This is a genomic window from Kitasatospora sp. NPDC004272, assembly GCF_053603035.1.
The window spans coordinates 1-111,511 of sequence record NZ_JBSGET010000002.1 but is presented as its reverse complement, the minus strand read 5'-3'; the positions used below and the strand labels follow the sequence as shown (position 1 = coordinate 111,511).

General features: G+C 75.6%; 104 protein-coding genes and 1 pseudogene (1 of these 105 cut by a window edge). 58 read left to right on the top strand and 47 right to left on the bottom strand.

Going from position 1 to position 111,511, the window contains the following annotated elements; translation table 11 throughout:
• A protein-coding gene (locus ACWEO5_RS01335; RefSeq protein ID WP_452158985.1) for a multidrug effflux MFS transporter crosses the window boundary here: on the top strand, positions 1–1,042 show its 3' portion. Its footprint begins 221 nt before the window's first position; 1,042 of the gene's 1,263 nt are visible here — the last part of the coding sequence; the start codon falls outside the window, past its left edge; the stop codon is at positions 1,040–1,042.
• A gap of 28 nt (positions 1,043–1,070) precedes the next feature.
• Here ACWEO5_RS01335 and ACWEO5_RS01330 read toward each other — a convergent pair whose 3' ends face one another.
• From ACWEO5_RS01330 to ACWEO5_RS01265, 14 genes are all read right to left on the bottom strand, one after another.
• Positions 1,071–1,994, bottom strand: coding sequence for a hypothetical protein (locus tag ACWEO5_RS01330; protein WP_452158983.1), 924 nt, complete (start codon positions 1,992–1,994; stop codon positions 1,071–1,073).
• A 273-nt stretch (positions 1,995–2,267) separates the two neighbouring features.
• Positions 2,268–4,313 carry a glycosyl hydrolase family 18 protein gene (locus ACWEO5_RS01325; protein WP_452158981.1) on the bottom strand — a complete coding sequence of 682 codons (2,046 nt, stop codon included), beginning with the start codon at positions 4,311–4,313 and terminating at the stop codon, positions 2,268–2,270.
• A 325-nt stretch (positions 4,314–4,638) separates the two neighbouring features.
• Entirely contained in the window at positions 4,639–5,577 is a 939-nt protein-coding gene (locus ACWEO5_RS01320) for an ABC transporter substrate-binding protein (protein WP_452158979.1), read from the bottom strand.
• Positions 5,574–6,338 (bottom strand): ABC transporter permease, encoded by a 765-nt coding sequence (locus ACWEO5_RS01315; RefSeq protein ID WP_452158977.1) that lies wholly within the window; start codon positions 6,336–6,338, stop codon positions 5,574–5,576. Before ACWEO5_RS01315 ends, ACWEO5_RS01320 begins: the two co-directional genes overlap by 4 nt.
• Positions 6,335–6,997, bottom strand: a complete 663-nt coding sequence (locus ACWEO5_RS01310) for an ABC transporter permease (protein ID WP_344550822.1) — start codon at positions 6,995–6,997, stop codon at positions 6,335–6,337. Before ACWEO5_RS01310 ends, ACWEO5_RS01315 begins: the two co-directional genes overlap by 4 nt.
• On the bottom strand, positions 6,984–8,069 hold the full coding sequence (locus ACWEO5_RS01305) for an ABC transporter ATP-binding protein (RefSeq protein WP_452158975.1): 1,086 nt from the start codon (positions 8,067–8,069) through the stop codon (positions 6,984–6,986). The genes ACWEO5_RS01310 and ACWEO5_RS01305 overlap by 14 nt, the downstream gene beginning before the upstream one ends.
• 175 nt (positions 8,070–8,244) lie before the next feature.
• On the bottom strand, positions 8,245–8,637 hold the full coding sequence (locus ACWEO5_RS01300; RefSeq protein ID WP_452158972.1) for a rhodanese-like domain-containing protein: 393 nt from the start codon (positions 8,635–8,637) through the stop codon (positions 8,245–8,247).
• Complete coding sequence (locus ACWEO5_RS01295) at positions 8,637–9,158, bottom strand: cysteine dioxygenase (RefSeq protein ID WP_452158970.1); 522 nt, start codon at positions 9,156–9,158, stop codon at positions 8,637–8,639. The genes ACWEO5_RS01300 and ACWEO5_RS01295 overlap by 1 nt, the downstream gene beginning before the upstream one ends.
• A gap of 409 nt (positions 9,159–9,567) precedes the next feature.
• Positions 9,568–9,777: a hypothetical protein gene (locus tag ACWEO5_RS01290; protein WP_452158968.1), complete on the bottom strand. Its 210-nt coding sequence runs from the start codon at positions 9,775–9,777 to the stop codon at positions 9,568–9,570.
• On the bottom strand, positions 9,774–10,157 hold the full coding sequence (locus tag ACWEO5_RS01285; RefSeq protein WP_452158966.1) for a hypothetical protein: 384 nt from the start codon (positions 10,155–10,157) through the stop codon (positions 9,774–9,776). Before ACWEO5_RS01285 ends, ACWEO5_RS01290 begins: the two co-directional genes overlap by 4 nt.
• Before the next feature lie 113 nt (positions 10,158–10,270).
• Entirely contained in the window at positions 10,271–11,362 is a 1,092-nt protein-coding gene (locus ACWEO5_RS01280; RefSeq protein WP_452158965.1) for a hypothetical protein, read from the bottom strand.
• A gap of 28 nt (positions 11,363–11,390) precedes the next feature.
• Positions 11,391–12,848 (bottom strand): sensor histidine kinase, encoded by a 1,458-nt coding sequence (locus ACWEO5_RS01275; RefSeq protein ID WP_452158963.1) that lies wholly within the window; start codon positions 12,846–12,848, stop codon positions 11,391–11,393.
• Positions 12,845–13,573, bottom strand: coding sequence for a response regulator transcription factor (locus tag ACWEO5_RS01270; RefSeq protein ID WP_452158961.1), 729 nt, complete (start codon positions 13,571–13,573; stop codon positions 12,845–12,847). The genes ACWEO5_RS01275 and ACWEO5_RS01270 overlap by 4 nt, the downstream gene beginning before the upstream one ends.
• Positions 13,574–13,831: 258 nt before the next feature.
• Complete coding sequence (locus ACWEO5_RS01265; RefSeq protein ID WP_452158959.1) at positions 13,832–14,479, bottom strand: TetR/AcrR family transcriptional regulator; 648 nt, start codon at positions 14,477–14,479, stop codon at positions 13,832–13,834.
• A 126-nt stretch (positions 14,480–14,605) separates the two neighbouring features.
• Between ACWEO5_RS01265 and ACWEO5_RS01260 the strand changes: the two genes are divergently transcribed.
• Positions 14,606–15,856: an MFS transporter gene (locus ACWEO5_RS01260; RefSeq protein WP_452158957.1), complete on the top strand. Its 1,251-nt coding sequence runs from the start codon at positions 14,606–14,608 to the stop codon at positions 15,854–15,856.
• A gap of 168 nt (positions 15,857–16,024) precedes the next feature.
• Here the strand turns inward: ACWEO5_RS01260 and ACWEO5_RS01255 are convergent, their stop codons facing one another.
• On the bottom strand, positions 16,025–16,456 hold the full coding sequence (locus ACWEO5_RS01255) for a hypothetical protein (RefSeq protein ID WP_452158955.1): 432 nt from the start codon (positions 16,454–16,456) through the stop codon (positions 16,025–16,027).
• The gene (locus ACWEO5_RS01250) at positions 16,453–16,869 is read right to left on the bottom strand and encodes a DUF4440 domain-containing protein (RefSeq protein ID WP_452158953.1); all 417 of its coding nucleotides are present in this window, start codon (positions 16,867–16,869) and stop codon (positions 16,453–16,455) included. Before ACWEO5_RS01250 ends, ACWEO5_RS01255 begins: the two co-directional genes overlap by 4 nt.
• An 87-nt stretch (positions 16,870–16,956) precedes the next feature.
• Here ACWEO5_RS01250 and ACWEO5_RS01245 point away from each other — a divergent pair, with 87 nt between their 5' ends.
• The 4 genes from ACWEO5_RS01245 to ACWEO5_RS01230 all read left to right on the top strand — a co-directional run bounded on the left by ACWEO5_RS01245 (position 16,957) and on the right by ACWEO5_RS01230 (position 19,619).
• Positions 16,957–17,325, top strand: a complete 369-nt coding sequence (locus tag ACWEO5_RS01245; RefSeq protein ID WP_452158951.1) for a VOC family protein — start codon at positions 16,957–16,959, stop codon at positions 17,323–17,325.
• Positions 17,326–17,509: 184 nt separating this feature from the next.
• The gene (locus tag ACWEO5_RS01240; protein WP_452158949.1) at positions 17,510–18,064 is read left to right on the top strand and encodes an RNA polymerase sigma factor; all 555 of its coding nucleotides are present in this window, start codon (positions 17,510–17,512) and stop codon (positions 18,062–18,064) included.
• The gene (locus tag ACWEO5_RS01235; RefSeq protein ID WP_452158947.1) at positions 18,061–18,369 is read left to right on the top strand and encodes a hypothetical protein; all 309 of its coding nucleotides are present in this window, start codon (positions 18,061–18,063) and stop codon (positions 18,367–18,369) included. The genes ACWEO5_RS01240 and ACWEO5_RS01235 overlap by 4 nt, the downstream gene beginning before the upstream one ends.
• Before the next feature lie 212 nt (positions 18,370–18,581).
• Positions 18,582–19,619 (top strand): terpene synthase family protein, encoded by a 1,038-nt coding sequence (locus tag ACWEO5_RS01230; RefSeq protein WP_452158945.1) that lies wholly within the window; start codon positions 18,582–18,584, stop codon positions 19,617–19,619.
• On the opposite strand, the gene ACWEO5_RS01225 is transcribed toward ACWEO5_RS01230, so the two are convergent.
• On the bottom strand, positions 19,577–20,989 hold the full coding sequence (locus ACWEO5_RS01225; RefSeq protein WP_452158943.1) for an ADP-ribosylglycohydrolase family protein: 1,413 nt from the start codon (positions 20,987–20,989) through the stop codon (positions 19,577–19,579). The genes ACWEO5_RS01230 and ACWEO5_RS01225 overlap by 43 nt on opposite strands.
• A 591-nt stretch (positions 20,990–21,580) precedes the next feature.
• Between ACWEO5_RS01225 and ACWEO5_RS01220 the strand changes: the two genes are divergently transcribed.
• From ACWEO5_RS01220 to paaE, 6 genes are all read left to right on the top strand, one after another.
• On the top strand, positions 21,581–22,855 hold the full coding sequence (locus tag ACWEO5_RS01220; protein ID WP_452158941.1) for a M20 family metallopeptidase: 1,275 nt from the start codon (positions 21,581–21,583) through the stop codon (positions 22,853–22,855).
• 297 nt (positions 22,856–23,152) lie between these two features.
• Positions 23,153–24,118 (top strand): 1,2-phenylacetyl-CoA epoxidase subunit PaaA, encoded by a 966-nt coding sequence (gene paaA / locus ACWEO5_RS01215; RefSeq protein ID WP_452158939.1) that lies wholly within the window; start codon positions 23,153–23,155, stop codon positions 24,116–24,118.
• Entirely contained in the window at positions 24,115–24,408 is a 294-nt protein-coding gene (paaB, locus tag ACWEO5_RS01210) for a 1,2-phenylacetyl-CoA epoxidase subunit PaaB (protein ID WP_344550842.1), read from the top strand. Before paaA ends, paaB begins: the two co-directional genes overlap by 4 nt.
• Positions 24,409–24,439: 31 nt before the next feature.
• Positions 24,440–25,321, top strand: a complete 882-nt coding sequence (paaC, locus tag ACWEO5_RS01205; protein WP_452158937.1) for a 1,2-phenylacetyl-CoA epoxidase subunit PaaC — start codon at positions 24,440–24,442, stop codon at positions 25,319–25,321.
• Entirely contained in the window at positions 25,315–25,818 is a 504-nt protein-coding gene (paaD, locus tag ACWEO5_RS01200; RefSeq protein WP_452158935.1) for a 1,2-phenylacetyl-CoA epoxidase subunit PaaD, read from the top strand. The genes paaC and paaD overlap by 7 nt, the downstream gene beginning before the upstream one ends.
• A complete protein-coding gene (paaE, locus tag ACWEO5_RS01195; RefSeq protein WP_452158933.1) occupies positions 25,818–26,885 on the top strand; it encodes a 1,2-phenylacetyl-CoA epoxidase subunit PaaE in 1,068 nt (355 codons plus the stop codon). Before paaD ends, paaE begins: the two co-directional genes overlap by 1 nt.
• A gap of 3 nt (positions 26,886–26,888) precedes the next feature.
• Here the strand turns inward: paaE and ACWEO5_RS01190 are convergent, their stop codons facing one another.
• Positions 26,889–27,578 carry an alpha/beta fold hydrolase gene (locus ACWEO5_RS01190; protein ID WP_452158931.1) on the bottom strand — a complete coding sequence of 230 codons (690 nt, stop codon included), beginning with the start codon at positions 27,576–27,578 and terminating at the stop codon, positions 26,889–26,891.
• Positions 27,579–27,930: 352 nt separating this feature from the next.
• Here ACWEO5_RS01190 and ACWEO5_RS01185 point away from each other — a divergent pair, with 352 nt between their 5' ends.
• Positions 27,931–28,893 (top strand): helix-turn-helix transcriptional regulator, encoded by a 963-nt coding sequence (locus ACWEO5_RS01185; protein ID WP_452158929.1) that lies wholly within the window; start codon positions 27,931–27,933, stop codon positions 28,891–28,893.
• 3 nt (positions 28,894–28,896) lie between these two features.
• Here ACWEO5_RS01185 and ACWEO5_RS01180 read toward each other — a convergent pair whose 3' ends face one another.
• The gene (locus tag ACWEO5_RS01180) at positions 28,897–29,973 is read right to left on the bottom strand and encodes an NAD(P)-binding domain-containing protein (protein ID WP_452159084.1); all 1,077 of its coding nucleotides are present in this window, start codon (positions 29,971–29,973) and stop codon (positions 28,897–28,899) included.
• Positions 29,974–30,038: 65 nt separating this feature from the next.
• Entirely contained in the window at positions 30,039–30,938 is a 900-nt protein-coding gene (locus ACWEO5_RS01175; protein ID WP_452158927.1) for an ATP-grasp domain-containing protein, read from the bottom strand.
• Positions 30,939–31,169: 231 nt separating this feature from the next.
• Here ACWEO5_RS01175 and ACWEO5_RS01170 point away from each other — a divergent pair, with 231 nt between their 5' ends.
• The 3 genes from ACWEO5_RS01170 (at position 31,170) to ACWEO5_RS01160 (ending at position 34,250) form a co-directional block, all read left to right on the top strand.
• Entirely contained in the window at positions 31,170–32,435 is a 1,266-nt protein-coding gene (locus ACWEO5_RS01170; protein WP_452158925.1) for an MFS transporter, read from the top strand.
• A gap of 113 nt (positions 32,436–32,548) precedes the next feature.
• The gene (locus ACWEO5_RS01165) at positions 32,549–32,953 is read left to right on the top strand and encodes a hypothetical protein (RefSeq protein ID WP_452158923.1); all 405 of its coding nucleotides are present in this window, start codon (positions 32,549–32,551) and stop codon (positions 32,951–32,953) included.
• A 193-nt stretch (positions 32,954–33,146) separates the two neighbouring features.
• Positions 33,147–34,250: a vWA domain-containing protein gene (locus ACWEO5_RS01160; RefSeq protein WP_452158921.1), complete on the top strand. Its 1,104-nt coding sequence runs from the start codon at positions 33,147–33,149 to the stop codon at positions 34,248–34,250.
• Between the two features lie 69 nt (positions 34,251–34,319).
• On the opposite strand, the gene ACWEO5_RS01155 is transcribed toward ACWEO5_RS01160, so the two are convergent.
• Entirely contained in the window at positions 34,320–34,691 is a 372-nt protein-coding gene (locus tag ACWEO5_RS01155; RefSeq protein WP_452158919.1) for a YbjQ family protein, read from the bottom strand.
• A 144-nt stretch (positions 34,692–34,835) separates the two neighbouring features.
• Here ACWEO5_RS01155 and ACWEO5_RS01150 point away from each other — a divergent pair, with 144 nt between their 5' ends.
• Together ACWEO5_RS01150 and ACWEO5_RS01145 are read left to right on the top strand one after the other, a co-directional pair.
• Complete coding sequence (locus ACWEO5_RS01150; protein ID WP_344550855.1) at positions 34,836–35,753, top strand: hypothetical protein; 918 nt, start codon at positions 34,836–34,838, stop codon at positions 35,751–35,753.
• 17 nt (positions 35,754–35,770) lie between these two features.
• The gene (locus ACWEO5_RS01145; protein ID WP_452158917.1) at positions 35,771–36,562 is read left to right on the top strand and encodes a peptidyl-tRNA hydrolase; all 792 of its coding nucleotides are present in this window, start codon (positions 35,771–35,773) and stop codon (positions 36,560–36,562) included.
• Between the two features lie 362 nt (positions 36,563–36,924).
• On the opposite strand, the gene ACWEO5_RS01140 is transcribed toward ACWEO5_RS01145, so the two are convergent.
• From ACWEO5_RS01140 to ACWEO5_RS01130, 3 genes are all read right to left on the bottom strand, one after another.
• On the bottom strand, positions 36,925–38,097 hold the full coding sequence (locus tag ACWEO5_RS01140) for a Glu/Leu/Phe/Val family dehydrogenase (RefSeq protein WP_452158915.1): 1,173 nt from the start codon (positions 38,095–38,097) through the stop codon (positions 36,925–36,927).
• Positions 38,098–38,192: 95 nt separating this feature from the next.
• Positions 38,193–39,893 (bottom strand): thiamine pyrophosphate-binding protein, encoded by a 1,701-nt coding sequence (locus ACWEO5_RS01135; protein ID WP_452158913.1) that lies wholly within the window; start codon positions 39,891–39,893, stop codon positions 38,193–38,195.
• A gap of 153 nt (positions 39,894–40,046) precedes the next feature.
• On the bottom strand, positions 40,047–41,087 hold the full coding sequence (locus tag ACWEO5_RS01130; protein ID WP_452158911.1) for a zinc-binding dehydrogenase: 1,041 nt from the start codon (positions 41,085–41,087) through the stop codon (positions 40,047–40,049).
• 590 nt (positions 41,088–41,677) lie between these two features.
• On the opposite strand from ACWEO5_RS01130, the gene ACWEO5_RS01125 reads away from it, so the two are divergent.
• Positions 41,678–43,099 carry a hypothetical protein gene (locus tag ACWEO5_RS01125; protein WP_452158909.1) on the top strand — a complete coding sequence of 474 codons (1,422 nt, stop codon included), beginning with the start codon at positions 41,678–41,680 and terminating at the stop codon, positions 43,097–43,099.
• An 85-nt stretch (positions 43,100–43,184) separates the two neighbouring features.
• Here the strand turns inward: ACWEO5_RS01125 and ACWEO5_RS01120 are convergent, their stop codons facing one another.
• Positions 43,185–44,339 (bottom strand): hypothetical protein, encoded by a 1,155-nt coding sequence (locus ACWEO5_RS01120; protein WP_452158907.1) that lies wholly within the window; start codon positions 44,337–44,339, stop codon positions 43,185–43,187.
• Positions 44,340–44,764: 425 nt separating this feature from the next.
• Here ACWEO5_RS01120 and ACWEO5_RS01115 point away from each other — a divergent pair, with 425 nt between their 5' ends.
• Positions 44,765–45,313: a hypothetical protein gene (locus ACWEO5_RS01115; RefSeq protein WP_452158905.1), complete on the top strand. Its 549-nt coding sequence runs from the start codon at positions 44,765–44,767 to the stop codon at positions 45,311–45,313.
• A 397-nt stretch (positions 45,314–45,710) separates the two neighbouring features.
• On the opposite strand, the gene ACWEO5_RS01110 is transcribed toward ACWEO5_RS01115, so the two are convergent.
• On the bottom strand, positions 45,711–47,093 hold the full coding sequence (locus ACWEO5_RS01110) for an FAD-dependent oxidoreductase (protein WP_452158903.1): 1,383 nt from the start codon (positions 47,091–47,093) through the stop codon (positions 45,711–45,713).
• A gap of 123 nt (positions 47,094–47,216) precedes the next feature.
• On the opposite strand from ACWEO5_RS01110, the gene ACWEO5_RS01105 reads away from it, so the two are divergent.
• On the top strand, positions 47,217–47,576 hold the full coding sequence (locus ACWEO5_RS01105; protein WP_452158901.1) for an ArsR/SmtB family transcription factor: 360 nt from the start codon (positions 47,217–47,219) through the stop codon (positions 47,574–47,576).
• A gap of 53 nt (positions 47,577–47,629) precedes the next feature.
• Positions 47,630–48,103 carry an N-acetyltransferase family protein gene (locus ACWEO5_RS01100; RefSeq protein WP_452159082.1) on the top strand — a complete coding sequence of 158 codons (474 nt, stop codon included), beginning with the start codon at positions 47,630–47,632 and terminating at the stop codon, positions 48,101–48,103.
• Positions 48,104–48,264: 161 nt separating this feature from the next.
• Here the strand turns inward: ACWEO5_RS01100 and arsB are convergent, their stop codons facing one another.
• Both arsB and ACWEO5_RS01090 read right to left on the bottom strand, forming a co-directional pair.
• Positions 48,265–49,371 carry an ACR3 family arsenite efflux transporter gene (arsB, locus tag ACWEO5_RS01095; RefSeq protein ID WP_452158899.1) on the bottom strand — a complete coding sequence of 369 codons (1,107 nt, stop codon included), beginning with the start codon at positions 49,369–49,371 and terminating at the stop codon, positions 48,265–48,267.
• Entirely contained in the window at positions 49,371–49,676 is a 306-nt protein-coding gene (locus ACWEO5_RS01090; RefSeq protein ID WP_452158897.1) for an ArsR/SmtB family transcription factor, read from the bottom strand. Before ACWEO5_RS01090 ends, arsB begins: the two co-directional genes overlap by 1 nt.
• Positions 49,677–49,786: 110 nt before the next feature.
• On the opposite strand from ACWEO5_RS01090, the gene ACWEO5_RS01085 reads away from it, so the two are divergent.
• The gene (locus ACWEO5_RS01085) at positions 49,787–50,221 is read left to right on the top strand and encodes an arsenate reductase ArsC (protein WP_452158894.1); all 435 of its coding nucleotides are present in this window, start codon (positions 49,787–49,789) and stop codon (positions 50,219–50,221) included.
• A gap of 156 nt (positions 50,222–50,377) precedes the next feature.
• On the opposite strand, the gene ACWEO5_RS01080 is transcribed toward ACWEO5_RS01085, so the two are convergent.
• Entirely contained in the window at positions 50,378–50,854 is a 477-nt protein-coding gene (locus ACWEO5_RS01080; RefSeq protein ID WP_452158892.1) for a hypothetical protein, read from the bottom strand.
• 272 nt (positions 50,855–51,126) lie between these two features.
• Here ACWEO5_RS01080 and ACWEO5_RS01075 point away from each other — a divergent pair, with 272 nt between their 5' ends.
• Complete coding sequence (locus ACWEO5_RS01075; protein WP_452158890.1) at positions 51,127–51,951, top strand: class I SAM-dependent methyltransferase; 825 nt, start codon at positions 51,127–51,129, stop codon at positions 51,949–51,951.
• A gap of 31 nt (positions 51,952–51,982) precedes the next feature.
• Here the strand turns inward: ACWEO5_RS01075 and ACWEO5_RS01070 are convergent, their stop codons facing one another.
• Complete coding sequence (locus ACWEO5_RS01070; protein ID WP_452158888.1) at positions 51,983–52,609, bottom strand: HAD-IA family hydrolase; 627 nt, start codon at positions 52,607–52,609, stop codon at positions 51,983–51,985.
• Positions 52,606–54,060: a cytochrome P450 gene (locus ACWEO5_RS01065; protein ID WP_452158886.1), complete on the bottom strand. Its 1,455-nt coding sequence runs from the start codon at positions 54,058–54,060 to the stop codon at positions 52,606–52,608. The genes ACWEO5_RS01070 and ACWEO5_RS01065 overlap by 4 nt, the downstream gene beginning before the upstream one ends.
• Before the next feature lie 78 nt (positions 54,061–54,138).
• Here ACWEO5_RS01065 and ACWEO5_RS01060 point away from each other — a divergent pair, with 78 nt between their 5' ends.
• From ACWEO5_RS01060 to ACWEO5_RS01030, 7 genes are all read left to right on the top strand, one after another.
• On the top strand, positions 54,139–54,771 hold the full coding sequence (locus tag ACWEO5_RS01060) for an NUDIX domain-containing protein (protein ID WP_452158884.1): 633 nt from the start codon (positions 54,139–54,141) through the stop codon (positions 54,769–54,771).
• A gap of 48 nt (positions 54,772–54,819) precedes the next feature.
• Positions 54,820–56,394 carry a prenyltransferase/squalene oxidase repeat-containing protein gene (locus tag ACWEO5_RS01055; protein WP_452158882.1) on the top strand — a complete coding sequence of 525 codons (1,575 nt, stop codon included), beginning with the start codon at positions 54,820–54,822 and terminating at the stop codon, positions 56,392–56,394.
• Between the two features lie 148 nt (positions 56,395–56,542).
• Entirely contained in the window at positions 56,543–58,024 is a 1,482-nt protein-coding gene (locus tag ACWEO5_RS01050; RefSeq protein ID WP_452158880.1) for a cytochrome P450, read from the top strand.
• Positions 58,021–58,248: an acyl carrier protein gene (locus ACWEO5_RS01045; RefSeq protein ID WP_452158878.1), complete on the top strand. Its 228-nt coding sequence runs from the start codon at positions 58,021–58,023 to the stop codon at positions 58,246–58,248. The genes ACWEO5_RS01050 and ACWEO5_RS01045 overlap by 4 nt, the downstream gene beginning before the upstream one ends.
• Complete coding sequence (locus ACWEO5_RS01040) at positions 58,245–59,540, top strand: beta-ketoacyl-[acyl-carrier-protein] synthase family protein (protein ID WP_452158876.1); 1,296 nt, start codon at positions 58,245–58,247, stop codon at positions 59,538–59,540. Before ACWEO5_RS01045 ends, ACWEO5_RS01040 begins: the two co-directional genes overlap by 4 nt.
• Positions 59,541–59,550: 10 nt before the next feature.
• Positions 59,551–60,894, top strand: coding sequence for a wax ester/triacylglycerol synthase domain-containing protein (locus ACWEO5_RS01035; protein ID WP_452158874.1), 1,344 nt, complete (start codon positions 59,551–59,553; stop codon positions 60,892–60,894).
• Between the two features lie 48 nt (positions 60,895–60,942).
• Positions 60,943–62,259 carry a cytochrome P450 gene (locus tag ACWEO5_RS01030; protein WP_452158872.1) on the top strand — a complete coding sequence of 439 codons (1,317 nt, stop codon included), beginning with the start codon at positions 60,943–60,945 and terminating at the stop codon, positions 62,257–62,259.
• A gap of 260 nt (positions 62,260–62,519) precedes the next feature.
• Here the strand turns inward: ACWEO5_RS01030 and ACWEO5_RS01025 are convergent, their stop codons facing one another.
• The 7 genes from ACWEO5_RS01025 to modA all read right to left on the bottom strand — a co-directional run bounded on the left by ACWEO5_RS01025 (position 62,520) and on the right by modA (position 70,122).
• A complete protein-coding gene (locus tag ACWEO5_RS01025) occupies positions 62,520–63,461 on the bottom strand; it encodes a DMT family transporter (RefSeq protein WP_452158870.1) in 942 nt (313 codons plus the stop codon).
• A gap of 310 nt (positions 63,462–63,771) precedes the next feature.
• On the bottom strand, positions 63,772–66,471 hold the full coding sequence (locus tag ACWEO5_RS01020; protein ID WP_452158868.1) for an MXAN_6230/SCO0854 family RING domain-containing protein: 2,700 nt from the start codon (positions 66,469–66,471) through the stop codon (positions 63,772–63,774).
• A 293-nt stretch (positions 66,472–66,764) separates the two neighbouring features.
• Positions 66,765–67,004: a hypothetical protein gene (locus ACWEO5_RS01015; protein WP_452158866.1), complete on the bottom strand. Its 240-nt coding sequence runs from the start codon at positions 67,002–67,004 to the stop codon at positions 66,765–66,767.
• A 5-nt stretch (positions 67,005–67,009) separates the two neighbouring features.
• Entirely contained in the window at positions 67,010–67,216 is a 207-nt protein-coding gene (locus ACWEO5_RS01010) for a hypothetical protein (protein ID WP_452158864.1), read from the bottom strand.
• Between the two features lie 160 nt (positions 67,217–67,376).
• A complete protein-coding gene (locus tag ACWEO5_RS01005; RefSeq protein ID WP_452158862.1) occupies positions 67,377–68,489 on the bottom strand; it encodes an ABC transporter ATP-binding protein in 1,113 nt (370 codons plus the stop codon).
• The gene (locus ACWEO5_RS01000) at positions 68,486–69,331 is read right to left on the bottom strand and encodes an ABC transporter permease (protein ID WP_344550895.1); all 846 of its coding nucleotides are present in this window, start codon (positions 69,329–69,331) and stop codon (positions 68,486–68,488) included. The genes ACWEO5_RS01005 and ACWEO5_RS01000 overlap by 4 nt, the downstream gene beginning before the upstream one ends.
• On the bottom strand, positions 69,328–70,122 hold the full coding sequence (modA, locus tag ACWEO5_RS00995) for a molybdate ABC transporter substrate-binding protein (RefSeq protein ID WP_452158860.1): 795 nt from the start codon (positions 70,120–70,122) through the stop codon (positions 69,328–69,330). The genes ACWEO5_RS01000 and modA overlap by 4 nt, the downstream gene beginning before the upstream one ends.
• Positions 70,123–70,393: 271 nt before the next feature.
• Here modA and ACWEO5_RS00990 point away from each other — a divergent pair, with 271 nt between their 5' ends.
• Positions 70,394–71,752, top strand: coding sequence for a cytochrome P450 (locus ACWEO5_RS00990; RefSeq protein WP_452158858.1), 1,359 nt, complete (start codon positions 70,394–70,396; stop codon positions 71,750–71,752).
• 81 nt (positions 71,753–71,833) lie between these two features.
• On the opposite strand, the gene ACWEO5_RS00985 is transcribed toward ACWEO5_RS00990, so the two are convergent.
• Positions 71,834–72,262 (bottom strand): hypothetical protein, encoded by a 429-nt coding sequence (locus ACWEO5_RS00985; protein ID WP_452158856.1) that lies wholly within the window; start codon positions 72,260–72,262, stop codon positions 71,834–71,836.
• Between the two features lie 264 nt (positions 72,263–72,526).
• Here ACWEO5_RS00985 and ACWEO5_RS00980 point away from each other — a divergent pair, with 264 nt between their 5' ends.
• The 8 genes and pseudogenes from ACWEO5_RS00980 to ACWEO5_RS00945 all read left to right on the top strand — a co-directional run.
• Positions 72,527–73,309 carry an MHYT domain-containing protein gene (locus ACWEO5_RS00980; protein WP_452158854.1) on the top strand — a complete coding sequence of 261 codons (783 nt, stop codon included), beginning with the start codon at positions 72,527–72,529 and terminating at the stop codon, positions 73,307–73,309.
• Between the two features lie 154 nt (positions 73,310–73,463).
• A complete protein-coding gene (locus ACWEO5_RS00975) occupies positions 73,464–75,968 on the top strand; it encodes a sensor histidine kinase (protein WP_452158852.1) in 2,505 nt (834 codons plus the stop codon).
• Positions 75,965–76,366, top strand: a complete 402-nt coding sequence (locus ACWEO5_RS00970) for a roadblock/LC7 domain-containing protein (protein ID WP_344550902.1) — start codon at positions 75,965–75,967, stop codon at positions 76,364–76,366. Before ACWEO5_RS00975 ends, ACWEO5_RS00970 begins: the two co-directional genes overlap by 4 nt.
• A gap of 240 nt (positions 76,367–76,606) precedes the next feature.
• The gene (locus ACWEO5_RS00965) at positions 76,607–77,032 is read left to right on the top strand and encodes a DUF742 domain-containing protein (RefSeq protein ID WP_344550903.1); all 426 of its coding nucleotides are present in this window, start codon (positions 76,607–76,609) and stop codon (positions 77,030–77,032) included.
• Positions 77,013–77,606, top strand: a complete 594-nt coding sequence (locus ACWEO5_RS00960) for a GTP-binding protein (protein ID WP_344550904.1) — start codon at positions 77,013–77,015, stop codon at positions 77,604–77,606. The genes ACWEO5_RS00965 and ACWEO5_RS00960 overlap by 20 nt, the downstream gene beginning before the upstream one ends.
• A 266-nt stretch (positions 77,607–77,872) precedes the next feature.
• Positions 77,873–79,105, top strand: a complete 1,233-nt coding sequence (locus tag ACWEO5_RS00955) for an MFS transporter (protein WP_452158849.1) — start codon at positions 77,873–77,875, stop codon at positions 79,103–79,105.
• Between the two features lie 167 nt (positions 79,106–79,272).
• Entirely contained in the window at positions 79,273–80,109 is an 837-nt protein-coding gene (locus tag ACWEO5_RS00950) for an alpha/beta fold hydrolase (RefSeq protein WP_452158846.1), read from the top strand.
• 20 nt (positions 80,110–80,129) lie between these two features.
• Positions 80,130–80,336 (top strand): annotated as a pseudogene (locus tag ACWEO5_RS00945) (SDR family oxidoreductase); the annotation flags it as partial.
• A 108-nt stretch (positions 80,337–80,444) separates the two neighbouring features.
• On the opposite strand, the gene ACWEO5_RS00940 reads toward ACWEO5_RS00945, so the two are convergent.
• Positions 80,445–81,089 (bottom strand): DUF2306 domain-containing protein, encoded by a 645-nt coding sequence (locus ACWEO5_RS00940; RefSeq protein WP_452158844.1) that lies wholly within the window; start codon positions 81,087–81,089, stop codon positions 80,445–80,447.
• Positions 81,090–81,299: 210 nt separating this feature from the next.
• Here ACWEO5_RS00940 and ACWEO5_RS00935 point away from each other — a divergent pair, with 210 nt between their 5' ends.
• The 4 genes from ACWEO5_RS00935 to ACWEO5_RS00920 all read left to right on the top strand — a co-directional run bounded on the left by ACWEO5_RS00935 (position 81,300) and on the right by ACWEO5_RS00920 (position 84,901).
• A complete protein-coding gene (locus ACWEO5_RS00935; RefSeq protein ID WP_452158842.1) occupies positions 81,300–82,454 on the top strand; it encodes a sensor histidine kinase in 1,155 nt (384 codons plus the stop codon).
• Positions 82,451–83,164, top strand: a complete 714-nt coding sequence (locus ACWEO5_RS00930) for a response regulator (protein WP_452158840.1) — start codon at positions 82,451–82,453, stop codon at positions 83,162–83,164. The genes ACWEO5_RS00935 and ACWEO5_RS00930 overlap by 4 nt, the downstream gene beginning before the upstream one ends.
• A gap of 58 nt (positions 83,165–83,222) precedes the next feature.
• On the top strand, positions 83,223–84,191 hold the full coding sequence (locus ACWEO5_RS00925) for a hypothetical protein (protein ID WP_452158838.1): 969 nt from the start codon (positions 83,223–83,225) through the stop codon (positions 84,189–84,191).
• Between the two features lie 284 nt (positions 84,192–84,475).
• A complete protein-coding gene (locus ACWEO5_RS00920) occupies positions 84,476–84,901 on the top strand; it encodes a hypothetical protein (RefSeq protein WP_452158836.1) in 426 nt (141 codons plus the stop codon).
• Here ACWEO5_RS00920 and ACWEO5_RS00915 read toward each other — a convergent pair.
• Positions 84,888–86,279 (bottom strand): cation:dicarboxylate symporter family transporter, encoded by a 1,392-nt coding sequence (locus ACWEO5_RS00915; protein ID WP_452158834.1) that lies wholly within the window; start codon positions 86,277–86,279, stop codon positions 84,888–84,890. The two genes, ACWEO5_RS00920 and ACWEO5_RS00915, sit on opposite strands and share 14 nt — an antisense overlap.
• 169 nt (positions 86,280–86,448) lie before the next feature.
• On the opposite strand from ACWEO5_RS00915, the gene ACWEO5_RS00910 reads away from it, so the two are divergent.
• Together ACWEO5_RS00910 and ACWEO5_RS00905 are read left to right on the top strand one after the other, a co-directional pair.
• Positions 86,449–88,074 (top strand): ATP-binding protein, encoded by a 1,626-nt coding sequence (locus tag ACWEO5_RS00910; protein ID WP_452158832.1) that lies wholly within the window; start codon positions 86,449–86,451, stop codon positions 88,072–88,074.
• Entirely contained in the window at positions 88,071–88,763 is a 693-nt protein-coding gene (locus ACWEO5_RS00905; protein ID WP_452158830.1) for a response regulator, read from the top strand. The genes ACWEO5_RS00910 and ACWEO5_RS00905 overlap by 4 nt, the downstream gene beginning before the upstream one ends.
• Here ACWEO5_RS00905 and ACWEO5_RS00900 read toward each other — a convergent pair.
• Complete coding sequence (locus ACWEO5_RS00900; RefSeq protein WP_452158828.1) at positions 88,742–89,383, bottom strand: class I SAM-dependent methyltransferase; 642 nt, start codon at positions 89,381–89,383, stop codon at positions 88,742–88,744. The two genes, ACWEO5_RS00905 and ACWEO5_RS00900, sit on opposite strands and share 22 nt — an antisense overlap.
• Before the next feature lie 204 nt (positions 89,384–89,587).
• On the opposite strand from ACWEO5_RS00900, the gene ACWEO5_RS00895 reads away from it, so the two are divergent.
• Positions 89,588–90,949: a diaminobutyrate--2-oxoglutarate transaminase family protein gene (locus ACWEO5_RS00895; protein ID WP_452158826.1), complete on the top strand. Its 1,362-nt coding sequence runs from the start codon at positions 89,588–89,590 to the stop codon at positions 90,947–90,949.
• Positions 90,950–91,028: 79 nt separating this feature from the next.
• Positions 91,029–92,519, top strand: coding sequence for a pyridoxal phosphate-dependent decarboxylase family protein (locus tag ACWEO5_RS00890; protein WP_452158824.1), 1,491 nt, complete (start codon positions 91,029–91,031; stop codon positions 92,517–92,519).
• A 185-nt stretch (positions 92,520–92,704) separates the two neighbouring features.
• On the opposite strand, the gene ACWEO5_RS00885 is transcribed toward ACWEO5_RS00890, so the two are convergent.
• Together ACWEO5_RS00885 and ACWEO5_RS00880 are read right to left on the bottom strand one after the other, a co-directional pair.
• Positions 92,705–93,505, bottom strand: a complete 801-nt coding sequence (locus tag ACWEO5_RS00885) for an inositol monophosphatase family protein (RefSeq protein ID WP_452159080.1) — start codon at positions 93,503–93,505, stop codon at positions 92,705–92,707.
• A gap of 103 nt (positions 93,506–93,608) precedes the next feature.
• Positions 93,609–94,373 carry a MerR family transcriptional regulator gene (locus ACWEO5_RS00880; RefSeq protein WP_452158822.1) on the bottom strand — a complete coding sequence of 255 codons (765 nt, stop codon included), beginning with the start codon at positions 94,371–94,373 and terminating at the stop codon, positions 93,609–93,611.
• Positions 94,374–94,530: 157 nt separating this feature from the next.
• Here ACWEO5_RS00880 and ACWEO5_RS00875 point away from each other — a divergent pair, with 157 nt between their 5' ends.
• From ACWEO5_RS00875 to ACWEO5_RS00835, 9 genes are all read left to right on the top strand, one after another.
• Positions 94,531–96,102 carry a flavin-containing monooxygenase gene (locus tag ACWEO5_RS00875; RefSeq protein WP_452158820.1) on the top strand — a complete coding sequence of 524 codons (1,572 nt, stop codon included), beginning with the start codon at positions 94,531–94,533 and terminating at the stop codon, positions 96,100–96,102.
• 23 nt (positions 96,103–96,125) lie between these two features.
• Entirely contained in the window at positions 96,126–97,106 is a 981-nt protein-coding gene (locus ACWEO5_RS00870) for an alpha/beta fold hydrolase (protein WP_452158818.1), read from the top strand.
• Complete coding sequence (locus tag ACWEO5_RS00865; protein WP_452158816.1) at positions 97,103–97,993, top strand: SDR family oxidoreductase; 891 nt, start codon at positions 97,103–97,105, stop codon at positions 97,991–97,993. The genes ACWEO5_RS00870 and ACWEO5_RS00865 overlap by 4 nt, the downstream gene beginning before the upstream one ends.
• Before the next feature lie 306 nt (positions 97,994–98,299).
• Complete coding sequence (locus ACWEO5_RS00860) at positions 98,300–100,888, top strand: nitrate- and nitrite sensing domain-containing protein (protein WP_452158813.1); 2,589 nt, start codon at positions 98,300–98,302, stop codon at positions 100,886–100,888.
• Positions 100,885–101,322 carry a roadblock/LC7 domain-containing protein gene (locus ACWEO5_RS00855; RefSeq protein ID WP_344550928.1) on the top strand — a complete coding sequence of 146 codons (438 nt, stop codon included), beginning with the start codon at positions 100,885–100,887 and terminating at the stop codon, positions 101,320–101,322. Before ACWEO5_RS00860 ends, ACWEO5_RS00855 begins: the two co-directional genes overlap by 4 nt.
• A 59-nt stretch (positions 101,323–101,381) precedes the next feature.
• Positions 101,382–101,738, top strand: a complete 357-nt coding sequence (locus ACWEO5_RS00850) for a DUF742 domain-containing protein (protein WP_452159078.1) — start codon at positions 101,382–101,384, stop codon at positions 101,736–101,738.
• 1 nt (position 101,739) lies between these two features.
• Positions 101,740–102,303 carry a GTP-binding protein gene (locus ACWEO5_RS00845; RefSeq protein WP_344550929.1) on the top strand — a complete coding sequence of 188 codons (564 nt, stop codon included), beginning with the start codon at positions 101,740–101,742 and terminating at the stop codon, positions 102,301–102,303.
• 72 nt (positions 102,304–102,375) lie between these two features.
• On the top strand, positions 102,376–103,509 hold the full coding sequence (locus tag ACWEO5_RS00840) for an FAD-dependent monooxygenase (RefSeq protein WP_452158810.1): 1,134 nt from the start codon (positions 102,376–102,378) through the stop codon (positions 103,507–103,509).
• 346 nt (positions 103,510–103,855) lie between these two features.
• Complete coding sequence (locus ACWEO5_RS00835; protein ID WP_344550931.1) at positions 103,856–104,629, top strand: SDR family NAD(P)-dependent oxidoreductase; 774 nt, start codon at positions 103,856–103,858, stop codon at positions 104,627–104,629.
• A gap of 40 nt (positions 104,630–104,669) precedes the next feature.
• On the opposite strand, the gene ACWEO5_RS00830 is transcribed toward ACWEO5_RS00835, so the two are convergent.
• A complete protein-coding gene (locus tag ACWEO5_RS00830) occupies positions 104,670–105,866 on the bottom strand; it encodes a thymidylate synthase (RefSeq protein WP_452158808.1) in 1,197 nt (398 codons plus the stop codon).
• 140 nt (positions 105,867–106,006) lie between these two features.
• On the opposite strand from ACWEO5_RS00830, the gene ACWEO5_RS00825 reads away from it, so the two are divergent.
• The gene (locus tag ACWEO5_RS00825; RefSeq protein WP_452158806.1) at positions 106,007–107,815 is read left to right on the top strand and encodes an ABC transporter ATP-binding protein; all 1,809 of its coding nucleotides are present in this window, start codon (positions 106,007–106,009) and stop codon (positions 107,813–107,815) included.
• A 25-nt stretch (positions 107,816–107,840) separates the two neighbouring features.
• Here ACWEO5_RS00825 and ACWEO5_RS00820 read toward each other — a convergent pair whose 3' ends face one another.
• Positions 107,841–108,512, bottom strand: a complete 672-nt coding sequence (locus ACWEO5_RS00820) for a lysophospholipid acyltransferase family protein (RefSeq protein ID WP_344550938.1) — start codon at positions 108,510–108,512, stop codon at positions 107,841–107,843.
• A 233-nt stretch (positions 108,513–108,745) separates the two neighbouring features.
• Complete coding sequence (locus ACWEO5_RS00815) at positions 108,746–110,926, bottom strand: bifunctional glycosyltransferase/CDP-glycerol:glycerophosphate glycerophosphotransferase (RefSeq protein WP_452158804.1); 2,181 nt, start codon at positions 110,924–110,926, stop codon at positions 108,746–108,748.
• Positions 110,927–111,511: the final 585 nt, after the last annotated feature.

Here is a 111,511-nt window from a genome sequence, read left to right as displayed (position 1 = left end):
CCTGACCGGCTCGCTGCTCGGCATGGTGATCGGCCAGCTGCTGTTCGGCCCGCTCAGCGACCGCCTCGGCCGCCGCCGCCCGATGCTGGCCGGCCTCGCCGCGTACACCGCGGCCAGCCTGCTGTGCGCGTTCGCCGACTCGATGCCGGTGCTGGTCGCCGGGCGGGTGGCGCAGGGCGCCGCGGGCTCGGCCGCGCTGGTGATCGCCCGGGCGGTGGTCCGGGACCGGCTGGAGGGCGTCGCGATGATCCGCTTCCTGGCCACCATGGGCCTGATCTCCGGCCTCGCCCCGATCGTCGCCCCGCTGGCCGGCGCCCAACTGCTGCACGTCACCGACTGGCGCGGCACCTTCGTCGCGCTGGCCCTGCTCGGCGCGGCGCTCACCGCGGCCTGCGCGTTCGGCGTCCGCGAGACGCTGCCGCCCGGACGGCGGCACGGCGGCGGCCTCGGCACCACCGTCCGGGCGATCGGCGGGCTGCTGCGCGACCGGGCCTTCCTCGGCTACCTGCTGACCGGCACCTTCGCCTTCGGCGCGCTGTTCGCGTACGTCGGCGGCTCCTCGGTGGTGCTGCAGGAGGTCTACCGGATCACCCCGCAGACCTACAGCCTGGTGTTCGCGGTCAACTCGATCGCGCTGCTCGCCGTCACCCAGCTCAACGGCCGCTTCCTGGTGCAGCGCCACTCCGAGCGGACGCTGCTGCTCTGCGGCCTGGGCGCCGCCGCGCTGGCCGGGGCCGCCGTGGTGCTGTGCACCACCGTGTGGGACCCCGGCCTGGCCGGGGTGTGGCCCGCGCTGACGCTGCTGATGGGCGCGATGGGCGTCATCCTGCCCAACGCCAACGGCCGGGCGCTGACCATGGCCCCGCACGCCGCCGGGTCCGCGTCCGCGCTGCTGGGCACCGGCACCTACCTGTGCGGCGCGGTGGTCGCCCCGCTCAGCAGCCTGGGCGGGCGTCCGTCCGCGACGGCGCTCGGCGCGGTCGTGCTGGGCTGCGCGCTGCTGGCGCTGGGCAGCTACCTGCCGCTGTGCCGGGAGCGCTGAGCGGGGCCGGGGGCCCGGCGTCCGGCGGTCAGTGCTTGCTGCCGCGGGCCAGCAGCTGGGCCCGGGCGGTGGCCGCGAAGCCCGGGCCGGCCGCGGTGGCGGTCGCGTCGGCGGTGGTGCCGCCCGGCTTCTGGGTGCCGGAGACGGTCAGGTAGACGTACCGGCCCACCGAGGCGTGGGTGTTGGCGCAGCCGGTGCTGGTGCAGTACGAGGTGTGCCCGCTGGGCACCAGGCCCTGCACCTGGCCCTTGAAGCCGGCCATCACCGCGTCCGCCTGGGCCTTGGTGTCCAGCACCGCGATGCCGATGGTGACGGCGCTGTCGCCCGAGGTGTAGGTCACCCGGATCATCGACCGGCAGCCCTGGGCGGCGAGCACGTCGCCCAGGCCGCCGGTGGTGGCCTTGTAGCAGGTATCGGTCTGGGCGTCGGTCAGCCTGGTCCAGGTCTTGCCGCCGACCTGCATCGTCGCGGCGGGCAGCACCCCGGCCGGGGTGAGCGGGGCGGTGTCGGTGGCCGCCGAGGAGATCACCGTCAGCGGGTCGGGCGGGGCCGCCGGGGCGGTGGGGGAGGCGCTCGCGGTGGGCGACTTGCTCGGGCCCCTGCTCGCGCTGCGGGAGGGCGGGGCCGAGGCGGACGCCGACGCCGACCCGGAGGCCGAGGACGAGGGCGAGGGCGGGGCGGAGTCGGACGGCGAGCCGCTCGGCGACCCGGTCGGGGACGGGTCGCCGCCGTTGTCGGGCTGCTGCGGCGGGGCGGAGGTGGCCTCGACCAGGACGGTCGGATCGGCCTTGGGCTTGCCGGCGGAGGAGGCGGTGGCCGCGACGGCGGTGATCCCGCCGACCGCGACGACGGCGGCCAGGACGCCGCCCGCGGCCTTCATCCGTTTGCGCCGGGAGAGTTCGCGCTGGTGCTGGTCGGCGAGCGCGGCCCAGTCCGGTTCGTCGAACTGCACCTGCGCCTGTGCCTGAGCTTGCCCCGGCGCCTGCCCCGGCGTCCGGTCCTGCCCCGGCGCCTGCGCCTGTCCCGGCGTCTGCCCCGGCGCCCGTCCCGGCAGACCAGACTGCCCGGGCGCCGACGGCTCGCCCTGGTTCGTTCCCCACCCGTTGGTCATGGACGATGATCCTAGAACACCGGTTCGGACGGGCCGGGCCCGGACGGTGGCGGCGTGCCACCGTCCGGGCCCGGAACGGGAGTTGCTCGGGTCGACGACCCGTCACGCGGTCGGTCAGGCGATGGAGAAGTCGTCGCCGTAGACCGCGCCCTGGCCGTACCAGCCGTGCAGGTAGACCGTGACGGTGCCGCTGGCGCCGGTGGTGAACGGGACGGTCACCTTGCTCCAGGAGGAGCCGTTCGCCCAGGAGGAGGCGGTGGCGCCGCCGCTGACCCCGACGTACGAGTACGGGCCCTGGACCCAGGCGGTCAGGGTGTACGCGTGGTTCGGGGCCAGGGTGACGACCTGGTCGCACTCACCGGTGGTGCCGGCGGTCGGGGTGGCCTGCAGGGCCTTGGAGCCGCCGTGCACCGGGGTGGAGACGACCGCGCCGCCGCTCTGGCAGGTCCACGGGGCGAGGCTGCCGCTCTCCAGGTCGCCGTTGGTGAGGCCGCCGGTCGGGGTGGTGCCGTTGACGGTCAGCGCGTAGGTGGCGGTGTGGGTCTTGCCCGCGCCGGTGCCGGTGACGGTCAGGGTGTAGGTGCCCGGGGCCGCCGAGGCGGTGGTGGACACGTTCAGGGTGGCGGAGCCGCCCGCGGTGACGCTGGAGGCGCTCAGCGAGGCGGTGACGCCCGCCGGGGCGCCGGAGACGGTCAGGCTGACGGTCGCGGCGGTGCCGGAGGTGACCGCGGTGTTCACGGTGCTGGAGGCGGCGGAACCGGCCTGGACCGAGCCCGAGGCGGGGGAGAGGGCGACCGAGAAGTCGGAGGCGGTGGTGCCGCCGGTGACGGTCAGGGTGTAGGTCGCCGAGTGGGTGCCGCTCGCGCCGGTGCCGGTCACGGTCAGCGGGTAGCTGCCGTTGGCGACGCCCGAGGTGGTGGACACGTTCAGGGTGGCGGAGCCGCCCGCGGTGACGGTGGAGGAGCTCAGCGAGGCGGTGACGCCCGCCGGGGCGCCGGTCACCGACAGGTTGACGCTCTGGGCCGAGCCCGAGGTCACCGCGGTGTTGACCGTCGCGGAGGTGGCGGCGCCGGCCGCGACCGAGCCGGAGGCCGGGCTCAGCGACACCGAGAAGTCGTTCGCCGGCACCGAGGAGCTGGTGAACTTCGAGAAGATGTGGCTGAAGTCCCAGGTGCCCTGCGCGATGCCGGAGCACTCGTCGTGGCCGCCCTGGCCCGGGCAGCCGCCGTTGTCACGCTGCAGCGCCCAGAAGGACAGGGTGTTGATGCCCTTGGAGACGGCCCAGTTGTAGACCGTGGTGGCGTTCGCGACGGTGAAGGTCTCGGCGGCGCCGAAGTCGTCGATGCCGACCATCTCGGTGATGCCGATCATGTTCCACAGCTGGGCGGCGGTCTTCGTCGGGTACAGCTTCGCCAGCTGGTTGTACAGGCCCTGCGCGGAGGTCTGGGTGTCCGCGGCCATGTCGTGCGACTGGTTGTCGTAGTAGTCGAACGTCATCATGTTGACGACGTCGACCCGCGCGTTGTTGGTGACCGCGTTCTTCAGCACCGCCAGGCCGCTGGAGGCCAGGCCGCTGGTGGTGGTCGGCAGGGTGTAGCTGAACTGGATGCTGCGGCCGTTGGCCGCCGCCCAGTCCTCGACGATCTTGATCGCCTTGTTGCGGCGGTCGATGCCGGCCGTGTTGGTCAGCGAGTTGTCCTCGATGTCCAGGTCGATCCGGGAGACGTCGTAGGTGGTGATGACGTTCTCGAACTGCGCGGCGATCTGGTTGACGTCCGTGCAGGAGTCGGCGATCTCGGTGCCCGTGTTGTCGGCGGTGTAGCCGCCGAAGGACGGGATCACGTCGCCGCCGTTGGCGCGGATGGTCGCGATGTCGGCGCCGAAGACCGAGTTCGACACCGGCATCGAGGTGTCGCCGTTCCACAGCGCGGTGCAGGAGCCCTTGGTGGCGGCCTGCAGGAACGCCATGGTGAGGTGCTTGGCACCGGACTGGGCGGCCAGGGTGGCCGGGCTCTCGCCGGTCCACGCCTCGAAGTACGGGGCGAAGACGTGCTGCGGCAGCGGGGTGGCGGCCTGCGCGGGGGCGGAGATCAGCCCCAGCGAGGCGGCCGCCATCGCGCCCGTGGCGAGCAGCGCTTGGAGTGGTCGGTGAAGGCGCATCGAGTCTCCATCAGGCATGGAAGGGTGGCCCGCGTGCCGGTGTTCGGGCACGGGGCAGGGGTCGGCCTGGTACAGGGAGTGCCGGGGTGGTGCGGGGCAATACCTCGCCCCGGCCGGTGGTCACACCCCCACGATGCGTTCCGGTCGGGAAGTACAGCGGACTCATGGTTGGTCTGGACCACTGCGTCTGTCAAGACTCTTTACAGTTCCCCGGCAAGGCCCCCCGAGAGCTTTGCCAACCCTTGGGAATAAGGCCCCTGACGTGCCGTCGGCCCCGCCCCGAGTGCTCGGGACGGGGCCGGTGGACGGTGCGCGGCGGCGGGGATCAGCCCAGGTTCGCGCTCTTCAGCCAGCTCTTGGCGACCGCCGACGGGTCCTCCTTGTCCACCGCCACGCGCTTCATCAACGCGGTCAGCCCGGCCGTGTCGAGCTTCGCCGAGACCGCGTTCAGCGCGGCCGTCCCGGTGGCGTCCAGACCGGCGGTGTTCACCAGCGGGGTGACGTTCTGCGCGCTGAAGACGTTCTTCGGGTCCTCCAGCGACACCAGCTTCAACTGGACGATCTTCGGGTCGGTGGTGAACACGTTGCCGACCTGGATCCCGCCGTCCTTCAGCGCGTTCGCGGTGGTGTCACCGGTCGGCTTCCACTCCTTGAAGGTCAGCCCGTAGACGTCCTTGAACTGCTGCTCGCGCCGGGACTTGAACTCCGGCGGACCGCCCACCACCAGGTCCTGCGCCTTGCCCGCCAGGTCGGCTATCGACTTCACGCCCAGCTTGTCGGCGGTCTCCTGGGTGACCGTCAGCGAGTCCTTGTCCTCCGCCGCCGCCGAGTCCAGCACCGCCAGCCCGGCCGGCAGCTTCGCCTTCAGCTCGGCGTTCACCGCGTCCTTGCCGGTGGCCGTGGACTTGGCGTCCAGGTAGCCCAGCAGCGCGCCGTTGTACTCCGGCAGCACCGTCAGCGCGCCGGACTGCAGCTGCCCGTACAGCACCTCGCGGCTGCCGATGTTGAACTTCTCCTCCACCTTCACGCCCTTGGCCTGCAGGGCCTGCGAGTAGATCGAGGCCAGCAGCACGTTCTCCGGGAAGTTCGCCGAGCCGACCACCACGGTCTTTCCGGACGCGGCACCCGCCCCGGAGGAGGAGGCGGACGGCGCCGGGGCGGGCGACTTCGCGGCCAGCGGGTCGCTGCCGCCGGAGGAGGAGCAGGCCGCCGCACCCGCCAGCAGGGCGACGGCGAGGGCGATACGGACCGGACGGGGCGTCATGGGGTTTCCTTCACGAGTGCGGGAGGGCCAGCGGGATCGGTCTTCACGGGTGCGGGGTCGGTCGGGGCGCCGCCGGTGCGGCGGCTCCGGGCACGGGGGCCGGGTCGCGCGCCGGGCGGCGCGGCGAGCCGGATCAGCAGGGCGAACAGCAGCTGGACCGCCACCGCCAGCAGCACCACCAGCAGGGCGCCGCCGACCGTGGTCGGGTAGTTCCGGGTGGCCAGCCCGTCGATCACGTACCGGCCCAGGCCGCCGAGGCCGACGTACGCGGCCACCGTGGCGGTCGCGATCACCTGCACCGAGGCCGTCCGCACCCCCGCCAGCAGGGTCGGCGCGGCGGCCGGCACGCACACCCGCAGCAGCGTCTGCGGGTGGGTCAGGCCGATGCCGCGGGCCGCGTCCCGGACGTCCGGGTCGGTGCCGCGCACCCCCTCGGCGGCGGCCACCAGCATCGGCGGCGCGGCCAGCGCGGTCAGCGGCAGCAGCACCGCCGCGTCGCCGACGCCCGCCAGCAGCACCGCCAGCGTCACCAGGCCCAGCGTGGGCAGCGCGCGGGCGACACCCGCCAGCGCCGTCACCACGAACAGGCCGCGTCCCGAGTAGCCGATCAGCAGCCCCAGCGGCAGCGCCACCAGCGCGGCCAGGCCCAGCGCCTCGGCGGAGAACGCCAGGTGCTCCAGCACCCGGTGGACGACCGAGTCCGGGCCCGAGCGGTGCGCCGGATCGGCGAAGAAGTCGTGCAGCCAGCCCAGCCAGTTCACCGCGCCACCCCCCGGGCCCACGGCGCCAGCACCCGGCGGGCCGCCACCAGCAGCAGGTCGGTGGCCAGCGCCAGCAGCGCCACCAGGACGATCCCGGCCAGGATCGGGGTCGGGAAGGTCCGCTGGAAGCCGTCCACGAACAGGTAGCCCAGGCCGCCCCGGCCGACCAGCGCCCCCACCGCCGCCAGCGAGATCGAGGACACCGCGGCGACCCGCAGCCCGCCGATCAGGTACGGGACGGACGCCGGGAGTTCGACCGCCGCCAGCCGTCGCCACGGCCCGTAGCCCAGCGCGGTGGCCGCCTGCCGCACCGGCTCCGGCACCGCCCGCAGCCCGTCCACCGTGGTCGGCAGCAGCACCGCCAGCGCGTAGCAGGTCAGCGGCACCATCACGGTCTCCCGGGTGGCCAGCCCGGTGTACGGGATCAGCACCACGAACACCGCCAGCGACGGCAGCGCGTACACCACGTTGAACACCGCCGCGAGCGGCTGGTAGAGGCGGGGGAAGCGTGCGCAGGCCAGGCCGAGCGGCACCGCCAGCAGCAGGGCCAGCAGCACCGGGACCAGCGCGATCACCGCGTGGTCGGCCGTCAGGTCGCCCAGGTAGCCGAGGTGGTCGCCGAGCCAGCGCCAGCGGACCAGCGGCTCACCGTCCAGCATGCGGCACCTGCCCGGGTATCGGGTCGGTGGCGGTGGCGGTGGCGGTGCTCGGGGTGGGGTCGGCGGCCAGCGCCTCGACCACGGCGGTGCGGCTCGCGGTGCCGACCGCCCGGCCGGTGGCGTCCACCGCGACGGCGTGGCCGGACGGGGCCAGCAGCGCGGCGTCCAGGGCGGAGCGCAGCGAGTCCCGGGCCGGGGCGAACACCGGGGCCGGGTGGCGTTCGGTGCCGCGCGCCCAGTGCTCCGGGCGGCCGTCCGGGTCGAGCACCAACCGCCATTCCTCGTACGAGGGTCGCAGGTCGTCGAGGGGGACGGTGGCGGCCGGGCGCAGGCCCAGCCCGCGCAGCCCCCGGTCGCGGCCCAGGAAGGCGGCCACGCCGGCGTCCGCCGGAGCGGTCAACAGGGTGTGCGGGTCGGCGAGTTGGGCGATCTCGCCGTGCTCGCGGAGCACCACCACCCGGTCGCCGAGCCGGACCGCCTCCTCGATGTCGTGCGTCACGAACAGCACCGTCTTGCCCAACTCGCCCTGGATGCGCAGCAGTTCCTCCTGGAGCCCGGCGCGCACCAGCGGGTCGACCGCGCTGAACGGCTCGTCCATCAGCAGCACCGGCGGATCCGCCGCCAACGCCCTCGCCACGCCCACCCGTTGCTGCTGGCCGCCGGAGAGCTGGGCCGGGTAGCGGCGGGCGGTCTCCGGCGGCAGGCCGACCAGCTCCAGCAGTTCGGCGGCCCGGGCCCGGGCCCGCTTGCGGTCCCAGCCGAGCAACCGGGGCACCGTCGCCACGTTGTCGATCACCCGGCGGTGCGGGAACAGCCCCGCCTGCTGGATCACGTACCCGATGCCGCGCCGCAGCCCCGCCGCGGGCAGCGAGGCCACGTCCGCCCCCTCCAGCAGCACCCGCCCGGCGGTGGGCACCACCATCCGGTTGACCATTCGCAGGATGGTGGTCTTGCCGCAGCCCGACGGCCCCACCAGCACGGTGGTCCGGCCGGCCGGCACCTCCAGGTCCAGGCCGCGGACGGCGACCGTGCCGTCGGGGTGGCGCTTGGCGGCGCCCTCGAATCTGATCACGGAAGGGTCCTCGGAGGGTCGGCCGTCGGGTGGTCGTCGGGTCGGTGGTTCGGCTGGTGCGGGTGGTGCGGGTGGTGCTGGCGGTTCAGGCGGTGAGTGTGCTGCGGGCGGGGCGGGAGGTCGGCGCGGGGCGGGAGGTCATGACCCGTCGCTTGTCCGGCTTCCCGTGCCGCTCTCACCGCAAACCTTGATCCACCGGGCTGGTGGGCAGTCCGGCCGCCGCCCAGGCCACGAAGCCGCCGTCCAGGTCGGTCGCCCGGTGCAGCCCCAACTCCCGCAGCGAGGCCGCCGCCAGCGAGGACGCGTACCCCTCCGAGCAGACCACGATCCAGCGCACGCCGTGGTCCACCGCCTCCGGGATCCGGTGGCTCCCGGTCGGGTCCAGCCGCCACTCCAGCACGTTCCGCTCGATCACCAGCGCCCCCGGGATCTCCCCCTCGCGGGCCCGCTGCGCCGCCGGGCGGATGTCCACCAGCCGCGCCCCGTCCGCGAGTTCGGCCCAGGCTCGGGCCGGGTCCGGCCGGTCGAGGCCCGTCCGGGCCTTCGCCAGCAGCTGGTCCACCGTCATCACCACTGCTCCGGTCCTTCCGTGGAGGTCTGCACCAGGCCGCCGGCCCGCAGTTCGTAGTGCGACATCTCGCTCAGCGGCGGCGAGTACGCGTGCAGCGTCACCGCCGGGCCCTGCGCCGTGTTGCGGACGTCGTGCAGGTACTGCGGGCCGAACGCCCGCTCGCTGCCCGCCGGCAGCCGTCGCACCGTCAGCCCGTGCTCCGGCCCGGCCAGCGCCAGTTCCTCCAGCTCGCCCAGCGCCACCGTGAACGCCCCGCGCGAACCGCCGTGGTCGTGGAAGCCGGTGGACTGCCCCGGCAGCCAGCTGATCAGCCACACCTCGTAGTCCTCCGCCAGCTCCAGCCGCTCGTACCAGCGCTCCTCCGCGGACAGTCGCACCCGGTGCAGCCAGCGCTCGGGCCGCTCGGCCAGGTCGCGAACGATCCGGCGCAGCGCGTTCGGGGACAGCGGGGGGCGGGCGGTGCGGTCGGCGGCGCCGGCGGGTGCGGTGGCGGGCGTGCTGGCGAGGTCGATGCTCATGGGGTCCTCCGGGGTGTGCCGGGGCGGCGGCCGTCGCCGGCAACGCGTGCGGAGGCACGGTACGGCGGGGCGCGCGGACGGCAGGACGAGGGGGCGGCAGGGCGAGGGGCGGTGACTGGCCGGGCGGGGCGCGCGGAGACCTGGGTCAACTCACAGGGCGCGCACGGAGGTTACGCGGAGAGCGTCAACAGCAGGCACACATGTCGCTCGCCTGGCGTCGCAGATCGACGTGCAGGCGGCAGACCAGGAAGGTGCCGGAGTTCATGCCGCAGATGCTTCACGACCCGGCGGCGGCCCGTCAAGTTACGCCACGCCGAAGGTCGCATCGTGGACGTCCGCGTCTCGGCCTACGGACGGCCGACGGCCCGCGTTCCGGGGAGAACGCGGGCCGTCGGGGCCTTGAGGGGTTTCAGTTGTCCTGGCCGGCGTTCTCGTCGGCCTGGGCGGCGGCGCTGTCCGCGGCGTCCACCTTCTGCTGCATCTGCTGGACCTGCGCGTCGTCGGCGCCGCCCCCGGAGCCGGCCTTGCCGGAGGTCGGGCCGCAGGCCGTCAGCAGAGCGGCGCAGGCCAGCGCCAGGGCCGCCAGGGCCGCCCGTCCGGCGGCGGGCCGACGGGTCACTTCCCGGCCGCCGGGGCGTTCTTCGCGCACCAGTCGGCCACCGCCGTCAGGTCCGCCTTGCGGGTCTGCAACGTCGGCAGCAGACTGCGGCGGAAGGCCAGCCGGTCGTTCAGGTACTTCTCGATCTCGGCGTGCCCCGCCTTGTGGGCGTCGTCCACCCGCTGCTGCAGCCGGGCCACCGAACCGTTGACGGTGGCGTCGCCGTTCAGCCGCGTCAGCGCCTTGTCGACCCGCTCCTGGGTCTTCGGCAGCCGCTTGCAGACCGCCTTCGCCCCGTCCCCCTTCGGCGCCCCGCCCGCCGCCTGCGCGGGCCCCGCAGCCAGGAACGCGCCCGCCAGCGCCAGCACTCCGACGGCGGCCGCCGCCCGGTTGATGCGCATGGGTATCCCCTTCCACTCCGAATCCCGGCCGGATCCCCCGGCCGGGCCCGACGGTAGGGGGCCTTCTTGTGGAAACCCTGTGGAACCCGGTGCGACGGGGGCGGGGGAGCGGGTCAGTCCACGGCCGCGTTCCGGAGCGCCGGGTAGCCGGGCAGCGGGGCCGCCTCCCAGTGGGCGGCGACCTCGCGCAGCAGCCCGTCGAAGGCCGCGGCGAGGGCCGGGCGGCCGTCCAGGCGGGCGCCCGCCTCCCAGCGGTGGCGCAGCAGTTGGTGCCGGGTCGGGACGGGGCGGCGGGTCGGGTGCATCGGCCGGTCCTCGGCGGAGCGGGGCAGCAGCAGCACGGTGGCGTTGACCGTCCAGACGGCGACGGCGTCCCGCACCCCGGCCTCCCAGCGCGCGTCGTCGGCGAGCTCCGGGTACACGGGGACGACCTTTCCCCGGTACGCGTTCTCGGCCCGCTGGGCCAGTCCGGGCGGCAGGTCGAAGACGCACCAGCAGGACGAGAACGGCATCCGGCAGTACGCGGCGGTGAGGAAGACCGACTGGAAGCAGGCCTCCTCGAAGTCCAGCAGCCGCAGACCGTCCGGGGTGAGCAGGTTGTTGTCCGGGCAGGTGTCACCGGGCGTGAACGCCGGGTACGCCTCGCCGCCCGCGACGCCGACCGCGGCCAGCTCCGCGGCCAGCCCGGCGGGGGCGGGCACCCCGGCCGCGGCGAGCACCTCGGGGAAGCGGGCGGCGTTCTCCGCGATCCACGGCTGCTCCGCCCAGGTCGGCATTCCGGCGTCGAACTTCCGCCACAGCGAGGCGAGTTCTTCCTGCCGCCCGACCGAGCCGGCCGCCAGCCGGCCCAGCCCGCGGGCCCAGGTCAGCAGACCCACCCGGGCGGCCCGCGCATCCTCGCCGAGCAGCAGGTCGGCCAGGGTGGGTGCCGGGCCGAGGTCCTCCAGCACCAGCAGCGGCAACTCCGGGTCGACCGCGAGCAGTCGGGGGCCCGCGAGCCCGAGGGTGAGCCCGGCCGCCTCGGCGGTGAAGGCGCGCAGCGCGTCCGGCCCGCCGGTGTACGCCTTGACCACGACCGACCGCCCGTCGCCGGTGCGGCAGCGCAGCACGGTGGTGCGGCGGCTGCCGCCGAGGTCGACGGGCTCGGACAGGCCGGTGCCCAGCAGCCGGGCGGCGGACGCGAGGACCTGCTTCGTTGCTTCCATCCGGGCATCCTGCCACCCACCCGGTGGGTCAGCGGCGTTCCCGGTCGCTCAACCAGTCCCGGGGGGAGGGGAGTTGTGCGGCCGGTGGGTCGGCGGGAAGCAGCAGCGGCAGGCGGACCTCGAAGCGGCCGCCCGGGCCGTCCGGGCGGTCGGTGGCCAAGGCCGTGCCCCGGTGCAGGGCGGCCTGCTGGGCGACCAGGGTCAGCCCGAGGCCGGAGCCCGGGCTGTCCGGGCGGCGGTGGAAGCGGTGGAAGACGGCGGTGCGTTCGGCGGGCGGGACGCCGGGGCCGGTGTCGTCCACGGTCAGCCGGGCGGTGCCGCCCTCGACGCGCAGGCGGACGTCCACCTCGGCCGGGCGGTCGGCGGTGCGGCCGTGCACGGCGGCATTGCCGAGCAGGTTGGCGAGCAGGATGCGCAGGCCCGCGTCCCAGCCGAACACCCTTGCTTCGGGCGGGAGTTCGGTGCGGTAGACAGTTTCCGGGCGGCGGCGGGCGGCCTCGGCCACGGCGGTGTCCACCAGCTCCGCGAGGTCGACCGGGCCGAACGCGGAGAGCTCCACCAGGTCTCCCCGGGCCAGCGCGGACAGCGCGCTCAGCAGGTCCAGCATCCGGGCGTGGTCCTGCTGCGACTCGGCCAGCACCTCGGCCCGCTCGTCCGCCGCCAGGTCCGGGTGCGCGGCCAGCACGTCCAGGTTGGTGCGCAGGCTCATCAGCGGGGTGCGCAGCTCATGCGAGGCCGCCGAGGAGAACGACCTCGCGGTGTCCAGGGCCTGCGCCGTGCGGGCCGCCTGCTCGTCGTAGCGCGACAGCAACAGGGCGATCGCGGCCGAGAGTTCGTCCACCTCGGCGGTGCCCGTCCGGGCGTGCGCGAACGCCGCGTGCCCGGCCCGCGGGTCCAACCCGGCCGCCCGGCGGCCCAGTCGGCGCAGCGGCCGGGTGGCCCGTTCGGCGAGCCCGAAGGCGATCAGCCCCGAGAGCGGCGCCGCGACCAGCGCCACCAGCAGCACCCGCCGCCGCACCGCCCGCAACTCCTCGGCCGGCTCCCCGGCCGGAGCCAGCACCCACAGCGTCCCGCCGGCGCCCCCGCCGTCCACCCGTACCGTCAACACCCGCCAGGAGGAACCAGCTTGGCGGACCGTCACCACGTTCCCGCCCGGCGCGCCCGGAAGCAGCAGCGGATCGTCCGGCTGCGGGCCCGCCGCGAGCAGCACCGTGCCGTCGGCGGCGGTCAGCCGGACGCCCGCGTCCAGCGCCGCGTCCATCAGCTTGCGCTGCTGGTTCTGCTCGACCTTCGGACGTCCCCGGCTGTCCGCCGCGAGCAGCGCCCGGGCGTTCGGCAGCACGGCGGCCGCCCGGGCGTTCAACTGCGCGTCCTGGCGGCGGTGCAGGTCCGCGCCGACCAGCGGCAGCAGCAGCAGCCCGGCCGCCGCCACCAGCAGCGGCACCAGCACCGCCGCCCCGATCGCGATCCTGGTCGACAGCTTCACCGGCCCGCCCCGCCCTCGTCCGGGGCCCGCACACCCTCGTCCGGGGCCCGCAGTACGAACCCCACCCCGCGCACCGTGTGCACCGTCCGGGGGCGACCGCCGGCCTCCAACTTCCGGCGCAGGTACGAGACGAAGGTGTCCACGGCGTCGCTGCGCACCTCGAAGTCGTAGCCCCACACCCGGTCCAGCAGCACCTCCCGGGACAGCACGATCCCGGCGTTCCGGGCCAGTTGGGCGAGCAGCTCGAACTCGCGCCTGGTCAACCGGAGTTCGTCCTCCGCCCAGAATGCCTGCCGGGTCTCCGGGTGGATCCGCAGCGGACCGACCCGGATCAGGTCCGCGGGCTGCGGCGGTCGGCGGCGCAGCAGCGCGTGCAGCCGCAGCACCAACTCCTCCAGGGCGAACGGCTTCACCAGGTAGTCGTCCGCGCCGGCCTGCAACCCGGCCACCCGGTCGGCCAGTTCGTCCAGCGCGGAGAGCATCAGCACCGGCGTGTCGTCCCCCCGGGCCCGCAGCGTCCGGCACACCTCCGTCCCCGACGGGCCCGGCATCCCGACGTCCAGCACCAGCACGTCCGGCGGATCCTCGGCGAGCGCCGCCAGCGCGAGCGCGCCGTCCGCCGCGACCGCGACCCGGAACCCGCTCAGCCGCAGCCCCCGCTCCAGGCTCCGCCGGATCCCCGCGTCGTCGTCCACCACCAGTACCCGCCCGGCCCCACCGCTCACCTGCCACACCTCCGCCCGAACCGCCCCCGTGGGGGACACGACTCTCGCACAGGGGGATGCGCGGGGGCGGGGCGGGGGTTCCGGCGGCGGGGCGGGGCGGGGGTTCCGGCGGCGGGCGAAGGGGAAGCGGGAGGAAAGGGATGGCAGGGCGCGCGGGGGAGAGGGCGGAGGCTGCTGCTTCCGCGGGGCGGACGCGCGGGGGCGGGGCGGGGGTTCCGGCGGCGGGGCCGGGCGGGGGTTCCGGCGGTGGTCAGGTGGTCAGGTGGTGGGAGCGCAGGTGTCGGTGTGGTGGTGCAGGAGGTCGTCGACGAGGCGGTGGACGTCGGCGGGTTCGATCGGGCCGAGGTTGAGGATGACCCGGAAGTAGAGCGGGGCCAGCAGGTGGTCCACGCCCTGGCGGAGGGTGGGGGCCGGTTCGCCGCGCTCCGCGGCCCTGGCCAGGATCGTGGCCAGTTGCCGTTCGCGGGCGGCCATCCGCGGGGTCGAGCCGGAGTCGGGGCAGGCGAGTTTGCCGACGGCGTGCCGGACCAGGGCCAGGGTCTCCGGGGTGGTGATGGAGGCCCGGCTCCGCTCGGCCCACTGGAGCAGGTCGGTGCGGAGGTCGCCGGTGTCCGGCGGCGGGTCCTCCGGGGCGAGCCGGGTGGCGGTGACGTCGGCCAGCAGGCCGTTGAGGTCGCCCCAGCGCCGGTACACGGAGGTGGGGTTGACGCCCGCCCGGGCGGCGACGGCCGGGATCGACACCTGGTCCGCGCCGCCCTCGGCGATCAGTTCGGTGACGGCCCGGTGCACGGCGGCGCACACCCGCGCGCTGCGCCCGCCGGTGCGGCGGACGGGCTCGGCCGGGGGCGGCCCCGGGGCGGGAGCCGGGGCGGGAGCCGGGGGCGGCTCCGGTGGCTGGCTGTTCACTCTCCCATGCTAAGGCAAAGTGATTCGCTTTAACTCCGAGCAGTCGCCTAGTATCCGTTAAAGCCAACCCTTTCGCCTTAAGGGGTCACGCTTCCGGTCCCCGACCGGCCTGCCATCGAGGTGTCCATGCCGAACTCCCGCGGGCTGTCCCGCACCCCGGCCTTCTGGCTGGTCGCAGCGGCCCTGCTGCTGCTGACCTTCGCCGCCGCCGCGCCCTCCCCCCTCTACGTCGTCTACCAGGCCGCCTGGGGCTTCTCCTCCGGCACCCTCACGGTGATCTTCGCCGTCTACGCGGTGTTCCTGCTGCTCGCCCTGACCACCGTCGGCAGCCTCTCCGACTTCCTGGGCCGCAAGCCGCTGCTCTACGGTTCGCTGCTGCTGGAGGCGGGGGCGATGCTGCTGTTCACCAACGCGGACGGGGTCGGCCCGCTGCTGGCGGCCCGGGCCGTCCAGGGCTTCGCCACCGGGGCCGCGACCGGGGCCCTCTCGGCGACCCTGGTCGACCTGCAGCCGGAGCGCTCCCCGGGCCTCGGCGCCCTCGTCAACGGCGCGGCCTCCACCCTCGGCCTGGCCCTCGGCGCCTTCGGCTCGGGGCTGCTGGTGCAGTACGGCCCGGCCCCGCGGGTCCTGGTCTTCGCGCTCCTCGCCGCCGGTTTCCTGCTCGCCGTCGCCGCCCTGGCGCTGATCCCCGAGACCGCCGGGCGCCGCCCGGGCGCCCTCGCCTCCCTGGTGCCGCGGGCCCGCGTCCCGCGGCAGGCCCGCCGCGCCTTCGCGGTCGGCACGCCGGCCCTGGTCGCGGTCTGGTCGCTCGGCGGCCTCTACCTCTCGCTCGGCCCCTCGCTCGCCGCCGGGGTCCTGCACCTGCACAACCACCTGGTCGGCGGCCTGGTCGTCAGCACCATGACCGCGGCCGGAACGCTCGGCTCGCTCCTGCTGCGCGGCCGCCCCGCCCGGACGACGCTCCGGTTCGGCTCGACCGCGCTGGCCCTCGGCGTGGCCGGCACCCTGGCGGCCCTCGACCGAGGCAGCGCGCCGCTGTTCTTCGCGATGACCGCGCTGGCCGGGCTCGGCTTCGGCGCGACCTTCCTCGGCGTGCTCTCCGGCATCGCCCCGCTGGCCGCCCCCGCGGAGCGCGCCGAACTGTTCGCGGCCGTGTACGTCCTCAGCTACCTGGCCTTCAGCGCCCCCGCGGTGGCCGCCGGGTTCGCCGTCCCGCACCTCGGCCTGCTGACCACCGCCACCGGCTACGGCGCCGCCGTGGCCCTGCTCGCCCTGGCCGCCTTCGGCACCACCTTCGCCCGCCCCCGCCCCGTCACCCGGCCGAACCCGGTGGAGGCGGCCTGCCCGGTGGAGGCCGGCGGTGCGGTGCGGTCCTGACCGGGGGCCACGGCTCGCCGCGCCGGGAGGAGGCGGTGATCCGCCGGCCGTCCGGGGTCTCGTCAGGGTCGGTCAACCGGCCTGCACGGCGTGGCAGTTCGCGCGGGACGACGGACTCCTCGACGCCCACCGCGACGCCTCCCCGCCCGGAGGTGCCGGGGCGTGGCGTCAGCTCGGACCGCCGCCCTCCCCGGTGGCCCGGGCGGCTTCCAGCAGGCAGTTGAGGCGCCGGATCTCCGCGACCAGCCGGGGGACGTCCTGGCGGGCCCCGGCGATGAACGAGGCGTTCTCGTCCCAGAGTCCACCGACGACGTCGACGTAGCGCGGCCGCTGGACGAGGGTGGCGGCCACGATCTGCCCGTGGTCGAAGTCCGGCCAGCGCTCGCCCCGCCCGGTGTCGGGGGCGGTGCTGACGGCGACGAGGCTCATCGCGGCCTCGTCGTCGAGCTGCCGGACGTACCAGGGGCCGGGGGTGGCGGCCGCGGCGCGCTGCTCGATCTCGGTGAGTTCTCCGCCGGTCAGCGGCTCGGGCGGGTCCGTCCGGTCGCTGCTTCCGCGGGGGCCCGGCGGCTCGGGGCGGACGGGTGGTGGCGGGGTCACGGCTCGTCGTGCCAGGAGAAGGCGGTGATGCGCCAGCCGTCCGGGGTGCGGGCGAACTGGAAGGTCTTGGTGCCGCCGCCCTCGTAGGGTTCGCCGTCGAGGAGGCCGGACTTGCGGTAGGTGCCGATCCGGCAGGCCACGCCGTCGGCGATCTCGGTGCGCTCGGCGGTCTCCCACTCGTGGAAGTCGGTCAACCGGCCTTCGGAGAGCAGTAGTTCGCGCGGGGTGATGAACTCCTCGACACCGTAGACGGCGTAGCGGGGCGCGGTCACCACGATGACGCCGCCGGGCAGCATCAGCCGCCGGAGCCGTCCGACGTCGGCCGGGCCGCCGTGCCGGTTGTCGAAGGCGCCGAAGAACTCGGCGGTGAGCCGGTCGAGTTCGGCCTTGGCGGGGGAGGCGGTCGCAGGCACGGGGTGAACGGTAACAGCGGGCGGGCGGGGGGACGACAGGAGGAAACGGGGTTGCCGGTCCTTACCCGACCGTCGAGAATCCAGGACATGACATCTGTGATCAGGCACGTGACCGTCGACAGCCTCGACCCCTACCGCCTCGCCTCCTTCTGGTCGGAGGTGCTGGGCCAGCCGCTCCACGAGGACGACTTCCCGGGCGACCCGCAGGCGTTGATCCCGGCCGCGAACCTGCTGTTCGTGACGGTGCCGGAGAAGAAGGCCGGCAAGAACCGGATCCACTTCGACCTCCAGCCGCAGGAGCGCACGCGGGACGAGGAGGTCGAGCGCCTGCTCGGCCTGGGCGCCGTCCTGGTGGACGACCAGCGCCGGGAGGACGGAACGGGCTGGGCGGTGCTGGCCGACGTCGAGGGCAACGAGTTCTGCGTGGAGCGCAGCCGGGCGGAACGCGGGAACTGAGCGGGACGGCCCCGACGGGGGTGAATCCTTTTCGGGGGGCCGGGACTCTCATGTGCGTCACGCCGTACGGCGGAGGACGCGGACGAGGGCCTGGAGGAAGTCGTGGTGGTTGCCGTGGTGGTCGGTGCGGGTGCGGTGCTGCTCTGCACCTGCGTGCTGGTGCTCAAGCGGAAGCGGGGGAACCGTGGTTGAGACCGGCTGGCCCGGCGAGGAGGTGATCGTCGCGGCGCGCGGCGGCGACCGGGACTCGTTGGCGGTCCTGGTCGCCGGGGCGCACCCGAACGTCCGCCGGTTCGCGCACTCGCTGTGCGCCAGCCCGGAGGACGCGGAGGACGCCGCGCAGGAGGCGCTGATCGTGCTGTACCGGCGGATCGGCATGCTGCGGGCCACCGGGGCGCTCGCGTCCTGGCTGTTCCGGATCGTCCGCAACGAGTGCCTGCGCCGGGTCCGGGCGCCCCGGCAGCTCGCCGCCGAACCACTCGGCGGGGCGGCGGAGTTGGCGGACTCGGCGGAGCAGGAGGCGTTGCGGCGGCTCGACACCGAACGGGTCGCCGCGGCGATCGCCGCACTGCCCGCCGACCAGCGCCGGGTGCTGGTCATGCGCGACCTGCAGGGGCTCGGCGGGCGGGCGGTGGCGGAGGCACTGGGGCTGAGCACGGCCGCGATGAAGTCCCGGCTGCACCGGGCCCGGGCGGCCGTCCGGGCCGAACTCGCCGACCTGCCGGGCGGCGTGCGGTGAGCGGGCGCCGGACGGAGGGGCCCGGGGCGACCGGGGCGACCGGGCGGACGGACTTCGCGAGCGCCTCGCTGGCGCGTCACCTGCTGCGCGGGGCGGTCGGGTTCGGGGCGGTCGCGGCCGGGTTCGCCCTGCTGCCGGGGTGCGGGCCGGTGGCGCTGCTGCTCGTTCCGGTCGGGCTGTTCGCCCTGCGCGGCTGTCCGATGTGCTGGACGGTCGGGCTGCTGCAGACCCTCTCCCGGGGCCGGTGGCGACGTGACTGCGCGGACGGCCGGTGCAGCCTCGCGGCCCGGGCGCCGGGACGGTAGCGGGCCGATCATCGGATCAGCGCAGTGATCCGCCGGGTGGGGGAACGGCCGACGGTTCTGCGCCGCCCGGCCGGGACGGTCCAGCAGACTCGTCCCGTCGGGCGGCGGGCCCGAACGGACCCGGGACGGACCGTCCCGGCAGGCCCGGTGGGCCCGGCAGACCCGGACGAGCCGACGCACGTGCCGGACGCGCACCCGAGGAGGACCCCGCCATGAGCCACGCCGCGAGCCCCGCCGCGCACCGCCTCCCGGCCGGAGCGCTCCCCGGCCCAGCCGCCGGACCGCTCGCCGGCCTGCTCGACCGGGTCCCCCTCCCCGCGGCCCACCCGCACGCCGACGCGCTCCGCGAGGAGGCCGTGCACTGGCTGGCCGGGACCGGGCTGCTCGACCGCGAGGGCCTCGAACGCCTGCTGGAACAGGGCCACTTGGAGCTGGCCGCGCGCTGCTGGGGCGACCTGCCGCCCGGGCCCGCGCTGCGGGCCGGCACCCAGTGGCTGCTGCTCGGCTGGATCCTCGACGACCACTTCGACCGGCACTGGCTCGGCGACCCGTCCGACGAGGCCGACCGCACCGTCCGCGAACTCGCCGCGCTGCTCGGCCCGGAGCTCGGCCCCGGCGCCGTCCCGCCCGCCCCCGCGACCGCGCTGGCCCGGGCGTTCCGCACCCTGTGGCAGGACAGCATCGCCCTCGCCGGACCCTCCTGGCGGGCCCGGCAGACCGCCGACTTCCGCAGCTACCTGGAGGGTTCGCTCGACTTCCTGCGCCTGCGCGGCGCCACCCCCACCGTCCCGCAGTACCTCTCGTACCGGGAGCAGGACGGCGCCGTCCGCTGCGCCACCGGCGCGGTCGAGCTCGCGCACCGCCTCGACCTGCCCGCGCAGTTCCACGGCCACCCCCAACTCGTCGACCTGCGCGCCAGGTTGGACCACCTGATCGGCTGGGCCAACGACCTGTGCTCGTACCGGGTCGAGACCGCCGCCGGGCACGGCAACAACCTGCTGAGCGCCCTGGAAGTGCACGAGCGGCTGCCCCGGGACGCCGCCGCCACCAAGGTCGCCGCACTCTGCGAGGCCGAGCTCACCACCCTGGAGTTCCTCGCCGAAGGCATCGCCCGCGGCTCCCACTGGCCGCCCCAAGTGCGCTGCTACGTGAGGGCCCTGGTCCGCTTCGCACACGCCCTGCTGCACTGGACGGCCGGCACCGCCCGCTACCGCCCGCAACCCGTCCCGCCGCCCCGCGGCCGCGGGTAGGCCGCCGGGGCCGCCGGGGGCCGAACGGGGGTCGAACAGGCAGGGGGAGGCGGGACGGTGGCGCTGCGCAGGAGGGGCCCCCGTCCCCTCGCGGTCGACGGAGTGCCGTACCGCTGGACGATCCGCCGCCGCCCCGGCCACGGGCAGGGCATCGGCGGGAGCCCGCTGACCGCGGCCGTCGAACGCACCGCGGGAGCCGGGTCCGCGCCGCTGCCGGCCTTCCCGGGCGCCCACCCCGGCAACCGGCTCGGCCCGCCCGCCACCGGCGTCACCCCGGCCCGGATCGCCGCCGTCCGCCGCGCCCGGGACCCGGAGCGGCCGGGCGGGCCCTTCCGTCTCAACCTGCCCGCGGAGCCGTAGCGCGGACCGGACTCCCGGCCCCGGGCACCCGGACTCCCGGCCCCGGGCACCCGGGATCCGGGCCCCGGGCACCCGGGATCCGGGCCCGGCCGCCGCCGCGCGGTCACAGCGGCGGCAGGGGGCTCCTGCGCGTCCAGCCAGCGCGCCGGGACGCCGGCCAGGCCGGTGCGGGCGGCGACCACGCCGCCCGCGACGGCACAGGTGGTGTCCATGTCGCCCCAGCCCGCCAGGGTCTGCCACAGCGCCTCGGTGAGGTCGTCGAGGTGCCCGGCGGCGGACCACAGCGCGAACGGCACGGTGTCCTGCGCGGACACCTCGAAGCCGGAACCGAGCACCGTCGCGGCGTGCCGCACGCCGGTGCCCGCCGGGAAGCGGGCCGCGATCCGCAGCCCCGAGCGGACGTCGCTCTCCGGCAGCAGGCCCGCGACCTCGGCCAGGAACTCCGCCCGCCCCGGCGCGGCCGACCCGCGCGAGCGCACCGCCAGCGCCGCGGCCAGCGCCACCGCCTGGGCGCCGACCGCCGCCTCCGGGTGCGCGTGGGTGGCCCGGGCGGAGCGCCCGGCCTGCTCGGCGACGGCCGCCAGGTCGTCCGCGAACCAGGCGCCGAGCGGGGCGACCCGCATCGCCGCGCCGTTGCCGTGCGAACCCTGCCCGCCGAACAGCGCCGAGGTGACCGCGACGTGGTCCGCCCCGTCCTGCACCGCGCGCAGCACCCGGTGCATCGACGGCCCGTACTTGCGGTGCGGGACGGCCGTGTACTCGGCCGCGAACTCCCGGGCCAGCGAGGCCGGTTCGACCTCGCCGCGGTCGCGCAGGTGCCGGGCCAGGACCAGCGCCATCGCGGTGTCGTCCGTCCAGTGCCAGGGCGCCGGGCGGACGGTCCGGGCCGAGAGCTCCACGGACGCCTGCTCCACCGGCGGGTGGAACCAGCGGTCGCCGAACGCATCGCCCAGCGCCAGCCCCCGCAGGCTGTCGGCGGCGGACGGCGGGACGGACCGGAAGGCGGACACCGGGGCTCCGAGGGGAAGGGGGCTGACGGGGAGGATTGTCCCGGCCGGGGAGGAACGCCCGCCAACGGATTTCCCGGGACCGGGTCACCCGACTGGTACCAAAGGCTGATTCGCGGTCACCCATCGGACGGGGTTCGCTCGATCGTGGGCGGTTCGTGCTGCCGAACCTCCCCCGTGGGTCCAAGGTGGGGGCAGGACGCACTCGGAAGATCGCGTCCCGCTCGCCGCGCCAGGCCCGGGCCCGTGCGCGCGCCCCGACGGACGCCGTCCGCCGGGCACGCGCCCCCGGGTCCGCCGCGACGCGCTGAGCGGCAGGCCACCTCGCAGGGAGACGAACCGATCTTCTAGGCTCGCTCATCGGTCCCCTGTCACGGTGCCCGTCCGCGCCGAGGAACGGAGACCGACGTCCCCGGGCCCCGGGCCGAGCCGGAGCCGCGGACCGAGCGAGGAGGACGCAGTGTTGCCCAGCCCCAGGTCGCACCGTACGCAGCGACCGAGCCCGACGCCGCGCAGGACCCCCCGGCCGCTCGCCCCACCGATACCGCCCGGTGGCCCGCGACCCGCCGGGGGTGAACAGTGAGTCCCCATACCGTGGCTCCCGAGCCGCACCCCGACCGGGCACCGGCCGCCGGCGAACCGCCGGCCGCCCCCGACAGCACCGAACCGCCCGCCGCCACAGCGGCGTTGCCCCCCACCGCCGCCGCCCTGCCGGGCCTCCCGCGCACCCTCACCACGCGGGCCCGGACCCTCGCCGCGGCCGTCCGCAAGCGCTGCGCCGACCTCGCCGGGATCGAGTCCCCCTCCGGCGACGCGCCCCGGCTCGACTCCCTCGCCGAAGAACTCGCCGCCGGCTACGCCGCCACCGGGGCCACCGCCGTCCGCAAGCGCTGCGCGCACGGCGACCACCTCGTCCTCGACTGGCCGGGCCAGCAGGAGGACCTCCCGCACCTGCTGGTGGTCGGCCACCACGACACCGTCTGGCCGGTCGGCACCCTCACCGACTGGCCCGTCGAGGAGCGCGACGGGCGGCTCTCCGGCCCCGGCGTCCTCGACATGAAGGGCGGACTCGCCCTGCTGGAAGGCGCGTTCGCCCTCCTCGCCGACCTCGGCCAGCGGCCGCACCGACCGGTCCGGATGGTGATCGTCTCGGACGAGGAGATCGGCAGCCCCGACGGCCGGACCCAGGTCGAACGCCACCTGCGCGGCGCCGCCGCCGTCCTCGGACTCGAACCCGGACACCCCGACGGCCGCCTCAAGACCGCCCGCCGCGGCTCCACCCGGGTCCGGCTCACCGTCACCGGCCGCGAGGCCCACGCCGGCCTCGACGCCGCCGACGGCCTCTCCGCGATCGACGAACTCGTCGACCAGCTGATCACCGTGCGCGACCTCGCCCACCAGCCCGGCACCGAACTCAACACCGGACGCATCGGCGGCGGCACCCGCGCCAACGTCATCGCCGGCCACGCCGAAGCCGAACTCGGGCTGCGCTTCTCCACCACCGAGGCCCAGCGCCGCACCCTCGACACCCTCGCCCACCTCACCCCCCACCGGCCCGGCGCCGACGTCCGCACCGAGGTCCTCTCCAGCCGCCCCGCCTGGCCCGAACGCACCGGCAACCCGCTGCTGAGGCACGTCCGCTCGCTGGCCGCCGCGCTCGGCCAGCAACTCGACGGCGCACCCGCCGGCGGGGCGGGCGACACCAACCTGGCCGGCGCGAGGGGCCTGCCGACCCTGGACGGCCTCGGCGCGGTCGGCGGCGGCCCGCACGCCCGCCACGAACACCTCCGGATCGACCAACTGGGGCCCCGCATCGCCCTGCTGGCGGCGCTGCTGGCGGTGCCGCTGCCGCGCCTGCGCGAAAGGTAGAGGGGCTCACGAGAGCGCATTCAGGGGCTCGGGGAACGGCGAGCCCGGGTCTGCTGGCGGTTCACTGCCGTTGCGCGCGTCTGCTTCCGGTTCTGTTCAAGACACGCAGCAACACGGACACTTCGGTGGGCTCCGGCCGTCAGCAGCTCGGACCCGCCGTTCCCCGGGCCCCTGGTGGTGCATGTTCGTTTGCCGACGGTTTCCCGGGCCCCTGATGCCGCCTCTCGCCGTTCGCCTCCGAGCCCCTGATGCTGCTGTCCGTGACCTCCTTGCCACCGGCTGGCCGCTGTGTACAGAATGGAACCGACCGAACGGTCAGTCGGGAGGTGGGTCGTGGAGGCGCAGTTCGAAGCGGTGATCGCCGCGGACGCGCGGGTGGAGCCGCGGGACTGGATGCCGGACGCGTACCGGGCGACGCTGGTGCGGCAGATCGCGCAGCACGCCCATTCGGAGATCATCGGCATGCAGCCGGAGGGCAACTGGCTGACCCGGGCGCCCTCCTTGCGGCGCAAGGCGATCCTGCTGGCCAAGGCCCAGGACGAGGCCGGGCACGGGCTGTACCTGTACGCGGCGGCGGAGACCCTCGGGGTGGACCGGGCGGAGCTGACCGAGAAGCTGGTCGACGGCCGGCAGAAGTACTCCTCGATCTTCAACTACCCGACGCTGACCTTCGCCGACGTCGGCGTGATCGGCTGGCTGGTGGACGGCGCGGCGATCTGCAACCAGGTGCCGCTGTGCCGGTGCAGCTACGGGCCGTACGCCCGGGCGATGGTGCGGATCTGCAAGGAGGAGTCGTTCCACCAGCGGCAGGGCTACGAGCTGCTGATGACCATGATGGCCGGGACGGACGCCCAGCGCGCCATGGTGCAGGACGCGGTGGACCGCTGGTGGTGGCCCTCGCTGATGATGTTCGGCCCGCCGGACGGCGCCTCGCCCAACAGCGAGCGCTCGATGGCCTGGCGGATCAAGCGGCACAGCAACGACGAGTTGCGCCGGCGCTTCGTCGACATGACCGTCCCGCAGGCCGAGCACCTGGGCGTGACGCTGCCCGACCCGGACCTGGCCTGGAACGAGGAGCGCGGCGGCTGGGACTTCGGCGAGCCGGACTGGTCGGAGCTGCAGCAGGTGATCAAGGGCGACGGGCCGTGCAACGCGCAGCGGATCGAGCGGCGCCGGGCGGCCCACGAGGACGGCGCCTGGGTGCGCGAGGCGGCCTCGGCGTACGCGGCCAAGAAGGCGGCCAGGGAAGGGAGTTCGGGATGAGCGGGGAACGGGCCTCCTGGCCGCTGTACGAGGTGTTCGTGCGGCCCCGGCGCGGGCTGAACCACGTGCACGTCGGGTCGCTGCACGCGGCGGACGACAAGATGGCGCTGCTCGCGGCGCGCGACCTGTACACCCGGCGCAACGAGGGGGTGAGCCTGTGGGTGGTGCGCTCGGACGCGATCACCGCGTCCAGCCCGGACGAGCAGGACGCGTTCTTCGCGCCGAGCGGCGACAAGGTCTACCGGCACCCGACGTTCTACCCGATCCCCGAGGACGTCCCGCACATCTGACGAGCACCAAGGACTGGGCAGGGAAGGCGACATGAGCGACGACCACGTGTACCTCGCACTGGCCGGGGCGGGCGGGGAGCCGGACGGCGAAGCCCGCTGGGCCTACGGCACCGGCTTCGCCGACCCGCTGCTGGGCGTGGACGCCGCACCGCCGGCCGGGGTGGACCCGGCCGACCTCGCCGCGTACTGCCTGATGCTGGGCGACGACGCGCTGGTGCTCTCCCAGCGGCTGGTCCAATGGGTCACCCGGGCACCGGAGTTGGAGGAGGAGGTGGCGCTCGCCAACCTCGGCCTCGACCTGCTCGGGCAGGCCCGCCGACTGCTCACCCGGGCCGGGCAGCTGGACGGCAGCGGCCGGGGCGAGGACGAACTCGCCTACTGGCGCGCGGAGTCCGAGTTCCGCAACGTGCGGCTGGTGGAGCTGGAGAACGGCGACTTCGCGCAGTGCGTGGTGCGGCTGCTGCTGTTCGCCACCGCCCGGGAGGAGCTGTACCGGCGCCTCGCCGACCACGCCGACCCGGTGCTGGCGGCCGTCGCGGCCCTCGGCGTCAAGGAGTTGGCGTACCACCGGGAGTACGCGGCCGCCTGGACGGTCCGGCTCGGCGACGGCACCGAGGAGTCGCACCGGCGGATGCGCGCGGCGCTGGACGCCCTCTGGCCGTGGCTGGACGAGCTGTTCACCCCGCACGAGGTCGAACTCCGGCTCGGCACCGACCCGTCACCGCTGCGCGCACCCGTACTCGCCGCGCTGGCAGGGGTGTTGGCCGAGGCCGCGCTGCCCGTCCCCGACCTCCCCGGCCGGGCGTACGTGAACGGGCGGGCCGGGCGGCACGGGGTGCACACCGAGGCGATGGGGCCGCTGCTCGCCGAACTCCAGGTGCTGGCCCGGGCGCACCCGGGGGCGACGTGGTGAGCACCCTGCTGGAGCGGGCCCGGGAGGTCGCCGCCGCCGTGCCCGATCCCGAACTGCCCGTGCTCACCCTGGAGGACCTCGGCGTGCTGGCCGGCGTCGAGGAGGCGGACGGGACGGTCACCGTCTGGCTGACGCCCACCTACTCCGGCTGCCCGGCCGTCGCCGAGATGGCCGCCGACGTGGCCCGCCGGCTGCGCGCCGCCGGGTTCGCCGGGGTCGAGGTGCGACTGCGGATCGACCCGCCGTGGTCCAGCGACCGGATCAGCGCCGCGGGCCGCCGCAAGCTCGCCGAAGCCGGCATCGCGCCCCCGCACCCCGGCGGCCCCCCGCACCCCGGCGGGCTGCTGCGACTCGGCCCGACCCGGCGGGCGGTGGCCTGCCCGCAGTGCGGGTCCGAGGACACCGAGGAGCTGTCCCGGTTCGGCTCCACCGCCTGCAAATCGCTGTGGCGGTGCCGCAGTTGCCGGGAACCCTTCGACCGGATCAAGGAGATCTGATGGCCGTCCGCCGCCCGCGGTTCCACCCGCTGCCGATCGGCACCCTGGAACGGCTCTGCGAGGACGCCGTCGCGGTCACCTTCGACGTCCCCGCCGACCTGGCCGCCGAGTTCGCCTTCCGCCCCGGCCAGAGCCTCACCCTGCGCCGGATCGTCGACGGCGCCGACGAGCGCCGCTCCTACTCGCTCTGCTCCCCGGTCGGCGGCCCGCTGCGGATCGCCGTCCGCGAGGTGCCCGGCGGCCTGTTCTCGCACTGGCTGGTCAGCGGCGCGAAGACCGGCGAGGTCGTCGAAGTCCTGCCCCCCGCGGGGGCGTTCACCGCCGACCCGGCCGAACCCGGCGAGCACGTGCTGATCGCGGCCGGCTCCGGCATCACCCCGATGCTCTCCATCGCCGCCTCCGTGCTGGCCGGCCACCCCGACTCCCGGGTCACCCTGCTCTACGGCAACCGGCGCAGCGACACGGTGATGTTCGCCGACGAACTCGCCGACCTCAAGGACCGCCACCTGGACCGCTTCCAGCTCGTCCACGTGCTCTCCCGGGAGAGCCGGGACGCCGAACTGCTCAGCGGCCGCCTCGACCCCGACCGGGTCGCCGCCCTGCTGACGGCCCTGGTGGACGTCCCCGCCGTCGACCACTGGTGGCTGTGCGGACCGTACGAGATGGTGCGCGGAGCCAGGCAGTTGCTGGCCGAACTCGGCGTCCCCGCCGGGCGGGTGCACCAGGAGCTGTTCCACGCCGAGGACGAGCACCCCGAGGAACGGCACCCCGAACCCGCGCCCGACGCCGCCGCCAGCGAGGTCACCCTCGTCCTCGACGGCCGCTCCAGCACCCTCGCCCTGCCCCGCGACCGTTCCGTCCTGGACGGCGCCCAACGTGCCCGCCCCGACCTGCCGTTCGCCTGCAAGGGCGGCGTCTGCGGCACCTGCCGCGCCCTGGTGCGCGAGGGCGAGGTAGAGATGCGGCGCAACTTCGCCCTGGAGGAGGCCGAGTTGGCCGCCGGGTACGTCCTCACCTGCCAGGCCCGGCCGGTCTCCGACCGGGTCACCGTGGACTACGACGCCTGACCCTCACGCCCGTTCGGCCACCGCGCCGATCAGGGCGGCCAGTTCGGCCGGACGGCTGAACATCGGCCAGTGGCCGGAGTCCAGGTCGACGTACTCGACCCGCTCCATCCGGGACACCTCCGGCGCCGCGCCCTGCGCGATCCACCCCCGGACCTCCGCCGGGGAAGCCTCGGCGCAGAGCATCGTCACCGGCACGCCGTAACGCCGCCCGTCCGCCAGCCGGACCGGCGCCAGCGCGACCCCCGCCGGGACGGGGACGGCCGCCGCCTCGAACCGGGCCCGCGCCCCCTCGTCCAGGTCCGCGCTGGTCGACCCCGCGAAGGGCTCCCACCCCGGGAACGGCACCACCCCGTCCCGCACCGGGAACAGGTCCGCGTACGGGTGCCCGTCCCCGTGCGGGAACCCGTCCACCAGCACCAGCCCCGCGACCCCGTCCGGCCGGGCGTCCACCGCCATCCACCCCAGCGAACAGGCCGCCGAGTGCGCCACCAGCAACGGCCGCCCCGCCGCCGCGTCGACGGCGGCGAGCACCGCCGCGAGCTGCTCCGCCAGCGTCGCGTCCGTCCGCCCGTCCCCCTGCCCGGGCAGGGTCAGCGGCACCGGGCGGTGCCCGCGCCCGGCGAGTGCGGGCACGACCGCGTCCCAGGCGGTGGTGCCGTTCAGCCAGAGGCCGCCGATCAACAGGACGTCCATGGGAGTCCCCTCCGTTCAACGTTCGAGCAGGTCACTGACCATGCTAGGAAGGGTTCCGGACGATCAACTTCCTAAATGCAGGAAGAGGACCATCAGGCGCTCGGGGAACTGTCGGCAGACGGGCATGCACCTCCAGGGGCTCGGGGAACGGCGAGTCCGTGCTGCTGACGGCCGGAGCCCATCGAAGGTCCGTGCTGCTGCGTGTCTTTGACCGAACCGGAAGCCGATGCGCGCTCCGGCAGTGCACCGTCAGCAGACCCGGGCTCGCCGTTCCCCGAGCCCCTGGCGGGGCTCTTCGCCGTTCCCCGAGCCCCTGGCCCGTTCCCCCTCCGCCGTCTCTAAGGTCTTGGGTGTGGCGAACACGGAGATCAGCCCCACCGCTCGGGCGTTGCGGGCGCTGGAGGTGCTGCGGGAGCGGCCCGGGACGACGTCGGAGCAGTTGGCGGCGCGGCTCGGGGTGAGCGACCGGGCGGCGCGGCGGTACGTGGCGATCCTGCGGGAGGCCGGGGTGCCGGTGGAGTCGGAGCGGGGGCCGTACGGGGGGTACCGGCTGGGGCGGGGGGCGCGGTTGGCGCCGGTGTCGTTCACGCAGGAGGAGGCGCTCGGGCTGGTGATGGCGGTGCTGGACGGGCGGCCGGCGGCCACCGACCCGGCGGACCCGGTGGGAGCGGCGCTGGGGAAGGTGGTCCGGGCGCTGCCCGAGGCGATCGGGCGGCAGGCGGCCGCGCTGCGGGCGCACGCGGCGGCGGCGCCCGACCCGTACCCGGCGCACCCGGACCCGGTGGTGGTCAGCGCGCTGGTCGAGGCGATCGCGGCGCGGCGGCGGGCGGTGCTGGACTACCGCAGCGGCGGCGGGAGCGAGTGGCGGGCCGAGGTCGACCCGTGGGCGGTGGTGGTGCGCCGGGGCCGCTGGTACCTGCTCTGCCACTCGCACCGGGCGGACGCCGTCCGCACCTACCGGATCGACCGGGTCCGGGCCGCCGAGCGCTCCGGCGTGCCGTTCGACCCGCCGGAGGGGCTGGACCCGGTCGCCGTGCTGGAGCAACACCTCGGCACCGGCTGGGCGTTCCGCACCCGGGTGCTGTTCGAGGCGCCGTTCGAGCAGGTCGCCCCGTGGGTCGGCCCGACCATGGGGCGGCTCGAACCGGCGGGCGAGCACTGCCTGCTGGAGGGCAGCACCCGCAACCCGGCGATGTACGCGGGGGAGTGGCTGGCGGCCGTCCCGTTCCCGTTCAAGGTCCTGGAGGGTCCCGAACTGCGCTCCGCGGTGGCCGCGTTGGCGGCCCGGTTCGCGGCGGCGGCCGGGGCGGGCTGAAGGTCAGACCGCGGCGGGCTGCGCCGGTGCCCCCAGCAGGCGGACCACCTCGTTGACGGCCGCGCGGCCCGCGCGGTTGGCGCCGACGGTGGAGGCGGAGGGGCCGTAGCCGAGCAGGTGGATGCGGGGGTCGTCGGCGACCTCGGTGCCGTCCATCCGGATGCCGCCGCCCGCGGTGCGCAGGCCGAGCGGGGCGAGGTGGGTGAGCTCGGCCCGGAAGCCGGTCGCCCAGATGATCGCGTCGACGGCCAACTCCTGCTCGCCCCAGGCGACTCCGCGCTCGGTGAGCCGGTCGAACATCGGACGGCGGTGCAGCACGCCCAGCTCCTCGGCCCGGCGGTAGGCCACGCTCGGGCCCAGGCCCGTCACCGAGACGACGCTGCGCACCGGCAGTCCGGCCCGGACCCGCTCGTCGACCCGGGCGACCACCTCGCGGCCGAACTCCTCGGTGAACGGCCCCCGGTGGACCACCGGCGGGGTGCGGGTCACCCACACCGTCTCGGCGACCGCGCCGACCTCGGAGAGCACCTGGACGGCCGAGGCGCCGCCGCCGACCACGACGACGCGCTGCCCGGCGAACCCGGCCGGGCCGCGGTAGTCGGCGTAGTGCAACTGCCGCCCGGCGAAGCGGCCGGGGTAGCGGGGGAGGAAGGGCCGGGTCCAGGTGCCGGTGGCGTTCAGCAGGGCGCGGGTGGCCCAGCGGCCGGCGTCGGTCTCCACCAGCAGCCGCCCGTCCGGCCCGCCGTCGGCCCGCCCGTCCGGGCGTTCGCGCACGGCGAGCACCCTGACCGGCCGCAGCACCGGCAGCGCGTGCCGGGCCTCGTACGCGGCGAAGTAGCCGGGGACGGCGATCCGGGCCTGGACGGCCGGGTCGGTGGCCGGGAGCTCGAAGTCCGGCAGGTCGTGGAAGCCGTGCACGGTCGCCATGGTGAGCGAGGGGGAGCGGTGCGCCCAGGCGCCGCCGGGGGCGTCGTCCGCGTCCAGCACCACGAAGCCGGTGTGCGGGGCGAAGCCGCGGCGGCGCAGGTGGTAGGCGGCGGACAGGCCGGCCTGGCCCGCGCCGATCACCAGCGCGTCCACCTCGCGGACGGCGCCGGCGGTGCCGACGGGGTCGGCACCCGCTGCGGTACTTGCACGTTCAACGGTCACACCGGTGAAACACCGGGGCGCGGTCGGCTGTTCCCCGGCAGCAGCGCCACGGCCGCGGCGGCCAGCCGCTCCGGGCCGCCCGGGCACAGGTCGAGGAACAGCCGGGGCTCGGTCAGCTCCAGCTCGATCAGCGCGGGCGCGCCGTCCGGCAGCCGGACCAGGTCGACCCGGGCGTACAGCAGCTCGCCGGGCTCCGCCGCCGCGGCCAGCACCCGTTCGGCGAGCGCCAGTTGGTCGGCGTCCGGCTCGCGGGCCGCGTCCGCGAAGCCGCCGCCCAGCATCGGGCCGCGGCGCACCGCGTGGCTGAACTCCCCGCCCAGGTACAGCAGCGAGGTCTCGCCCTCGTCCTCCACCATCGCCAGGTACGGCTGCACCATGGCCGTCCGCCCGGCCGCCGTCAGCGCGGCGACCTGGGCCAGCGCCGCGGCCCGGTCGGTGGTGCGGAGGGTGTCCCGCGCGCCGGAGGAGACCGTCGGCTTGACCACCAGCTCCGGCCAGTCGGCCGCCGCGACCGCGTCCAGCGGATCGCCCGGGGCGACCCAGAGCGTCGGCACGACCGGCAGCCCGGCGGCGGCCAGCCCGCGCAGGTAGGTCTTGTCGGTGTTGCGCTCCAGCACCCGCGCCGGGTTGGCCAGCCGGGTCAGCGCGGAGACCCGGCGGGTCCAGGCCAGGAACTCCCGGTGGTGCAGGATGTAGTCCCAGACGCTGCGCACCAGGACCAGGTCGTAGCCCGCCCAGTCCACCGCCGGGTCGTTCCAGAACACCGCCTCCGCGTGCACCCCGAGCCGGGCGAGGGCCGCCAGCACCGGCAGCCGCTCCACGTCCTCGACCCCGCGGCAGGTGGCGTACGCGACCCTGGCGGGACGGCGGACGGGCGGGTGCGGGGCGGTGCTCACGGGAGGCTCCTGGGATCGGGGCGGGACGGTGCCAGGCGAGCGTCCACCGGCCCCCTGAGCAGTGTCAATCGGTATTTCGTACCGGCCTTCCGCCCCGCCCGCCGCCGTGATCGCCGCGTGTCCGGACGGATGCGGAACGTGATCGTCCGGGAGCGGCCGCCGGGGCCCGGCGGCAGGTGGTTAGGGTACGTGGGACCCCCGGACCGTTCTGCCACGGAGAGCCGCACCCCCATGCCACCCCCGCCCCCGGCGGTCCGCCGCCACCGCCTGGCCCTGCAACTCTGCTTCGCGATCCCCGGCCTCTCGCTCGCCACCTGGGTGACCCGCACCCCCGACGTCCGGGACCGGCTCGACGCCTCCACCGCCGAGATGGGCCTGGTGCTCTCCGGCATGGCGGTCGGCTCGATGCTCGGCATCCTGGTGGCCGGCGCCCTGGTCGCCCGGTTCGCCACCCGCCCCGTCGTCGTCACCGGCATGGGCCTGGTGCTGGCCAGCGTCGCCGTGACCGCCCTCGGCGCGGCCGTCGCCTCCGCGCCACTGGTCACCCTCGGCCTGTTCCTGATCGGCTCCGGCATGGGCCTCTCGGAGGTCGCCAGCAACGTCGACGGCTCCGTCGTGGAACGCGAGTACGGCCGCCCCGTGCTGCCCGCCCTGCACGGCTGCTACAGCCTCGGCACCGTGGTCGGCGCCGTCCTCGGCGTCGCCGGGGCCGCCGCGGGCCTCCCGGTGCCCTGGCACCTGGCGGCGGTGCTGCTCCTGGTCACCGTGCTGTTCGCGCTCGCCCTGCCCGGCCTGCGCCCCGGCCTGGGACGCGCGCTGCCCCGGCCGCAGGAGGAGGGCGGCGCGCGCGGACGGGAGGAGGGCGGCGCGCGCGAACGGCGGCTCTACCTCGACCCGAAGCTGCTGCTGATCGGCGGCGTGCTGTTCGCCCTCACCCTCGCCGAGGGCGCCGCCACCGACTGGCTGCCGCTGCTGATGGTCGACGGCCACGACATGCCCGCGGGCCTGGGCTCCGCCGTCTACGCGGGCTTCGCCGCCACCATGGCGGTCGGCCGGTTCGCCGGCGGCCCCGTGGTCACCCGCTTCGGCCGCCCCGCGGTGCTCGGCGGCGGCGCCCTGCTCGCCGCGGCCGGCATCGCCCTGGTCTCCTTCTCCGACGCCCCCGCCGCCGCGGGCTGCGCCGTCCTGCTCTGGGGCCTGGGCACCGCGCTCGGCTTCCCGCTGGCGCTCGCCGCGGCCGGCGAGTCCGGCCCCGACACCACCGGCCGGATCGCGCTGACCTCCCGGATCGGCTACGTCGCCCTGCTCGCCGGACCGCCCGTGCTCGGCCTGCTCGGCGAACACCTCGGCCTGCGCGCCGCACTGGTCCCCGTCCTGCTGCTCGTCCTCGCCGCCGCCGCGCTCTCCCCGGCCACCGGCCCCCGCCGCGGTGACGGCTCCCCGAACGAGGGGCAACCGTCCGGCGACGCCCGCCCGCCGGCCCCCGCCGCCCGCTAGGTTCACGACGGGCGGAGGCCGCCTGACGCGGCACCGGGTTCGCGGACGGACGGCCCGGCGGCCGGCCCGACGGTCGGCACGGCGACGCGGAACGGGGGACGACGGTGGGCCGGTTGGACGAACTGTGGGCCGAGGGCCGGATGCCGGTCCGGTGCGGACTCTTCCGCCCGGACGGCACCGGACGGGAAGCCGACTGCGACGGCGCGGACCTGACCCGGTTCGACCTGGGGGAGCCGCTCGCCCCGGGCGCCGCCGACTCCGGGGGGACCGCCCACGCCGACGTCCTCGCCGAGGTGGCGCTCCCGGACGGGTCCGGACGCCTGGTCAGCGGCGGGGGCTCGCACGGGTCGGACGGGTTCTTCGCCCGGACCGGCGCCGGGGGCGAACTGCGCTGGCTGGTGCACCTGCTGTGCAACGAACTCGTCGAGGCCGCCGTCGACCGGTCGACGGCGACCTTCACCAACAACTGCGGGAACACGCTGACGATCGACCTCGCCTCGCCCGATTTCTCCGAATAGCGCACGGCCCGCCGCCGGGCGGTTCCCCGAAGCGGCCCGGCACCCGGCGGTTCCCCGAAGCGGCCAGGAACCCGGAGGAATTGACGGCACGTCGGGCCCGGCGGAATTGTCAGTGGCCCGCCGTAGTGTGGGAACAACGCTGGAGGGGGCGCCGGAAAAGGCGTCGGGAAAGGCGTTGGAAAAGGGGTCGAGCATGTCCGCGAACGCTTCCGCGAACCGCATCGCGCACAAGGTCAACCACGTCTCGCTGGTGGTCGACAAATCCGGCTCGATGCAGCGCCACGAGGCGCAGCTGATCCGCGTGGTGGACGAATTCGTGAAGGGCCTCCAGGAGGAGTCCGACCGCCTCGGCCACGAGACCCGGATCAGCCTCTACGCCTTCGACCACGAGGTGCACAACCTGGTGTGGGACATGGACGTCAAGCACCTCCCCTCGCTCAAGGGCCTTTACGCGGTCGACAACGGCGCGACGGCGCTGATCGAGGCGGCGGTGAAGTCCATCGACGACCTGAAGCACGTCTGGGAGGGCTACGGCGAGCACTCCTTCCTCCAGGTCGTCGTCACCGACGGCGAGGAGAACGCCTCCGGCTGCTCCGAGCACGGCCGGATGCACGCCCGGATGAAGCCGGCCGAGGGCAAGGCCGTGCTGCGCGGCTGGATGGACCGCATCCGCGGCGCGCTGGCCGAGCTCCCCGAGCACTGGACGTCGGCGATCCTGGTCCCCAACTCGCTGGCCAAGCGCACCGCCCAGGAGTACGGCTTCCCCGCCGGCAACATCGCGATCTGGGACGCCGACTCCACCGGCGGCGTCGAGGAGGCCATCGACACCGTCAAGACCGCCGCCACCAGCTTCCTGCGCGGCCGCGAGAAGGGCGTGCGCGGCACCAAGCAACTGTTCACCATGGGCAAGGACCTCAGCGCCGACGAGGTGAAGGCCAGCCTCGACGCGCTGGCGGCCGACACGTACGCCCTCGTCCCGGTCGACCGGCAGGCGGCGCTGCGCGAGTTCGTCACCGGCTCCGGGCACCCGTACCGGACGGGCTGCTCCTTCTACGAGCTGTCCAAGCGGGAGAAGATCCAGGCCGCCAAGCAGATCGCCGTCGCCGAGAAGGACCCGGTCACCGGCGAGCTGACCGGCCGGGTGTTCTCCGGCCCGGCCGCCCGCGGCCTGCTCGGCCTGCCCGCCGCGGAGGCCACCGTGAAGCCCGGCGACAACCCGGCGTACACCGTGTTCGTCCAGTCGACCTCGGTCAACCGGAAGCTGCTGCCCGGCACCCGGCTGCTGGTCATGCTGTAGCCGCGGAGCACGGACCGCGGCCCCGGAGCGCACCGCTCCGGGGCCGTCCGGGCACGGGTCCCTCCGGCCTCAGCCCAGCGGCTCGATCACTGCGGCCGTGCCGTACGCGCAGACCTCGGTGCCGACGTCCGCCGCCTCCGTGACGTCGAAGCGCATCATCAGCACCGCGTTGCCGCCCCGGGCCCGGGCCTGCTCGACCAGGCGCTCCATCGCCTGGTTGCGGGTCTCCACCAGCGTCTTGGTGAGGCCCTTGAGCTCGCCGCCCATCAGGGACTTCAGCCCCGCGCCGATCTGCGAGCCGATGTGCCGCGACCGCACCGTCAGCCCGAACACCTCGCCGATCACCCGGACCACCCGGTGGCCCGGAACGTCGTTCGTGGTCACCACCAGCACACCGCCGGACGGGTCCTGCCCGCCGCCGAAATCGTTCAGTTCGCTCATGCCTCCCAGCCTCCCGCCCGACCCGGCCCGTCGGCTACCCCGGCGCGCCGGGCGGCCCCGTTCCGCGCCCGCGCGCCACCGCTGCCGGACACCGGATCGGGAGAGCCGATGGACACCGGGCACCGGGTTTGTCAACCTTGTCGCATGGGCGAGCGAAACGATCAGCCACAGGGGTCGCACGCGGCGGAGGAATCCGGCGCGCAGGAGATCGAGGCCACCGTGGTACTGGGCCTGCGGATCACCGACTGGCCGGCCTTGCGCGCCGCCGCACGGGCCGCCGTCGAAGAACTCGACTTCGCCGGCATCGACCCGGAGGGCCAGCGCGCCCAACTGCTGCGCGAAGTCGCCGAGGACCCCAACGCGGCCCTCGGCGCGCTGCTCCACCCCGACCGGCTGGTCGCCTCGCTGCCCGGCATCGAGGCCCTCGGCGGCACCCTGGAGATCAGCGTCACCGACGACTTCGCCCCCGACTTCGCCGAGCTCTTCCCGCTCGACGACGACGGCGACACCGGCGACTGGACGCTCACCCCGCGCACCGCCTGCCTGGTCCACACCCAGCTGATCAGCCTCGCCGACGCCGCCTACGAGGACCTCGACGACCACGGCGACGACCCCGTCACCGTCGCCGACGAGAGCGACTGGACGGTCTTCGGCCGCCTCCCGCAGCGCACCTGGAACCTGCACCGCGGCTGGCGGCGCACCTTCGCCCGGGCCTTCGACGACCTCGCCGACGACCTCGCCATCGGCGAGTGGCCGCTGCCCCGCTGCCCCGCCGAGGACGTCGCGCTGCGGCTCGCCCTGGCCGACGCCCGCACCCTGCTCGGCGCCCAGCCCGAATCGGTCGCCGACATGATGGGCGACCTGCCCGCCGACCTGTACGACTACGACTGGGACGGCTGCTCCGACGAACTGTTCGGCGTCTACGGCCCCGACGAGGAGGACAGCGACCTCGACGCGGGCCAGCGGATCGACCAACTCCTCGCCGCCACCCACCCCGAGGGCTGGTTCCTCGACTACGAGGACGCCGAGGAACGCGACCCCGGCCGGGGCTACCGCCGCTGAACTGGCATGCTGGGAAGGTGAGCTCACCCTTCGACCCGCCCGCCGCCCGGCCCTCCGCCGACCTGCCCGCCCCCGCCGACGCGCCCGCCCCCGCCGTGGGCGGGCACGCCGAGGACCGCGACACCCGCCCGCAGTACGTGCTGCCGCTGGTGGTCCGGCTGGAGCGCACCGACCCGCCCGCCCGCACCGACGCGCTGGAGACCTCGGCGCGCGCCGTCCTCACCCTGCTCGCCGACCCCCGGGTCACCGAGCCGGACGGCGAGTGGGCCGAGCGGGTCGCGGCCTGGGAGGACGCCCGGATCCGCAAGGTGGTCCGGCGCGCCCGCGGCAGCGAGTGGCGCAAGGCGGGCGAACTGCCCGGCATCACCGTCACCGGCCCGGGCGGCGCCGAGGTGCGGGTCTTCCCGCCGGTCCCGCTGGACGGCTGGCCCAAGGAACTCGCCAAGCTCCAGGTCTCCGGCACCGACCTCGACGACCCCGAGCCGCCCGGCCCCGCCCCCGAAGGCGTCCCCGTGCTCTGGCTCAACCCCGCGCTCGAAATGAGCGCCGGCAAGACCATGGCCCAGACCGGCCACGCCGCCCAGCTCGCCTGGTGGGAACTGGACGGGCCGCAACGCGAGAAGTGGGCCGCCGCCGGCTTCCCGCTGGCCGTCCGCACCGCCCCCACCACCGACTGGCCCGCCCTCACCGACGGCCGCCTCCCGGTCGTCCGCGACGCCGGCTTCACCGAGATCGCCCCCGGCAGCGCCACCGTCGCCGCCGAGGGCGGCGAGGACTTCTGCCCCACCCCGCGCCTGCTGCGCCCGTGAGCGCACCGCGCTGACGCCGACACGGCGACGCGGCAGGCCGGGCGGTCCTTCTCCGACGGGTTCACCGGCCGGGGCGGTGCCGGCGGCCGGACGCAGTCGCGACAGCAGGACCCGGCGGCGCCGGGCCAGGGCGATCAGCGGCAGAGCCGGGCCCTGGCACAGGAAGAGCCAGGCGACGTAGGGCACACGCCGTCGGTCCGGTGCACGCCCACGCTGGTGGTGACCGAGGTGACGGCCACCAGCAGCGGGGCGACTCCGTGGGCCAGCGGGTACGTCAGTGGACCACGGACACGGAACGGAATTCCGGCGCGGTTGGGCTCGCCGCCCGGCGTCGGTGCTCCGGTGGCCACGGGGACCGGTTCCTACCCTTCGCCACGGACGAAGGTCGGGTCGTCGAGCCGTTCCCACTCGTCGTCCCGGGCGTCCTGGCCGGGGGCGGTCCCGCGCGGTGCTTGCGCGTCGCCGCGCGGGACGGCGGCCTCCAGGCGCGATCGGGCCAGGTCGTGGGCCGCGGCCAGTGCCGTGGTCCCCGTCGCCCGCGAGCGTTCCAGGAGGTCGAGGCAGGTGTCGTAGATGGCCTCGACCTTCTCGCGGCAGCCCTCTTCGGTGTAGTGGCCCAGCTCTTTGGTGACGTGGATGACGCCGCCGCTGTTGACGACGAAGTCGGGCATGTAGAGGATGCCCTTCTCCCGGAGCGTTTCGGCCAGCTCCGGTCGGGACAGCTGGTTGTTGGCCGCGCCGCAGATGACGGCGGCGGACAGGGTGTCGGCGACGTCCCGGGTGATGGCGCCGCCCAGGGCGCAGGGCGCGAGGACGTCGAGGTCGCTGCGGGCGAGCAGCTCCTCGGTGGAGGCGGCGACGTGCACGGCGGGGGCGAGGGCGCGGGTCGCGTCGACGGCGCGGCCGTCGGGGTCGGCGATGACGACGTCGGCGCCCTCGTCGACGAGGTGCCGGGCCAGCAGACGGCCGACCTTGCCGACGCCCACGACGCCCATCGTGCGGCCGGCCAGGGCCGGCGAACCCCAGGTGTGGCGGGCTGCCGCGCGGATCCCCTGCAGGACGCCGTAGGCGGTGAGGACGCTGGAGTCGCCCGATCCGCCGTGCCGGGGGGAGCGTCCCACCGTGTGGGGGCAGGTGCGGTGCACGACGTCCATGTCGGCGACGGTGGTTCCGGCGTCGCACGCGGTGATGTAGCTGCCGCCCTGGGAGGCGACGAAGCGGCCGTAGGCGAGCAGGAGTCGCTCGCTCTTGTCCCGGTCGGGGTCGCCGATGATGACGGCCTTGCCCCCGCCGAGCCGCAGTCCCGCGGCGGCGTTCTTGTAGGTCATGCCCCGGGACAGTCGCAGGACGTCCTGGAGCGCCTGCTCCCGGGTGGCGTAGGGGTGGAACCGGGTGCCGCCCAGCGCGGGGCCGAGGGCGGTGGAGTGGACGGCGATGATGGCGCGCAGGCCGGAGTCGGGGTCCTCGCAGAAGAGGACGCGTTCGTGGTCCCATCCGGCGGGGGCGGGCAGTTCGGTGATGGCGGCGTCTGACACGGGTGTCTCCTCGCGGGGTGCGCTCGCTGCGCGCTGACGGGCTGTCGGGTCACGGCGGGGGCGGGTCGGGCAGGGTGGTCAGCAGGCGGGGGTGGTCAGCCGGCCGGGGTGGTCGGCCGGGCGGGGGCGGTGTGAGCGGCCGGGTCGGCGGGGCCGGCGTCCTTGTCGGCGAGGTCGGCCGCGATCAGGAACGGGCCGGCGGAGGCGAATCCGGCGCGGAGGGCGGAGGCGAGGTCGGTCGTGGTGGCGGCCCGCCGGGCGGGGACGCCGAAGGCCGTGGACAGGGCGGTGAAGTCGATGGGCGGGTGGGCGAGGTCGAGGCCGAGCATCCGCTCCGGGGACGCATCGCGGACCTGCCAGTTGTCGCGCAGGACCTGGTAGGCGCGGTTGTCGGCGACCACGAATCCGACCGGGAGCCGCAGCCGGGCGGCCGTCCACAGGGCTTGGGGGGAGTAGAGGGCGGATCCGTCGCCGACGACGCAGAGCGTGGGCGTGCCGGTGGCCAGTGCGGCGCCCACCGCGCAGGGCATCGCCCAACCGAGGCCGCCCGGCACCCAGTGGTAGCGGTTGGCCCCCTCCAGTGTCAGCGCGGCCCGCAGGCCGCGGGAGAGGGAGGGGGACTCGTCCATCAGCGGCGCCCCGGGCGGCAGGCAGCGGGCGAGTACGGCGGGCAGGGTGTCGGCGTTGAGCGGTGCGGTGGTGGTACGCGCTGCGGCGGTGGTACGCGCTGCGGTGGGGTCGGGCCGAGCGGGCGGGGCGGGGCGGGAGGGTCCGGCCGGCAGTTGGGCCAGCAGGGCCCGCAGGCCCAGCCGGATGTCCCCGACCAGCGCGTGCTGGGCCGGGCTCTCCCGGCCGAGCTCGCCGTGGTCGGGAGCGAGGTGCACCAGGGGCAGCGAGGCCGGCAGCGGTTCGGCGGGCGAGTAGGGGAAGTAGGAGGGGAACAGGCGGCTGCCCACCCCGAGCACCAGGCTGTGGCCGCCGAGGGCGCGCCGGATCGCACCGGGATCGGTGGGCAGGAAGCCGCGCCACAGCGGGTGCGGCTGGGGGAAGGTGTTCGCCGAGGGCCAACTGCTGCCCCAGACCGGCGCGGCGAGGGCCTGCGCGAGGGCGAGGCCCTCCTCGGGGGCCTGGCGGCCGACCTCGTCCCCGTAGACGAGGGCGATTCCCCCCGGGCGCCGGCGGGCGTCGGCGAGCAGGGCGGACACTGCGGCCACCCCGGGGGCCGCGGGGTACGGGCGCCGGGAGCGGGGCGGGGCCGGGGGGCCGGGTTCGTCCAACAGGTTCATCGGCAGGGCGAGGAACACCGGGCCGGTCGGCGGGGCCTGCGCCAGCCGGAACGCGGTGCGCAGCGCGTGGCCGAGCTCTTCCCGGGTGCCGACCTGGTGGGACCACTTGACGGTGGGCCGGGCCAGCCCGGCGAGGTCGCCGGCCAGGACCGGTCCGCGGTGCAGCCACCTCAGGTCCTGCTGGCCGGCGGTCACCACCATCGGGATCCGGGCCGCGGCGGCGTTGGTCAGGGCCCCGACGGCGTTGCCGAGGCCGGCGGCCGCGTGCAGGTTGACGAAGGCGGGCCGGCCGGACATCCGGGCGAAGCCGTCCGCGATGCCCACGGCGCTGGCCTCGTGCAGTGCCAGGACGTAGGAGATGTCCGTCTGGGCGGCCAACCGCTGCATCAGCGGCAGTTCGGTGGTGCCGGGGTTGCCGATGACGTGCCGCACTCCCTCGTCGCGCAGGACGTCGAGGACCACTTCGGCGCCGCTGGGGAGGCGGCCGGACGGTGAGCAGGGCTGGGGCACGGAAAGCTCCTTCGGAGTGTCGGACCCGCGAGCCGGGCAGGTGCCGGCCGCACGGCGCGGAGACGGAACCGGCCGGGCAGCGGACGGGACGCGGGACGGCTGCGGGGTGAGGGCTCCGTACGGGCCGGGCCGGGCCGACGGAGCCGTCCGGCGTCAGGGGCGGATCAGGGCTTTGAGCGCGGTGCGGGCGGACATCGCCCCGTAGGCGGCGGGCGTGTCGTCCAGGCCGCCGGAGAAGTCGAAGAGCGGCGAGGGGTCCAGGCGCCCGTCGAGGACCTCGGCGAGCAGCTCGGGCAGGTAGGCGCGGACGGGGGCGATGCCGCCGCGCAGGCTGATGTCGGCGAAGAAGGCCGCCCGCAGGTCGGGGGCCTGCTCGTGGTGCGGCAGGCCGACGCAGCCGACCGTTCCGCCCGGCCTGACGAGCGCGATCGCGGTGTCCAGCGCCCGGGTCGTGCCGACCGCCTCCACGGCCGCGTCGACCCCGTCGGGCCCGACCAGTTCGGCGACCGCCTCCCGCGCGGCCCCGCCCTTGGCGGCCACGGTGTCGGTGGCGCCGAAGCGCCGGGCCAGGTCGAGGCGGCGGGGGTGGCTGCCCAGCGCGATGATCCGCCCGGCGCCCGCGCGCCGGGCGGCGAGCACGGCGCTCAGCCCGACCGCGCCGTCGCCGACGACCGCCACCGACTGCCCGGAGCCGACGCCGGCCCGCACCACCGCGTGGTGACCGGTGGGCACCGCGTCGGCCAGCGCGAGCACCGACCGGGACAGCACGGGGTCGGTCACGGCCTCGCCGGGCAGCCGCACCAGGGTCGCGTCCGCGTGCGGCACCCGGACGGCCTCGCCCTGCCCGCCGTCCGACCCGGGACCCAGCCCCCACACGCCGCCGGCGGGGCAGGAGGTGAACAGGCCCGCCAGGCAGTGGCGGCAGCTCCCGTCGGCCCAGGCGAACGGGGCGACGACCGCGTCGCCCCGGCGCAGCCGCGTCACGGCGCTCCCCGTCTCCTCGACCACTCCGGTGAACTCGTGGCCGCACCGCTGCTCGGGCGCGTAGAAGCGCCCTTCGACGAAGAGGAGGTCGCTGCCGCACACCGCGGCGTGCGTGACGCGCACCAGGACGTCGGTCGGTTGCTCGATCCTCGGATCGGCCACGGTGGTGACCGCGACCCGGCCGGGGTCCACGTAGACGACAGCTCGCATGGTTCCTCGTTCCTCTCCGGAGAAGGCCGAACGGGCCGCACCGGGGCCGACGCGGTGCCCGCGGCACCGGCTCCCCTTCGGGCGCGTACGGAGCCGGGCGACCGTGGCGAACCCGTTTCGGCGGGTGCCGCGGACCGGTTCGTCCGCACGGCCGTGCTCCTGCCACGACTGTGCCGCCGGGGCCCCGCGGTGGGGAAGGGCCACCGTCCTCGGCCGCCGTGAATCTGACGGGCCGTTGAAAGCCGCGGGAGGATTGCCGACGGGAACGGCCCGCCCGCCCCGGCCCGGTCGTCCGGCGGTCGACCTGGCGGCGGACCGGCTCCGCCCGCCGCCGAAATGTTCCGCGCCGGTGAACGCGTGGTGAAAGAAGGCTCCCGCTGAAAGCGGAAGCCCCTCGATCCGTTTCCGCGGCGCACGGATCGCCGTCGGCATGACCTCCGCACATGCGCGCCGCCGGCCGGTCCTGCCCCGGCCGACCGACCGGCCCGTCCTCGGACGGGAGTTCGGACGGGGTGGCGGGCCGGAGCGCTCACGTCCCACCCTGGTGGCGCAGTCCTCCGTCGAGTGAGCCGACCCCAGAGGTGGTGTTCATGGGACAGCCCCGCCGCCCCAATCACGCACTGCGCGTCCTGCTGACCGAAGCCGCCTGGAGCGCGGCGGACCTGGCGGCCGCTGTCAACAGAGTCGCCGCCGAGAGCGGGACGGTCCTCGGCTACGACAGGTCGGCCGTCGCGCACTGGCTGGCCGGCACCAGGCCCAGGGCGCACGCCGTGAGCGCGATCTGCGAGGCGCTGGCCCGCCGGCTCGGCCGCCCGGTGAGCCCGGCGGACGCGGGTCTGGCCGACGGCGCCGTGCCGGACCCCGGCCCGACGCCGCCCCCGGGCGGGAGAGCGGTGCGGGACCGTGCCGCGGCGGCCGACTCCGCGTCGGTCCTGCTCCAGTTGGGCTGCCTCCCGGTCGGTGCGGGCCCCCGACGCGCCGGGCAACGATCGGACGTGACCTACAGCGTCGCGGCCCTCGTGGACGCGGAGCGGCGCGTGGCCGACGGCGCCCGTCCCGCCCCGGCCCCAGAACCGCCCCCTTCGTGGCGTCGGCGCGTCGAGCCCTTCGAAGTGCAGGCGGCCGAGGCCATCGCCCTGGTGTTCCACCGCGACGACCGGGTCTTCGGCGGTGGAGGGGGCCGCCGGGCGCTGAGCGCCTTCCTGGCCTCCGAACTCAGCCCCAAGCTCCACCGCCCGGCGGGACCGGTGCTGCGCCAGCGCCTGCTGGCCGTCACCGGCCGCCTCGCTTACCTGAACGCGTTCATGCACTTCGACGACAACCTCCACGGGGTGGCGCAGCGCTACTACCTCACCGCCCTGCAGCTGGCCGACGAGAACAACTCGCCCCTGGACGCCGCCGTCGCCCTGCGCGGCATGTCCGTACAGGCGTACCGCCTCGGCCACGTCCGCGAGGCGATCGCACTCGCCGAGCGGGCCGTCGGCACCGTGCGGGGCACCGGCCTCCAGCACGCCTTCGTCCACGGCCAGTTGGCCGTCGCCCAGGCCCGTGACGGCGCACGCCGCCAATCCCTGCACGCGATGGCCACCGCCGAGCGGCTCCTGGGGCGCGCCTCCAGCCCCGCGGACACCGTGGCCGGCGCCTACCACCGCGCTTCGCTGCTGCGTCAGCAGGCCGCGGTGCGCGAGCACTTGGGCGACCTCCCCGGTGCGACGCAGGCCCTGCGGGAATCGGTGCGGCGCCGCCCCCCGGACGAGCGCCGTTCGCGCGCCCTCACCCTCGCGGACCTCGGCACCCTGCTGCTGCGCACCGGGGAGCTGACGGAGGCGGTGGACACCTGGCACCGCTTCCTCGACGACTACCCCGGGCTGGCGAGCGGCCGCGCCGACGCCGCCCTGACGAACGTGGTCGCCTCACTGCGTCCCCACGCACGCCAGCGGGAGGTTCACCACCTCCTCCAGCGCAGCGCCCACCTCCGCTCGACCTCCGCGTTCCGTGGCAGGATCCGGTGATCTTCGCGGCACCCCCCGTTCCGGCACCCCCCGTTCCGGCACCCCCCGTTCCGGCACCCCCCGTTCCGGGAGCACGCGCGGAGTGTCAGACCCGCTGGTCGGTCGAGGGGGAGAGGCCGGCGGCCGCCTCGTCCGGGCCCGGGCCGCGGCCGAGAGCCCCGGGGCGCCGACGCCGACGCTCCGTCTCGGCCGTGGTGCCGGCGGCGACGTCGCTGGTGAAGCGCTGGTGGACGACGCTGGCGGGTCCGAGGCCCGAGAGGACCTCGACCAGGTCGGCGACCGTGACACCGGCGCCGGGCGGCAGCTCCGCGGGCGGCCCCAGCAGGGCGATCGTCTGCGCCTGTGCGATGTCGGTCGGCCGGAGGTCCGCGAGCGTTCGCACGCTGAGCGTGTTCCTGGCCCGAGGAGGGACCGCGGGCGCGCCCTGCAGGAGCAGGGCGAGGTCGCTGTTGGCGACGGCGGCCTGCGCGGCGTAGCGGTTGTCGGTGCTGCGGTAGCACCACTGGTCGGGGTGCTGGCCGCGCAGCAGGGGGAAGCGCTCCCGCAGGACGGAGACGATGCGGTCGGCGGTGCGGGTGTCGGTGCAGGGAGCGACCACGAACGCGAGGTCGTGCGGATCGGTGACGGAGAGCTTCGCGGCCGCCGTCCTGTCCGGGACCGGAACGAGCCCCGCTCCGGCTCCGGCGACGAGGCCGTCCCCGCCCGGGTCGGCCTGCCCGACGACCAGAACCGTCCCGTGCTCCTTCCGGTAGTCGAGGACCGCTTCGCGCAGGAGCGCGCGGTGCGGGCACTCTTCGGCGCAGGTGCCCGCGAGCACCGGGAGCCCCGGGGCCCTCGGCCCGGGCACATCCGTCGAGGCGGGGTCGCAGGATGAAGCGAACACCGGGACGAGGAGCCGACGGGTGCGCAGGCACGCGCTCCAGGTGGAGACGGCCGCAGTGGCCGTCTCCACGAGGAGGTCCGGCGCGAGGACGGCGATCCCCCTGACCGCGCCACCCGGGTCGACGTACGTGGTGGCGACGAGCCGGCCGTCACGCGTGCCGGCCCTCCCGTCCCCTTCCCCCGCGCCGCGGAGGGGGCCGGTCCTGGTGGGCACCCCCCACGTGTCGAGCCACGCCGCGAGCACCGGGGCGGCCGGGCAGCTCACCGGGCCGCGCACCGGGTGGTCGAAGGACGTCACCGCCAGCAGGCCGTCCTCGGCGTGGGCGGGGAAGTGCTCGGTCCGTCGTGTCCTGTTCACGTGTTCCTCCTGCGGGCGATCGCCCGTGAGCCGCTCGCGCTGTTTCCTGGTCGCGGACCCGCCGCAGGTGGTGACTGCACGTCTTCCCCGGGCGTTGCCGTGGACCGGCCCGGGCGGATGCTCCGTCAGCGCCGGTCGTGCCACTGGCAACAATCAGTGGCATGGGACAGGGTCCGCAGACCATTCGGGACGCCCCCGCTGTCCGGTTCACGGCGTGAAAGAGCGCGGGGAGCGCATTTTCCGCATCGAGGAGTGGAAGCGGGCACGCGCACGCCCCGGTCGACGGCGTCCACCGGCCCGTCAGGGCGCCGACCGCCCGGCCGGTGGACCGCGAGCGTGTCCCGGGCGTATTCGCCGTGGTGCGCGTGCCAGCCTGTGATCGTCGCGGCGCGGGGCGCGCCGCCCGATCGAAGGACAGGTGAGTCATGCCACTTCGCCGTACTCTGCTCCCGGCCGCGGCCCTGGTCGCGGCGCTGCTGGGACCGGTCGCCGCGGTCGGACCGGCGCACGCGGTCGCGGCGCCCGCCGCTGCGGCGGCCGGCCACCGCCAGGTCGTCGACGGCCCGCACCGCTGGGCCGAGGACCAGTACTCCTACCCCGGCGACGGCAGGCGGGAGTTCCGCTGGACGGCCGGGATCAAGGACATGGGCGACGGCACGGTGCAGGCGGTCGCCGCGATCAAGTGGGCCAAGTTCCACAACTTCAGGGGCGACTGGATCAGGGACGGCCGGGCCGGCATGGAGGGCACCTACGAGTTGACCGCCCCGGACGGCACCGTCTCCACCGGGAACCTGCCCTGGAACTGGTCGGCCCAGGAAGCCTACCTGGCCGGCGACCGCCGGGTGCGGTTCCAGGAGGGCACGTGGCGGCTCAGCGCGGACGTGCACTTCTACTACTCGAACTCGGAGCTCTTCAGCTGGGGACCCTGGCAGGACGGCGGCACCGGCCACGTGGACGTCGACCTGACCTTCTGACCGGCCCCGCGCGAGGTGGTCCCCGGCCCGGCCCGTGCCCGGGGCCGGCCCGGGGCTCCCCGGCAGGTCCTGGAGTGGACCTGGCGCAGCGTCCGGGCGCGGGCGGTCAGAGGCCGGCGATGACGGTGTCGGCGTGGGCGTGGGCGGTGCCGGCCGGCACCAGGACGGCGGACAGGGCGGCGGCGAGTCGGTGCGGGGAGCGCATGGGGTGCCTCCGTACGTCGGTGGGTGAGGGTTCTCCCATGATGGGCCGTCACATCACGGGAGAACAGCCGCGCATCGGGTCCGCCGCGCGCCCGCGGGGGCGCCACCTTCGTCGCCGGGGACCGCTGTCCCACTCCGCACCCGCCGCGCCCGTGCGCGCACCGCGCTGCCCCCGACGCGGCGGCGTGGCAGGTCAGCAGCCGTTGTCGGGCGTGCAGGAACTGCCGGTGGTGGGGGTGCCGAGGGTGATGAGCTGCGGGGCGGCGGGAACACTGCAGCAGCCGCCGCCCTGCCCCTGGTCCTGGGCGGGTTCGTCGTACAGGCCGGCGCCGCCGCACACGCCCGTTTCGGGGAGGGTGAGTTCGACCCGGGCGGCGGCCTCGTGGTCGCCGGCGAGGGCGGCGGCGACGGAGCGGACCTGCTCGTAACCGGTCAGGGCGAGGAAGGTCGGGGCGCGGCCGTAGGACTTCATGCCGACCAGGTGGACGTCCTGCTCGGGGTGGCTCAACTCCCTGGCGCCGTGCGGGTAGACGGTGCCGCAGGAGTGCTGGTTGGGGTCGATCAGCGGGGCGAGCGCGACGGGCGCCTGGAGGCGGTCGTCGAGGGCGAGGCGCAGTTCGGTGAGGAAGGACAGGTCGGGGCGCAGGCCGGTCAGGACGATCACCTCGTCCAACTCCTCGGTGCGGGTGCCGTCTTCGGCGATCAGTACCAGGCGGCCGCCGGTGGCGCGTTCGACGGCGGTGCTGCGGAAGCCGGTGAGCGCGGTGGCGTGGCCGTCCTCGACGGCCTGCTTGGCGGCGAGACCCAGGGCGCCGCGGGCGGGGAGCTGGTCGGCGCTGCCGCCGCCGTAGGTGGTGCCGGTGAGGCCGCGGCGCAGTACCCACACCGCGTGGGTGCCGGGCGCGTCCTCGGCGAGGTCGGCGAGGGCCGCGAGGGCGGTGAACGCGGAGGCGCCGGTGCCGACGACGGCGGTGCGCTTCCCGGCGTAGCGGGCCCGGACGGCGGGGTCGCGCAGGTCGGGGACGCGGTAGGAGATCCGGTCGGCGGCGGCGCGCTCGCCGAGGGCGGGCAGGCCGTCGGCGCCGAGCGGGTTGGGGGTGGCCCAGGTGCCGGAGGCGTCGACGACGGCGCGGGCGAGCAGGCGTTCCTCGCGGCCGTCGGCGCGGGTGACGTGAACGGTGAAGGGCTGCTGCTCGCGGTCGGCGTCGACGATCCGGTCGCGTCCGGCGCGGGCGACGCCGGTGACGCGGGCGTCGTAGCGGACGCGTCCGCCGAGGACGTCGGCGAGCGGTTGCAGGTACTGGGCGACCCACTCGCCGCCGGTCGGGTAGGCGTCGGCGTCGGGGCGGGTCCAGCCGGTGGGGGCGAGCAGCTTCTCGGCGGCGGGGTCGACGACCTCGGCCCACGGGGAGAACAGCCGCACGTGCGCCCACGCGCGGACGGCGGTGGCGGCCGAGGGCCCGGCCTCCAGCACCAGCGGTTCGAGGCCGCGCTCCAGCAGGTGGGCGGCGGCGGCCAGGCCGATCGGTCCGGCGCCGATCACGAGGACGGGCAGGCCGGCTGTGTCGGAGGTCATGGCAGGTTCTCTCCCCTTCGAGCTGCGGGACGACATGGGCTGCGACCCGCCTGATTCGACAAGTGTCGATGTGCTGTCGCCTTCGACCTTGCCCCCTGAATCGATGAGTGTCAATATAGGCGCATGTCGAATTCGAGGGTGGAGCTGCCGGTGCTCGCACCGGAGGTGGTGCCGTGCTGCCCGCCGCTGACCTCGGCGGAACTCTCCGAGGCGGACGCGGCGCGGATGGCCGCGATGTTCAAGGCGCTGGGCGACCCGGTGCGGTTGCGGCTGTTCTCGAAGGTCGCCTCCCACCCGGGCGGCGAGGCGTGCGTGTGCGACATCCAGGATGTTGGTGTGTCCCAGCCCACCGTCTCGCACCACCTGAAGAAGCTCCGCGAGGCCGGACTACTGGCCTCCGAACGGCGCGGCACCTGGGTGTACTACCGGGTCGAGCCGTCCGTCCTGGCCGGCCTGGCCCGACTCCTCGACCTGAACCGCTGACCCGCCCCCTCGGAGGACCTCCCGTGCCCGTCGACCACCCCCGGCTCGTCCCGATGCGGCCCGAGCACGCCGAGCAGGTGCTCGCGATCTACCGGGCGGGCATCGAGGAGGGCAACGCCACCTTCGAGACCGGGGCGCCGAGTTGGGCGACGTTCGACGCCGCCCGGCTGCCCGCGCACCGGCACGTCGCCCTCGGTCCGGACGGGAAGCTGCTCGGCTGGGCGGCGGTGAGCGCGGTCTCCACCCGCCCCGCCTACGCCGGGGTGGTCGAGCACTCCGTCTACGTCCACCCCGGCCACCGCGGCCGGGGCATCGCGGGCGCCCTGCTGGCGGCGCTGATCGACTCCACCGAGGCGGCCGGGATCTGGACGATCCAGTCGTCCGTCTTCCCCGAGAACACCGCCAGCCTCGCCCTGCACGCCCGCGCCGGCTTCCGCGTCATCGGCACCCGCGAACGCGTCGCCCGCCACCACGGCCGCTGGCGCGACACCGTACTGATCGAACGCCGCAGCCCGTCGATCGGCTGAATCCGGCTGTCCGGCCCCCTGGAAGGGACGGCGCGGCGGAGGAGGACGGCGCGGCGGCCCTCGGCGTGGCCCGGGCGCGGGAGCGGTTCGCCCAGTTCCTCGGCCCGACCGGGTACCACCGGTTGGTCGACCGACGGGCCCGGTGCCGAAGGGGGGCTCGGTCAGCTCGCCGGGGCGAACTTCCTGCGCCGGGCGAGGGAGACGTACACCAGGGCGATCAGCACCGGCACCTCGATCAGCGGGCCGACGACGCCCGCGAGGGCCTGGCCGGAGGTGACGCCGAAGGTGCCGATGGCCACCGCGATGGCGAGTTCGAAGTTGTTGCCCGCGGCGGTGAAAGCGAGGGTGGCGGTGCGGTCGTAGGTCAGGCCGAGGCCCTTGCCCAGGGCGAAGGTGCCGAACCACATGATCGCGAAGTAGGCGAGCAGCGGCAGGGCGATCCGGGCGACGTCCAGCGGCTGGGAGGTGATCGTCCTCCCCTGGAGGGCGAACAGGATGACGATGGTGAACAGCAGGCCGTACAGGGTCCAGGGGCCGATCTTCGGGAGCAGGTTGCTCTCGTAGCGTTCCCGGCCGAGCTTCTGCTCGCCCAGGCGGCGGGTGAGGAACCCGGCGATCAGCGGGACGCCGAGGAAGACGACGACGTTGAGGGCGATCTTCCCCATCGAGACGTCGAGGTGCTCGCCCTCGCCCAGGCCCAGCCAGCCGGGCAGCAGGTCGAGGTAGAACCAGCCCAGCAGGCCGAACATGACGACCTGGAAGACGGAGTTGAGCGCGACCAGGACGGCGGCGGCCTCGCGGTCGCCGCAGGCGAGGTCGTTCCAGATGATCACCATGGCGATGCAGCGGGCCAGCCCGACGACGATCAGGCCGGTGCGGTACGCGGGCAGGTCGGCCAGGAAGATCCAGGCCAGCGCGAACATCACGGCCGGGCCGACGATCCAGTTGATCACCAGCGAGGAGGCCATGAGCCTGCGGTCGCCGGTGACGGTGTCGAGCCGGTCGTAGCGGACCTTGGCGAGGACCGGGTACATCATGACCAGCAGGCCGAGCGCGATCGGCAGCGAGATCCCGCCGACCTCCACCTTGGCGAGCGCGTCGTTCAACCCCGGGACCAGCCGGCCCAGGCCCAGGCCGACGGCCATCGCCAGCAGGATCCACACCGCCAGGTAGCGGTCGACGAAGGAGAGCTTCCCGGCGACCGACGCGGGCGCCGATTCGGCGGCTCCGGCGGCTCCGGTGTCCGGCGCGGACTCGGTGCGGGGCATCAGCAGGACCTCTTGCTGTCGGCGTGGGCGCGGGCGGTGGCGGCCAGGTCGGCGAACTGCGCGGACAGCGACTCCAGCACCTCCGGGCGGAGCCGGTAGTACGTGAACCGGCCGCACGGCTCGGTGTCCACCACCCCGGCGTCCCGCAGCACCTTGAGGTGGTTGGAGAGGTTGGTCTGGCGGGCGCCGGTCTCCGCCACCAGGTGCGTGGTGCACAGGGTCTCGCGGGCCAGCAGGGTCACGATCTGCAGCCGCAGCGGATCGGACAGCACCCGCAACAGTTCAGTGTCGACTGACATCACCATGGGCTGATACTTTCATATCAGCCGGGGCTGACGCCAGTGACAGCTGATGCATCCTGTGGTCGCTGCCGCCTGCCCGGTCCGGATGCCCGACCCGAACGAAGGACCCACCGATGACCGCCGCCGCGCCGCTCGCCTCCGTGCTGTTCGTCTGCGTCCACAACGCCGGCCGCTCCCAGATGGCCGCCGGGTTCCTCGCCCACCTGGCGGGCGACCGCGTCGAGGTCCGCTCCGCGGGCTCCGCCCCCGGCGACGAGGTCAACCCGGCCGCCGTCGCCGCGATGGCCGAGGTCGGCGTCGACATCTCCGACCAGAAGCCGAAGATCCTCACCACCGAGGCCGTCCGGTCCTCCGACTACGTCATCACGATGGGCTGCGGCGACGCCTGCCCCTTCTTCCCCGGCAAGGAGTACCTGGACTGGAAGTTGGAGGACCCGGCCGGCCGAGGAGTCGAGGCCGTCCGCCCGATCCGCGACGCCATCGAGGCCCTGGTCGAAGACCTGATCGCCGAGATCGACGCCAAGGCCGGTGCCGGCCGGGACGACTGACCCGGTGCATTCCCGGCCGCCGCGCTCGGGAAGCCCCCTGCCGCGACCGGGACCGGTGCCCGTCCTCCGGGCCGGCCGCACGTCCCGGTCGGGAGAGCCGGGGGCGGCGGGTCGGGGGAGCCGGGGGCGTCGGGTCGGGGGAGCGGGGGAGCGGGGTCAGCGGCGGCGGACGGGGACGGCGGCGAGGCTGGCGAGGAGGGCGATGACGTTGATGCGCACGGTCTTGTCGTTGGTCGACGCCTGGTGGGCTTCGATGGTCTGCCGGTCCACGTCCTGGCCGGGCGGGGTGAGGCCCACCATCATCAGGTCGACGCCGTAGCCGACGTAGCGGGCGTGGTCGGCCGCGGCGTTGGCGGCCGTGACGTGGTCGATGCGGGCCGGGTCCGCGCCGCGGATCAGGGCGGGAGTGGGCGCCGGGCCCAGGACGCCCCTGATCCACTGGGTGACGGCCTCCCGGGAGCAGCCCGGTTCCAGGTCGCTCGCCGACGAGGCGGCGAGCGCCAGGTGGATCAGGAGCAGGGCGAACCAGTTGGTGGCTTCGGCGGGCGGCGTCTTCAGGCCCGCCGGCGGCATCACGGACTCGTACAGGCCGGCGACGTCACCGGCCTGCACGGCGGAGATGACGGCGCTCACGGCCCTGTCGATGGCAGCTTGCTCGCCGGACACGTAGCAGGTCCCCCTCGCATGTCGGTGGCTGGGAGTCCAACGTAGCGTTCCCGCAAGCGGATCCGGGCCGATTCGGCACGGCTCACTCCCCAGTGGGATACTCCGGCGCCGCCGAGCGCCGCCGAGCGCCGCCGAGCGCCGCCGAGCGCCGCCGAGCGCCGCAGGCGCCGGACACGCCGTTCACCGGAACGGGTGACGGTCACCCGGGCGGTCGCCGATCCTTCCTAGGCTTCGACCCCATGAACGAGCAACTCACCATGCCCGCCGCGGTGCAGGAGACCTACGGGCCGGACGACGTGAGCCGGACGCCCTTCTTCGCCGGAGGGTTCATCAACTTCGGTCACTGGCAGGACATCGACCTCGGCCGACCGCTCGACGGCGCCGCCCGGATCCGCAGCCAGGAGAACCTCTACCGGTGCGTCCTGGACGCCGCCCTCCCACCGGGCGCCCCGGTCCCGCGGGTCCTGGAGGTCGGCTGCGGGATCGGCATGGGGTGCGCGCTGGCCCTGCGCGAGTACGGCGCGGCGCTCACCGGGATGGACATCCACCCCGAGCAACTGCGGCGGGCCCGCACCGCGCACGCCGAACTGCTCGCCGCCGAGCCCGAACGGCTGCGGTTCGTCCACGGGACGGCCGAGCAACTTCCCTTCGGAGAAGGCGAGTTCGACGCGGTGGTCAGCGTGGAGGCGGCCCAGCACTTCCCGGAGCTGACCCCCTTCGCGGCCGAGACGGCGCGGGTGCTGCGCCCGGGCGGCCGGGTGGCCGTGGCCACCTTCTTCGCCGTCGACGACGTGCCCGGGCGGCGGGCCCGACTCGCCGAACTGCTGCCCGAGTTCCCCGCCGGGCTCGACCACGCGCACCCGGTGCGGGCGCTCACCGACGCCTTCGCCGCCGCCGGGCTGACAGAGGTCCGGGCCACCTCGATCGGGCCGCACGTCTGGTCCGGCTGGGACGCCTGGGTCAGCAAGTTCTGGGCCCCCGAGACCTGGCCCCGCAACTTCCTGCGGGCCTACCGGGAGGGCTACTACGACTACTACCTGGTGACGGCCGGAGCACCGCGCTGACGACCGGCGGGCCGGGGGCGGGCCCGGGCCGTCAGCGGTCCGCCGCCAACGGCACGCCCAGCAGCGCTTCGAGCCGGGCGATCGTCCCGGCCGGGTCCCCGGCGTGCACGGTGGCCATCCCGAGTTCCTCGGCGGCGGGCAGGTAGCCGGCGGTGTCGTCGACGAACACGCAGGCGGAGCCGGGGAGTTCGAGCAGTTCCAGCACCACCCGGTAGATCGCCGGGTCGGGCTTGCGCAGGGCGTGCCGCTCGGAGAGGACGACGGCGTCGTAGCGGCTGTCGAGCTGGTAGTCGGCGTAGAGGTTCCACGGGTCCAGGCCGCCGCTGTTGGACAGGATGCCGACCTTGACGCCCGCCGCGCGGGCCCGTGCGGCGGCGTCGATCATGCGCCGCTCGGGCCGCAGGTCGGCGAACATCCGCCGCATCAGGTCGTCCGGGGGCACGCCGAGGACCGGGGCGATCAGCCGGTTCCACTCGGTCTGGGTGAGCCGGCCCAGCTCCAGGTCGTGGGTGAGCCGTCGGCTGTCCTCGTCCAGGTACATGGCGGTCAGGCAGGCCCCTTCGGGCAGGCCTTCGCGCTGCTCGAAGGCGCGGACCGCCCGGGGGAGCGGGGTGGTGAGTACGCCGCCGAAGTCGAGGACCAGGCCGGTGCGGTTCACGCGGGCACTCCACCGGTCAGGGCTGACGGCGCGGGCGGGGTCGTGGGGGCGGGCGGGGTCGATGGCGTGGACGGGGTCGAGGGGGCCGCCGGGGCGGTGGGGCGGATCGTCGCGGGCAGGGGGCCGTGCGGGTGAAGGGTGGCGGCGAAGACGGGGGCGGGCGGCGGGGTGCGCAACTCCGGTGCATAGTGCGGGAGTACGGCTTCGAGCAGTGCCTCCATCTCCAGCAGGGCGAACTGCCGACCCAGGCAGACCCGGGGGCCGAGCCCGAAGGGTAGATGGGTGTCGTGGGCCGGGCGGTCGGGGCCGAGGAACCGGGCCGGGTCGAAGGCGTCGGGCTCGGGGACGCGCTCCGGATCGCGCTGGGTGAGGTAGGGGCAGGCCAGCACGCGGGTGCCGGCCTCGATGTCGAACGGGCCCAACGGGCCGTCGGACTCGGCCTGGCGGGGCAGCAGCCAGACCGGCGGGTAGAGCCGCAGCGCCTCGGACACCAGCGCCTGCAGCGCCCGGCCGCGGGCGGGGGAGCCGGTCGGTCCGCTGTCCAACGCCCAGGCGCGCCACTGCGGTTGGGCGTGCAGCAGGAGGTGCAGCCAGGTCAGTGCGGTCGCCGTGGTCTCGTAGCCGGCCACCACCAGGGTGATCAACTCGTCGCGGACCAGGGCCTCGGGGTAGGGGCCGCTCCCGTCGGCGAGGGCCGGATCGAGCAGGTCGTGCAGGATCCCGCGCGGGGTGCCGGAGGCGGGTTCGGCGGGGCCGGCAGGTTCGGTGGGGGAGTCGGGGGAGTCGGGGGAGCCGGGGGTGGCGGGGAAGTCGGTTGCGCCGGTGCGGAGTTCGGTGCGGGCGGTGGCGATCACCTCGCGGGCGACCTCGTCGATCTCGGCGATCCGGTCCGCGAGCCGGGCGTCGGTGGCGGGGTCGGTGCCCATGGTCGGCAGGGCGGCCACCACCTCGTCCAGGACGGCCAGTCGGCGGGCTGTCGCCGGGTCGAGCTCCCGGCCGGTGAGCACCCGCCAGATCGCGTCCAGGGCGTAGTGGCGCATGTCCTCGCCGAGGTCCGTGGTGGCGTCCGCACGGGTGGAGAGCGCGGCCCACCGGTCGGCGGTGCGGCGGGCCGCGGCGGTGATGTGCGGGAGGCTGCGGCGCAGTCCGACGCCGGTGAAGTAGCTCTGCAGGCGGCGGCGTTGGCGCTTCCACCGCTCCCCGGAGACCGAGATCAGGCCGTCGCCGAGCAGGATGCGGGCCCGGTGCGACTGCTTGGTGAACCGCGCGTCGCCGTCCACCAGCAGGGCGCGGAGCTGCTCGGCCCCGGTCACCAGGACGGCCCGCCGGCCGCCGAGGTCGAGGCCGACCGTCGGCCCCAACCGCTGTGCCGCCCGCAGCAGTTCGATCAGGCTCCGGGGGTCCTCGACCGTCCGGCTGTCCAGGTCGGGCGGTACGCGGGTGGCGGTCATCTGAACTCCACGGATAGCGGTGGCGGGCCGTTCTCGACCGCCTTGACATCGCGCAGCGTATCGCCTTACATACGCACCGTGACGAATCGATCTTCCGGTGCGAGCACTGGCGAGCCCGTCGACTACGTGGACGGCGCGGACCGGCGGGTCGCCACCGGAGTGCGGGGGCGCAGACCGCTGGACGGGCTGTTCCACCGGGTCGCGGCGACCGTCGTGCACGACGGCCGGGGCCGGGTCCTGGTCTACCGGCGGCCGGACCTGGCCCGGGTGCTGCCGGGGCACCACGACGTCCTGGTGGGCGGCTCGGTGCGCGCCGGGGAGAGCTACCTGGAGGCCGCGGTGCGGGAGTTGGCGGAGGAGTTCGCCGTCTCGGCCCGGCCCGAGGAGGGTTGGCGGGAGCAGCACGACTCGCCCGACGGGCCCTGCCGGCTGGCCGTGCACCACTGGCGGCTGCCCGCCGGCGCCCGACTCGCGCCGCTGGTCGCCGAGGTGGCGTGGCACGCGCTGCGGCCGCTGGGGGAACTGCTCGCCCGGCCGCCCCGGCCGTTCAACCCGGTCGGTCGGGACGCCCTGCTGCGCCTCGCCCGGCTGGGCGTCCTGGGCGTACCCGGCGTCCGGGGCGTACCCGGTGTCCTGGGCGTACCCGGTGTCCTGGGCGTCCCGGGCGCCCCGGGGGTCCCGGGTGCCCTGGACGTTCCGGTGCCGCAGTAGCGGCCAGGGGCCCGCCCGGACCCGCGACCCGACGACCCCGAGGAACACATGATCACCGCTGGGATCCCCGCCGCCCCCTCCCCGCTGGCCGGTACCCCCGCACAGCACCGCTGCCGCGACCGCCTGAGCCGCCGGGTGCTGGCGCTCCTCGGTGCCGACGGGCTGGTCCGCGCCCCGGTCGAGAGCCGGGTGCTGGAGTCCTCGCTGCTGCTCGTCCTGGTCGAGGACCTGCTGCCCGCCCACCCCGCCCGGGACCGCCTGGTCCGCCACCTCAAGCACACCCTGGACACCGCGCCGCCCGACGCCCTGCAGGCCGCCGTCGCCCGGAGCGTGCTGGACGGCTCCCCCGGGGCCGCCGCCGCGGCCGAGGCCGAACTGGACCGGTTCGGCCACTTCACGGCCGGCCGCAAGCGCCTGATGTTCCGCACCCTGCTGGCCGAACTCGGCGCCGTCCCGCACCCCGCCGTCCGCTGGGAGTCGTACGCGGCCCCGGGCGAACAGTCCTGGCTGCTGGTGGAGATGACCGCGCTCAAGGCCCTCGCCGCCCACGGCCGGGGCCGCCCCGAGCGGGTCGGCGACGGCGAGTGGGCGCTGCTGGCGGCGGTGGTCCGCGAGGAGCGGATCTGGGAGGGCAACTTCCTGGCCCGGCTGCTCGCCCTGCTCGCGCTGCGGCACCACCCGGCGCGGCGGGCGGCCGCCGCGCGCGGGACCGAGCACACGCTGCGCCACCTGAGGGCCGACGGCGGCCTGCCGTTCATCACCGGGATGGACGTGTTCGCCACCGCCCTCGCGGGTCTCGCCCTCACCGCCGCCGGGCACGCCGGACACCCCGCGCTGGCCGGCGCGGCCCGCGCGCTCGCCGAACTCCAGCACCGGGACGGCGGGTTCGGGTTCACCCGGGGCGTGCTCCAGAGCGACACCGACGACACCGCCTACTGCCTGGAACTCCTCCGGGCCACCGACCCCGTCCGGTACGCCGGGCAGGTCCGCCGGGCCGAGGACTACCTGCTGGCGCAGCGCAACGAGGACGGCGGGTTCCCCACCTTCGCCCGCGGGGTGGCCTCCGAGCGGGCCATGACCGCGGCCGCCGTCAACGCGCTGGCCCCCGCCGCCCGCTGCCGGGACGCGGTGGCCGACGCGCTGCACCACCTCACCGACCCCGCCCGGCTCGCGCTGCCCCCGGAGAGCAGCTGGAGCCGGAACACCACCAACGCGGCTTTCCGGACCGTCCTCGCCCTGCGCGCGACCCAGCCCGGGGCGGCGGACGGGACGGGCCACGGGACGGCGGACGGGGTCGCCGTGCTGCGCGGGCGGATGCTCGACCACCTGCTGGCGGGCCAGGGCCCGGACGGCGGTTACGGGCACGACGCGGCCGGGCCGAGCGACCCGATCAGCACCGCGTACGCGGCGATCGCCCTCGCCCACCTGCCGCCCGGCTCGCCGGGAGCGGCCCCCGCCCTGCGCCGGGCGGTCGACCACCTGACCGGCCGCCAGCGCCCGGACGGCGGGTTCACCTCGGTGCCCGACCAGGCCGGTCCGCGGCCGCTGCTGTACGACGCCCCGGTGCTCGCGGACGTGTGCGTCCTGCTCGGCCTGGGCCACGCCCTCCGCCTCCGGTGCTGACCGTCCCCGTCCCGCCCGCCTCGCCAGGCCCTGACCGTCCCCGTCCCGCCCGCCTCGCCAGGCCCTGACCGTCCCCGCCCCGACCGCCCCGCCAGGCCCCGACCGTCCCCGCCCCGACCGCCCGCGTGACAAGGAACGTCCAAGCAGCATGCACGACTTCGCGCCCTCCGCCCCCGGCGGGCTCCCGCTGATCGGCCACACGGCCCGGCTGGTCCGCGACCGCCTCGGCTTCCTGGAGGAGCTCCGCGACCGGGGGCCGGCGGTCTGGATCCGGCTCGGCCGCCGACGGGTGCTCGTGCTGGGCGACCACCGGCCGGTGCGCGAACTCCTCACCCGGCGGGCCGCCGACTTCGGACTGAGCCCGCACTTCCGGGTGATGAAGCAGATCATCGGCAACGGCCTGCTCGCCACCGACGGCCCCTTCCACCGGCAGCAGCGCCGGACCGTGCTGCCGGTGCTCGCGCAGTCCAGGATGCCCCGGTACGCGGAGGTGATGGCCGCCCTGGCCGGGCAGCGGGCCGCGAGCTGGAGCCCGGGCCAACAGCTCGACCTCGACCGGGAGTTCACCCACCTGGCGACCGAATCCGTGGTGCGCTGCCTGTTCGGTGCCGACGTCACCGGGCGGGAGCTCGACCAGGTGGTGCGGGCCGTCCCCGAGCTGATGGCCTGGGCCGGCACCCGGAGCATGGACCCGACCGGACTGCTGGCCCGGCTGCCGCTGCCGCTCAACCGGCGCTTCCGGCACGGCATGTCCGACCTGACCCGCCTCGTCGACGCGCTCGTCGCCCGCCGCCGGGACACCACCGGCGCCCCGGACGACCTGCTCGCCGCCCTGCTGGCGGCGCGGGACCAGGAGAGCGGGCGGCCGCTGCCGCCCCAGCAGGTCCACGACGAGATCATGACCTTCCTGATCGCGGCCGTCGAGTCGGTCTCCCGCACGCTGTCCTGGACCGTCCACCAGCTCTCCGCCCACCCCGAGGTCCGGGCGGCGCTGGAGGCCGAGGTGGACGGGCGGCTGGCCGGCCGCCCGGTGACCGCCGCCGACCTGCCCCACCTCCCGCTGACCCGGCGGGTGCTCACCGAGGTGCTGCGCCTCTACCCGCCGGGCTACCTGGTCTCCCGCACCGCCGTGCGCGACACCCGGCTGGCCGACCGGATCGACGTTCCCGCGGGCACCATGGTGATGTTCTCCTACTACGCCCTGCAGCGGGACCCGCGGCTCTTCCCCGAGCCCGCCCGGTTCCGCCCCGACCGCTGGGCCGGGCCGGACGCGGGCCGGTGCCGCGAGGCGTTCCTGCCCTTCGGAGTCGGCGCCCACGGCTGCCTGGGCGAGTCCTTCGCCTGGACCGAGATGGCCGTCGTGCTGGCCACGGTCACCGCGCGCTGGCGGCTGGACTCCCCGAACCCCGCGCCCCCGGAGCCGGTTGCGGCGTTCTCCCTGACCCTCACCGACACCCGGGTGACCGTCGGTGCCCGCCCCGGCCGCGCCGCCGCCCCCCGCGACCCCCTCGCCCCCGCGGCGGGCTCCGCGCCCACCTCCGTACCGACCCCCGTACCGCAACCCGTACCGCAACCCGCGCCGGAACCCGCACCGGGACCCGCGCCGACCGGAAGCCGTGTGACCACATGACCGTCGAGCAACTCAAGGCCGTCCTCGCCACCATGGGCACCGAGGCCGACATCGACGCGGACACGCTCCGCGAGGAGGTCGGCCTGGACTCGCTGGGCCTGGCCGAACTCGCCGAGGTGCTGCGCGTCCAGCACGGCCTGCACGTCCCCGAGGAGGCGCTGCGCGGCACCGTCACCATCGGCGACCTCGCGGCGGTCACCGCCGGTGCCGGGAGCGCGCGTTGACCCCGAGCCCGACGCCGCCCCCGAGCCCGGTCGCCGTCCCGGTCGCCGTCACCGGCATCGGCCTGTTCACCCCGGCCGGGGACGGGACCGCCGCCACCTGGGAGCGCGTCCTCAAGGCGCTGCCGACCTGCGTGGTCACCCGTCTCCCCGACCCGCGCGAGGGGGCCGGGGAGGAAGCCGTCAGCAGCTACCTCAGCTGCCCGGCCCCGCCCTTCGCCGCCGAACGGCTCGGCACCGCCCGGCACCGCCGCCTGGACCGCTGCGTGCAGTTCGCCCTGCTCGCCGCCGTCGAGGCGGTCCGCGACGCGGGCATCGGCGTCGACCCGCACACGCTCGCGGCCGACTGGGACGCCGACCGCACCGCCGTCCTGGCCGGGACCGGCGCGGGCTGCGTCACCGCGTACGACGCGCACCACCTGAAGCTGCGCGCGGACGGCCCGGCCGCGGTGTCGCCGTTCGCCGTCCCCTCCTCGCTGCCGAACTCGATCGCCGCGCAGGTGTCCATCGCCCTGCAGGCCCGCGGGCCCAGCACCACCGTCGGCTCCGCCTGCGCCGCGGGCGCCACCGCCCTCGGCCTCGCCGCCGACCTGCTGCGCCTGGGCCGCTGCGACACGGCCGTGGTGGTCGGCACCGACGCCCTGCTCACCCCGTTCCACCTCGCGGGCTTCGACCGGATCGGCGCGCTCTCGCACCGGCTGGACGACCCCGCCGGCGCCCCCCGGCCGTTCGACGCCGACCGGGACGGGTTCGTCGCGGGCGAGGGCGCGGGCGTGCTGGTCCTCGAACGGGCCGAGCACGCCGCCGCCCGCGGCGCCCGGGTCCGGGCCCGCCTGCTCGGACACGGCTCGGCCAGCGAGGCGTACAACGCGGTCCGCCCCCGCGACGACGGCTCCGGCCTCACCGCCGCCGTCCGGGCCGCCCTCGCCGACGCGCGGCTCGACCCGGCCGACATCGGCTACGTCAACGCGCACGCCACCGGCACCCCGCAGGGGGACGAGGTGGAGGCGGCCGCGCTGGCCCGGCTGCTGCCGCACCGGCCGCCGGTCTCCTCCACCAAGGGCGTCACCGGCCACCTGTTCGGGGCGGCCGGCACGGTCGAGGCCGCGCTCACCGTGCTCGCCGTGGCCGAGGGCACCGCCCCGCCGACCGCCAACCTCGCGCACCCCTCGCCCGGCACCACCGGCCTGCACCTGCCCACCGCCCCGCTCCGGCTCGGCCCGGTCCGGGCGGGCCTGAGCGTCTCCGCCGGCTTCGGCGGGCACAACGCCGCCCTCGTCCTCGCCCCCGCCTAGGAGCCGTCCCGTGGCTCTGCCGCACCCCGCCGCCCTCCGGCCCGCCGCCCTCCGGTCCGCCGTCCCGCCGCCCGCCCGGCCGCTCTCCAGCCGCGACCGGCTGATCATGGAGATCGCCGGCCTCGGCCCCGACCCCCGCCTCCACCTCGGCACCCTGCTCACCTTCCCGGGCCGGGCGCCCGGGCCCGACCGGCTCGCCGAGCACCTCCGCGAGCGCCTCCCCGCGCTGCCCGAACTCACCCTCCGCCCCGACGCCCGGCGGCGGCGCTGGGAGCCCGCGCCCGACTTCGACGTCCGCGACCACGTGCACGCCCTGACCGTGCCCGGCGACCTGCTGGCCGACCCCGCCACCGCCCTGGACGCCGTCCTCGACCAGCCGCTCGACCACACCCGGCCGCTCTGGGGCCTGTGGATCGTCGGCTCCGCCACCGCCGACGGCTTCGCCCTCGCCTACCGCGCCCACCACGCCTTCCAGGACGGACGCGCCGTCACCGAGACGGTCGACCTGCTCCTCGGCCCCCCGTCCGGACGCACCCCCGGACGCCCGGCCGGAACCGCCGGAACTGCCAGAACCGCCGGAACCGCCGGAACCGCGCCCCGCGTCCCGCGCGGCTCCGCCCTCGCCGCCGCGCTCCGCGAGGACCTGCTGCCCCGGCAGCGCCACCGCCCGACCGACTGGCCCCCCGCCCGGCAGCCGGCGGCCGGCGCCCGGCGGGCCGTGCTCGGCACGTACGACCTCGACCGCCTGCACGCGCTCACCCGCCGGACCGGCGCGGGCACCAGCCACCTCACCCTGGCCGCCCTGACCGGGGCGCTGCGCGCCTGGCACCCGGACACCTGGCGGGACGCCCCCGCGCCGCTCCCCGCCACCTTCGCGCTCAGCGTCCGCGCCCCCGACGACCCGTACCGGCTGCTCGGCAACCGCGGCGCCGTCGCGGTGCTCCCGCTGCCCTGCCAGCAGCCCTCGCCGGCCGCCCGGCTGGAGAGCCTGCGCGCCGAAGCCTCCGCCGCCCGGCTCGCGGACCTCGCGCGCCGGCACACCGCGCTGTTCGACCGGCTGCCGCACTGGTGCGCCCGCAAGGGCCTCAAACGCACCATCGACGCCCGCCGGGTGCCCCTCGCGCTGGCCGACGTCCGGCTCCGGACCGACCCGACCTGGCAGGGCACCCCCGCGCGGCACGTCCACCTGATCCCGCCGTCCGTCCCCGGGCAGCCGCTGTTCGCGGCCTGGACCACCCACCGCCGGCAGTTGCGGCTCACCTTCCTCGCCGACACCGCCCTGCCCGGACTCGACGCCCTGCCCGGCCACTTCGACCGGGCGCTCACCGAACTGGACGCCGCGACGGCCCCCTGACGCCCGCCCCCCGACGCCCGCCACCACCGCCCCTCCGAGGAACTCCCCGTGCCCCACCTCTCCGCGCCCCTGGCCCCCGGAGCCGTGCCGTTGGCCGGCCACGCCCCCGCCCTGCTGCGCGACCCGACCGGCTGGCTGAGCCGCTGCGCCGAGGCCGGCCACCCCGTCCAGCAGGTCAGGCTCTGGAACCGGCCCGGCGTGCTGGTCACCGACCCCGAACTGGCCCACACCGTCCTGGTGACCCGCACCGACGCCTTCGACAAGGACGGCCACTTCTACGGCAACGCCCGCACCGTCCTCGGCGACATCCTCGGCGTCGCCCCCGGCCCGCTCAACCTCCGGCTGCGCCGCCGCCTCCAGCCCGCCTTCCACCGGACCCGGATCGCCGAGGCCGTCCCCGCGATGTGCCTGGAGGCCCGGCGGCTGGCCGAGGGCTGGCGGGCCGGCCGCCGGATCGACGCGATGGAGGCCGTCGCGCCGTACGTCCACCGCAGCGCCGTGCGGACCATGCTGCCCGTCGTCCCGACCGCCGAGGTCGACCGGCTCGCCGCGGCCTCCGAACGGCTGCTGTCCTCGCTCTACCTCTGCGCCCTGCTGCCCGCCCGCGCGATGCCGCTGCTGGAACGGCGGCTGCGCCCCGCCCTGGAGGCCCTGCGCCGAGCCGAGGCCACCGCCCTCCCGAAGTACCGGGACGACCCCCGGGCCGCCGGGCTGCTCGCCGCCCTCACCGCGGCGGGCCCCGACGACCCGGGCGAACCGCTCTCCGCGGCGGAGGTCGGCGACTACTTCGTCTCGCTCCTGATGGCCAGCGGCGAATCCACCCACAGCGCGCTGGCCTGGCTGCTGCACCACCTGGCCCGGCACCAGGGCCTCCAGCAGCGGATCGCCGACGAGATCGCCGAGGCCGCCCCCGACGGGCCGGCCACCCACACCGACCTGTCCCGGATGCCGTTCCTGCACAGCACCATCGTGGAGACCCTGCGGCTGCGGCCGCCGACCTGGATGCTGGTGCGCACCGCCGTCCGCCCCGCCGAACTCGGGGGCCACCGCCTCCCGGCGGGCACCGACGTCTACCTGAGCCCCCACCAGTTCCACCACGACCCGGCCGCCTACCCGGACCCCGCGGACTTCGTCCCCGCCCGGTGGCCGGAGAGCGGCCCGTCCGCCCGGGACCACACCTACCTCCCGTTCGGGGCCGGCCCCCGCAAGTGCCCCGGTGACCACTTCGCGATGGCCTCGGTCGCCGTGGTGACCGCCACCCTGCTCGCCAAGTGGCGGCTGCTCCCGGCCGGTTCCGCCCCGCGGGTCCGCTTCCGCACCGTCCAGGTGCCCGTGCGGTGCCGCCTGACGGTCCGGGCCCGCTGACCACCCCCGACCCCACCCGTCCGTCCGACGGCAGGGCCGCGCCACGGCGGCGCCACGGGCGCGGTACGGCAGCGTCGCGGGCGCGGTACGCGGTTCGAACAGCATGGTGACCGCGGCCGATCCGCACCACGGAAGCGGCCCGCAGCAGCGGTTCGCAGCAGCGGTTCGTAGCGGTAGCGGCCGGGCTCCCGGGAGCTGGGCGGCCAGGCGTTGACGAGCGGTCGGCTCGACTTCCAGCCCGTGAGCGTGGGTTGGAAGAGTCATGACGATACGTCAGTTCGACCGCGCAGCTCCGACCGGGCCAGCGCCGTCACCGACAGCAGCAGCACCGCCATGCCCAGCAGCGCCGCCGGGGTCAGCGGCTCGCCCAGCACGGCCGCCGCGAACACGGTGGCGCTGAGCGGCTCGATCAGCGCCACCACCGAGGCCGTCGCGGCCCGGATCACCGCCGCCCCCGCGAAGTACAGCGCGTAGGCGAGGGCGGTCGGCACGGTGGCGAGGTAGCCGAGCAGCAGCAGCGTCGAGGGCAGCGCGCCGGTGGAGGGCAGCGCGCCCTCGACCAGGGCGAACGGGAACAGGCAGACCGCGCACACCCCGAACGACCACAGGGTGGTGGCCGCCGGGTCGTCGGCGGCGCCGGTGCGCGCCGCCCGGTGCCGGGTGGCCACGGTGATCGCCGCGTAGCCCGCCGCCGAGACCAACGCCCAGGCCAGGCCCGCCGGTTCGGATCCGCTGCCGGCTCCCGCCGCGCCGCCGCCGAGCACCAGCACGCCCAGGCCGAGCACCGCCCCGGCCACCGCCGCCAGCCCGGACCGGCCGAGCCGCTCGCCCATCAGCAGCCGCCCGCCGAACGCCACCAGCACCGGCGCCGACCCGAGCGTCACCACGGTGGCCACGGCCAGTCCGGCGTCCCGGACGGCCAGGAAGTACGCGGCCTGGAACAGCGTCAGCCCCAGGCCGTTGAGCAGGATCCGGTGCACGGCGGGCCGCGGGGCCCGGCGCGCCGGGGCGAACGGGCGCAGCGCCAGCAGCACGGCCGCGCCGCCGACCGAGCGCCAGAACGTCAGGGCCAGCGGGCCCAGGCCGCTGCGCTGGAACAGCAGCGCGGCCGCCGCCCCGGCGGTGCCCCAGGCGGTGGCGGCGAGGGCGACGTACAGCAGGCCCCGCCGGGCGGGCAGGGCGGAGGAGGAGAAGGAGGACAACGGGGGACTCCCGGTAAGCCGTCATGGTCGGTGGGCCACGGAAGCGGGCAGCACCGACCGGCCCGGGGCGGCCGTCCACGGAGGGGGACGGGCCCGGGCGGGCTCAGGAAGTGGCCGGCCGCCCGCTCAGCGAGCGGGAGGGGGCAGGACGCCGCGATGCATGCCCGCCACTGTACGGGACGGCGGCGGGCCTGCGGGCGGGGTGTGCGGGCGGGGTGTGCGGGCGGGACGGTGCCGGGGCGCTCACGGTGCCGGGCGCTCAGGCCGGCGGGGCGCTCAGGCCGGCGGGGCGCTCAGGCCGGCGGGGTGCTCACGGTGCCGGGGCGAGGGTGGCGACCAGGTCGGGGGCGGTGAGGCGGCGCAGGGCGTCCGGTGCGGCGTCCAGCGGGCCGGGGTGCAGGCGGTACAGCTCGCCGTGCAGGCCCGCCGCGGCGGGCAGGTCGGCCTCCAGCAGGGCGAGGAACGCCCGTCGTCCGGCGAGCAGTTCGGGCAGCGGCCCGCTGACCGGCGGTCCGTCCGGGGCGTGCCGCCGGCGCAGCCGCTCGGCGAACTCGCCGACCTGCTCGGCGGGTTCGCGCCGCCAGCGGCGGACGGTGCCGTCCAGGCCGCGCACCAGCACCTCGCCGGTGGTGTGGGCGGCCCGGGCGCAGGCCACGTCCCACAGGGTGGCGCGCCGGTCGGGGGCGAAGTGGTCGAGCACGTCGCCGCAGAGCGCGGCCAGCTCGTCCCGGTGCCGGGCGACGCTGTGGTAGCCGCCGGTGGCCGAGGTGTTGAGGTCGGTCCAGGTGAAGCGGCGCTCCGCCAGGTCGACGATCAGCGGGACGGACACCTTGGCGTCCCCGGTCAGGTCCATCCGCTGGCGCACGGCCCGGGCCGACAGCGGACCGCCGCCCGGGCGGTCGTCGATCCCGGCGAAACCGGTGAACGCCTCCGGGAGCCGGTCGAACGGGACGTCGTTGTAACTGAACACGACCATCACCGCGTAGCGCGCCCCGGCGACCTCCAGCGCGGCGAGGTCCAGGTCGACGAACTCGCTGGCGCCCTTCGGCGGCGGGGCCGAGACGTAGTCGCCGGAGTGCACGGCGGCCTGCCGCCCGAACGACAGCTGCGTGTAGTCGCACCGGCCCCGGAACTTCCAGTCGGCGTCGTACAGGGCCACCGACAGGTCCAGGTCGACGCGCTGGTGGTGCGGCTGCACCCAGTGCAGGAACAGCCGCAGCCGCTCGCCCGGCGGCAGCGGCAGCAGGCTGCCGCGCGGCACCGACACCAGCGCCCGGGACGCCGCACGCTCCGCGAACGGCACCGACATGCCGGTCAACGCCTCGTCCAGCAGGGCGACTTCGGGCGGATCGGGCAGCGTCGCGGCGGACCGCCGGAGTAGCTCGGCCTCGATCGCGGCGACCACCGGGGCACTCAGCGCGGCCGGGACGACGGTGCCGTGGTCCTCCCGCCCGTGCGCCAACGAGACCAGCCCGCGTGGGAAGTAGAGCCGCCGCTCGCCCGCGGAGCGCGGGCCGCGCAGCCGGCCGTAGGCGCCGAGCAGCGGCCCCGGGCCGACCCGGGGCAGCACCCGGGCCAGCGCCGCCGACAGCTCGGCGGGCGCCGGCGCACCGGGCGCCATGATCGTGTGCACCCGCAGCAGGTGGTGCAGGCGGCGCACCAACTCGCCCGGCCGGTGCGCCAGTTCGGCCAGCGCGCCGGAGACGTCGCCGACCGCGAGCAGGCCCTCCACCCGGCTGGCGAACCCGGTGTGGGCCACCCGGCGGTGGCCGCGCACCCGCTCCACCCGCAGCGGCGCGGGCGGCTCGGCGAGAGCGGCTGAGGCGGCGGGGGCGGCGTCCAGGTCGGTGCCGCGCAGCAGCGCGAACGCCGCCGCCGCGGACGGGAACTGGCGGACGTACTCGAACGGGTGCAGCAACTCGCCCGCGCGCAGCCAGGGTTCGCGGTGGCGACGGAGGTCCTCGGCCAGCGAGGCGGTCGGCAGCGCGTCCAGCACGCCCAGCAGGCCGCGGCGCAGCGGCCGCGGCAGGTTGCGCAGCCGCAGTCGGCGGGCCGTGCCCGGCAGCAGGTCCGGTTCGGCGCCCGAGTGCGCCCACAGCAGGCGCAGCACGTCGGTGGCGGTGGTGAGCCGCTCGGCCAGCACCGGAAGCGCCGACGCGCCCTCGCGGCCCAGCAGTTCGGCCAGCGCCAGCGCCTTGGTCTCGCGGACCGGGACCTCGGCGGGCAGCAGCGCCGCCAGGTCCGCCGGGGCGTGCGCCAGCAGGGTGGCCAGGTCGTCGCGGTCCTGCGGGTTCAGCGGCGTGCGGCGGGTCAGCAGACCGGTCAGCTCGGCCAGCGCGGCCGTGGTCTCGTCCTCGTTCAGCAACCGCAGCGGGCGCAGCACCGAGCCGCGCGGCTCCCGCGGCTCCGGGTCGCCCTTGCGCGGCGGGGCCTGCTCGCGCACGGCCTTGCGCTTGCCGCCGAACAGGAACGGGTGGACGGCCAGCGCCGTCCCGCAGGACGGGCAGCGCGGCGCGCCCTCCTGCGCGTCCAGGCAGTCCGGGCACAGCAGGTGCGCGCACGGGGCGAGCAGGCCGATGCCGACCTCCGCGCCGCGCCGCCCGCAGCGGGCGCACGGCTGGTGCGGCTGGGCGCGCAGGAACGCCCGCATCCGGCGGCTGTGGTGCAGTTGCGCGACCTCCGGCACCGCGTCCGGGAAGCGGCGGAACAGCGGGGTGTGCTCGCGGTGGGTGCCCAGCAGGTGGTCGATCCGGCCGAGCAGCGCGCCGCCCAGCTCGGCCAGCCGCAGCGGCGCCAACCGGGCCAGCGCGGACCGCAGTTCGACGGTCAGCAGGTAGCCGCGGTTCGCCAGGTCGGCGTCCAGCGCGGTCAGCCCGCGCAGGCTCCACGGGTCGGCGGCGGGCAGCAGCCCGGCCGGGTCCACCGCGACGGCGGTGCGGCGGCGGAGCAGGAAGGAGCCGAGGTCGAGGTCGACACGGACGTCGAACGTCACCGGGATGGCTCGGGGCATGCGGAAGGGACCCCCAGGGGGAGGCGGAAGACGAAGGAGCGGGCGGAGAGGGGGCGCGCTGGTTCTTTTCGGAAAAGGGAGAAGGAAGCACGCCGCGGAGCCGCCCGCGACCGCCACCCTAGGGCCGACGCGCGGCGCGCACCAACGAATTAACCCCCGGACCGGCTGTCGGCCGCCGCGTCGAACAGCTCCCAGCCGTCGGCCTCCAGCACGCCCGGCCGCTCCCGGTGCCAGCCGAGGGCCGCCGCCGCCTCCAGCAGCGCCCGGACGGTGCCCGGCTCGTGCAGGTTCAGTCACCGGCCGCCGGTGCCGACCGAACCGGAGGGCGTCCAGCCGTCCGGGACCAGCCGGTCGGGCCCGGGGCGGAAGACGATCAGCAGCCGGCCCGGCCGCCCCTCCGGGCCCAGCGACAGGGTCTCCGCGCAGCCCGGGCCGCCGCGCGGGGACGGGTCGTGCCGGTGTCCCACCCGCCACCGGTAGCGGTGGCCGTCGGGGGTGGTGAGCAGGCGCGTGGCGCGGTCGCGGCGGGGCAACGGGCTCAGCCCTTTCCGGGAGCGTCGACGGGATCGGCGTCGGCGCGCTCGGTGTTGTCGGGCTCGGCGGCGTCGTGTTCGGCGGTGTCGGCGGGTTCGAAGGCGGCGGGCAGGGCGACGCCGAGCAGGCGTTCGACGACGAGCCGGTCCGCCTCGGTGAGCGGCGGCGCCGCCGGACGGTCCGGGGCCCGGAACGGGTGGGGGCGATCCATGGGGCAAGGGTAGGACGCGCTCCTGACGGCCCCGCAGGCCGCTGCCGCCAGGCTGTTGCCGCTGTTCCGGCCGTCGTCGTCCGGGTCGTGGCCGTCGGGTCCGGCGTCGTTGTCCGGGTTCGTCCCGCGGTCTGGTGGTTCGGGCCGTTGTCAGGCCGTCTCAGGCAGGGTAGGCGTGGGTCTGGGTGGCCTTGACGGCGGCCCAGACGCGGGTGCCGGGGGTCAGGTCGAGTTCGGCGGCGGCGGTGGGGGTGAGGTCGGCGGCCATCGGGAGGGGGCCGGTGAGGTCGACCCGGAAGCGGTCGCCGTGCAGGTCGAGTCCGGCGACGGTGCAGGGGAAGAGGTTGCGGGCGCTGGTCTCGGGGCGGTGGCGGTGCAGGGTGACCGCGTCGGGCGGGAAGGCGACGAACGCGGGACCGGTCAGGTCCTCGTCGGTGGCCAGTGCGGGGCCGTCGGGGAGGGTGACCCGGCGGCCGTCGGCGGTGCCCTGGTAGAGGTTGAGGCCGACCAGCCGGGCGATGTAGTCGGTGCGCGGGTGCCGGGCGACCTCGGCGGGCCGGCCGTTCTGCACCACCCGCCCGCCCTCGATCACCACCAGCCGGTCGGCGAGCACCATCGCGTCCAGCGGGTCGTGCGTGACCAGCACCGCGACGGCCTCGAACTCGGCGAGGTGGCGCCGCAGTTCGGCCCGCACGTCGAGCCGGGTGCGGGCGTCCAGCGCGGCCAGCGGTTCGTCCAGCAGCAGCAGGCGGGGGCGGACGGCCAGGGCCCGGGCCAGGGCGACGCGCTGGGCCTGGCCGCCGGAGAGCTTCGCGGGGCGGCGTCCGGCGTGCTCGGCCAGGCCCATCCGCTCCAGCCAGGGCAGGGCCTCGGCCCGGGCGGCGGCCTTGCGCAGGCCACGGGAGCGCGGGCCGAACGCGACGTTGTCGAGCGCGGACAGGTGCGGGAAGAGCAGGTAGTCCTGGAAGACCACGCCGATCGGCCGCTGCTCGGCGGGCCGGAACACGCCGTCGGCGGGGGAGTCGAGCGGGGTGCCGTCCAGGTGCAGGTGCCCGTCGGTGAGCGGCAGCAGTCCGGCCAGCGCGCGCAGGGCGGTGGACTTGCCGGCGCCGTTCGGGCCGAGCAGGGCCAGCACCTCGCCGGGCTCGGCGGCCAGCGGCACGTCCAGGGTGAACGGGCCCCGGGAGACGGTCAGCCGGGCGTCCAGGGCGGGGCGGGCGTCCGCGGTGGGGCGGGCGCCCGGGGCCGGGCCGTCGGTGGCGGAAGGCTTCACGGCGCGGACATCCAGCGGTCGCGCAGTCCGGCGAGGACCGCGACGGAGACGGTGAGCAGGACCAGGCTCAGGGCGATCGCCGCCTCCGGGTCGGACTCCATGGCCAGGTAGACGGCCAGTGGCATGGTCTGGGTGCGGCCGGGGAAGTTCCCGGCAAAGGTGATGGTGGCGCCGAACTCGCCCAGCGCCCGGGCCCAGGCCAGCACCGCGCCGGCCCCGATGCCGGGGGCGACCAGCGGCAGGGTGACCCGGCGGAACGCGGTCAGCCGGGAGGCGCCCAGGGTGGCGGCGGCCTCCTCGTAGCGCGGGTCGGCGGCCCGCAGCGCGCCCTCCACGCTGATCACCAGGAACGGCATCGCGACGAACGCCTCGGCGAGCACCACCCCGGTGGTGGTGAAGGGGAGGGTGATGCCGGTCCAGGAGTCCAGCCAGCGGCCCAGGATGCCGTTGCGGCCCAGCACCAGCAGCAGTGCCACGCCGCCGACCACGGGGGGCAGCACCAGCGGCAGGGTGACCAGGGCGCGCACCAGGCGGCGGCCGGGGAACTCGGTGCGGGCCAGCAGCCAGGCCAGCGGGACGCCGAGCACCAGGGCGACACCGGTGGCCAGGGTCGCGGAGAGCAGCGAGAGCTTGAGCGCCTGCCACACCTCGGGCTCGGTCAGCAACTGGGGCAGCGCGCTCCACGGGGCGCGCACCAGCAGTCCGAGCAGCGGCAGGACCAGGAAGGCCAGGCCGAGCAGCGCGGGCAGCAGCAGCGCGGCGGGGACCCGCCCGGCCCCCCGGGGCCGCCGCCGGCCCCGGGGGTGTGGTGCGGTGGTGGTGCGGGGGGTGCTCGGCGTCACGGCGCCTGGAAGCCGGCGTCGGTGAACACCCGGCGGGCGTCCGCGGAGCCGATGTAGCCGAGGAAGGCGGCCGCGCCGTTGGCGTTGGGGGCCTTGGCCAGGGTGGCGACCGGGTAGTCGTTGACCGCCTGCGCGGCCTCGGGGAAGTTCACGCCCTCGATCTTCGCCGAGTCGGCCTTGACGTCGGTCTGGTACACCAGCGAGGCGTCGACCTCGCCCAGTTCGACCTTGGTCAGGGCGCCCTTCACGTCCTGCTCGTAGGTGACCGGGGTGAGCTCCACGCCGGCCGCCCCCAGCGCGGTGACGGCGGCGGCGCCGCACGGCACCTCCTTGGCGCACAGCGCGGTCTTGACGCCCTTGAGGTCCTTCAGGCCGGTGATGTTCTTCGGGTTGCCCTTGGCGACCGCGATCTCCAGGGTGTTGCGGACGAACACCGTCGGGTCGCCGCCGGTCAGCTTGGCGTCGGTGACGGTCTTCATGGTGGCGGGGCTGGCCGCGGCGAACACGTCGGCCGGGGCGCCGGAGACGATGTTCTGGGCCAGCGCGGAGGAGCCGCCGAAGTTGAAGGTCACCGTAGTGCCCGGGTAGGCCGCCTCGAAGCGCTTGCCCAGCTCGGTGAAGGACTCCTTCAGCGAGGCCGCCGCGAACACCGTCACGGTGCCCTTGACCTCGGGGCGGGCCGGGGCGGGGTTGTTCGAGGTGGAGCCGCCGCCGGAGCCGCTGCAGGCCGTCAGACCGGCCGCGAGGGCGAGGACGGCGGAGGCGGCGAGGAGTCGTCTGACGCTGCGCATGGATGGTTTCCCCTGGTCGTGTGGGCGGTGGCGGGAGAGGGTGGGGTGCGATCAGGTGATCATAGTGCCGCAGCTGCGGGGCTCAAGACTGCTGTCTCATCGCACAAGCGACCTTAAGACGAACTTAAGGGTTGCATGTGCAATACCTCAAGGCCCCGTCGCCCCTCCGCCGGAACGCGTCCTCGCACTCCACCACCCATCGGGGGATACTGACGCGGTTTCAGCGAACCACCACCGCACGGGGGTTCGCCCGCCCATGGAGGGGGAATCCATGACCGCCACCCGCGTACCCGGCCCGCCCGGCCTGCCGCTGATCGGCTCGCTGCTCGACCTCAAGCGCGACGCCCTCGCCACCTACCTCTCCGCCCGGCGCGACCACGGCGACGTGATCCGCCTCCAGGCCGGCCCGCCCGGCCTGCGCGCCGAGCTCTGGATGGTCTTCTCGCCCGAGGCCGTCCAGCAGGTGCTCGCCACCGACGCCGCCAACTTCCGCAAGGACAACGTCTTCTACGGCGAGATCCGGGAGAGCTTCGGCAACGGCCTGCTCACCGCCCAGGACGCCGACTACCTGCGCCAGCGCCGCCTGGTCCAGCCGCTGTTCACCCGCAAGCGGGTCGACCGGTACGCCGACGCCATCGGCGCCGAGGCCGAGGCGCTCGTTGCCCGCTGGGCCGCCGCCCCCGGCGGCACCGTCGACCTCGGCGAGGAGATGAACCGCTTCGCGCTGCGCACCGTCTCCCGGATCCTGTTCGGCCAGGACGTCGAGGAGGCCGTCGAAACCGTCCACCACGCCTTCCCCGTCCTCAACAACTTCGTCCGCGACCGCGCCTTCTCCCCGCTGCGCCTGCCCCGGAAGTGGCCGCTGCCCGGCCACCGCAAGGCGCTCGCCGCCGAGCGCACCCTGTACGAGGTCTGCGACGGCATCATCGCCCGCCGCGCCGCCCGGGGGGACGGGGCCGCCGACGACCTGCTCGGCCTGCTCGCCGACGCCCGCGGCGAGGACGGCGAGCGGCTGGACGCCACCGAACTGCGCGAACAGGTGCTGATCTTCCTGCTGGCGGGCCACGAGACCACCGCCACCTCGCTGATCTTCGCCCTGCACCTGCTCGGCCGGCACCCCGAGGAGCAGGCCCGGGCCCACCGGGAGGTCGCCGACCTGCTCGGCGACGGCCGCCGGCCCACCGCCGCCGACTACGCCGAACTCCCGTACCTCACCCGGGTGCTGAAGGAGGCCATGCGGCTCTACCCGGCCGCCCCCGCGGTCGGCCGCCGGGCCGTCGCGGACACCGTGATCGGCGGCGTCCCCGTCCCGGCCGGCGCGGACGTCCTGGTCGCCCCGTACGTCACCCACCGCCACCCCGCGCACTGGGAGGACCCGGAGCGCTTCGACCCCGAGCGCTTCACCCCCGAGCGGGAGGCCGCCCGGCACCGCTACGCCTGGTTCCCGTTCGGCGGCGGGCCGCGGGCCTGCATCGGCCAGCACTTCTCGATGCTGGAGTCGGTGCTCGCGCTGGCCGTCCTGCTGCGCGGCTTCGAGGTCACCACGGTCGACCGGGAGGTGCCGCTCGGGCAGGGCATCACCCTCGAAGTGCGCGGCCCGGCCCGGGTCCGGCTCACCCCGCGCGGCTGACCCCGGCGGGCGGCCCCGGCCGTGCCCCGGACGACGACGACGGCCCGCCCGACGGACGGGCGGCCGTTGTCGTCGCCCCGGTCACACCGGGTAGCCGGTGGGCGCCGCCGTGGCGGGCGGCGCCGGCGGCGGGAGCTTGCGGATCTTGCTCAGGGTGGCCAGGTTGACCAGCATGGTGACCGGGTTGATCACCAGGGACGCCAGGCCCCACCAGCCCTGCCACAGGCTGTTCAGGTTCATCCGCCGGACGGCCGCCTCCCCGCAGCTCCGGCAGAACGGGCCGCGCAGGCTCAGGAACCTCATCATCACCAGGAAGCCCTGGTGGCCGCGGACCGTGACGTTCACGGCGGGCGCCGAACCGCAGAAGCGGCAGGACGGGCCCGCCAGGTACGGGACGCCCCCGGGGTACGGGTGGCCGGCCTGGTCCGGGGCCCCGGGGTACGGGTGGCCGGCCTGGTACGGGGCCCCGGGATACGGCGCGGGCTGCTGGGGCGGGACGGGTATGGACACGCTGTTCCTCAGGGGAGTGGTTCGACCGGGAAGCAGGCGGAGAGTACCGGGTCCGGCCGGCGGCGCGCAGCGGATTCCCGGGACGGCCCGCCCCGGGAATCCGTCGGGCGGGCACACGTCGTCGGACCATTCGAACACAGAACCCCCATGGTGCGGGGTGCTTTTCACATCTTCCGGTGACCATTCATGAACCCTGGGTAGCGTCCACGATCCCTGAACACCAGAGCACGGGCGAGCGGCAGACACCTCTCGCGGGAGGCACCGATGGGATCGATGGACCACCTCAGCTTCGGCTGGCTCACGCCGACGCTCTCCTACGCGATGGCCTGCGTCGGCGCCGCCCTCGGCCTGCGCTGCACCCTGCGCGCCCTGTCCGCCACCGGCGCCTCCCGGCGCAACTGGCTGCTCACCGCCGCCGCCGCGATCGGCTCCGGCATCTGGACGATGCACTTCGTCGCGATGTTCGGCTTCACCGTCGACGGCACCGACCTGCGCTACGACGTCCCGCTGACCATCCTCAGCCTGCTGGTGGCGATCGCCGTGGTCGGCCTCGGCGTGTTCGTGGTCGGCTACGGCCGGCACCGCGGCCGCAGCCTGCTGCTCGGCGGCCTCACCACCGGCGTCGGCGTCGCCGCGATGCACTACCTCGGCATGTCCGCGGTCCGGATCCACGGCGAACTGCGCTACCAGGCGGGCACCGTGGCGCTGTCCGTGCTGATCGCCGTCGCCGCCGCCACCGCCGCGCTCTGGGCCGCCGTCACCATCCGCAACGTGTACGCCGCCGCCGCGGCCGCACTGGTGATGGGCGTCGCCGTCAGCTGCATGCACTACGTCGGGATGGCCGCCGTGCACGTCCACATGGAACCCGCCCGCACCGGCCTCGGCGGCGCCACCCCGATGCAGTTCGTCTTCCCGCTCGCCGTCGGACTCGGCTCCTTCCTCTTCCTCACCTCCGCCTTCGTCGCGCTCTCCCCGACCGCGCAGGAACGCGCCGCCTACCGCGAGGCCGGCGAACTCGCCGTCGAGGACCTCGGCCGCGCCGCCTGAGACCTTCGTCCGCGCCCCGCCCGGGCCCTGCCCCGCCCCGCCCGGGCCCTGCCCCGCCCCGCCCGGGCCCTGCCGCGGCCGGTCCGGCCCGCACCGCCCACGGCCCGCACCGCCCGCGGCCCCCCGCCCCGTAGCCCGAAAGGCCGCCACACCCATGCGCGCAAGCCGAGGCACCTCCCGCAGCGGACCGCCCGCCCCCAGCACCCCGCGCGGACCCGCCCGCACCCGGCCCGGCACCCCCCGGCGCGGGGCGCACGCCGGACCGCCCGCCGACGAGACGCCGCTCACCCTCCCGGTGTCCGCCCGGGTCGGCCTGCGGCCGCGCACCGTCCGGGCCCGGATCGTCGCCGTGCTGATGGTCCCCGTGGTGTCCGTGATGGCGCTGTGGGCGTTCGCCACCGTCACCGCCGCCGGGGACGTCTGGGACCTGCTGCGGATCAAGGGCGTCGACGCCCGGCTGCGCACCCCCCTGGACCGCACGGTCACCGCCCTGCAGGCCGAACGCGCCGCCGCCGGGCAGTACTTGGCCGCCCCCGGCCCCGACCGGGAGGCCGCGCTGCGCGCCGCCGGACAGGACACCGACCGGGCCGCCGCCCCGCTCACCCTCGCCCCCGGCTACAACCGGGCCGACGCCGAAGGGCTCGGCCCCGAGGCCGCCGACCGCCTCGACACCCTCGGCCGGGTGGTCGGCGCCCTTCCCGCGCTGCGCGGCAAAGTGCTGGCGCACGGCGTCTCCTGGAGCGACGCCTACACCGTCTACACCGCCGCCGTGGACGACGCCCTCACCGCGACCGGCGCGCTCACCGCCCTCCAGGACCACCGGGTCGCCGCGGACGCCCGGGTGCTGCTCGAATTCGCCCGCTCCCGGGAGCAACTCGCCCGCGAGGAAGCCCTGTTGAGCTCAGCCCAGCGCACCGGCCAGCTCGCCGAGGCGCAGTACCGGCAGATCGTCCAGGCCGGCTACGCCCGCGCCCAGTTCGAGCAGGCCGCCGCCCCCGACCTGCGCCCCGCCGACCGCACCGCGCTGGCCGCCGTCACCGGCAGCCCGGAGTACCAGGAACTCCGGCGCTACGAAGAACAGTTGACCATCGCCGCAGACCCGGCCGCGGCCCTGCAGTCGGTCTCCGACACCCGCTGGGCCGCCGTCACCGACACCGTCGCGCGCGCCCTGGCCGGAGTCGAGCGGCAGGCCGGCGCGGCCGCCGCCGAACGCGCGAACCCCTACGCGCTGGGCCTGTTCAGCACCTCCGGCGCCACCGTGCTGCTCGGCCTGGTCGCGGTCCTCGCCTCGCTGCTGATCTCGGTCCAGATCGGCCGCGGCCTGGTCGCCGAACTGCACGCCCTGCGCAACTCCGCGCTCGAACTCGCCGGACGCAAACTCCCGGCCACCATGCGGCGGTTGCGGGCCGGCGAGGAGGTCGACGTGGACGCCGAGGTGCCGCCGCGCGACCACGGCGGCGACGAGATCGGCCAGGTCCACCACGCCCTCGACAGCGTCCAGCGGGCCGCCGTCACCGCCGCCGTCGAACGCGCCGAGGTGCTCTCCGGCGTCTCCGGCGTCTTCGTCAACCTGGCCCGCCGCAGCCAGGTCCTGGTGCACCGCCAACTCACCCTGCTGGACGCCATGGAGCGCCGCACCGAGGACCCGGCCGAACTCGACGACCTGTTCCGGCTCGACCACCTCACCACCCGGATGCGCCGGCACGCCGAGGGCCTGATCATCCTCTCCGGCGCCGCCCCCGGCCGCGCCTGGCGCAAGCCCGTCCCGCTCACCGACGTGGTCCGGGCCGCCGTCGCCGAGGTCGAGGAGTACGCCCGGGTCGACGTCCACCGCCTCCCGTACGCGGCCGTCACCGGCCCCGCCGTCGCCGACCTCACCCACCTGGTCGCCGAACTCGTCGAGAACGCCACCGGGTTCTCGCCCCCGCACACCAAGGTGCAGATCCGCGGCGAGGCGGTCGGCAACGGCTACGCCCTGGAGATCGAGGACCGCGGCCTGGGCATGGGCCCCGAAGCCCTCGCCGACGCCAACCGGCGGATCGACGCCAGCGAGCAGGTCGACCTCTTCGACAGCGACCGCCTCGGCCTGTTCGTGGTCAGCCGCCTCGCCAAGCGGCACGGCGTCAAGGTCTCGCTGCGCCCCTCCGCGTACGGCGGCACCACCGCGATCGTGCTGCTGCCGACCGAGCTGCTCGACCAGCGCGAGAGCGAACCCCGGCCGGAAGCAAGGGAGTTGGTCACCGTCCCGGAACTCCCCCCGACCGCCCGGCCGTTGCCGCCGACCCCCGCGCCCGCAGCCGGCCCACTGGGCGCCCCGCGGCCGGCCCCGGCCCCGCCGTCGGTCCCGCGGCCGGTTCCGGTGGCGCCGCCCGCACCGGTGCCGACCGTGCAGGCACCGCCCGTACCGGCGCTGCCCTCGCTCGCGCTGCCCGCCGAGCAGGAGGACGAACTCCCGCGCCGGGTGCGGCAGGCCAGCCTCGCCCCACAACTGCGCGACGCCCCCGAACCGCCCCGGCCCGGGCTGCGCCCCGCCGAACCCGCCGACCGCGACCCCGAACAGGCCCGCTCCGCGATGACCGCCTTCCAGCAGGGCTGGCAGCGCGGCCGGGGCCCCGCACCGGACGACACCCCCTTCGACAGAGGAGACCGTGCCCGATGATCGGCACCACCCGCCAGAGCGGCGAACTCAACTGGCTCCTCGACGAGTTGGCCACCCGGACCGCCCGGGTCAGGTTCGCCGTCATGCTCTCCGCAGACGGCCTGCCGATGGGCAACTCCACCGGCCTCGGCCGCGAGGACGCCGAACACCTGGCCGCCGTCGCCTCCGGCTTCCACAGCCTGGCCAAGGGCGCCGGACGGCACTTCGACGGCGGCGAAGTACGCCAGACCATGGTCGAGTTGGAACGCGGCTACCTGTTCGTCGCGGCCGCCGGGCAGGGCTCCTGCCTGGCCGTCTTCGCCGAACCCGACGCCGACCTCGGCCTGGTCGCCTACGAGATGGCCCGCCTGGTCCGCCGGGTCGGCGAACACCTGCACGCCGCCCCGCGCGGTTACTAGCGCCGCGTCAGGCGACCTTCGCCCGTCGCGACCCCCGGCACGCACTCTCGCCGCACCGGCCGAAAACCCGAGTACATCCAGTACGAGGGCTTCCGGCCGGCACGCCGACAGCACGCGCCAAGGGGGCACCTCCCAGCCCTCCTCGGGGCTGGGGGAGCCGCTCCTTCACGGCAAAGGTCGCCTGACGCGGCACTAGACCCAGAAGCCCCGAACACCCGATCGAGAAGGGGGAGTTAGCCGATGGCCTACCCGCCCCGGGAGTACCTGCCCGGCACCCCGTTCGGCTACCCGCCGCCGCCCGAGCGCCCCGTCCAGTGGTACGACGAGGACGCCGGGCCGATGGTCCGCCCCTACGCCCTCACCAAGGGGCGGACCCGGCCCGGCCAGCCCTTCGACCTGATCGCCCTGGTCGTCACCGACATCCCCGACCCGACGGGGCTGCCGGTCGGCCCCGAGCAGATCGCCATCCTGGAGATCTGCCGGGGCAACGCGCTGTCCGTCGCCGAGATCGCCGCCGACCTCGACCTGCCGCTGGGCGTGGTCCGGGTGCTGCTCGGCGACCTGCTGGACGCCGAGCACATCCGGGTCAGCCGACCCGTCCCGCCCGCCCTCCTCCCGCACGAACACATCCTCCAGGAGGTCATCCATGGGCTTCGCGCCCTCTGACAGCACCGACCTCGCCCTGAAGATCCTGGTCGCCGGGGGCTTCGGCGTCGGCAAGACCACCCTGGTCGGGGCCGTCAGCGAGATCAAACCCCTGCGCACCGAGGAGCAGTTGACCGCGGCCGGGACCGACGTCGACGACCTCGGCGGGGTCGAACGCAAGACCACCACCACGGTGGCGATGGACTTCGGCCGGATCACCATCCGCGAGGGCCTGTCGGTCTACCTCTTCGGCACCCCCGGGCAGGACCGCTTCTGGTTCCTCTGGGACGAACTCGCCCAGGGCGCCCTCGGCGCCGTCGTCCTGGCCGACACCCGCCGCCTCACCGACTGCTTCCCCGCCGTCGACTTCTTCGAGCACCGCGGCATCCCCTTCGTGGTCGCCGTCAACCGCTTCGAGGGCAGCCGCTCCTTCCAACCCGCGGACGTCTCCCGGGCGCTGGACCTCGACACCGCGACCCCCGTGGTGCTCTGCGACGCCCGCGAACGCGCCTCCGGCAAGGACGTCCTGATCAGCCTGGTCGAACACGCCGGAAAGGTGCACGCGGCCCGGGTGCTCGCCCAGACCCGCAGCTGACCCGGCCCGGCCCGGCCCGGCCCGCCGCTCCCGCCCGGCCGTCCTTCCCGCCCGGGGCCGGCCCGGCCGCCCTTCCCGTTCGGGCCCGGGCCGGGGGAAGTCCCGGGCCGGGCCCGGGCCGGACCCCGTAGCATGGCGGCCGTGTTCCTCTCCCGTGACTAGGACCCGCACCGCGACCGCACGCCGCACCCGGCGTCGCGGTCCCTTCGGCGTCCCCGTCCACCGGCGCACTCCGCGCCGTCACCGTTGAGGAACCCCTTCTCGCCATGGCTACGTCCTACCTGGCCGTGCTGCGCGCACCCGGCGCCGCCCGGCTGATCCCCGCCGCCCTGCTCGGCCGCCTCTCCTACGGCACCGTCCCGCTCTCCCTGCTCCTCGCCACCGCCGCCACCACCGGCTCGTACGCCCGGGCCGGCTGGCTGATGGCCGTCTTCTCCGCGGTCAGCGTCCTGCTCTTCCCGCCCCGCGCCGGACTCGTCGACCGGTACGGCCCCCGGCGCACCCTGCCGCCGATGGCCGCCGGGTACGCGGCCGTCCTGCTCGTGCTGGCCGCCGCGACCTGGCGGCCCGGCACCCCCTACCCCGTCCTGCTGGGCCTCGCGGCCGCGGCCGGCGTGCTCGCCCCACCGCTCGGCCCGGTCACCCGGGCGCAGTGGAGCATCCTCGCCACCGATCCCGAACTGCGCCGCCGCGCCTACAGCCTGGACACCGTCGCCGAGGAGCTCCTCTACGTCACCGGCCCGCTGCTCGCCGGACTGCTCGCCACCACGGCCCGCCCCGCCGTCGGACTGCTGCTCAGCGCGGTCCTCGCCCTCACCGGAACGCTCGCCCTCGCCGCCGTCGCCGTTCCCGCGGCCACCCGCGGCAGCACCGCCCCCGCGGCCCGCTCCGGCACCCGCGAACTGCTCGCCCGGGCCCGCCAGCCGCTCTCCGCCGCGGCCGGCGCCGGCGCGGGCCTCGCCGCGTTCTCGCTGCTCGCGGTGGTCTTCGCCAGCCGGCACGGCCGCCCCGCGGGCGTCGCCTGGGTCGAGGCCGCGCTGGCCGCGGGCAGCGCGACGGGCGGACTCGTCCTCGGCGCGGTCAACTGGCGCGCGCCCGCCGCGACCCGGCTCACCGTCCTCACCGCCGTCCTCGGCACCGCCCTCGCCCTCGCCGCCCTCGCCCCCACCCTCCCGGCCCTCACCGCCGTCGCCGCCCTGGCCGGCCTCGCCGTCGCCCCCGCCCTCACCACCGCCTACCTGCTCACCGACGAACTCGCCGCCCCCGCCGAACGCACCCGCGCCGGAGCCTGGGTCAACACCTCCTTCAACGCCGGAAGCTCCGCCGCCACCGCCCTCACCGGCGCCCTGCTCACCCACCTCCCGCTCCCCACCTGCCTCCTCCTCGCCGCGACCCCGCCCCTCGCCGCGCTCGCCCTCCGGGGCAGGCGGCAGCCCGGTGCATCCGGGGGATCGGGTGCGAAATCAGGGGCCCGGGGAACGGCGGGGCCGTGCTGCTGACGGCCGGAGCCCATCGGAGGTTCGTGCTGCTGCGTGCCGTGAACGGAACCGGAAGCCGATGCGCGCTCCGGCAGTGCACCGCTCGCAGCCGGGGCCTCGCCGTTCCCCGAGCCGCTGATCCCACCTCCTCCCGATGAGTTCCGGCGGCGGGACCCGTCCAACCCGGCATGACACGAATCCAGGTGAACGGAACGACCCTCGGCGTCGAGTCCTTCGGCGACCGTCGGGCCCCCCTCGTCCTGCTGGTCGGCGGGACCACGATGCTCTCCTGGCCGGACGCGCTGTGCGAACGCCTCGCCGCCGGCGGCCGCCACGCGGTGCGCTACGACCTGCGCGACAGCGGGGAGTCGGAGGGCGCCGACCCGCAGGCGCCCGGTTACACGCTGCGCACCCTCGCCGCCGACGCGGCCGCCCTCGCCGCCGCGCTCGGCGGGGGCCCCGCGCACCTCGCCGGGATCGGGGTCGGCGGGATGGTCGCCCAGGTGGCGGCGCTCGACCACCCGGAGGCGTTCTCGGCGCTCACCCTGGTCGGCACCCGCCCGGTCGCCCCCGGCCCGGTCGACCCGGACCTGCCCGACCACGACAAGGCGACGACGGGCCGGCTGTTCTCCCGTCCGATGCCCGACTGGACGGACCGGGCGGCGGTCGCCGGGTTCGTCGCCGCCGGAGCGGAGATCCTCGGCGACGATCCCGTCGCGGCCCGGGCCACCGCCGCCCGGATCTGGGACCGCACGCCCGGCACCGAACCCCCGGTGCAGCTGGCCAACCAGCTCGGCGTGGTGTTCTCCCGACTCGACTGCACCCCCCGCTGGCGCGAACGCCTCCCCGGCCTCGACCTCCCCACCCTGGTCGTGCACGGCCGTCGCGACCGCTTCTTCCCGGTCGGCAACGCCGAGGCGCTGGCCCGCGAGATCCCGGGGGCGCGGCTGCTCGTGCTGGACGCCGCGGGGGCGCTGCCCGCTTCGGCGGCCGAGGAGGTGGCCGCGGCGATGCTCGGGCTCTAGCGGGGCCTGTCGCCCCCGGGCCGACCGACACCCCCGGCCCGGCCGGGCTCCGGGCCGACCCGGAGCAGACGGCGCAGTTCCAGCAGTACCTGGCCGGCCAGGTGCCGCTGGGGAGGCCGGCCCGCCCGGAGGAGATCGCCGCCGCCGTGCTCTTCCCGGCCTCCGGGCAGAGCAGCTTCATCACCGGTTCGAACCTGTACGTCGACGGGGGGCTGAACCAGATCTGAGGGCGGCGCACCCGCGCCCGCCGGGCGGACCCGCCGAACCGCCCGGCGAGCGGATCCGCCGAGCCGTTCATCGGGACCTGCCGGGCCCCGGCCCGCCCGCGCGGGTGCCTACGACCTCCGCAGCAGCCGTTCCGCGACGGCCAGGTTGACGATCCAGGCGGCCCAGGCGCCGGAGGCGTAGACCGCGGCGGCGGGGAGGCCGGTCGGGCCGAGGGCGAGGAGCCAGAGGCGGAAGGTGACGGCGGTGAACATCAGGGCGTAGGAGCGGAGCATCCAGCGGCGGTGGGCGGGGATCCGGCCGTGCCGGGCGTGGTGGAGGCCGAGGGCGGTGGTGGCGAGAGTGAGGACGGCGAGCGCGGTGAAGCCGAGCGGGGCGACCGGGGGGTAGAGGCCGTGCGGGGCGATCAGGAGGCCGCCGAGGCCGGTCGCGGCGGCGGCCAGCACGTAGCCGCGGCCGGTCCAGCGGTGCAGGGCGGGGCGGCGGGCGCGCAGGCCGGGGAGGAACTGGAGCAGGCCGAGGGAGATCGCGGTGACGCCGCCGCCGATGTGCAGCAGGAGCGGCGCGAGGTGGGCGAGGTAGACGGCGCGCTGGTCGGCGAGGAAGGTGTCGGGGTCGAGGGTGAAGTAGCGGGCGGAGACGGCGGCGACGAGCAGCGCGAGGGTGGCGACGGAGATCCGCCCGGCCCGTCGCAGGGCGCCGGACTTCCGCGCGGCGGTGGGGAGTTCGATCGCGGCGGGACGGTGGGGTGTCATGGCGAGGACGCTACGGACCGGCCCTGACCTGCGACGTCCCCCCGGCGGGGTGCGGCGGGGTACCCCAGGTGGGGTAGGGACCCGGATCCGTCCCGGAGCCGGGTGGACGCCGGGGTCGGGGGCCGGCCGGGTCGGGTAGGTTCTCCCCGGTCGGCCCGGCTCCCGGCCCCGTCCCGCCCCCGTCCCCACCAGTACCGAGGAACCCGCACGATGTCGACCACCGTCGCCGGCAGACTCCGGCTCCCCGCCCTCGCGAGGCTCTCGGGCCGGGTCCCGGCCCCGCTCGCGGACGCCGTGCCCGCCGTCGTGCTGTTCGTCGCGATGCTGGTCGAGCGGCTGGGGGCGGCGGGCCGGACCGGCGGCCGGATGCCGTACGCGCTGGCCCTGACCGGGCTGCTCGCCGTCGCGGTGGCGGCCCGCCGCCGGGCCCCGCTGGCGGCGTACCTGCTGGCGACGCTGGCGCTGACGGTCGAGTCGCAGGCCGTCGTGCCGAGCCCGATCTCCCCGTACGCGAACCTGCTGGGGGCGTACGCGGTCGGCCGGTACGGGGGCCGGGGGCGGGGGTGGTGGGGGCCGCCGCTGGTGGTGCTCGGGGTGGCGGGGTACTTCGCCGGGCAGGACGTCGAGGTGGTGATGCCGGTGGGCGTGCTGGCGGTGTGGCTGGCGGTGTGGGCGTTCGGCTGGTCCGGCGCGTACCGGCTGGCCGAGCAGGCCGCCGAACGGCGGCGCGCCCGGGCGGAGTTGCTCGCGGAGGAGCGCAACCGGATCGCCCGCGAGGTGCACGACCTGGTCGGGCACTCGCTGAACCTGATGCTGGTGCAGGCCGGCGCGGCCCGCCGGCTGATCGACCGCACCCCGGAGCGCAGCCGCGAACTGCTGGTGGAGATGGAACGGACCGGCAACGACGCGCTCGGCGAACTCGACCGGGTGCTGGGCCTGTTGCGCGGCACCGGACCCCGACTGCCGGACGGCACCGCGGACTTCGAGCCGGGCATCGCCGAACTCCCGCGGCTGACCGAGCGGATGGCGCAGGCCGGACTGGCCGTCGCCCTGCACTGCGACACCCCGCCGCTGCCCCCCGAGCAGGACCGCTGCGCGTACCGGGTGGTCCAGGAGGCGCTGACCAACGCGCTGCGGCACTCCGGGGCCGGGCACGCCACCGTCCGGGTCGTCCGGCGGGACGGTGGCACCCTGATCGAGGTCGCGGACGACGGCTCCGGGCCGCCGCCCGGCCACCGCCCCGGGCGCGGCCTGACCGGCATGGCCGAGCGCGCGGCCCGCCTGAACGGCGCCGTCCAGCACGGGCTCGGACCGAACGGCGGCTTCCTGGTCCGGGTCGTCCTCCCGCTCGGGGACGAGCGGTGAGCGCCGCCGCGCCCGTCCGGGTGCTGATCGCCGACGACGACCCGCTGCTGCGGGCCGGCCTGGCCGTGGTGCTGGGGACCGCCGACCGGATCGAGGTGGTCGGCCAGGCCGGGGACGGGCTGCGGGCCGTCGAACTCGCCCGCGAACTGCGGCCCGACGTGGTCCTGATGGACGTCCGGATGCCCGGCTGCGACGGCGTCGAGGCCACCCGCCGACTGGCGGGCACGCCGAGCCGGGTGCTGGTGCTGACCACCTTCCACCACGACGCGTACGTGTGGGGCGCGCTGCGGGCCGGGGCCGCCGGGTTCCTGCTCAAGCGGGCCTCGCCGGAACGGCTGATCGACGCCGTGCACGCGGTCGCGGCGGGGGAGGCCGTCCTCGACCCGGCGGTCACCCGCGACCTGCTCGGCCACCTGCTGGCCGCGCCCGCGCCGGCGACGGAGCCGTCCCCGGCCGGTCCGGGTCCGCTGGCGGCGCTCACCGTCCGCGAGCGCGAGGTGCTGCGGCTGGCCGCCGAGGGGCACCCCAACGAGGAGATCGCCGCGCTGCTGCACCTCGCCGAGTCCACCGTGAAGACGCACGTCAAGCGGATCCTCGGCAAGCTCGGTGCGCGCGACCGCTCGCAGGCGGTGGCCGCCGCGTACCGGCACGGGCTGATGGCGTCGCGGCCCGGGACGCCGCAGCACCCCTCCGGGCCCGGCGCTCCGTGACACTCCGCCACTGACAGGGTGTCAGGTTCTCGCGCCGACGCGGTCGTACATTGAGCGGATGATCGTGGAGAACGGGCCGGGGCCCGCGCGGCCGCTGCGCTACGGGTGGGGCCCGTCCGGGCGGCGGCTCGCCGAGCAGGGCCGGTGGGACGAGCTGCTGGAGCGCTTCCGGCTGGCCAGGGCGCTGGACGACCCGCTGGCCGGGCCGCTCGGCCACCTGGTCGCGTACGGCGCCCCCGCCGCCCTCGCCGCCCGGCTGTTCGACCCCGACGGCGGGCCGGGCGCCCCCGCGACCGCCGCCGACCACGACGCCGGACCGCTCTGGGAGGTGCTGGCCACCCGCCACCCCCGCCCCGCCCTGGACGCGCTGCCGCTGCCCCCCGAGATCCGCCGCCTCGCCGCCCACACCCGCGCCCTGCTCGGCGAGGACCCCGGCGACGACGCCCCCGACGAGGGCGGAGTCCCCTACCGGCTGCTGCCCTGGGAGGACGGCGGCTGGGAACGCGACACCAGGGTCCGCGAGTACCTCCCGGGCGGCGGCGCCCGCCGCGCCCTGCACCTCGCCCCACCCACCCGCGAGGGCCTCGCCGTCCTCGAACTCCCCAACCCCGGAGCCAGGTTGACCGGAGGCGCGGCCACCGCCGCGCTCGCCGGGCTCTCCGACTGGACCACCGCCGTGTGCGTCCGCGGCCGCGCCACCGACGCCGCCGCCCAGCTCGCCGGCGGCCCCGAAGTCACCGGCGGCCGACTGCCGTTCGCCGCCCTCTACCCCGCCCTGGTCCACCTCGCCTCCGCCCGCGCCGACCGCGGCGCGGCCCAAGGACGGCTCGCCGTCTGGCAGTTGCTCGCCGCGATGGACGGCGCCCCCGCCCCCGACCGCTCCGCCGCCGACGCCCTGGTCGCCCGCCTGCACTGCCTCGCCTGGACCGAACCCGCCGACGACCTCCGCCACCTCCACCTCGCCCTCGAAGACCCCGCCACCGGCCTCGCCTGGGCCCTCTCCGGCACCACCCCCGAACCCGCGTAGAGCCCCGCCAGAGAGCCCTGACCGAGAGCCCCGCCAGAGAGCCCCGACAGGGGCTCGGGGAACGGCGAGTCGATGCTGCTGGTGGCCGGAGCCCATCGAAGGACCGTGCTGCTGCGTGTAGTGAACAGAACCAGAAGCCCACGCACGCAACGGCAGTGCACCCCCAGCAGCCACGGCCTCGCCGTTCCCCGAGCCCCTGAATGCGCGCACTCGTGCGCCCCTGGCGGTGGAACCGTCGAACCCCCGTCCGCGTGGAGGTTGTTGATCACACGAGCGGAGGTCCGATGGGGACGAGGGTGCTGGACTGGAAGGGCTGGCGGGTGCCGGCGAACGGTTGCGCCTGGGTGCCGTTGGCGGTGGCGTTCGGGGTGTGGGCGGCGCTGCGCGGCAGCGGTCTCTCCGGCGAGGCGTGGCGGTGGTGCCTGGCGCAGAGCGACGAGTCGCTGCCGGGCCGGTTCTGGCCGAAGACGGCGGTGATGGCGGTCTGCGTGGTGGTGATGCTGCTGGTCGCGACCCCGCTGGCCCGGCTGAAGGGCAGTTCCTGGTGGCTGTGGCCGGTGCTGCTGCTGGTCGGCTACGCGCTGGCCGCGCTGTACGCGTACGGGATGGGCGCCCCGGCGGAGGTGCCGGCGGGGGTGGAGCCGGACTGCGAGCCGATGCCGCGCTGGCCGTTCGGCCCGCCGTACATGGAGTGGCTCAGGAGCCGGTGACGGGCCGTTCCGCGGCCGGTGCGCCGCCCTGCGCGGGCAGTTCGACGGTCGGCGCGGCCGCGGCCCCCTCGTCGTAGGGGAGCGCGCCGGAGAGCACGGACGCCAGCCGGGCCCGGTCGAGTTCGCCGGTCCAGTGCCCGATCAGGACGGTGGCGACGGCGTTGCCCGCGAAGTTGGTGAGCGCCCGGGCCTCCGACATGAAGCGGTCGATGCCGACGATCAGGCCGACGCCGTCGACGAGTTCCGGCCGGTGCGACTGGAGGCCGCCGGCCAGGGTGGCCAGGCCCGCGCCGGTCACGCCCGCGGCACCCTTGGAGGCGAGCACCATGAACAGCAGCAGCGAGAGCTGCTCGCCCAGCGACATCGGCTTGTCCATCGCCTCCGAGACGAAGATCGACGCCATGGTGAGGTAGATCGCGGTGCCGTCCAGGTTGAAGCTGTAGCCGGTCGGCACGGTGATGCCGACCACCGGGCGGCTCACCCCGAGGTGCTCCATCTTGGCGATCAGCCGGGGCAGGGCGCTCTCCGAGGAGGAGGTGGAGAGGATCAGCAGGAACTCCCGCCCGAGGTAGCGCAGCAGCGCGAACACGTTCACCCCGGCGGTCAGCCGCAGCAGCAGGCCGAGCACCACGACCACGAACAGCACGCAGGTGAGGTAGAAGCCGATCATGATCACGGCGAGGCTCCTCAGCGCGGCCGTGCCGGTCGCCCCGACCACCGCCGCCATCGCGCCGAACGCGCCCACCGGCGCCACCCACATGATCATCGACATCACCTTGAACACCAGCTTCTGCAGGTGCTCCACCCCGCGCAGCACCGGCGCCCCGGTCGCGCCCATCGCCTGCAGGGCGAAGCCGACCAGCAGCGCCACCAGCAGGGTCTGCAGCACCTGGCCCGCGGTCAGGGCGGACACCAGGGTGGTCGGGACGATCCCGAGCAGGAAGTCGGTGGTCGACTCCGCGCCCGCCGCGGCCTGCGCGTGGCCGGACTTGGCGAGCGCCGCGGTCAGGTGCAGCCCGCTGCCGGGCTCCAGCAGGTTGCCGACCAGCAGGCCGATGCCGAGCGCCACCGTCGAGGTCAGCAGGAAGTAGCCCAGCGCCAGGCCGCCGACCCGGCCGACCTTCGCCGCCCTGGTGACCGAGCCGACGCCCAGCACGATCGTGCAGAAGATCACCGGGGAGATCATCATCTTGATCAGGTTGACGAACCCGGTGCCCACCGGCTTCAGTTCCACCGCGAACCCCGGCGCCGCCAGGCCCACCACCACGCCCGCGACCACCGCGGCGATCACCGCCGGGTACAGGTAGTGGGTGCGGTCCGACCTCCCGGTCCCGGACTTCCGCGCGCCGGACGGCGCTCCCTGCTGGGTCGGCTGCATGCTCGCGGCTCCTTCGCCGTAGGCGCGGTGGGGGATCGGGCCCGACGGGTGGCGGGCCGCGGCCCGACTATCCGGCCCGGACGCGGCCGGGGCACGCTTGCGGTCATAGCGTTCACGCCGCCGCCCCGGCCCTTCGGCGCACCGGCCCCGGCCGTGCACACTGGTCGGCATGCACTCGACCAGCGGCCCGCCGCCGCACCGCCGTCGGCGCAGCCTGGCCGGGCGGCTGTTCGCCGTCCAGGTGGTGATCGTCGCCGCCGTGGTCGCGGGCGGCGCCGTCCTGGCCTACCTGTTCACCGCGCAGCGCGCCGAGGACGCCGCGCTGCGGCAGGCCACCGCCGTCGCCCTCGCCGTCGCCGACACCCCCGCCGTCCGGGAGGCCGCCGCCGGGCCCGACCCCAGCGCCGTCCTGCAGCCGTACGCGGAACGGGTCCGCACCGACACCGGCGTCGACTTCGTCACCGTGATGGACCCGGACGGCATCCGCTGGACCCACCCCGACCCGGCCCGGATCGGCCTGCCCTTCCTCGGCCACACCGACCGGGCCCGCGCCGGGCGGACCCAGCACGAGACGTACACCGGCACCCTCGGCCCGTCCGTCCGGGTGGTCACCCCCGTCCTGGACGGCGAGCAGCACGTGGTCGCCCTGGTCAGCGCGGGCATCACCGTCGACAGCATCACCGCCCGGCTGCGCGCCCCGCTGCTCGCCCTCACCGGCGTCGCCACCGCCGCGCTCGCCCTCGGCGCCACCGCCAGCTACCTGCTCGCCGCCCGGCTGCGCCGGCACACCCACGGCATGGACGCCGAACAGCTCGCCCACCTGTACGACTACCACCAGGCGACGCTGCACTCCGTCCGCGAGGGGCTGGTGCTGCTCGACCGCGAGCACCGCGTCCTGCTGTGCAACGACGCGGCCCGCGAACTCCTCCGACTGGACGACGACACCGACGGGTTGACGGTCCGTCAGCTCGACCTTCCGGGGTCGCTCACCCGGGCGCTGGAGAGCGGCGACCCCGTCCGGGACGAGGTGCACCTGACCGCCGAACGCGTCGTACTGCTCAACACCTCCCCGGTCGGACCCGGCCTGGGCAGCGTGGTCACCCTCCGCGACCACACCGAACTGCAGGGGCTCACCGGCGAGTTGGACAACGTCCGCGGCATCGCGGCGGCCCTCGACGCGCAGGCCCACGAGGCCGCCAACCGGCTGCACGCCGTCGTCTCGCTGATCGAACTCGGCCGCCACCGCGAGGCCGTGGAGTTCGCCACCGCCGAACTCGCCCTGGCCCAGCGGCTCACCGACCAGGTGGTCGGCGCCGTCGCCGAACCCGTGCTGGCCGCCCTGCTGCTGGGCAAGGCCGCGCAGGCCGCCGAACGCGGCGTCGACCTCGCGCTCACCGCGGACAGCCGGATCGACGACGGCGTGCTGCCCGACCGCCTCACCGCGCGCGACCTGGTCACCCTGCTCGGCAACCTGCTCGACAACGCGATGGACGCGGCGATCGAGAACGCCGCCCACGCCGCCCCCGCGGTCGCGGTCACCGCCCGCACCGAGGACGGCCACCTGCTGCTGCGGGTCGCCGACACCGGCCCCGGCGTCGACCCCGCCGCCGCCGCGGACGTCTTCCGCCGCGGCTGGACCACCAAGCAGCACGGCCGCGGCCTCGGCCTCGCCCTGGTCGCCCAGACCGCCCGCCGCAACGGCGGCGAGGTCCGGATCGACCGGCAGGACGGGCCCGGCGCCGTGCTCACCGTCCGGCTCCCGCTCCAGCGCACCGGAACGGACCCCGCCCCGTGACCGGACAGCCCATCCGCGTCCTGGTGGTGGAGGACGACCCGGTCGCCGCCGACGCGCACGCCCGCTACGTCGCCCGCACCCCCGGCTTCGCGGTCGCCGCCGTCGCGCACTCCCGGGCCGCCGCGCTGCGCGCCCTGGACGCGCACGCCCCGGTCGACCTGATCCTGCTCGACCTCTACCTCCCCGACGGCCACGGCCTGCAACTGTGCGCCGCGCTGCGCGCCGCCGGGCACGGCGCCGACGTCATCGCGGTCACCTCCGCCCGCGACCTCGCCGTGGTCCGCCGGGCGGTCAGCGCGGGCGTCGTCCAGTACCTGCTCAAGCCCTTCGGCGCCGCCGCACTGGCCGAGCGCCTGCACCAGTACGCCCGCTACCGGGCCAACCTGGACCGCCCCGGCCAGGCGCTCGGCCAGGACGAGGTCGACCGGGCGCTCGCCCTGCTCCGCGGCAGCGACCGCAGCAGCCTCCCCAAGGGCCTGGCCGCCGACACCCTGGCCACCCTCGCCGCCGCCCTGCGCGCCGCCCCCGACGGCCTCTCCGCCACCACCGCCGCCGAGGCCACCGGCGTCTCCCGGATCACCGCCCGCCGCTACCTGGAACACCTGGTCGGCACCGGTCGCGCCACCCGCGAACCCCGCTACGGCCAGGTCGGCCGCCCCGAACTCGGCTACCGCTGGAGCGAGGGCTGAGCTCGGTCCGCCAGCACCAGGTAGCGGGCCGGTTCGTCGGTGTAGGACAGCGGGGTCCAGCCGTTCGCGGCCAGCAGCGGGAAGAGGTGCTCGCGGGCGCGCAGGTCGTCGGGGGTGAGCGGGCGGCCCTTGCGGGCGGCGAGCGCGGCCCGGCCGAGCGGGTGGAACAGGGCGAGCCGGCCGCCGGGGCGGGTGACCCGGGCGAGTTCGCGCAGTCCGGCGGCCGGGCCGGGCAGGTGGGAGACCAGGCCCGCGCCGAACACCAGGTCGGCGACCGCGTCGGGCAGCGGCAGCCGGGTGCAGTCGGCCAGCAGCAGGGCGGCGTCGGCCCGGTGCGCGGCGGCCCGCTCCAGCATCTCGGGCGTCAGGTCGACGCCGAGCACGGTGCCGGCCGGGCCGACCGCGGCGCGCAGCAGCGGCAGGGCGCGGCCGGTGCCGCAGCCCGCGTCGATCACGAACTGCCCGGCGGCCAGGCCGGTGTCGGCGATCGCGGCGGCGTAGCGCGGGCTGTCGTCCGGGTACTTGCTGTCCCAGGTGGCGGCGCGTTCGGCGAAGAAGGCCCGGGTGTCGGCGAGTTCGCGGGCGTGGGCGGCGGCGTGCGGGGGCGGCGGGGTGTCCATGGACGGGAGGCTACCCGGGGGCGGGCCGTGACCCGTCGCGGTGCGGCTCGTTGGAGGGGTGGGGGCGTCCAGCGGGGGCCGGGCAGGGGAGCGGGTCGGGGGATTCGCTCACCCGGACGGGTGATCAACGGGCCTGGTGGCGGCATCCGTCGAGCCCCCGGAGATAAGGTTAGGCTCACCTAACTTTGCAAGGGAGCTCCTGCTGTGACCCTCACCGTCGGCACCTCCGCCGCACCGGCCGGCGACGCGATCCTGCGCCGCCAGCGCATCCGCGAATCGGCCGCCCGCACCTACGCCCGGTCCTTCCCGATCGTCCCGGTGCGCGCGAACGGCATGACCGTGGAGGGCGCCGACGGACGCCGCTACCTCGACTGCCTCTCCGGCGCGGGCACCCTCGCCCTCGGCCACAACCACCCCGTGGTGCTCGACGCGATCCGCCGCACCCTGGACAGCGGCGCCCCGCTGCACCTGCTCGACCTCGCCACCGCCGAGAAGGACGACTTCACCACCGCCCTGCTGGAGAGCCTCCCGGAGAAGTTCGCCGCCAGGTCCCGGATCCACTTCTGCGGCCCGGCCGGCACCGACGCCGTCGAGGCCGCCCTCAAGCTCATGCAGACCGCCACCGGCCGGCGCGGCGCCCTCGCCTTCACCGGCGCCTACCACGGCATGACCGCCGGCGCTCTCGCCGTCACCGGCAACACCGCCGTCAAGGCCCCGCTGCCCAGCGGCGGCGAAGTCACCCGGCTGCCCTACCCGTACGCCTACCGCTGCCCGTTCGGCGTCGGCGGCGAACGCGGCGCCGAACTCGCCGCCGCCTACACCGAGCGCCTGCTCGACGACCCGTCCGGCGGCGTGCTGCCGCCCGCCGCGATGATCCTGGAGGCCGTGCAGGGCGAGGGCGGCGTCGTCCCCGCCCCCGACGGCTGGCTGCGCGAGATGCGCCGGATCACCGCCGAACGCGGCATCCCGCTGATCCTCGACGAGGTGCAGACCGGCGTCGGCCGCACCGGACGGATGTGGGCCGTCGAGCACAGCGGCGTCGAACCCGACGCCATGGTGCTCTCCAAGGCCATCGGCGGCAGCCTCCCGCTCGCCGTCGTGGTCTACCGCGACGAGTACGACGGCTGGCAGCCCGGCGCCCACACCGGCACCTTCCGCGGCAACACCCTCGCCATGGCCGCCGGCGCCGCCACCCTCCGGTACGTCGCGGCCAACGGCCTGGTCGCCCGCGCCGAGACCGTCGGCGCCCGGATCGCCGCCCGCCTCGACGGCGCCCGCGACCGCCTCCCGGTGATCGGCGACGTCCGCGGCCGCGGCCTGATGCTCGGCGTCGAACTCGTCGACCCCGCGGGCGAACCCGACAGCTGCGGCGCCCACCCCGCCGACCCGCGCCTCGCCGTCAAGGTCCGCGAAGCCTGCCTCGCCCGCGGCCTGATCGTCGAACTCGGCGGCCGCCACGACGCCGTCCTGCGCCTGCTGCCGCCGCTCACCATCACCGACGAGCAGGCCGAAGCCGTGCTCGAACGGCTCTGCGAAGCGGTCGAGTTCGCGATGCGGCAGCCGTAAGGCGGCAAGTAGCAGATCCGGCAACGGACATGACGACCAATCGGATATCCAGCAGGGCGGGACGATGGACGGGCAGGGCATGAACCAGAAGGCCGAACTCATCGGCGAATCAGCCGAATTACCCGCTGCGGCGGCGGCCCGACTCTCCGGCGGGACGGCCGGGCCGGAAGCCCTGCGGCCGCTGGTCGACCAGGTGCTGGCCGGACTCGGGGCCGGCGCGCTGCGCCGCGGCGGACCGATCGTCCCCGGCGAACCCGCCGCCGTCGCGGCCGCCGTGCGGGCGGCCCTGGCTCAGGCCCACGGGCCGGGCGCACTGGGGCAGTTGACCGAACTGCTGGCCTACGGGGCCGCCGACCCGGCCGACCCGCACTGCGCCGCCCACCTGCACTGCCCGCCGCTGGCCGTCGCGGTCGCCGCCGACCTCGCCGTCAGCGCGCTCAACCCCTCCCAGGACTCCTGGGACCAGGCCCCCGCCGCGACCGCCCTGGAGAGCGAACTGCTCGCCGAACTCGCCGAGCTGGTCGGCTTCCACCCCGACCGGGCGGCCGGGGTGCTGACCACCGGCGGCACCGAGTCCAACCTGATGGGCCTGATGCTGGCCCGCGACCAACGCCTCGGCCCCGACGTCGAGTTGAACGGGATCCCGGCCGGCGTCCGCCCCCGCATCCTGGCCTCCGAAGCCGCCCACTTCTCCGTCCAGCGGGCCGCCGCGCTGCTCGGCCTCGGCGAACGCGCCGTCCGCGCCGTCCCCGTCGACCGCGAACTCCGGATGGACCCCGCCGCCCTGGCCGACGCCTTCGCCGAAGCCGGCTGGGAGGGTGCCACCCCCGTCGCCGTGGTCGCCACCGCCGGCACCACCGACACCGGCGCCGTCGACCCGCTGCACGCCGTCGCCGACCTCGCCGCCCGGCACGGCACCTGGCTGCACGTCGACGCGGCCTACGGCGGCGGCGCGCTCTTCTCGAAACGGCTCGCCCCGCTCCTCGACGGCCTCGACCGCGCCGACTCGGTCTCCCTCGACTGGCACAAACTCGGCTGGCAGCCCGCCGCCGCCGGCGTCTTCCTGGCCCGCGAGGCCCGCACCTACGCCTCGCTCGCCCGCCGCGCGGTCTACCTCAACCCCGCCGACGACGAGGAGGCCGGCTACCCCAGCCTGCTCGGCCAGTCCCTGCGCACCACCCGCCGCCCCGACGCCTTCAAGCTGGCCGCGACCCTGCGGGTGCTCGGCCGCGACGGCCTCGGCGCGCTGGTCGACCGCTGCCACGAGAACGCCCTGCGGGCCGCCGCGACCGTCCGCCGCACCCCCGAGCTGGAACTCCACTGCGACCCGGTCCTCACTACCGTGGTCTTCCGCTACGCGGTGGCCGACCCGGCGGAGAGCGACCGCCGCAACGCCGAGCTCCGCCGCCACCTGCTCCGCACCGGCCGCGCCGTGGTCGGCCGCACCGAACTCCCCGGCCGGGGCCCGGGCCGGGTCCGCCTCAAGCTCACCCTGCTCAACCCGCACACCACCGAGGCCGAGCTGGCGTCCCTGCTGCACGCGGTCGTCGAAGCCGGGGAGAGCGGGTAGCCCTCGGCGCGGGGGAGGGGTGGCGAGACCGGGGGCACGGGGAACCGCGCGAAGCGGGAGGAGCACGTCAGCGAGATCGCGGGGCGGTGCGACTGGCCGTCCCGCGTCGCGATCCGGCCGTGCGCGCCCGGTCGGCCGCCCGGTTCCCCGCACCCCCGGTTGCGCTCCAGCGCAGCGGGTGCGGCCTACACGCCGTCGAGCAGGATCCCCCGGAGGGTCTCCCACTGGTCCGGGTCGGCGGCGACCAGGAGGCCGTCGACGCCGCCCGGGGCCTCCGGGCGGTAGGGGGTGCCGTCGAAGCGGGCGCTGCGGCCGCCGGCCTCGGTGACCAGGAGGGAGCCGGGGGCGTGGTCCCAGGGGAGGGTGCGCCAGTAGAGGATGAAGTCGTGGGCGCCGGTGGCGATCAGCGGGTACTCGATGCCGGCGGAGCCGCGGCCGGGGTCGAGCGGGCCGAGGGCGAGGGTGTTGGCGAGCAGGCGGTGGCCGGTGGGCGGGGCGAAGTAGCGGGTCTTGAGGATGCCGGTCCACTTCTCGGGGGCGGTGGCGACCTTCGGCAGGACCAGCCGCTCGCCGTCGCGCCAGGCCCCGGCGCCGAGCTCTGCGGTGTACGCGGTGCGGCCGCAGGGCTGCCAGATCCAGGAGGCGACGGTCTCGCCGCGCCGGACCAGGGAGGCCATCACCGCGTACGAGGGATCGCCGGCGACGAAGTTGCGGGTGCCGTCGACCGGGTCGACCAGCCAGGCGGCGGGCTCCTCGTGCAGGGCGCGGGCCAGCGCGGGGTCGGCGGAGACGGCCTCCTCGCCGACCACCGGGACGGGGAGCAGTTCGCGCAGGCGCCGGGAGATGATCCGTTCGGCCTCCCGGTCGGCGACGGTGACGATCTCGCCGGGGGCCTTCTCCATCACCTCGCCGTCGGCCAGCGCCCGGAACCGGGGCTCGACCGCCTCGGCCGAGGCTTCGACCAGGATCTCGGTGACCTTCTCCATCAACACGCCCGTGCTCCCTTCGCCGTCCCCCACTCTCCCACGCCGGGGCGGTGCGGACGGTGCTCAGGTGACGCGGGGGACGGGTGGGACGGGCCGGGGGCGGTCACTCCGCGGTGAGGCCGTCGTACTCGGCGCGCACCCGGCGGTCCATCGCCAGCGCGAACTGGGCGTCGTTGACGGCCCGGGCCAGCGGGCGCACCCGCTGGATCCGTTCGGTGAGCCGGGCCGCCTCGGCCGGGGTGAGGTCCTGGACCCGGGTGAGCGCGCCGAGCAGGTGCTCGTGGACCAGGGCGACGAACAGGTCGGCCATCGCGTCGGCGTACTCCGCGGCGCGGCGGCTGACGTCCAGGACGGCGGCCAGCGGCACGCCCTCGCCGACCAGGGCGACGGTGGCGTCCATCAGGCGGCGGCTGACGTGGGTGATGCCGTCGGGGTGGACGGTGACGTAGCCCTGGGCGACGGACTCGGCGGTGTTGGCCGGGGTGAGCTGGTCGCCGAACGCCGCGCGCAGCTCGTCCCAGCCGAGGTGGACGGGCGTCTCGTCGGACCAGGGGGCGACCAGCGCGGCCTGCAGGCCGATCAGCTCGGCGACGTCCCGGCCGTCCTCCCCGGCGCCGATCAGTTCGGCGATGCCGCCCAGGGCGTGGCCGCGCTCCAGGAGTTCGGCGATCAGGCGGAGCCGGTCCAGGTGCTGCTCGCCGTACCAGGTGATCCGGCCCTCCTTGCGGGGCGGCTGGAGCAGGCGGCGCTCGCGGTAGAAGCGGACGGTGCGCACGCTGACGCCGGCCGCCTCGGCGAGTTCGGCGATCCGGTAGGCGCGGGGGCGCCCGTCCTCCCCCCGCCCGGTCTCCTGCTCGGTCTGCGCCACGCGGGTCAGCATAGGGCCGCCGGGCGGCGCGGAAACAGCGACGCCCCGCGCTATTCCACTCGGTGTCAACAAGGGCTACTCTGCCGAACACGCCAGTGATTACTGGCAGCATCCGGTGTCACCGCCAGCGCCCCCACCCCCGCCAGGAGGCCCGCCCATGGCAGCCCGTAGCAAGCAGCCCCCCGCGCCCGGCACCGACCCCGGAGCACGGGCGACCGACCCCGGAGCGCAGGAGGCCGTCCCGCACGTCCGGGTCGCCGTCATCGGCTCCGGCTTCGGCGGCCTCGGCGCCGGCGTCCGGCTGCGCCGGGCCGGGATCACCGACTTCGTGATCCTGGAACGCGCGGACGCCGTCGGCGGCACCTGGCGCGACAACTCGTACCCGGGCTGCGCCTGCGACGTGCCCTCGCACCTGTACTCGTTCTCGTTCGCGCCCAACCCCGAGTGGCCCCGGGTGTTCTCCGGCCAGCCTGACATCCGCGCCTACCTGGAGCGGGTCGCCGACACCTTCGGGCTGCGCCCGCACCTGCGCCTGCGCGCCGAGGTCACCGAACTGCGCTGGGAGGAGGAGCACACCCGCTGGCGGGTCACCTCGACGGCCGGGAACTGGACCGCCGACGCCGTGGTCTCCGCCGCCGGGCCGCTCGCCGACCCGCAGGTCCCGGACCTGCCCGGCCTGGACGCCTTCCCCGGCAAGGTCTTCCACTCCTCCCGCTGGGACCACGACTACGACCTCGCGGGCAAGCGGGTCGCCGTGGTCGGCACCGGCGCCTCCGCCGCCCAGATCATCCCGGCGATCCAGCCGACCGTGGGCGCCCTGACCGTCTTCCAGCGCACCCCCGCCTGGGTCCTGCCGCGCGCCGACCGCGAGGTCAGCAGCCCGGAGAAGTGGCTGCACGCCAACCTCCCGTCGACCGGGCTGCTGCGCCGCGCCGGGCTGTTCGCGATCCGCGAGCTCCAGGTCGACGCGTTCGTCCGCCGCCCGCAGCTGCTGGGGCTCGTCCAGCGGGTCGCGCTGCGGCACCTGCACAAGGCCGTCGCCGACCCGGCGCTGCGCGCCAAGCTGACCCCGGACTACCGGATCGGCTGCAAGCGCATCCTGCTCAGCAACACCTACTACCCGGCGCTGGCCGCCCCCAACACCGAGGTGGTCGCGGGCGGCCTGCGCGAGCTGCGCGGCTCCACCCTGGTCGGCGCGGACGGCAGCGAGCACGAGGTCGACGCGATCGTGTTCGGCACCGGCTTCCACGTCACCGACCTGCCGATCGCCGAGCGGGTGTTCGGCGTCGGCGGCACCTCGCTCGCCGAGAGCTGGAAGGACGGCATGGAGGCGCTGCGCGGCTCCACCGTGCGCGGCTTCCCGAACCTGTTCTTCCTGATCGGCCCGAACACCGGGCTCGGCAACAACTCGATGATCCTGATGATCGAGTCCCAGCTGAACTACCTGATCGACGCCCTCACCACCCTCGACACGCTCGGCGCCACCGCCATGCAGCCCACCGAACGCGCCCAGCGCCGGTGGAACCTGGAACTCCAGCACCGGATGGACCGCACCGTGTGGACCACCGGCGGCTGCCGCAGCTGGTACCTGGAGGAGAGCGGCAAGAACACCGTGCTGTGGCCCGGCTCCACCAGCGCCTTCCGCCGCGCGACCCGGCACGTCGACCTCGCCGAGTACGAGCTGATCAAGCGCGCCGCGCCCCGGCCGGTCGAGGCGGTGACCGCGTGAGCCCCCGGACCCCCGCCGACCGCGTGAGCCCCCGGACCCCCGCCGACTTCGTGCTGCCCGACCCGGCGGCCGTGCGCACCGTCCGCTCCGCCGACGGCGCCGAGCTCAACGTCGAGGAGTACGGCCCGGCGGGCGCGCCGCTGGTGGTGCTCGCCCACGGCTGGACCTGCTCCACCGCGTTCTGGGCGCCGGTGGTCAACCGGCTGGCCGCCGACTTCCGGGTGGTCGCCTACGACCAGCGCGGCCACGGCCGCAGCCCCGCCCCCGCCGGCGCCGACGGCTACTCCACCGCCAAGCTCGCCGACGACCTCGAAGCGGTGCTCGCCGCCACCGTCCCCGCCGGGCGGCGCGCCGTGGTCGCCGGGCACAGCATGGGCGGCATGACCGTGATGGCGGCCGGCGACCGGCCCGGCGTCGCCGACCGCACCGCCGCCAACCTGCTGGTCAACACCGGCCCCGGCGCGCTGGTCGCCGAACTCGCCGTGCTGCCGCCCGCCGTCCGCGCCGAGCGGCTGCGCCGCTTCCTGCACCGGCGGATCCTGCGCTCCCGGCTGCCGCTCGGCCCGGTCACGGCGCTCACCAGGGCCGCGCTCAAGTACGCCACCATGGGCCCGGCCACCCCCGCCGACCGGGTCGACGCCTGCGTGCGGGTGGTGCACGCCTGCCCGGCGAAGGTCCGCTTCCACTGGGCCGGCGTGCTCGACACCCTCGACGTGCACGACGGCCTGGCCCGGATCGCCGCCCCCACCGCCGTCGTCACGGGCAGCCGCGACCGGCTGACCCCGCCGGTGCACGCCCGCCGGATCGCCGCCGCCCTGGCCGACCCGCGCGGCCTGCTCGAACTCCCCGGCGCCGGCCACATGAGCCCCGTCGAACGCCCCGCCGAGATCGCCGCCGAGATCCGCCGCCTCGCCGCCCTGGCCGCCGAGGTGCCCCCGACCGCCGCCCCCGCCACAGCACCCCCGACCGCCGCCGCCACCACGCCCCTTGAGGAGACCGCATGACACCGCCGCTGTCCTCGCAGGTCGTCGTCATCACCGGAGCCGCCCGCGGCCTCGGCGCGCTGATGGCCCGCAAGCTCGCCGAGCGCGGCGCCAAGGTCGCGCTGGTCGGCCTGGAGCCCGCCGAGCTCAAGGCGGTCGCCGCCAGCTGCGGCGAGCACGCCTCCGCCTGGGAGGTCGACGTCACCGACCTGGCGGCGCTCACCGAGGCCGCGGACCGGATCAAGGACCGGTACGGGCGGATCGACGCCGTGGTCGCCAACGCGGGCATCGCGCTCGGCGGCCCGCTGCTGGACAGCGACTACCGGGCCTGGACCAGGGTGGTCGAGGTCAACCTGCTCGGCTCGGTGGCCACCGCCCGGGCCTTCCTGCCCGCGCTCGCCGAGAGCCGCGGCTACCTGCTGCAGATCGCCTCGCTGGCCGCGCTCACCCCGGCCCCGCTGATGTCCGCGTACTGCGCCTCCAAGGCGGGCGTCGAGTCCTTCGCGCACGCGCTGCGCGCCGAGGTCGCCCACCAGGGCGTCAAGGTCGGTGTCGGGTACCTGAGTTGGACCGACACCGACATGGTGCGCGGCGCCGACCAGGACGCCGTGCTGCGGCGGATGCGGGCCAAGCTGCCCTGGCCCGCCAACCGGACCTACCCGATCGGCCCGGCCGTCGACCGCCTGGTGGCGGGCCTGGCCCGCCGCTCCGCGCACGTCTACGCCCAGGCGTGGCTGCGCGGCATGCAGCCGCTGCGGGGCTTCCTGCCCGGCCTGATCGCCGCGGTCGGGTCCCGCGACGTGGCCCGGCTGGCACCGGAGTTGAAGGCCACCGCCGCCACCCGGCTGGGCCCGGTCGGCGCGGGCGGCCGGGCCGACCAGGCGGCCCGGGAGGGCCGCTTGACCTGAGCCGGCCCGCACCGCGAGCGGACGGACCGCCCGCCCCGGAGAGGGGCGGGCGGTCCGTCCGCCGTTTTCGGCCAGCGGGAGGCCGGGCCTTGACCTCCTGTTATGCCGGGACGGGGCAGCGGTTTTCCGCCTGCTTATACCGTGTGACTAATATCAATCCGTCAGTGTCCTGTCAGATTCGACCAGTTGTGAACAACTGGTGTTGTCTCCAAGGAGAATGCCCTGCGCACGCGCGCTTCTCGGCGGATCAGAACGGGCCGGCTCTCGCTCCGCGCGACCCTGCTCGTGCTGGCCATCGTCCCCAGCGTGGCCCTGGCCGCACTGTGGGCCGTCACCAGCGGACAGCTCCTGTTGGACTTCCAGCGCCAGGCGGCCCAGGGCCTGCTCGCGCAGGAGGCCGGCCAGCCGTCCAACATCGTCTACTACAACCTGCAGGAGGAACGGCGCCTCAGTGCCGACGTCCTCGCCACCCACAGCGGGGTCACCGACGCGCTGCGCAGCCAGCGCGCCAAGACCGACCAGGCCATCCGCGATTTCCAGAAGGCGTCCGACGTGGCCGCCTCCGACGCCCCGGACGAAGTCAAGGAGGCCGTCGGAGTCGCCCGGCAGTCCATCAACCAACTGCCCGCCCAGCGCGCCCTGGTCGACAGCGGCAGTGAGCAGCAGCAGGCCGCGGTCTACGGCTACTACACCGACCTGATCGCGGTCGACCTCAAGCTGTTCGCCGCGCTCAGCCACGTCGACAACGGCCGGATGACCACCATCTCCGCGCCGCTGGTCGACCTGTTCTGGGGCAAGGAGATGATCTCCCGCTCGGACGCCCTGCTGGCCCGCGGCTGGCCCGCCGGCAGCCTGAGCGCCGAGGACTACCAGCAGCTGCGGCAGGCCGTCGCCGAGCAGGACTTCCAGTTCGGCACCAAGGTCGGGCCCTACCTGGCCGCCGACCAGGCCGCCAAGTGGAAGAAGATCACCGACAGTTCCGCCTGGAAGGCCAAGGGCGACGTCGAACGGCAGCTGCTCGCGCCCGCCGCCGCCGACCGCAACGGCCGGATCGCCCTCACCGGGGACCGGACCGCCTGGCGGCAGGCCGTCGACGCGCTCAACCCGCAGATCGTCGACCTGCTGGAGTACCGCACCGCCTACGTGGTCGACCACGGCAAGAGCAGCATCATCTCGCTCGCCGTCCGGCTGATCCTGACCACCGTCATCGGCCTGATCGCCGTCATCGTGGTCGCCGTCACCTCCTGGCGGATCACCCGCACCCTGCGCCGCCGGATCGGCCGGCTCCAGGAGCAGGCCGAGGACCTCCAGGCCACGCTGCCCGCGGTCGTCGAACGGCTCGGCAACGGCGAGCAGGTCGACCCGGAGGAGCACGCCCGGGCCGTCGCCCCCGACCCGTGGGGCCGCACCGGGGACGAACTCGCCAAGCTGGCCGAGGCGTTCAACCTGGCCCGGGGCAGCGCGGTGCAGTCCGCCGTCGCCCAGGCCGAGCAGCACCGCGCCTACGAGCGGCTGCTCCAGCGGATCGCCCGCCGCACCCAGCAGCTGATCGGCCAGCAGCTCAAGAAGCTCGACGAACTCGAACGCCGCCACGAGGACCCGGAGTTCCTGGAGGGCCTGTTCGACCTCGACCACCTCACCGCGCGCCTGCGCCGCTACGAGGAGAACCTGGTCATCCTGGCGGGCGGCTCCCCGCACCGGCGCTGGCGCAAGCCGGTCCCGCTGCTGGACGTGATGCGCTCCGCCCAGGGCGAGGTGCAGGACTACCAGCGGGTCGGCATCGACCTGGAGGGCAGCCCGTGGATCTCCGAGCGGGCCGTCGGCCCGGTCGCCCACGTGCTCGCCGAGCTGATCGAGAACGCGCTGACCTTCTCCCGCCCGCCGAACCCGGTCGAGGTCCGGGCCGGCCGGGTCAGCCGGGGCGTCGCGATCGAGGTCGAGGACCGCGGCCTGGGCATGGACGAGGACCAGATCGACGCCGCCAACGAGATGATGGCCCGTCCGCCGCGCGCCGACGTGCTGGCCCGCGGCGACGACATCCGCCTCGGCTTCTACGTCATCTCCCGGCTCGCCGAACAGCACGGCCTGCGGGTCGAGTTCCGCCAGTCCGCGTTCGGCGGCACCCGGGTCGTGGTGCTCGTCCCCGAGGAGCTGATCGTCCCCGACCCGAACGCCCGGCCCACCATCGTCCCCGCGCAGCCCTCCGGCGGCCTGCCGACCCGCAACCGCGGCCAGGCGCTGGCCGGCGTCACCGCGCTCACCGCCGGGTCCGAACCGGTCTCGGTGTCGTACAGCATGCCGCCGGAACTCCAGGAGGCACCGGCCGTGGACCAGTACCCCGCCGCGGAGCCGTACCTCCCGGTCGACCCGTACCTCTCCGCCGACCCGTACCCGCAGCACGAGCAGCCGGGCGGGCCGCAGGAGGACTACCGGGCGGCCGGCCACGAGCAGCCGTTCCCCGACGCGGTGCTGCCGCTGCAGCCCGCGCCCGTCCCGTACGCGCTGCCCGCCGGGCACCACCCCGAGCCCGCCTGGCCCGGGTCCGTCGAACCGCCGACGGCCCCCGCCCCGTTCCCCGAGGGGGCGTACCCGCCGCCCGGCGGAGAGCCCCCGCTGCCGCGCCGGGTCCGCCAGGCCAGCCTGGTCGACGAGCTGCGGATCGATCCCGCCGCTCCCAAGGAAGCACCCGCACCGCCCCGTTGGGACGAGAACCCGCTGTTCCGACCGGCCCCCCGACGGGCCGGAGCAGCGATCGGTGCGTTCCAGCGGCGCTCCCGCGAGGCGCGCGGCGGCCCGGCCGACCCGGCCGCCGACACCCTCGGCACCGAGGAGCGGACCGGCCCGGCCGACGGCTGGAACAACAACCACATCCCGACGAGAGAAGATCGGTCATGACGCGCACTACCGCCACCCACCAGGACCTCGACTGGCTGCTGGACGGCCTGGTGGACTCGGTGGCCGGCACCAAGAACGCCGTGCTGCTCTCCGACGACGGCCTCGTGGTCGGTCACTCCCGCACCATCGACCGCTCCGACGCCGAGCGGCTCGCGGCGGTCGCCACCGGCCAGCAGAGCCTCGCCCGCGGGGTGGGCCAGCTGTTCGCCGGCGGCCCGGTGCACCAGGTGATCGTCGAACTCGCCGACCTCTGGCTGTTCGTCATCGCGGCCGGTTCGGGCACCCACCTGGCCGTGATCGCCTCGCAGGACGTCGACGCCGAGGTCATGTCGCTGGCCATGCACAACCTGGTCCAGCAGGTCGGCCAGAAGCTCAGCACCCCGCAGCGCGGCGATTTCAACGCGTTCGGGGCCCGCAGCGGGCAACGCGTGTGAACGCGCTCCCCTGGGACGACGAGTACGAGTACGAGGACGGGGACGACGGCGCCGACAGCATGGTGCGGCCGTACACGATCACCCGCGGCCGCACCGCGCCCGAGCGTGACGACCTCACCCTCATCACCCTGCTCACCAGCGTGCCGGACCCGGTCGACGCCTACGGCGCGCCGGTCCGGCCCGCCCGGCTGCAGCCCGAGTACCGGATGATCATCGACCGGTGCCGGACCCCGGCCGCGGTGGCCGAGGTCGCCGCCGACCTCGACCTGCCGGTCTCGGTCACCAAGATCCTGCTCGGCGACCTCGTCGCGCAGGGCCTCCTGAAGGCCCGGGCCCCGATCTCGGTGGCCCGGGCCGCGGGCGGCGCCGACCGCGGCCTGCTGGCCGCCGTACGTGAGGGCCTGAGGAGGCTTTGAGATGACGAACACCCCGGCCGCCGCGGCCGCGGTCAAGATCCTGATCGCCGGCGGCTTCGGCGTCGGCAAGACCACCCTGGTCGGCTCGGTCAGCGAGGTCGCGCCGCTGCGCACCGAGGAGTACCTGACCACCGCCAGCGTCGGCGTGGACGACCTGTCCGGGGTCGACCAGAAGACCACCACCACGGTCGCCCTGGACTTCGGCCGGATCACCGTCAGCCCCGAGCTGGTGGTGTACCTGTTCGGCACGCCCGGCCAGGAGCGGTTCTGGTTCATGTGGAACGACCTGGTCAACGGGGCGCTCGGCGGCGTCGTCATCGCCGACACCCGCCGGCTGGAGAGCAGCTTCGCCTCGATCGACTTCTTCGAGAGCCGCGGCATCCCGTTCGTGGTGGCGATCAACTGCTTCCACGGCGTCAACACCCGCAGCGACGCCGAGATCCGGGCCGCCCTCGACCTCGACCCGCACGTGCCGATGCTGGTCGGCGACGTCCGCGAGCGGTCGTTCGGCCGGGACGCCCTGCTGGCCCTGGTCGACCACCTGATGGCGATGCCCGTCGGCTGACCCGGCGGCCCCGCCGCACCCGCACGGCCCGCGCCCCCGCCCGGGCCGTCCCCCCGAACCCACGGAGAGACCATGGCAACACCCCTGCGCGTCCTCGTCCACGGCGGCGGCATAGGCGGTCTCAGCCTCGCCACCGCGCTGGCCCGGCGCGGCCACACCGTCGAGGTGGCCGAACTCCGCGAGCAGCTCGACGCGCTCGGCGTCGGCATCATCCAGCCCTCCAACGCGCTGCACGTGATGCGCGAACTCGGCGTGCTGGAGCAGTGCCTGGAGGTCGGCTTCGAATGGGAGGTGCTGACCATCTGCGACCCGGCCGGCAACCCCCTGGCGAAGATCCCGCAGCCCCGGATGGACGGTGCCCCCGCCAACAACGGCATCCCCCGCCCGGCGCTGGCCCAGGTGCTCGGCCGGGCCGCCGCCGAGGCCGGCGCGACCGTCCGCTTCGGCACCACCATCGCCGAACTCGCCGACGACGGCGAGGGCGTGGACGTCACCCTGTCCGACGGCTCGACCGGCCGCTGGGACCTGGTGGTCGGCTTCGACGGCATCGGCTCGCCGCTGCGCACCCGCCTGTACGGCGACCGCTACCGCCCCGAGTACACCGGTTTCGCCAACTGGCGGGTCACCGTGCCCCGGCAGGACGAGGTGCAGGGCGTGGTGATGAGCACCGGCAACCAGGCCGCGAAGGCGCTGCTCACCCCGATCACCCCCGAACTCATGTACCTGGGCGCGGTGTTCGCCGAGGCCGAGGACTTCCGCCCGGACCCGGAGCGGGCCCACGAGCAGCTCGCCGAGCGGCTGGCCGGCTTCTCCGGCCCGGTCGCCGAGGCACTCACCCACGTCACCGACCCGGCCGCGGTGGTGTACTCGCGGATCTCCCAGGTCACCGTCGAGGAGCCCTGGCACGTCGGCCGGGTGGCGCTGGCCGGCGACGCCGCGCACGCCTCCACCCCGCACCTGGCGCAGGGCGCCGCGATGGCCGTCGAGGACGCCCTGGTGCTGGCCCAGGAGCTGGACGCCGCCGCGGACGTGCCGTCCGCGCTGGACGCCTGGGAGGCCCGCCGCCGCCCGCGCGCGATGTTCGTCCAGTCGCTCTCCCGCGCGGTCCTCAAGCAGGAGACCGGCTCGGCGACCACCCCCGAGGAGGACGAGCTGCTGAAGGTCGGCATCCCCGGCGCCGCCCACGTGCTGGTCAAGCCGTACTGACGCACCCCCGGCGCCCCGCCTCCGGACGCGCGTCGGGCCCGGCCCCTGGGAGGGGCGGGCCCGGGCGTGCGGAGGCGGTGCCGGGCCGTCAGTGCCGAGCGGGGCGGCGCGGACGGACCGGCGGTGCGACTTCTATGGAGCGGACGTGGAGCCGAACGGACATCAGTTCTCCTGGAAGGTACGGACGCCGCGTGGGACGGCGGCGCTGCCCGAAACCGTAGGGTGATCCGACCAACGCCGGGGCGGGGCGCGCCGCCGGCCCCGCCGGGGTCGCCCGAAGGGCCGAGGCGTCCGTGGTCCGGTCGGTCGATGCGGCCCCGGACTACCGCCCGGTACGGTCGGGGCCATGACCACCGCTCTCATCACCGGCGCCACCGCCGGCATCGGCGCCGCCTACGCGGCCCGCCTGGCCCGCGACGGCCGCGACCTGGTGCTGGTCGCCCGCGACACCGAACGCCTGACCGCCGCCGCGACCGCGCTCTCCGCCCGCTACGGCGTCCGGGTCGAGACGCTGACCGCCGACCTCGCCACCGAGGCCGGCATCGAGACCGTCGAGGACCGGCTGCGCGACGCCGACCGCCCCGTCGACCTGCTGGTCAACAACGCCGGGTTCGGCCACCGCGGCACCTACCTGGACGTCCCCGTGCAGGACGAGCTGGACATGCTCAAGGTCCACATCGAGGCCGTGCTGCGGCTCACCACGGCCGCCGTCCCCGGCATGCGCGAGCGCGGCTTCGGCGGCGTCGTCAACGTCGCCTCGGTCGCCGCCTTCCTGCCGCGCGGCACCTACGGCGCCACCAAGGCGTGGGTGGTCAACTTCACCCTCGGCATCGCCCGCGACCTGGCCGGCAGCGGCGTCCGCCTGCAGGCCCTCTGCCCCGGCTTCACCCGCACCGAGTTCCACCAGCGGGCCGGCATGGGCACCTCCTCGATCCCCGCCTGGGGCTGGCTCACCGCCGACCGCGTCGTCGACGACTCCCTGCGCGACCTGGCCCGCAACCGCCCGCTCTGCGTCCCCAGCAAGCGCTACCGGGCCGCGGTCGCCGCCGCGAGGCTCCTGCCGCCGGGCGGTCTCGGCAAGATCTCCAACACGGCGGGGCGCGACTACCGCAAGCCGTAGCGGCCGTCGGCCGGGCCGCCGTCCGCGGCGTCCCGGCCGGTCAGACCACGCCCACCAGCACGATGACCAGCGCGGGCAGTGCGACGAAGACGGTGCCCAGGTAGAGGGCGAGCACCCAGCGGTGCGCGGAGGCGACCCGGGCGAGGTTCTCGGCGCACCACAGCGGGACGGGCCGCAGCAGCGGGACCACGTAGATCGCCAGGATGGCGAACAGGTTGTAGAGCAGGTGCACGAAGGCCGCCTGCAGGCCGATCCGCGCGTCCGCCCCGACGCCCGCGAACGCCGCGAAGACCACCGTGAAGGTGGTGCCCAGGTTGGAGCCCACGACGACCGGGTACACCTGCGCGGGCGTCAGGACGCCCGCCCCGGCGAAGGGCACCAGCACCGAGGTGGTGATGGTCGACGACTGGGTGACGACGGTGACGCCCATGCCCGAGGCCATCGCCAGGTAGCGGTTGCGGCCGACGGCGGCGACCAGCGCGTCCCGGGCCCGGCCGACCATCAGCAGCTTGAGCAGCCGGCCCAGGTAGCGGACGGCGACCAGGATCAGCACGGCGCCGATCCCGATGACCGCCAGCGGCCCGAGGGTGTCGTCCAGGTGCGCGCTCGCCCGGACCACCGCCTGCTCCACCGGCCGGGTCGCGGCCCGGACGACGTTGAAGTGGGCCGGGTTCGGCAGCCAGTCGGTGCCGTACAGCGCGTCGGTCAGCCGCCCGCTGAGCCGCTCCAGCGGGTGCCAGAGCAGTTCGACCGGGAAGAAGAGCAGCAGTGCCAGCCAGTTGTAGAAGTCGTGGACGGTCGAGGCGCCCAGCGCCCGGCGGAACTCGGCGCGGTTCCCGAGGAAGGTCAGCGCGACCAGGCTGGTGGTCACGGTGGTGCCGACGTTCGCGCCCAGGATGATCGGGACCGCGCCCCGGATGGGCAGCGCGCCCGAGCCCACGGCGGTGACGGCGATGGCCGTCGTCGTGGTCGAGGACTGGATCAGGACGGTGCCCAGCACGCCGACGCTCAGCCCGACCCACGGGTTCGCGGCGAACGCGAACAGGGTGTGCGCCGCGTCGCCGCCCAGGCCCGCGAAGCCGCTGCTGATGATGCCCACCGCGCACACCAGCAGGTAGATCAGCCCGGCGACGCCGCACCAGCCGAGTGCCTTGCCCCAGGTGGGGAGGGGAACGGCCTCGGCGCCGCTCCCCCGGGGGCTGTCGTCCGGCCCGCCGCCGGGTGTGGCGTCCGCCATGGCCCCAGGCTACGAGCCCCGGGCGGGGTGCGCGGGGGACCGGCGCGCCGGGAATGCCAGGAAATTTAGGTTTGCTAATGGTGAGCAAGGCTCGTTAAACTCGGCCCGTCCCCGCCCCCACCGACCCCCAGGAGGTCCCCGTGCAGCTGAACCGGATCGACTGGACCCCGCCCGAGGGGAAGGGCGGGCAGCCCGCCCAGGTGCGGCGGATCCTGCGGCTGTTCCGGCCGTACGCAGGGCGGCTGGGGGTGGTGGGGCTGCTGGTCGCGGCGTCCGCCGTGGTCTCGGTGGTGACGCCGTTCCTGCTGCGCGCGGTGCTGGACACCGCGATACCGCAGGGGCGGACCGGGCTGCTCAGCCTGCTCGCGCTCGGAATGATCGCCGCCGCCGTGGTCACCAGCGTGCTGAACGTGCTGCAGACGCTGATCTCCACCACCGTCGGCCAGCGCGTCATGCACGACCTGCGCACCTCCGTCTACCGGCACCTGCAGCGGATGTCGCTGGCCTTCTTCACCCGCACCCGCACCGGAGAGGTGCAGTCCAGGATCGCCAACGACATCGGCGGCATGCAGGCCACCGTCACCGGCACCGCCACCTCGCTGGTGTCCAACCTGACCGCGGTGGTGGCCAGCGTGGCCGCGATGGTCGCGCTCGACTGGCGGCTGACGATCGTCTCGCTGCTGCTGCTCCCGGTGTTCGTCTGGATCAGCCGCCGGGTCGGCCGGGAGCGCAAGAAGATCACCGGCGAGCGGCAGCGCCAACTCGCCGAACTCTCCTCCGCCGTCCAGGAGTCGCTGTCGGTCAGCGGCATCCTGCTCGGCCGCACCATGGGCCGCTCCGGCTCGCTGACCCGCGAGTTCGCCGACCGCTCCGACGAACTGGCCGCCCTGGAGGTGCGCTCCAGCATGGCCGGGCGGTGGCGGATGTCCACCATCGGGATCGTGATGGCCGCGATGCCCGCCCTGATCTACTGGGCGGCCGGCCTGGCCTCCGCCGCCGGGGCGCCGATCGTCTCGCTGGGCACCCTGGTCGCCTTCGTCTCGCTCCAGCAGGGCCTGTTCCGGCCCACCGTGAGCCTGCTCTCCACCGGCGTGGAGGTGCAGACCTCGCTCGCCCTGTTCCAGCGCATCTTCGAGTACCTCGACCTGCCGGTGGAGATCGACGAACCGGCCCGCCCCGTCCGGCTGGCCGAGATCCGCGGCGACGTCCGGTTCGAGGACGTCGAGTTCCACTACCGCCCCGACCAGGACCGCCCCACCCTGACCGGCATCGACCTGACCGTCCCGGCCGGCGGCTCGCTCGCCGTGGTCGGCGAGACCGGCTCCGGCAAGTCCACGCTGTCCTACCTGGTGCCCCGGCTGTACGACGCCACCGGCGGCCGGGTCCTGATCGACGGGGTGGACGTGCGCGAGCTGTCCTTCGAGACGCTGGCCCGCGCCGTCGGCGTGGTCTCCCAGGAGACCTACCTGTTCCACGCCTCGGTCGCCGACAACCTGCGCTTCGCCAAGCCCGACGCCACCGACGCCGAACTGGTCGAGGCCGCCCGGGCCGCCCAGATCCACGACATGATCGCCGCCCTCCCGGACGGCTACGACACCATGGTCGGCGAACGCGGCTACCGCTTCTCCGGCGGCGAGAAGCAGCGTCTGGCGATCGCCCGCACCGTGCTGCGCAACCCGCCCATCCTGGTCCTGGACGAGGCCACCAGCGCCCTGGACAACCAGACCGAGCACGCCGTCCAGCAGGCCCTGGACGCCCTCGCGGCGGGCCGCACCACCCTCACCATCGCGCACCGGCTCTCCACCGTCCGGGACGCCGACCAGATCGCCGTCCTCGACCGCGGCGAGATCGCCGAACTCGGCACCCACGAGGAACTGCTCGCCCGCGGCGGCCGCTACGCCGCACTGACCCACCGCGAGGCGCCCCCGGTGCCGGTGCCCGCCGCCTGAAGCGGCGGCGCCCGCCGGCGGGGCGTCAGGCGGCCTTGGGCGACTCGTTGTACTGCTCGGCGGGCTCCTGGCCGGAGAGCGCCTGGATGGCGGCCATCACCTCGTCGGTGACCTGGCGGCGGGCCTTGGCCGAGCGGGCCTGGCCGTGCAGCTCGTCGAAGTGCAGCGGCTCGCCGAACTTGACGCTGATCTTCCGCAGCCGGGGGATCCGCTTGCCGACCGGCAGGATGTGCTGCGGGCCCTCCAGCGCCACCGGCACCACCGGGACGCCGGCGGTCAGCGCCAGCCAGGCCACGCCGGTCTTGCCGCGGTACAGCCGGCCGTCCAGCGAGCGGGTGCCCTCGGGGTAGATGCCGAAGGCCCGCCCGGAGTTCAGGATCTCCAGGCCCTCGTCCAGCGAGGCGGTGGCGGCCCGGACGCTGCCGCGCTCCACCGGGACGGCGTTGATCACGTGGGTGAAGAAGAACCGGGAGACCGCGCCCTTGAGGCCGGTGCCGGTGAAGTACTCGGCCTTGGCGAGGAAGAACACCTGGCGCGGCGCGGCCAGCGGGATGACCACGCTGTCCACGAACGACAGGTGGTTGCTCGCCAGGATCACCCCGCCCTTGCGCGGCACGTTCTCCAGGCCTTCGATCGTCGGCCGGTACAGGGCCTTCGCGAGCGGCTTGAGCACGAGCTTGGTGACGAGGTCGATCACGGTGTTGGCCCTCCCTGGCCGGATGAACGGGTCCGGCCGGGGAGCCTCCCCGGCCGGGGTCTCGCCGCGGGGCGAGGCGCGCGGCCCGGACCGGGCCGGACCACTGGGCAACGGACCGCAGACTACGACATGGACCCCGCGCTTCGTCCACATCCGCCGCCGCCGCGGGGCTGCGATCCTTGTCACGCCCACCCGGTGGACGGATCGCGTCTCAAGGGGTGGGACGGGACGGGTCAGGCGCGGACCGGGAAGATCCGGCTGACCACCCGCTCGGCGGCCCGGCCGTCGTCCCAGGGGCAGAACCGCTCCCGGAAGCGCTGCCGGGCCTCCGGCTCCGGGTCGCCCGCGAGCAGCGCCTCGGTGAGCGCGTCCTGCTCGGTGGTGACCGCGCCGGGCGGCTCCTTCATCAGGTCGAAGTAGACGCCGCGGACCTCCTGGTACTCCTCCCAGTCGGGGGCGTACACGGCGATCGGCCGGTCCAGCACCGCGTAGTCGAACATCATCGAGGAGTAGTCGGTGACCAGGGTGTCCGCGGCCAGGTAGAGGTCCTCGACCGAGGGGTGGTCGGAGACGTCCAGCAGGGTGGCCGCGCCCGGGGCGGCGGTCAGGTCGCCCGCGCCGCCCTCGTGGAAGTAGTGGGTGCGCACCAGCACCGTCCAGCCGGGGCCGAGCCGCCCGGCCAGCGCGGGCAGGTCCAGCAGCGGCAGGTAGCCGCCGCGCGACTCGCGGTGGGTCGGCGCGTACAGCACGGTGCGCTGCCCGTCGGCGATGCCCAGCGCCCGGCGGGCGTCCACGCACTGCTCGGGGGTGGCCAGCACCAGGCGGTCGTTGCGCGGGTAGCCGGTGTCCAGGACCTGGTAGGTGCCGGGGAAGGCCCGGGCGAAGTGCTTGCTGGTGTGCGGGTTCGGCGAGACCAGGTAGTCCCAGCGGCCGACCACCTCGCGCAGCCGCTCGAAGTCCATCCCGTCCGCGGCCAGCGGCCGGTCCACCAGGTCCATGCCCATCGCCTTCAACGGCGTGCCGTGCTGGGTCTGCACGTGCACGGTGCCGGTGCGCTTGGTCATCGTGTGCGGGAAGTTCACGTTGTTGACGAAGTACTTGGCGGTGGCCATCGCCCGCAGGTACGCGGGGGTGTTGACGATCACGTACGGCACCCCGGCGGGCAGCGTGGCGGCCCGCTCGGCGTTCTCCACCACCCACACCCCGTGCACCTGCGGGGCCAGCTCCTTGGCCTTGGCGTAGATCGCCGCCGGGTTGCAGGCGTAGCCGCGGTGCCAGTACGCCGCGTACACGGCGAGGTTCTGGTCGATCGGCAGCCGCTTGAAGGCGTTGTACGCGGTGAACCGGGCCCCGCTGCGGACGGCCCGCTTCACCCCGGGCGCCACCGCCCTGGTGCCGCGCTTGACCGCGCCGGGCAGCCGGCCGCCGCGGCGCAGCTCGGCGTAGGCGCGCCGGGAGCCGCGGGCGGCCAGCCGGTACTGGACGCCGCGCACCCCGGACGGGTACTGGTAGCCGTCCGGGCGGTGCTTGGCGAAGTGGCCGGTGATCCGGGCGAAGAACTCGGGGCGCAGCCCGACCGGGACCAGCCCGGGGCTGTCGTAGACGGTGAGCGCCTGCTTGACGGTGCGGTCGAAGACCAGGGTGCGCAGGGCGTCCGCGCGCTCGCAGCGGTCCAGGAAGGCGAAGATCGCGTCGTACTGGGCGAAGGCGTCGGCGTGCTTGGCGGAGGCGGTGGCGGTGATCGCGCCGGGGCGGCCGCGCCGGTAGTTGTAGCAGGGCCGGTCCAGGTAGAGCAGCCGGTCGGCGGCCAGCAGCAGCGGGTAGGTGACCGAGATGTCCTCGTAGTGGCCGCGGCCGAAGTGCACGTCCAGGCCGAGCAGGTACGCGCGGCGCATCACCTTGTTCCACACCGCCAGCACGGCGTTGAACAGCGCCGGGTGCTCGGCGGCGGTGCAGCCGGACACCAGCGGGGAGCCGGCCAGCACCTTGCGCCACGGGTTCGGCTCCCGGCCGCCGTCCGGGTAGACGTGGACGAAGTCGGTGAGCAGCACGTCGGCGGGCAGCTCGCGGGCCGTCTCGGCGCGCAGCTCGGCCAGCACGGCGTCGATGCTGCCCTCGGGCAGCCAGTCGTCGCTGTCGACGAACCAGACGTAGGTGCCGGTGGCCTCGGCCAGCCCGGCGGTGCGGGCGCCGCCGAGCCCCTGGTTCTCGGCCAGGTGCAGCACCCGCATCCGGGGGTCGCCGGCGGCGTGCGCGTCCAGCAGGGCGCCGCAGTTGTCGGGGGAGCGGTCGTCCACCGCGATCAGCTCGACCTCGCCGGGCGCGGCCCCCTCCGCCCGGAGCGAGTCCAGGCACTGCGGCAGGAAGCGTTCCACGCCGTGAACGGGCAGGACGATGCTGAGCAGGGGTGGCACGTGCGTTCACTCCGCGAAGGCATTGAGAGGGTGGCTGCCGGCCGGCCGCCCGGTACGGACACTCTACCGAGCCGGGCTGGGCACTCCCTGGGAGCGGACACGGGGAGGAGGCGGCGCCGGGCCGCGGCACCCCGGGCGCAGGTGGTCGGGGTGACCGGGGTGCCGCGGACGGCGGGGAAACGCGACCGCCGGTGCCGCGCCGTACCAGCGGCGGCACCGGCAGCCCGGTTTGGCGGTCCGACCGACCCTCAACGATCGACCGCCGGTCCGTCCACCACGTCGGAGTCGGGCCGCCGCAGCGTCGAGACGGCCGGACAGTGACTCACTGTGGTGTCGGAAGCGTAACGGGATGGTCGGGTGATTCGTTCATACTCGAAATCACCCGACCGGGGATGGGTGGGTGTTCCCCGCTATCCCGTGTCGTTGTAGATATTGCTTGGAGGTTTCGGCCACGTCAATCCCTCGTATGTGTTCAATTTCTGAACTCAAGGTGACGGGCGCGCGCCGGGGGCCTCCCGCCGGCCGTCCGGGGCCCGTCCGCCGCCTGTTCGAAGCCGGCCCCGCGGCCCGCCCGCCGGCCCCGCC

Excerpts from the sequence above, each read along its gene's own strand:
- ACWEO5_RS01310 (WP_344550822.1), bottom strand. The coding sequence starts at position 6,997 with ATGCTGGACGGTGAGCCGCTGGTCCGCTGGCGCTGGCTCGGCGACCAC.
- ACWEO5_RS01010 (WP_452158864.1), bottom strand. The coding sequence starts at position 67,216 with ATGGATCGCCCCCACCCGTTCCGGGCCCCGGACCGTCCGGCGGCGCCG.
- ACWEO5_RS01320 (WP_452158979.1), bottom strand. The coding sequence starts at position 5,577 with ATGACGCCCCGTCCGGTCCGTATCGCCCTCGCCGTCGCCCTGCTGGCG.
- ACWEO5_RS01055 (WP_452158882.1), top strand. The coding sequence starts at position 54,820 with ATGATCACCGCTGGGATCCCCGCCGCCCCCTCCCCGCTGGCCGGTACC.
- ACWEO5_RS01050 (WP_452158880.1), top strand. The coding sequence starts at position 56,543 with ATGCACGACTTCGCGCCCTCCGCCCCCGGCGGGCTCCCGCTGATCGGC.
- ACWEO5_RS01085 (WP_452158894.1), top strand. The coding sequence starts at position 49,787 with ATGACCGCCGCCGCGCCGCTCGCCTCCGTGCTGTTCGTCTGCGTCCAC.
- ACWEO5_RS01130 (WP_452158911.1), bottom strand. The coding sequence starts at position 41,087 with ATGCGAGCTGTCGTCTACGTGGACCCCGGCCGGGTCGCGGTCACCACC.
- ACWEO5_RS00915 (WP_452158834.1), bottom strand. The coding sequence starts at position 86,279 with ATGCAGCCGACCCAGCAGGGAGCGCCGTCCGGCGCGCGGAAGTCCGGG.
- paaE (WP_452158933.1), top strand. The coding sequence starts at position 25,818 with ATGGCCGTCCGCCGCCCGCGGTTCCACCCGCTGCCGATCGGCACCCTG.
- ACWEO5_RS01110 (WP_452158903.1), bottom strand. The coding sequence starts at position 47,093 with ATGACCTCCGACACAGCCGGCCTGCCCGTCCTCGTGATCGGCGCCGGA.
- ACWEO5_RS01155 (WP_452158919.1), bottom strand. The coding sequence starts at position 34,691 with ATGAGCGAACTGAACGATTTCGGCGGCGGGCAGGACCCGTCCGGCGGT.
- ACWEO5_RS00865 (WP_452158816.1), top strand. The coding sequence starts at position 97,103 with ATGACACCGCCGCTGTCCTCGCAGGTCGTCGTCATCACCGGAGCCGCC.
- ACWEO5_RS01170 (WP_452158925.1), top strand. The coding sequence starts at position 31,170 with ATGCCACCCCCGCCCCCGGCGGTCCGCCGCCACCGCCTGGCCCTGCAA.
- ACWEO5_RS00885 (WP_452159080.1), bottom strand. The coding sequence starts at position 93,505 with ATGGAGAAGGTCACCGAGATCCTGGTCGAAGCCTCGGCCGAGGCGGTC.
- ACWEO5_RS01325 (WP_452158981.1), bottom strand. The coding sequence starts at position 4,313 with ATGCGCCTTCACCGACCACTCCAAGCGCTGCTCGCCACGGGCGCGATG.
- ACWEO5_RS01190 (WP_452158931.1), bottom strand. The coding sequence starts at position 27,578 with ATGGACGTCCTGTTGATCGGCGGCCTCTGGCTGAACGGCACCACCGCC.
- ACWEO5_RS00910 (WP_452158832.1), top strand. The coding sequence starts at position 86,449 with ATGCACTCGACCAGCGGCCCGCCGCCGCACCGCCGTCGGCGCAGCCTG.
- ACWEO5_RS00925 (WP_452158838.1), top strand. The coding sequence starts at position 83,223 with ATGATCGTGGAGAACGGGCCGGGGCCCGCGCGGCCGCTGCGCTACGGG.
- arsB (WP_452158899.1), bottom strand. The coding sequence starts at position 49,371 with ATGCCCCGCACCGAGTCCGCGCCGGACACCGGAGCCGCCGGAGCCGCC.
- ACWEO5_RS00950 (WP_452158846.1), top strand. The coding sequence starts at position 79,273 with ATGACACGAATCCAGGTGAACGGAACGACCCTCGGCGTCGAGTCCTTC.
- modA (WP_452158860.1), bottom strand. The coding sequence starts at position 70,122 with ATGCGCAGCGTCAGACGACTCCTCGCCGCCTCCGCCGTCCTCGCCCTC.
- ACWEO5_RS00970 (WP_344550902.1), top strand. The coding sequence starts at position 75,965 with ATGATCGGCACCACCCGCCAGAGCGGCGAACTCAACTGGCTCCTCGAC.
- ACWEO5_RS00850 (WP_452159078.1), top strand. The coding sequence starts at position 101,382 with ATGGTGCGGCCGTACACGATCACCCGCGGCCGCACCGCGCCCGAGCGT.
- ACWEO5_RS01150 (WP_344550855.1), top strand. The coding sequence starts at position 34,836 with ATGGGCGAGCGAAACGATCAGCCACAGGGGTCGCACGCGGCGGAGGAA.
- ACWEO5_RS00875 (WP_452158820.1), top strand. The coding sequence starts at position 94,531 with ATGGCAGCCCGTAGCAAGCAGCCCCCCGCGCCCGGCACCGACCCCGGA.
- ACWEO5_RS00830 (WP_452158808.1), bottom strand. The coding sequence starts at position 105,866 with ATGGCGGACGCCACACCCGGCGGCGGGCCGGACGACAGCCCCCGGGGG.
- ACWEO5_RS01090 (WP_452158897.1), bottom strand. The coding sequence starts at position 49,676 with ATGGTGATGTCAGTCGACACTGAACTGTTGCGGGTGCTGTCCGATCCG.
- ACWEO5_RS01105 (WP_452158901.1), top strand. The coding sequence starts at position 47,217 with ATGTCGAATTCGAGGGTGGAGCTGCCGGTGCTCGCACCGGAGGTGGTG.
- ACWEO5_RS00920 (WP_452158836.1), top strand. The coding sequence starts at position 84,476 with ATGGGGACGAGGGTGCTGGACTGGAAGGGCTGGCGGGTGCCGGCGAAC.
- ACWEO5_RS01245 (WP_452158951.1), top strand. The coding sequence starts at position 16,957 with ATGACATCTGTGATCAGGCACGTGACCGTCGACAGCCTCGACCCCTAC.
- ACWEO5_RS00940 (WP_452158844.1), bottom strand. The coding sequence starts at position 81,089 with ATGACACCCCACCGTCCCGCCGCGATCGAACTCCCCACCGCCGCGCGG.
- ACWEO5_RS01125 (WP_452158909.1), top strand. The coding sequence starts at position 41,678 with ATGGGACAGCCCCGCCGCCCCAATCACGCACTGCGCGTCCTGCTGACC.
- ACWEO5_RS01075 (WP_452158890.1), top strand. The coding sequence starts at position 51,127 with ATGAACGAGCAACTCACCATGCCCGCCGCGGTGCAGGAGACCTACGGG.
- ACWEO5_RS00965 (WP_344550903.1), top strand. The coding sequence starts at position 76,607 with ATGGCCTACCCGCCCCGGGAGTACCTGCCCGGCACCCCGTTCGGCTAC.
- ACWEO5_RS00975 (WP_452158852.1), top strand. The coding sequence starts at position 73,464 with ATGCGCGCAAGCCGAGGCACCTCCCGCAGCGGACCGCCCGCCCCCAGC.
- ACWEO5_RS01100 (WP_452159082.1), top strand. The coding sequence starts at position 47,630 with ATGCGGCCCGAGCACGCCGAGCAGGTGCTCGCGATCTACCGGGCGGGC.
- ACWEO5_RS00960 (WP_344550904.1), top strand. The coding sequence starts at position 77,013 with ATGGGCTTCGCGCCCTCTGACAGCACCGACCTCGCCCTGAAGATCCTG.
- ACWEO5_RS01045 (WP_452158878.1), top strand. The coding sequence starts at position 58,021 with ATGACCGTCGAGCAACTCAAGGCCGTCCTCGCCACCATGGGCACCGAG.
- ACWEO5_RS00980 (WP_452158854.1), top strand. The coding sequence starts at position 72,527 with ATGGGATCGATGGACCACCTCAGCTTCGGCTGGCTCACGCCGACGCTC.
- ACWEO5_RS01065 (WP_452158886.1), bottom strand. The coding sequence starts at position 54,060 with ATGACCGCCACCCGCGTACCGCCCGACCTGGACAGCCGGACGGTCGAG.
- ACWEO5_RS00855 (WP_344550928.1), top strand. The coding sequence starts at position 100,885 with ATGACGCGCACTACCGCCACCCACCAGGACCTCGACTGGCTGCTGGAC.
- ACWEO5_RS01285 (WP_452158966.1), bottom strand. The coding sequence starts at position 10,157 with ATGCGCATCAACCGGGCGGCGGCCGCCGTCGGAGTGCTGGCGCTGGCG.
- ACWEO5_RS00935 (WP_452158842.1), top strand. The coding sequence starts at position 81,300 with ATGTCGACCACCGTCGCCGGCAGACTCCGGCTCCCCGCCCTCGCGAGG.
- ACWEO5_RS00955 (WP_452158849.1), top strand. The coding sequence starts at position 77,873 with ATGGCTACGTCCTACCTGGCCGTGCTGCGCGCACCCGGCGCCGCCCGG.
- ACWEO5_RS00990 (WP_452158858.1), top strand. The coding sequence starts at position 70,394 with ATGACCGCCACCCGCGTACCCGGCCCGCCCGGCCTGCCGCTGATCGGC.
- ACWEO5_RS01295 (WP_452158970.1), bottom strand. The coding sequence starts at position 9,158 with ATGAGCATCGACCTCGCCAGCACGCCCGCCACCGCACCCGCCGGCGCC.
- ACWEO5_RS00835 (WP_344550931.1), top strand. The coding sequence starts at position 103,856 with ATGACCACCGCTCTCATCACCGGCGCCACCGCCGGCATCGGCGCCGCC.
- ACWEO5_RS00900 (WP_452158828.1), bottom strand. The coding sequence starts at position 89,383 with ATGGACACCCCGCCGCCCCCGCACGCCGCCGCCCACGCCCGCGAACTC.
- paaA (WP_452158939.1), top strand. The coding sequence starts at position 23,153 with ATGGAACCGACCGAACGGTCAGTCGGGAGGTGGGTCGTGGAGGCGCAG.
- ACWEO5_RS01230 (WP_452158945.1), top strand. The coding sequence starts at position 18,582 with ATGAGCCACGCCGCGAGCCCCGCCGCGCACCGCCTCCCGGCCGGAGCG.
- paaC (WP_452158937.1), top strand. The coding sequence starts at position 24,440 with ATGAGCGACGACCACGTGTACCTCGCACTGGCCGGGGCGGGCGGGGAG.
- ACWEO5_RS01280 (WP_452158965.1), bottom strand. The coding sequence starts at position 11,362 with ATGGAAGCAACGAAGCAGGTCCTCGCGTCCGCCGCCCGGCTGCTGGGC.
- ACWEO5_RS01260 (WP_452158957.1), top strand. The coding sequence starts at position 14,606 with ATGCCGAACTCCCGCGGGCTGTCCCGCACCCCGGCCTTCTGGCTGGTC.
- ACWEO5_RS00840 (WP_452158810.1), top strand. The coding sequence starts at position 102,376 with ATGGCAACACCCCTGCGCGTCCTCGTCCACGGCGGCGGCATAGGCGGT.
- ACWEO5_RS00890 (WP_452158824.1), top strand. The coding sequence starts at position 91,029 with ATGAACCAGAAGGCCGAACTCATCGGCGAATCAGCCGAATTACCCGCT.
- ACWEO5_RS00845 (WP_344550929.1), top strand. The coding sequence starts at position 101,740 with ATGACGAACACCCCGGCCGCCGCGGCCGCGGTCAAGATCCTGATCGCC.
- ACWEO5_RS01115 (WP_452158905.1), top strand. The coding sequence starts at position 44,765 with ATGCCACTTCGCCGTACTCTGCTCCCGGCCGCGGCCCTGGTCGCGGCG.
- ACWEO5_RS01160 (WP_452158921.1), top strand. The coding sequence starts at position 33,147 with ATGTCCGCGAACGCTTCCGCGAACCGCATCGCGCACAAGGTCAACCAC.
- ACWEO5_RS01020 (WP_452158868.1), bottom strand. The coding sequence starts at position 66,471 with ATGCCCCGAGCCATCCCGGTGACGTTCGACGTCCGTGTCGACCTCGAC.
- paaB (WP_344550842.1), top strand. The coding sequence starts at position 24,115 with ATGAGCGGGGAACGGGCCTCCTGGCCGCTGTACGAGGTGTTCGTGCGG.
- ACWEO5_RS01300 (WP_452158972.1), bottom strand. The coding sequence starts at position 8,637 with ATGACGGTGGACCAGCTGCTGGCGAAGGCCCGGACGGGCCTCGACCGG.